The organism is Modestobacter sp. VKM Ac-2986 (assembly GCF_026967795.1).
In the GTDB taxonomy this organism is placed as follows: Bacteria; Actinomycetota; Actinomycetes; order Mycobacteriales; family Geodermatophilaceae; genus Modestobacter.
Genome location: NZ_JAPVBH010000008.1, coordinates 115344 through 215632 on the forward strand (window position 1 = coordinate 115344; position 100289 = coordinate 215632).

The window sequence follows — 100289 nt, forward strand, 5'->3', positions numbered from 1 at the left end:
CAGACGGCGGCGTCGTGCTCCCCGTCGGCCACCCGGCGGGCGGCGTCGGCGGTCGAGGCGGTCGGGACGACCTCGGCGGCGGGCAGCAGCCCGGCCAGCCGGCCGCGGGTCTGCGCCAGCGCGTGCGGGTGGCTGGCCACGGTGCGCACGTCGGCCAGGGCCACCCCGGGCCGGACGGCGAGCACGAAGGCCACCTCGAGGAAGACCTCCCGGGTGACCACCAGCGGCGCCCCGTCGACCAGGCCGTCCATGGTCGCCGGCACCGAGCCCTCGACGGAGTTCTCCAGGGGCACCAGGGCGGCCGCGCACTCCCCCGCCCGGACGGCGTCCAGCGCCGCGGCGATGCTGGCGGCGGGGCGGTCCTGGCCCTCGTGCCGGCCGGCCGTCGTCCCCAGGGAGGTCACGAGGATGCGGAGCGCGGCCTCGGCGAAGGTACCCTCGGGCCCCAGATAGGCGAACCTCGTCGGTGCTGTGCTGTGAACTGCACTCGGCATCCGGTGAGGGTAGTGCGGCCGTACCGGGTCCCGGCTCCAGCCGGGGTCCTGTTGCGGGGGGAGCTGCCTCGTCACCGGCAGGGCACGCGTGCGTCGCGGCCCGTGGACGCTGAGTGGAGGGACACGTGACCCCGGGAGCCCGGACCGTCGACGAGGACCTCGCCACCGCGCGCTGGCGGCTGCTCGCCGCCAGCGGTACCGAGCACCCGCACGTCTTCGCCGCCGAACTGGCCGCCGCGGACGTCCTGACCGGCGCCGAGGAGCCCTGCTGGCGGGCCTGGACGGCGGCCTTCACCGCGCGCGCCGCACTGCTGTCCGGCGACCGCGACGGCGCGGCCGCCGGGGTCGCCACCGCCCGGGCCGAGCTCGAGCGCTGCCTGCCCACCGCCGAGCACGCGCTGGGGCTGGCCTACCTGGCGCACCTGGAGGCGGTCGCGGACCGCTTCGACGCCGCCCTGCACCTGGCCGTCGACGCCAGCCTGCTCGCCGACCAGGTCGCCCCCGAGGCGCCCAGCCGCGAGCTGCACCAGGCGCACCTGTGGCTGTCGCTGGCGCTGACCCGGCTGGACCTGGAGGAGCTCGCGGTCGACCAGGCGCTGGCCGGCGCCCGGGTCGCGGCCGCGCTCCCCGACCCCGGCGACCGGTGGCAGCTGCTGCGGCTGGCCGCCCAGCAGCACGCCGAGCTGGCCCAGACGGTGCACCGCCGCGGCGACCTGCCCCGCTCCCGGGAGCTCGCGGCGGTGTCGCTGCGCTGTGCGACCGCGGCCCGCGAGCTGCCGTTCGAGCCCGGCGACGACGACCTGGACCTGCTCGACGTCGTCCAGGCCTGGGCGCTGACCCTGGCCGGCCGGCTCGACGACGCCCTGCCCCCGCTGCGCCGGGTCCAGCGGCACCTGGCCACCGGCGAGCTGCGCACCTGGCTGACCGGCTACGCCGACCTGGTGCTGGCCCGGCTGCTGGCGCAGCGCTGCGCGGCCGGGGTCGACGCCGCCCACCCGCAGGGCGACGAGGCGGTCGAGCGGCTGATGGCGGCCTCGGGCGCCTTCGCCGCGGTCGGCGACCGGCGGCGGTACCGGCAGTGCCTGCTCGAGCTCGGCCGGGCCACCGCGGCGCTGGGCTCCACCACCGAGGCGCTGCACTGGCTGGAGGCCTACCGCACCGAGACCAGCCACACCCACCTGTACGGGCGGGAGCTGTGGGCGGAGATGTTCGTGCGGCGCAGCCGCCTGCGGGAGGCCGAGCGGCAGACCGCTGTGCTCCGCCGGCACGCCCTCGAGGACACCCTGACCGGGCTGGGCAACCGGCGCAGCGCCGAGCACCGGATGGACGACCTGTGGATCGGCCGCGAGCCGGTGTCGCTGGCCGTGGTCGACGTCGACGGGTTCAAGTCGGTCAACGACCAGAACTCCCACCTGCACGGTGACGAGGTGCTGCGCCGGGTCGCCGAGCTGCTGTGCCGGCACAGCCGCACCGGGGACGAGGTGTTCCGCTGGGCCGGCGACGAGTTCGTGGTCGTGCTGCCCGACACCACCCAGGCCCAGGCCGTGGTGGCCATGGAACGGCTGCGCACCGCCATCGCCGACGCCGACTGGGGCGACATGGACGTCCCCGTGCGGGTGACGGTGAGCATCGGCGTGGCCAGTGCCAGCCCCGGCGGCACGGCCGGCCCGCGGTCGTGGCGGGAGCTGTTCGAGAGCGCCGACCTGCACCTGTTCGGCGCCAAGAGCAGCGGCCGCAACCGGGTGCGGGCCGCGCTCGGCGGCGCGACCCCGCCGGCCCCGGTGGCGCGGCCGGCCTGCTCGATCGACGAGCTGGTGGCCGAGGTGCTGAGCACCTCGGAGCGCCGGCCCGGCTGGGCCTTCGACGACGGCGAGGTCGCCTCGTGACCCGGCCGGCCGCCGGCCGGTGCGCACCGGCCGGCGAGGCGGCCCCGTGAGCCTGCTGCGTCCTCGTGGGGCGGGTGAGGCGGGTGTGCGACGGAAGCGTGGTCGACCGACCCCGCAGCGTGACAGTTCCGCGGACAGCAGGCAGAGTGCCCTCGTGCCGCCCGGAGTCCTGCACCAGCAGGTGAGCTCAGCACTCGCCAGTTGGCAGCTCGACTCCGCCGAGGCCCTGCTGCGCGAGGTCGACGGCGAGGCGACCGCCGCCGACCGGGCCGCCGCCCCGCTGACCTCGCTCGCCCGCGCCTGGGCCGACACGCTCCGCGCCGAGCTGCTGGTGCGCCGGCTGCGGCTGGCCGGCTACTCACTGCTCGGTGACCCCCTCGTCGACGGCGGCCCCGAGCAGGACGGCCCGCTCGACCTGCACGGCGACGCCGGCCCGCTCTCCGACGTGCCCGTCGACCGCGACACCCGGTCCGAGTCGGCCACCCACGCCGCACTGGCCATCTCGCTGGTGCGTTCGGCGCGCGCGGCCTTCGACGCCCAGGACGACGACCTGCAGCGTGCCGCCGGCCTGGCCCGGCACGCCCGCATCGAACTGCTGTCCCGCCGCGTCGACGCCGCCATGGACGAGGCGGTGGAGGCCGCGAGCCTGCTGGACCCGGGCCTGGCGCCCAGTCCGCTGCTGGTGCACACGCTGGGCTCGCTGGCCGCCGTCCTGGCCGACCTGGAGCTCATGCCGCTGGCCCTGGACTACCAGCGCCGCGCCGCCGACGTCGCCGCGGGCCTGGCCGGCCGCACCACCGGGGACGACGACCCCGCCGACCCCGAGCTGCTCGCCGGGCTGGCCGGGGAGACCGCGACCCGGCTGGCCGCGCTGTGCGCCGAGGTCGGCGAGGCGCTGCTGGAGGACGGCAGCCCCGACGCCGCCGCCCCGCACTTCACCGAGGCCCGCGACCTCGCCGTCCGGGCGCTGGCGCAGCTGCCGCCCACCGACGCCGGCGTGCTCGACGCCCGGGTCGTGCACGGCTGGGCGCTGGTCGGGCTGGGCGAACACGCCACCGCCGTCTCCGTGCTGCGCCCCGTCGTCGGGCGGACCGGCGCGGACCGCGCCCTGCTGGCCTCGGCGGAGCTGGGGCTGGGCCGGGCGCTGCGCCGGTCCGGCGAGCCGCGGGCCGCCGACGACCACCTGGCCACCGCCCTGGCCCTGGCCACCGAGCACGGCCTGCCCCGGCTGCGCCGGGCCGCGCTGCGGGAGCTGTGCACCCTGCACGCCGAGCTCGACGACGCCGCCCGGGCGCTGCCCTACCTGCAGGCCTACCTCGCCGACGAGCTGGACCGGGTCGACGAGCGGCGCACCCGCTGGGTCGAGCTGTTCGGCCGGCGCAAGAGCCTGCTGGAGACCGAGCGGGCCGCCGGGCAGCTGCGCCGGCAGGCCTACGAGGACCCGCTGACCCACCTGCCCAACCGCCGCTACGCCGAGGCCCGCCTGGACGGGCTGCTGTCGGCCGGCTCCTCCCCGGCGCTCGCCGTGGTCGACATCGACCGGTTCAAGGCGATCAACGACGCCGCCGGCCACCCCGGCGGGGACGCCGTGCTGCGCGCGGTCGGCCAGCTGCTGGTCGAGGGCTGCCGCGGCAACGACGAGGTGTGCCGCTGGGCCGGCGACGAGTTCGTCATCGTGCTGCCCGACACCACCGCCGAGCAGGCCGAGCGGGCCATGGAGCGCATCCGCCGCTCGATCGCCGCGCACGACTGGTCGGCCCTCGGCGTGAGCGTGCCGGTGCGGATCAGCGTCGGCATCGCCCAGGCCGCCCGCGGCGACGACCGGCGCACCCTGTTCGCCGCCGCCGACGGCGTGCTCTACGACGCCAAGCGGGGCGGCCGCGACCGCGTCGTCCGGCTGTCCGGGGTCACCCAGACGCGGGCCGGCGAGGACGCCGCGGAGACGATCGAGGGCACTGCGGGCACCGCCGTCGACACGCCGATCACGGCGTCGGCCGAGGTCGTCGCGACGCCTATCGTCGGCGACGTGACGGTCTCCCCGCAGTTCGACGGCCCCGACGAGCACGACGACCCGGCCGACGCGGCCGGCGGCTTCGCCGCGCTGCTGGTCGAGCCCGACGACCAGCCCGGGGAGGCACCCGCGCCGGCGCAGGCCGTCCCGGTGGAGCCCGCGCCGGTGCACACCGTCCCGGTGGAGCCGGCCGACGACGAGCGCGCCCACGCCCGCAACCCCCTCGACGAGCTCTTCGGCGGCCCGGTGCGCCGGCCGGCCGGCCGCCGGATCGGCCCGGCCGAGCCCACCCCCGCGATGGAGCCGGCCGCGGTCAGCAGCACCCCGGTCCCCCCGCCGCCGGCCCCCGTGAGCCGCGAGCTCGGCCTGCCCGCCGGCCCCGACGTCATCTGGGGCACCGGCCGCAGCACCGAGCAGGTCCTGGCCCTGGTGCGCGAGGCCCGCCGCGACCACCCCGACCACCCGGCGGTCGTCGTCCGGGCCAGTGCCGACACCCTCGTCGCGCTGGCCAGCGAGCACGACGCGTACACGACCATGGACGCCGCGGCGATGTCGGCCGCGGTCGGTCCGGTGCCCGAGCCGCGCGGCCGGGTCGGCGTGCTGTGCGCCAGCAGCGGCGACACCCCCATCGCCGCCGAGGCCGCCTTCGTCGCCCGGATCAGCGGCACCGAGGTCGTCCGGGTCGACGACGTCGGTGGCAACCGGATCCGCCCGCTGCTGGCCGACCGCTCGCTGCTCACCGACGTCGACTGCCTGGTCGTCGTCGCGGGCCTCGACGCCGCGCTGGCCAGCGTGGTGAGCGGGCTGACCGAGGTGCCGGTGGTCGCCGTCCCGACCTCGGCCGGTGCCGGGGCCTCCTTCGGCGGGTTCGGCGCGCTGCTCACCATGCTCAACTCCGCCGCCCCCGGCGTGGTGGTCAGCAACATCGACAACGGCTGGTCGGCCGGCGTGTTCGCCGCCCGCATCGCCCGCCGCACCGCCCGCTGAGTCCACGGTCACGCCCGACCGGCCCCCTGCGTCGGCTAGGCTCCTGACCCGAGAAGGGGAGTAGCCCCCCGACCGCTGGTCGACATGCTGGCGCGCTCGCGCGCCCGGTCAGCGGGCCCGCACCCCGGTGCGGGTGGGCGAGACCTTCGACCCTGCAGTCACCCCCGTCGGTGCTGCCGGTCGGAGGCGCCTGCGCACCCGGGCCGGGAGTGCGTGCACAGAGAAGAGCTCCCGTGGTCCTGTCGGTCGTGCTGGCCGCCTTCGTGTTGATCCTGCCCGTCGAGCTGCCGGACAAGACGCTCTTCGCCACCCTGGTGCTGGCCACCCGGTTCCCGCCGCTGCCGGTCTTCGTCGGCGTGGGCGCGGCCTTCGGCCTGCAGACCGCGATCGCGGTCACCGCCGGCAGCCTGCTGTCGCTGCTGCCCGGGGCGCTGGTCAGCGGGGTGGTCGCGGTGCTGTTCCTCGTCGGCGCGGTGCTGCTGTGGCGCGAGTCGAGGTCCGGCGAGGAGGAGGAGGCCGAGGCCGACCAGGCGCGGGAGCGCACCTCGTTCGTCCGCGCGGCCGCCATCTCCTTCGGCGTCCTGTTCGCCGCCGAGTGGGGCGACCTGTCCCAACTGGCCACCGCCGGGCTGGCGGCCCGCTACGCCGAGCCGGTGTCGGTCTTCGTCGGGGCCTGGGCGGCGCTGCTGGTCATCTCCGGCCTGGCCGCCTTCCTGGGCCGCAAGCTCGCCGACCGGCTGCCCCTCGCCCTGCTGCACCGGGTCGCCGCCGGGCTGTTCGTGGTGTTCGCTGCGATCGCGGTGGTGGAGACGGTGCGCGCAGTGGTGGGCTGACCCCCACCCGACGCAGAAGGAGCCCGATGGACAGCGAGGACGCCCTGCGGATGCTGTCCGCCGCCCACGCCCGGCAGGACCGGCGGCGCTACGCGAACGTGCACGCCCGGCTGCACCCCGGCGAGCCGCTCCCGGACGAGCCGCGGCGCAGCCGGGAGGTGGAGGTCTTCGGCCGGGTCTTCCGCCAGTGGATGCGGCTGCGCACCTCCGCCGAGCGGGCCGTCACCGCGGCGACCGTGGTGGCGGCGGAGGACGCCGCGCTGGCCCAGGCCCGGGCCCTGCCCGACTGAGCCCGGCTCAGACTCCCCCGCCGCCGAGCATCCAGCTGTTCCGGTTGACCGCGCCGCGGGCGTCCGCCGGGTGGACGGCCCCGGGTCGGGCCGGGTCGTTGCCCTCCAGACCCACGTGGTCGTCCGGTGCACGACGGTCCGACGCGCGCACGGCACACCCCACGAGGACGCCGAGTGCGAGCAGCACCACCACCGCGACCATGGCCGCAGCGTAGGGGCGCGACCGTCGGCACGGCGGGGAGCCCGCCGCCGCCTGCCCTCCTTTCGGGGCACCGGGCACACCGGCTCTCAAGCCCGGCCGCCGTGCTGCCGACCTGGGAGAGACGGCCGGGACCCGGCCAGAGGGACAGGAGGGGCCATGGACACCATTCGGCTCGAGGAACAGCAGGACGTGCTGGTCCAGACGGCGGCCGTGATCGCCGCCCAGCGCCAGTTCGCGCAGCGACTGCGGCAGCGGACCGTGCCCGACCCGCTCACCGGCCTGCCGGTGCGCAGCCTGCTCATCGACCGGCTCGAGCTCGCGCTCGCCGCCGCCGGCTCCGATCCGGGCCTGCTGGGCGTGCTGTCCTGCAACCTCGACGGCATCACCGCCCTGGAGGACCTCCGGGGCCGCGCCGTCGCCGACGCCGCACGCGCCGAGGCCGCCGGCCGGCTGGTCACCGCCGTGCGCCAGGGCGACGTCGTCGCCCGGATCAGCGCGCAGACCTTCGTCCTGATCTGCCCGGGCATCACCGACGCCGCCGACGCACAGGGCATCGCCCGCCGGATCGCCGCCGCCTTCGACGAGCCGCTGCGCCCGCTGCCCGGCGTCAGCCACCGGGTCCGGCTCAGCGCCGGGATTGCCCTGTCCGGGCGTGCGTCGACCGCCGAGTCGCTCATCGCCGCGGCGAACGAGGCGATGACCCAGGTCCGCCACGAGCGGCAGGGCAGCGGCCGACACGGCTGAGAGAGGACCCCCGTGCCCCCCACCGCTCGCGCGCTCGCGGCGGGACCCTGCACGGGGGCCACGGCCTCAGCTCAGGCCAGGGTCGTGATCCAGCCGGCCAGGGCGCGGCCCAGCTCCTCGGGGGCGTCCTCGGCGACCAGCCGGCCCGCGGGCAGCGTGACCTCGGTCAGCGCCGGCCAGCGGCGCACCACCCGGCGCATCCGGTAGCTGCGCGGGACGGCGGGCTCGGTGTCGACGAACAGCTTGGGCACCTCGCTGTGCGCCATCCACTGCCCGGCCCGGTCCAGGACGTCGTGCACCGCCGGCGGCGCGTGGTCGATCGGCAGCTGCCGCGCCCACTCCAGCGTCGGCCAGCGGTCGGCGGGGTCGAGGTAGGGCCGCCGGTACCGGTCGAGGGCCTCGGCCGGGAGCCCGCGCAGCACCGACGCCGGCAGCAGCTCCTCCACCACCCCGTTCTCCTGCAGGCCGACCCGCTCGCCGTCCGGCCCGCGCAGCTGCTGGTACAGCCGCTTGGTGTCGTCCGGGACGTCGGCCCAGATCACCGGCTGGACGACGGGCTCCATGAACGCGATCCCCCGGACGGCGTGGGGGTGGCGGCTCGCCCAGTCGATGGCCAGCGCCGACCCCCACTCGGAGCCGACGAGGACGACCCGCTCGGTCGCCTCGATCTTCTCCAGGAAGGCGTCGAGCACCGCCGCGTGCCGGCCGAAGGAGTAGCTGCCCGGCCCGGGGTGCGGCAACGTGCTGGACTCCCCCATGCCGAGCAGGTCGACCGCGACGCACCGGCCCAGCTGCTGCACGTGCGGGAGGACGTTGCGCCAGAGGTAGGAGGAGGTGGGGTTGCCGTGCAGGAAGACGATCGGGTCGCCGTACCCGACGTCGACGTGGGCCAGCTCCAGCTCGTGGTCGCCCTCGCGTCCCAGGCGGACCCGCTGCCGGGGGAAGAGGTCGTCGGTGGGGACGGGATCAGCCATGCCCGGGAGGTGCCCCGTCCTCCCGCCGTCCGAAACCGGGCTTGACCCTGACGCGGCGTCAGGCTGTTGCCTGGTCGGTGTCAGAGAGGAGGGGCGATGAGCTGGACGGTGGGTGAGCTGGCCCGGCTGACCGGCGTGACGGTGCGGACGCTGCACCACTACGACCGGATCGGGCTGCTGCGGCCCAGCGAGCGGACGGCGGCGGGTTACCGCAGCTACGACGTCCGCGACCTGGACCGGCTGCACCAGGTGCTGGTCTACCGCGGGCTCGGGTTCCCCCTCGAGGAGGTCGCGACCCTGCTGGACGACCCCGACGCCGACCCCGCGGAGCACCTGCGCCGGCAGCACCGGCTGCTCCGGGACCGGCTCGAGGCCACCTCGGCGATGGTCGCGGCCGTCGAGAAGGAGATGGAGGCACGGCAGATGGGGATCTCCCTGACCCCGGAGGAGCGGTTCGAGGTGTTCGGCGACTGGCTGCCCGAGGAGTACGCGGCCGAGGCCGAGGAGCGGTGGGGCGACACCGAGGCCTGGGCGCAGTCCCAGCGGCGGACGGCGGCGATGTCGAAGGAGGACTGGCTGCGGGTCAAGGCCGAGACCGACGACGTCGAGGGGCGGTTCGCCGCTGCCCTCGGTGCGGGGGTGGCGGCCGACTCGGCGGCGGCGATGGACCTGGCCGAGGAGCACCGGCAGCACATCAGCCGGTGGTTCTACGACTGCTCGCCCGAGGTGCACGCCGGCCTCGGCGAGATGTACGTCGCGGACGAGCGGTTCGCCGCGCACTACGAACGGATCGCCCCCGGCCTGGCGCAGTACGTGAGCACGGCCGTCCGGGCCAACGCCGCCCGCCAGCGCGGCTGACGGGTCGGCCCGGGCACCCTCCCGGGCGCTCGAGCCCTGCCCCCACCCGGGGGCAGGGCTCGACTCCCCACGACACGCCGCCGGGACCGACGTCACGACCACCCCTGCGGCGGACGGGCCGGCCGGGGCCGCATGCTGGCGGGGTGGGTCGGGTGATCGCGGTGCTGCAGCAGCCGTGGGTGCAGCGCGGGGTCCGGGCGGCGCTGGCCGCGGCCCTGGCCTGGCAGGCCGCACTGCTGCTGCCCCCGGCGCTGTCGGCCTACGCCTACTACGCCCCGCTGGGCGCGATCATCGCCGTCTCCCCCACCGTCGCGGACTCCGCCTCCGCGGCCTGGCGCAGCGTGCTGGCCATCCTGGTCGGCTTCGCCCTGGCCGTGGCGGTCTACGAGGTGACCCGCGGCATCCCGGACGCGCTGACCATCGCGCTCATCGTGGCGCTGGCGATCGGGGTGGAGCAGTGGCGGCTGTTCCGGGAGCAGGCCAGCTGGGTCAGCTTCGCCGCCGTCCTGATGATCACCGTGGGCACCTCCGACCCGGCCGAGTACGCCGTCCGGTACGCCGGGCTCACCCTGCTGGGCGCCGCGGTGGGCGTGCTGGTGACGACCGTGCTGTTCCCGCCGCTGCAGCTGACCACCGCCGTCCAGCGGATCGCGGTGGCCCGGGAGCTGCTCGCCGGGCACCTGGAGGAGATCGCCGCCGGGTTGCGGACCGGCGAGATCCCCGAGCCCGGCGCCTGGGCCGCGCGCACCCAGGCGCTCGGCGCGGCGCTGGACCTCATGCGCGGCGCGGAGGCCCGGGTCGAGCGGGCCCGGCGGGCGAACCCGCGGGCCCGGAACTGGCAGGGCACCGCGGGCGGCATCCGGGAGCAGTCCCGTGCCCTGGACCGGGTGGCGGTGCTGGTGGACGACCTCACGACGCTGGTGGTGGAGTTCCAGCCGCACCGGCGGGGACTGGACCGGGTGGACGGCGCGACCGGCTGGGTGCTCGCCGACGCCCTCACCGGCCTGGCCCGCGTCGTCCGCATCCCGTACCACGCCACCGACACCGAGCCCGACGAGCGGGACGCCGCCATCCTCGCCGCCGTCACCGCGCTGGACCGGCTCACCGGGCTGCTGCGCACCTCGCAGATCGCCGACGACGCGGGGTTCTTCGCCCTGGGCGCGGTCACCGTCGGGATGCACCGGTCGCTGCGGACCCTCGAGGCGCACGTCCGCTTCCCGGCCCGACCCGGCGCGCGTCCGCCCTCAGGGGAATCGGACGACCCGGTGCTCGAACGCGGCTAGGGTCTCCTGCTCGTGAGCCGCATCGCTGAGGTCGTCGTCCCGGCTCGCCTGGGCAGGAGCTTCCGCTGGCTGCTCGCCTCGTCCTGGACGTCGAACCTGGGCGACGGGATCGCGCTGGCCGCAGGCCCCTTGCTGGTCGCGTCGCTGACCCGGGACGCGTTCCTGGTCGCCCTCGCCGCGACCGTGCAGTGGCTGCCGCCGCTGCTGTTCGGCCTGGTCGCCGGCGCGCTCACCGACCGGTTGGACCGCAAGCTCATCGTGGTCACCGTCGACGCCGCGCGGGCCGTCGTCCTGGCCGTGCTCACCCTGGCGGTGGCCACCGACCGGGTGTCGATCGTGGCGGTGCTGGCCGCGCTGTTCGTGCTGGCCACCGCCGAGGTGTTCGCCGACAACAGCTCGCAGACCCTGCTGCCGGTGCTGGTGGCCCGCGAGGACCTGGCGATCGCCAACTCCCGGATGCAGAGCGGCTTCATCACCGTCAACCAGCTCGCCGGGCCGCCGCTGGGCGCCGCCCTGTTCACCGCCGGGGCGGCCTGGGCGCTGGGCGCGCAGGCGGTGGTCATCGCGCTGGGGGCGGTGCTGATCACCCGGGTCGTGCTGCCCGCCCGCGAGCCCGACACCGCGGCGCGGCGCCCGATGCGGCACGACATCGCCGAGGGGCTGCGCTGGACGGTGGCGCACCCCGCCGTCCGCACCCTGGTGCTGACCATCACGATCTTCAACGTCACCTTCGGCGCGGCCTGGTCGGTGCTGGTCCTCTACGCCACCCAGCGGCTCGGCCTGGGCGAGATCGGCTTCGGGCTGGTCACCACGGTCGGTGCGGTCGGCGGCCTGGCCGGCGTGCTGGTCTACGGCTGGATCACCCGCCGGGTCAGCCTCAGCGGCATCATGCGGATCGGCCTGGTCATCGAGACGCTCACCCACCTCGCGCTGGCACTGACCACCAGCCCGTGGATCGCGCTGCCGGTGTTCTTCGTGTTCGGGGCGCACGCCTTCGTCTGGGGGACGACGTCGGTCGCCGTCCGGCAGCGGGCCGTCCCGCTGGAGCTGCAGGGGCGGGTGGGCAGCGTCAACCTGGTCGGCGTCTTCGGCGGGCTGGTGGTCGGCTCGGCGATCGGCGGCGTGCTCGCCCAGCACATCGGGGTGACCGCGCCGTTCTGGTTCGCCTTCGTCGGGTCGGCGGTGTTCGTGGTGCTCATCTGGCGCTCGCTGCGGCACATCGCGCACGCCGACGACGCGCCGGTGCCCGCCGCCGCCTGACGGGGCAGGCGCCGGGTCCTTGCCCGGGACGGCGGGAGAGCGGGACGCTGGGCCATGGCCTACGACCAGGAGCTCGCCGACCGGCTGCGCGCGGAGCTGTCGGGCGACCCGCGGGTGACCGAGCGGGCGATGTTCGGCGGGCTGGCGTTCCTCGTCGACGGCGCGATGGTGGTGGCCGTGGCCGGCGGGGACGGGCTGATGGTGCGCTGCGACCCCGCCCGGACGGCGGACCTGGTGGCGGGCGAGGGCGTGGAGCGGATGGTCATGCGCGGCCGCGAGCTCGACGGCTGGCTGCTGGTCGCCCCCGGCGTCCTGGACGACGACGCGGCGCTGCGCCACTGGGTCGGCATCGGCCAGCACGCCACCCGCAGCCTCCAGGACCGCTGAGGGAGGACCCCCTCGCCCCCACCCTTCGCGAGCTCAGGGCGGGCCCCTGCGAGGGGGCCGACCGACTGTGCGCCCAGCGGGCTGCCGGAGCCCCGCCGACCCCGCCCAGCGCACGGTCGGCGGGTTCAGACGCGGATGAGCAGCTCGCCGTGCAGCATGCCGAGCCAGCCGTCGTCGGACGCCGCCCACTCCAGCCAGGCCGCGGCGATCTCCTCCAGCTCGGCAGGCGAGGACAGCCCGTACGCGACCGCCTGCTCCGCGAACGCCGAGGCCGTGGCCCGGCCGGCCCACGACGTCCCCCACCACTCGCGCTCGGCGGGGGTGGCGTAGCACCAGGCGCCGGTGGTCGCCTCGACGTCGCGCAGCCCGGCGGCGTGCGCCCAGGACAGCAGCCGCCGCCCGGCGTCGGGCTCGGCGTCGTTGCGCCGGGCCACCTGCCGGTAGAGCTCCAGCCAGCGGTCCAGCCCCGCGGACGCCGGGAACCAGGTGGTGGCGGCGTAGTCGACGTCGCGCACGGCCACCAGGCCCCCGGGCCGGCACACCCGGGCCATCTCCCGCAGCGCCGCGACCGGGTCGGTGAGGTGCTGCAGCACCTGGTGGGCGTGCACGACGTCGAACGAGGCGTCGGGGGCCGTGAGCCGGTAGACGTCACCGACGGCGAACTCGACGGCCACGCCCGCCCGCCCGGCCTGCGCGCGGGCCTCCGCCAGCGGCGCGGGTGAGACGTCCAGCCCGACGACCCGGCCCGGCGCGACCCGGGCGGCGAGGTCGACGGTGATCGTGCCGGGCCCGCAGCCGACGTCGAGGACGTCGAGCCCCGGCCGCAGGTGCGGCGCGAGGTGTGCCGCCGAGTTCTCCACCGTGCGCCAGCGGTGGGACTGCAGCACCGCGTCGGCGTGCCCGTGCGTGTAGGTGTCCACGCCACCACCCTGCCCGACCGTCCCGTTCAGTGGTATCACCTTCCCATTGGGTGGGACGCACCACCGTATCGCGACCCGCCCGGGCCGGGCGTGGCGCTGGCCACTGGGCGTTTGGGCAGCGCACGAGGGGTACCGCAACACCATGTCCCTCAGCGTCCACCCTGCTGACGGGCCCGCTGCCGGTGAGGTCCGCTGGGTCGAGGACGCCACCGGTCCCCTCCTGGTCCTCACCGGGCGGATCGACCGCGAGACCGTGCGCCGCTTCCGGCTGCTGGTGCCGCCGGCGTCCTGGCCGGCCCGGGCCGACCTGTCCGCGGTGACCACCCTGGACGTCGCCGGGCTGGAGCTGCTGGTGCACCTGGCCCGCAAGCCCGCCCGCACCGGCTCCCGCCTCGAGCTGCTCGACGTGCCCGAGCGGCTGCGCCCGGCCATCGAGCGGGCCGGGCTGTCCCAGCTCCTCCCCCGGCCCGCCGGGTCCTGAGCCCGGTCAGGCCCTGGGGGGCCGCCGCACGTCGGGCAGCCGGGGTGCCAGCCGGCGGGTGACCCAGCCGCCGACGACCGCGGCGACGACGACCACCGCAACGAAGCCCAGCGAGCTGATCGCCTGGACACCGGCGGCCTGCAGCACGAGCAGGGCCACCACGGCCACCAGCAGGGACAGGCCGGCGGCCAGCATGACCAGCAGCCAGCGCGGCGGGCCGGCCGGGGAGTCGGGACGGCGGGACGGCGTCGGGCTCACCGAGGTAGTGGACCACGCGCCGGCCGCCCCGCCGCCGGCACGACGACCGCCGCCGTCCCGTCCCACCCCACCGGGTGGACCTGCGCGCGCCTCACGGCCGAACGCGGCCACCTGCGGCCTCCTGCGTGCTAGAACCGCGGTACCGGCATCGAGACCGCAGGTCACGACCTCGGGTGGACCGCCAGCTGACCGCAGCTGGGGCCGATGCCCCGACCACCTGGAGACCCGACGTGACCCAGCCGCCCGCGGCCGGACCCACCCCTCCCCCCGGCCCCGGCTGGTCCGGCGCCGACGAGATCCACGACGGGCTCCCGCCCGCACCCGCCGAGTCCGAGGCCGGTGGGCGCCGCGTCCGCCGGGGCCTGCTCGTGGCCGGGGCCACCGCGGGCGTCCTCGCGCTCGGCGGCACCGGCTTCGCCGTCGCCTCCTACGTCTCCGGCGGTGGCGCCCAGCCCGAGGAGGTGCTGCCGGCCGACACCCTCGCCGTCGTCAAGCTCGACCTCGACCCGGCCGCCGGCCAGAAGATGGCGGTGTCCTCGCTGCTGGACCGCTTCCCGTCCCTGACCTCCGGCGAGGACGACGGCGACCTGCGGGAACGGCTGGTCGCCCCGCTGCTGGCCGACAACGAGTGGGGCCTGACCTACGACCAGGACGTCGAGCCGTGGCTGGGCAACCGGATGGCCGTGGCCGCGGTGCCCGACCCGGGCTCGGAGGCCGGCGTCGCCCCCGTCGTCGTCCTGGCCGTGACCGACGAGGACGCGATGACCGAGCGCCTCGGGGCGGTGGCCGAGCCCGGCTTCGCCTTCGCCGTGCGCGACGACTTCGTGCTGCTCGGCCAGACCCAGGAACTGGTCGACCGCCTGGCGGCGTCGGGCAGCACGCTGAGCGAGGACGCCGACCACGTCGAGGACGTCGACGCCCTCGACGGTGACCAGCTCGCCGTCGCGTGGGCCGACCTCGCCGCCCTGCAGGACCTCGTCCCGGTGGCGCCGGCCGGCGTCGGCCTCGGTGACCAGCAGCTGTCCGGGCGGGTGGTGCTCGGGGTCCACGCCGAGGACGACGCGCTCGAGGTGGAGGGCCTGGCCCGCGGGACGGCGCCCGCGCCGACCACGGCGGGCAGCGAGCCCACCGGCCTGGTCGGCGACCTGCCCGCGGACACGGTGGCCGCGCTGTCGGTCAGCGGCCTCGGGGAGGCCCTCACCACGGCCTGGGCGAGCCTGGAGGAGACGGGCCTGCCGCCGGAGTTCCAGGAGCAGGTCGACGCCCTCGGGCTCGACCTGCCCGCGGACCTCGGCGCCGTCCTGGGCACCGACCTGGCGCTGGCCGTCACCGGCGACCTCGCGGCTCCGGCCTTCGGCGCCCGCGTCCTCACCGACGACCCGCAGCGGGCCACCGAGGTCCTCGACGGCGTGCTCGGCGACCCGGAGCTCGGCCTGCCGCTCACCACCGTCGCCCTGGACGACGGTTACGTCCTGGCCTCCGACGAGCAGCTGGCCGACGCGCTCACCACGGACGGCGGGCTCGGGGACACCGAGGCGTTCCGCGCCGCGGTCGGGAACGCCGAGGACGCCGGGGCCGTCGGCTTCGTCGACCTCGGCCGGCTGATCGACCAGGTGGTCGCCGAGGGCGGCGAGGACGCCGCCCAGGTGCAGGAGTTCAGCGCCCTGCGCGCCCTCGGGTTCAGCGCCACGACCACGGACGACGGCGGCCGGTTCCTCCTGCGGGTCACCACCCGCTGACCGCCCGGCCGGGCGGGCCCGCACGGGCCCGCCCGGCCGCACGGACGGCCTGCGCGGGTGACCCGGGCTGGCCGCCGTGATCGGCATCGGCCAGGCTCGACGCCATGACCGCTGCGACCCCGACCCCCGCCGGCCTCGGCGTGAGCAGCGAGGTGGGCCGGCTGCGCACCGTGCTGCTGCACCGCCCCGGGGACGAGCTGCGCCGGCTGACCCCGCGCAACAACGACCAGCTGCTCTTCGACGGGGTGCCGTGGGTCGACCGCGCGCAGGAGGAGCACGACGCCTTCGCCGCGGCGCTCACCGACCGCGGCGTCGAGGTGCTGCACCTGGACCGGCTGCTCGCCGAGGTGATGGACGTGCCTGCGGCCCGCGCCGAGGTGATCGCCGCCGCCGTCGACGACCCGCGGCTGGGGGCGACACTGCGGCACGCCACCACCGCCCACCTCGACGGCCTGGCACCCGAGGACCTCGCCCGGGCACTCGTCGTGGGGGTCGCGCACGACGAGCTGCGCGGCGGCCGCGGGCTGGCCTACGAGCTGATGGGCCGGGGCGAGTTCGTCGTCCCGCCGCTGCCCAACCTGATGTTCACCCGCGACTCCTCGGTCTGGGTGGGCGACCAGGTCGCCGTCACCTCGCTGGCGATGCCCGCGCGGGACCGGGAGAGCGCCCTGACCGCCGCCCTCTACACGCACCACCCGCGCTTCACCGGGGCCGACCAGCTCTACGGCCCGCAGCTGGAGCACCTGGAGGGCGGCGACGTCCTGCTGCTGGCGCCGGGCGTGCTGGCCGTGGGCGTGGGCGAGCGGACGACGGCCGGAGGTGCGGAGCGGCTGGCCCGGCGGGTGTTCGCCCGCGGGCTGGCGCACACGGTGCTCGTCGTCCCGATCGCCCAGGAGCGCGCCACCATGCACCTGGACACCATCGCCACCATGGTCGACGTCGACGCCCTGGTCATGTACCCAGCGGTCGCCGACCACCTGCAGGCCTGGACGGTCACCGCCGGCGCCGAGCTGCCCGACGACGCCGACACCACCGAGCTGTCGGTCACCGGCCCGCAGCCGTTCCTGCTCGCGGCCGCCGCGGCCATGGGCATCGACCGGCTGCGGGTGATCGACACCGGCCTGGACCCGGTGACCGCCGAGCGCGAGCAGTGGGACGACGGCAACAACACCCTCGCCCTGGCCCCCCGGCTGGCGGTGGCCTACGAGCGCAACACGGTCACCAACGCCGCGCTGGAGGCGGCCGGGATCGAGGTCCTGGCCATCGCGGGCTCCGAGCTGGGCAGCGGCCGGGGCGGGCCGCGCTGCATGTCCTGCCCGGTGCTCCGCGACCCCCTGCCCAGGTAGACCTGCCGGACCAGTGGTCCTCGTGGTGTCGCCGGGACCCGTGTGACTCGTGTGGCGGACGGGTTCGATCGCCGTCCCGGGCCGCCTGGCACAGCGTGCGGCACCCGGCGGGTGACCCGGCGCGGCGCCGTCACCAGCACGGACGGCGGCGGCGCCGGAGGCACACCACGGGGGCGTGGTCAAGCGGGACGCTCCCAGGCTCAGAGCAGCGCGTGGTCAGTAGCTGACAGACAGCTACCGTTCGTGCCGATGAAGCGCTGCGCACGTCTCCCCGGCCGCCCGCTGCTGCGCGGGGTCCTCGCCTCCGGCGCCCTCGTCCTCGCCCTGACCGGCGGGACCGTCGGCGCCCAGGTCGTCGGAGGGGGACCGACCGCCGCCGCCCCCGCCCCGGCGGTCCCGGCCGGCACCCCGTCGCACGCCGCCGCGCTCCCGGCCGGGACGGGCGGAGCACCCGTCCCGGCGCCGGCCGCCCCGGCGAGCAGCACGGCTGCCCGTCCCACCCCGGCCGCCGGCACCACGCCGGTCCGGGCCGCCGGCACGGGCACAGCGCCCAGGAGCACGGCCCCGGCCGGCACCGCCCGGACCAGCACGGCGCCCGCCGGCACGGCACCCGCCACGGCGCCGAGGAGCACCGCCACGGCGAGCGAGGTCCCGACGACGAACGCCCCGACGAGCACGGCCCCCGCGAGCACGGCCCCGGCCGCCGCTGGGCCGGTCACCCGGTCGGCGGCCAGCCCGCTGGCGGGGGCCACCTTCTACGGCCCGAACACCGGTGCCGCGCAGGCGGCACAGGCCGGCGGCCGCAGCGCCGCGGACGCCGCGCTGCTGCGCGAGCTCGCCCAGGTGCCCACCACGCTGTGGCTGGGTGGGTGGAGCGGGGACGTCGCCGAGACGGTCCGGACGACGGTGCGCGCGGCGCAGGCCGCCGGCAGCATGCCGGTCTTCGTCGCCTACGACATCCCCGGCCGGGACTGCGGCCAGTACTCCGCCGGCGGGGCCGGGTCGGTGGAGGCGTACGACCGGTGGATCGCCCAGGTCGCCGCCGGCATCGGGACCGCAGAGGCGGTCGTCGTCGTCGAGCCCGACGCCCTCGCCCAGCTGTGCGGCGACACCGCCCAGCGGTACGCGATGCTCGACCGAGCGGTCAGCGTGCTGGAGGCCAACCCGGGCACCCACACCTACCTCGACGCCGGCAACCCCACCTGGATCCCGGCCGGGGTGATGGCCGACCGGCTGCGCACCGCGGGCGTCGCGAAGGCCGACGGCTTCGCCCTCAACGTCTCCAACTTCGAGACCACCGCGAGCAACCTGGCCTACGGGAGGACGGTGGCCGCAGCACTGGGCGGCGCGCACTTCGTCGTCGACACCAGCCGCAACGGCCGCGGCCCCGGCACCCACTGGTGCAACCCGACCGGCCGCGCGATCGGCGAGCGCCCCACCGGCGTGACCGGTCAGGCCGGCGTGGACGCCTACCTGTGGATCAAGCGGCCCGGGGAGTCCGACGGCACCTGCAACGGCGGCCCTGAGGCGGGCACCTTCTGGACCGACCACGCGATCGGCCTCATGCGCAACCGGTGACCGCGGCGGTCAGGCCGCCTGCTGGTGACCGTCGGAGGCGACCGCGTCGCCCGGCCACGGCCCCGTCCGGCTGACCGTCGCCGGGGCGGTGCTGCCGGCCGCGACGCGCCACCGGGCCCACCGGACCGTGTCGGCCGGCCGCGGGCCGGTGCGGGTGGCGCGGCCGCGGAAGGCCAGCACGCTCACCAGGACGGCGCCGGCCAGCAGCAGCAGGTGGCCGGTGGCCCGGCCGCCGTGCACGTGCCCGGCGCCCAGGTCGCGGACGGTCACGAAGCTGAGCAGCGCCGTGAACGACAGCAGGAACGGCAGCGAACCCGGGGCCAGCCGGGGCAGCGCGGCGACGCCGAGGAAGCACACGGCCAGCCCGAGGTTCCACGCGCCGGTCTCGTGCGAGAGGTGCACCGAGCCCGCCATGTCCATCGCGCCGGTCAGCGCCGGCCACGCGACGGCGAGCTGGCCGATCCCGACGACCAGCAGGGCCCCGCGGAGCGCGGCGTCGGTCACCCGGCGCCGCCGTCCCACCGCCCGGCCCCCCTCGGGCAGCCGGGCGAGCACCGCGGCCGTGACGTCGGGCACGGCGGCCGCCGGGGCCAGCCGGGCCCGGCGGGTCACCTCGGCGGCGGTGTCGGCCCAGCTCCGGCAGGCCGGGCAGCCGGCGAGGTGGGCGTCCAGCCGCTCCTGGGACATCTCCAGCGGCTCGCCGTCCAGCCCGGCCGAGACGGCCTCGCGAAACGGTTCACAGTGCACGCTGGCATAGTCGCCCACGACAGGTGATGAGTTCCCGGGAGGCCGTAGGTGGGGCAGCTGGAGGACCTGGCGGCCCGTGCCGCCCAGGGCGACCCGGCAGCGCAGGCGGCGCTGATCCGGGAGACGCAGGCCGACGTGTGGCGGCTGTGCGTCCACCTGGCCGACCGTCAGGTGGCCGAGGACCTCACCCAGGAGACCTACCTGCGGGCGCTGCCCGCCCTCGCCGGCTTCGAGGGCCGGTCGTCGCTGCGCACCTGGCTGCTGTCGATCGCCCGCCGGGTCTGCGCCGACCACCTGCGCAGCCGGAAGCGGCGCGGCCTGGTGCTGGTCGCCGACGACACCGACCTGGCCGCGCTCGAGCGGGACGCCCCCGCCGACGAGGTCGGCGGCACGGTCGCGGCGCAGGACGTGCTCGACCGGCTGGACCCGGAACGACGCGAGGCGTTCGTGCTCACCCAGCTGATCGGGCTCCCCTACGCCGAGGCCGCGGAGGTGGTGGGCTGCCCGATCGGCACCATCCGCTCCCGCGTGGCCCGCGCCCGCGCCGACCTGGTCGAGGCCCTGCAGGCCGCCGACCACCCGCGCAGCCGCCGTCCGTCCTGAGCGGAGTGGATCCGTCGCGGTGACCGCGACGGATCCACTCCGCCTCAGCCGTTCTGGGCGGCCATCCGGCGCAGGCGCTCGTTGTAGGCGACCAGGGCCGGGTCGTCGCCGCTCTCGCCGCGGGCGATGGCGCGGTCGCGGACCCGGTCGGCCGCCTTGTTCGACCGCTCCTCGGACTTGGCCCACTGGAAGAACACCACGGCCAGCACCAGCACGGTCGGGAACTCACCGAAGGACCACGCGATGCCGCCGGCCGAGCCCTGGTCGAACAGCGGGTCGATGCCCCAGGACGCCGGCGGGGTGGCGAAGCTGGTGAGCAGCTCGGTGTTGCTCATCATCACGATGACGCCGAAGAAGGCGTGGAACGGCGCGGGCAGCAGCAGCTCGAGCATCCGGCCGCCGTGACCGGAGCGGCGCGGCCACGGGTCGATCGCCAGGATCGGGCCGAAGAAGAGCATCCCGGTGGCCAGGAAGTGCAGCAGCATGAACGTGTGCCCGGGCGTCGTCGCCATCAGGTCGTCGAAGACCGGGGTGAAGTAGACGCCGTAGAGGCTGGCGATGAACAGCGGCACGGTGAACAGCGGTGAGGAGACCGCCTGCCCGAGCCGGCTGTGCAGCCCGGTGAGCAGCAGCCGCCGGGGCATGCCCGCCAGGCCCTGGTCGGCCGGCAGCGCCCGCAGCGCCAGCGTGACCGGGGCGCCCATGAGCAGCATCAGCGGCGTGATCATGGTCAGCACCATGTGCTGGATCATGTGCAGGCTGAACAGCGCCATGCCGTAGGACTGCAGGCCGCTGGCGGTGACCCAGAACAGGCTCGCGCAGCCGGCCATCCAGGCCAGCGTGCGCAGCGGCGACCAGCGCACGCCGCGCTGCCGCAGCCGCAGCAGCCCGACCGCGTAGCCCACGGCCAGCAGGACGGCCAGCCAGGCGACCGGCGAGGCGGCGCCCATGTCCAGCGCGAGCACCCGGCCCAGCGTCGGCGGCAGCTCCGGGACGTGCATGTGCATGCCGCCCATGTCGCCGCCCATGCCGCCCATGTTGTGCTCGCCCACCGTCGTCCTCCTCAGTCCTGCGTGCGGTCCCCACGGTAGGCCGGTGGCCGGGCCGCCGCCGCACCCCCGGACAGTCGCCCGCCGGCGGTCCCCGGTTCCCGCACGTCCGACCAGGTGACCTGATCGACGTCCGTCCTCCCGCAGCTGCGGAGGTGCAGGAGGACGAGTCTCTGATCAGGTCACCTGATCAGAAATTGGCCTACCTCAGCAACGCTGGTGAGGTGGGCCAGACGGTGATCAGGTGACCTGATCACCGTCCGGGCGTCAGCGCAGGGTGACCTGGCGGGAGAGCAGGCCGGCGCGGGCGCGGCGCTCGTCGCTGGTCAGCGGGTCGGTCACGGCCAGCGCCTCGGTCAGCCGGGCGTCCAGCTCGGCCGCGGGGCCGGACCAGTCGGCACCCGGGGTCTCGGCCGGGACGTCCCACACCGGGACGACGAGGCCCAGCGCACGGAAGGCGCCGGCGTAGCGGGTGCCCTCCCCCAGGGTCAGCTGCTCGGCCGCCGACAGCCGGGCCAGCGCGTCGAGCAGCGCCTCCTCCGGCTCGGGGCGGGCCCACCGCACGTGCGCGCGGTCGGTGCTGGGGCGGCACCAGTAGGCGGCCTCGAGCCCGGCCAGCCGCACGGTGGGCATGACCATCTCGTTGGCCTGCTCGAGCCCGGCCCGGGTGGCGGCGTCGAGCTCGGCGCCCTCCAGCCAGAAGCCGAAGTCGTCGTGCACGGTGACCTCGAAGGGCGCGGAGAGGTCGAGCAGCTCCTGCAGCCGCGGGCCGGCCGAGCCCGCGCCCCCGATCGGGCCCGGGTCGACCGGGGCGCCGGCGGGGGCCTGCAGGGCGGCGGCCAGCGCCGTCCCGAGGTCACGGCTGACGTCGTCGGAGGAGGTGGGCAGCTGGACGCCGAGCAGGATCTCGCCGTTGGCGCGCACCAGGGCCGGGACGGCGCCGGGCAGCACGCTGGCCAGGGTGACCGCGCGGCCCTCGGTGGTGGTCAGGGTCGCCGTGGCGGCGGGGACCAGCTCACGCATCGCCACCCAGTCGGGCTCGCCGGGCAGGCCCTCGAACGGGCGCAGCACGGGCTGGGCGTAGCCCGAGCCGTGGCAGTGCTTGTAGCGGCGGCCGGAGCCACAGGGGCAGGGGGCCTTCGGGTTGATCTCGCCCTCGGCCACGGGGGCGGCAGCGGGACGACGGGTCGCGGTACGGGCCATGCGCTCCAGGCTATGCGGCCCGGTCCGGGATCTCGTGCCGAGCCGGGCCGCCGGGACCGGTCCGTAGGCTCCGGCCGTGACGCTCGCGCCCCCGCCGCTGGACCTCACCGACCCCGCGGTCGTCGCCGACCCCTACCCCGCGTTCGCCGCGGCCCGCGCGCAGGCGCCGGTGCAGTGGCACGAGGGCATGGGCATCTGGCTGGCGTTCACGCACGCGGAGTCCAACGCCGTCCTGCGGGACCGGCGGCTGGGGCGGATCTGGTCGGACAAGGAGCCGGCGCAGCGGTTCGAGAGCTTCAACCTGATCCACCGCAACGCCATCCTGGAGATGGAGCCGCCCACCCACACCCGGCTGCGGCGGCTGATCAGCGCCGCGTTCGCCCGCGGGCACGTCGAGCGGCTGCGGCCCTGGGTGCAGGAGCTGGCCGACTCCCTCGTCGACGGGCTGGTGGAGCGGTCGGCGGGGCGGACACCGGTCGACGTCCTGTCCGGGATGGCCGAGGAGCTGCCCGTCGCGGTGATCGCCGAGCTGCTCGGCGTCCCGGCCGCCGACCGGCCGCTGCTGCGGCCGTGGTCCAACGCGATCGTGAAGATGTACGAGTACGGCCGGACGACGGCCACCGAGGACGACGCCGAGCGCGCCGCCGCCGAGTTCGTGGCCTACCTGCGCGAGCTGGCCGCACAGCGCCGGCTGGCCCCCGGGGACGACCTGCTCAGCCACCTGGTCACCGTGCGCGACTCCGACGGCGACAAGCTGACCGAGGACGAGCTGGTCACCACCTGCATCCTGCTGCTCAACGCCGGCCACGAGGCGACGGTCAACGTCAGCGGCAACGGCCTGCTGGCGCTGCTCCAGAACCCCGACCAGCTGCAGCGGCTCCGCGACGAACCGGCCCTGCTGCCCACGGCGATCGAGGAGCTGATGCGCTTCGACTCCCCGCTGCAGCTGTTCGAGCGCACCGCGACCGAGGACGTCGCGATCGGCGGCATCACCGTCGAGCGCGGGCAGAAGATCGCCGCCCTGCTCGGCGCGGGCAACCGCGACCCGCAGGTGTTCACCGACCCGGACACCCTCGACGTCGGCCGCACCGACAACCCGCACATCACCTTCGGCGCGGGCGTGCACTTCTGCATCGGTGCGCCGCTGGCCCGGGTCGAGCTGCAGGCCTCCTTCGGGGCGCTGCTGCGCCGGACGTCGTCCCTCGAGCTCGGCGCCCCGGCCGTGCGCCGTCCCGAGTTCGTCATCCGCGGCCTGGCCGACCTGCCCGTGGTGCTCACCGCCCGCTGACCGCCGGCCCGGCTCCCCCTCTGCCGACCAGGGACCGCGACACGTGCCCGGCTGACCGCACCGTCGCGGGGGTCCGGTGCCGCGTCCCGGCCACCCGGACCAGCGCGGCTCCGCGTCCAGCCGGCGTCCCGCTGCTGCCGCGGCGGTCAGCGACCGGTGCCGCGGAGCGGGTCTGTCCGCCGCTGCAGGCGGGCCGGGCCGGGCCGATCAGGACCAGATCAGCGCCCCCATCAGGACTGCCAGCTGCCGCCACGAGGCCCGCACCGACCACGCGTCCACCCGGCACATGGTGCAGCACCGGCGTGCGGGTCCGGACCACCTGGAGCCGTGGCCCTCCCCGCCGTCACGAGACCAGACGGTGACGAATGAGGGGTGTGCACACGTCCCCACCGGGCATCAGCTGGCCATGACGCCGACCGAGACGACCGGCGCCGCCGTCCCGGTGGCACCGCCGACCGACGAGGGCCCCGACCGGACCGCCGACGCAGGTCCCGCACCGACCGCCGACCCCATGGGCGCAGGTCGGCCTGACCTGGTGACCGGCATCGCGATCGGCATCCTCGTCGAGCGGTACCGCATCTCCCCCGCGCGTGCCGCCGTCGAGCTGGACACGCTCATCCACCGCCACGGCCTCCCGGCCGAGCAGGTGATCGACATGCTCACCGGGTCCCGGGGCGGGTCCCGCGCCGAGGCCGGGCCGTCGTCCCGCGCGCTGCGCGAGGCCACGCCGGGGTACATCAGCGCCGACCGTGACGCCCGCGGGCCGGTGCTGGTCTTCACCGGCGAGGTCACCAAGGACACCGTGAGCCGCTACCGGCTCCTGGAGCGTCCCGCCTCCTGGCCGCGGCACGTGGACCTGCGTGCCGCGACGCTGCTCAGCGCGGCGGCGCTGAACCTGCTGCGGCACATGGCGGAGCGGCAGCGACGCCTGGGCAACCGGCTGCACGTCACCGTCACCGACTCGGTGGTGCGCCACCAGCTGCTGGCCACCGGCCTCAACACGCTCGCCACGATCTCGACCGAGTGACCGGTCCCCCGCCACCGCACGGCCGACCACGTGACGACGCCCCGGCCAGCAGGTGCTGGTCGGGGCGTCGAGGTGGGGTCCGGTCACCCGCGGCCGCTCGGGGGGTGCCACCGCGGGTGACCGGAGTTCAGAGGCGCTGCGCCAGCCGGTGGTAGGCCGCGCTCCAGCGCAGCTCCTTGGCGAGCGAGCGCCGGGTGGTGTCGGCGTCGATGACGACCAGCTCGGTCTGGAAGACCTCGGCCAGGTCGGTGAGCTCGTCGGCACCCAGCTGGGTGGACAGCACCGTGTGGTGCGGCCCGCCGGCGGTCAGCCAGCCCTCGGTGGCGGTCTCGAAGTCCGGCCGGGGCTCCCAGACGGCGCGGGCGACCGGCAGGTTCGGCAGCGGCTCGGAGGGCTCGACGACGTCGATCTCGTTGGCCACCCAGCGGAACCGGTCACCCAGGTCCGACCAGCCGATCGTGATGCCGGCGGCGGGCGCGGCGGTGAAGACCAGGCGGGCCGGGTCCTCGCGGCCGCCGATGCCCAGCGGGTGCACCTCCAGGCTCGGCTTCCCACCGGCGATCGAGGGGCACACCTCGAGCATGTGCGCGCCGAGGATCTTCGGGACGTCGGAGGCCAGGTCGTAGGTGTAGTCCTCCATGAAGGACGTGCCACCGGGCAGGCCCTGGGCGGCGACCTTGAGCACGCGCAGCAGCGCCGAGGTCTTCCAGTCGCCCTCGCCACCGAAGCCGTACCCGTCGGCCATCAGCCGCTGGACGGCGAGGCCGGGCAGCTGGCGGAGCCCGCCGAGGTCCTCGAAGTTGGTGGTGAACGCGCCGAAGCCGCCGTCCTCGAGGAACGACCGCAGGGCGACCTCGATCCGCGCCTGGTAACGGACGCTGTCGTGCCGCTCGCCACCGGGACGCAGGTCGTCGGCCATGTCGTACAGGTCGCCGTACTCGGCGATCACGGCGTCGACGGCGGAGTCGCCCACGCGCTCGACGACCTCGACCAGGTCGTTGACGCCCCAGGTGTTGACCGACATGCCGAAGCGGATCTCGGCCTCGACCTTGTCGCCCTCGGTCACCGCGACGTTGCGCATGTTGTCGCCGAACCGGGCCAGCTTGAGGCCACGGGCGGCGGCGGCACCGGCGGCGGCGCGGGCCCACGAGCCGACGCGGGCCTGCACCCGGGGGCTGCCCGCGTGGCCGGCCACGGTCGTGCGCGGGGTGCGCAGCCGGGTGAGCATGAACCCGTACTCCCGGTCGCCGTGGGCGGCCTGGTTGAGGTTCATGAAGTCCATGTCGATGGTCGACCACGGCAGCGCCGCGTCGGCCTGGGTGTGCAGGTGCAGCAGCGGCTTGCGCAGCGCGTCGAGCCCGCTGATCCACATCTTCGCCGGGGAGAAGGTGTGCATCCAGGTGATGACGCCGAGGCAGTTCGGGTCCTCGTTCGCCGCACCCATCATCGACCGGATCGCGCCGGAGTCGGTGAGGACCGGCTTCCAGACGACCCGCACCGGGACGTCGGGAGCGCCGTCCAGGGTCTCGGCGACCCGCTGGGACTGCTCCGCCACCTGCTGGAGGGTCTCCTCCCCGTACAGCCCCTGGCTGCCGGTGAGGAACCAGATCTCCTGGCCTTCGAATGCCACGTGGTGCTCCTTCGAGGTCATCGCTGTCCGTAGACGTTCTGATAGCGCGCGTACAGCGAGTCGATGTCCGCCTGCGCGATGGGCTCGGGCTCCCCCAGCTGGCGGGAGAGGTGCACGGTGCGGGCGACGTCCTCGGTCATGACGGCGGCCTTGACCGCTGCCTTGGCCGAGGGCCCGATGGTGAAGACGCCGTGGTTCTTCATGAGCACCGCGGGTGAGCGGTGCCCCTGGAGGGTCTCGACGATGCCCTGGCCGATGGAGTCGTCGCCGATGAGCGCGAACGGCCCGACCGGGATCGGCCCGCCGAACTCGTCGGCCATGGCCGTGAGCACGCAGGGGATCTCCTCGTGCCGGGCCGCCCAGGCCGCGGCGTAGGTGCTGTGCGTGTGCACCTGGCCGTTGACCTCGGGCATGTTGCGGTACACGTAGGCGTGCGCATCGGTGTCCGAGGAGGGCGCCTTGACGCCGTCGACGGCGTTGCCGTCGAGGTCGCAGACGGTGACGCCCTCCCAGGTCAGGTCGTCGTACTCGACGCCGCTGCCCTTGATGACGAACAGGTCCTCGCCGGGCACCCGCTCGGACACGTTGCCCGAGGTCCAGGTGACCAGCTCGTAGCGGGTGAGGTACGAGTGCAGGTGGGCGACGTGCTCGCGCTGCGCCTGGTGGGTCCCGTGCTCGGTGGGGGCGGTCATGCCGGCTGCTCCTGTGTCTCGGGGGTGGTGGTCGGGGTCCCGACGGCCACGTGCTCGACCGCGGCCTGCTCGACCGGGAGGCCGGCCAGGTACCGCTGCATGAAGGCGTCGAAGCCCGCGACGTCGGCGGGGTCGGGCTCCACGGTCTGCAGGCTCGTGCCGGCGAAGACCGCGGTGTCCAGGTGGTCGGCGAGGCTCTGCTCCGGCGCGGGCCCGGCGGCGGAGAAGGCGGCCAGGACGGCGATGCCCCAGGCACCGCCCTCGGCCGCGACGTCCCCGACCGAGACCGGGGTGTCGATCGCGGCGGCCAGGAACCGCTGGGCCACGCCCTCGGTCTTGAACAGACCGCCGTGGGCGAACATCCGGTCCAGCCGCACGCCCTCGGCCTTCTGCAGCACGTCCATGCCGATGCGCAGCGTGGCCAGCGACGAGTACAGGTGGGTGCGCATGAAGGAACCGAGGTCCAGCGGGCTGTCCGGAGACCGCAGGAAGAGCGGGCGGCCCTCCTCCAGCTCGGTGATCGGCTCGCCGGAGAGGTAGTTGTAGGCCAGCATCCCGCCACCGTCGCCGGCGCCGTCGAGCGCTGCGGTGAACAGCGTGCGGAACACCGTCGCGGAGTCGGCCTCGGCACCCAGCGCCCGGGCGAACTGGCCGAAGAGGCCGGCCCAGGCGTCGAGCTCGCTGGCGCCGTTGTTGCAGTGCACCATCGCGACCGGGTCGCCGGCCGGCGTGGTGACCAGGTCGAGCTCGCGGTGCACGCCGCCCAGGCCGCCCTCGAGCACGACCATCGCGAAGATCGACGTCCCGGCCGAGACGTTGCCGGTGCGCGGCGCCACGGAGTTGGTGGCGACCATGCCGGTGCCGGCGTCGCCCTCGGGCGGGCACATCGGGACGCCGGGGCGCAGCCACCCGGTCGGGTCCAGCAGCCGGGCACCGGACTCGGTCAGCGTGCCGGCGGGCCGGCCGGCGACCGCGACGGCCGGCAGCAGCCCGGCCAGGTCCAGCGGGGCGCCGGCCTCGGTCGCCAGCTGGTCGAAGCGGGCGAGCATGGTGGCGTCGTACCCGCCGGTGGCGGCGTCGATGGGGAACATGCCGCTGGCGTCCCCGACCCCGAGCACCTTCTCCCCGGTCAGCTGCCAGTGCACGTAGCCGGCGAGGGTGGTCAGGTGGTCGATCCGGGCGACGTGCTCCTCCCGGTCGAGCACGGCCTGGAACAGGTGGGCCACGCTCCACCGGTGCGGGATGTTGACGCCGAACTCCGCCGACAGCCGCTCGGTCGCCCGGCCGGTGTGGGTGTTGCGCCAGGTGCGGAAGGGCGTGAGCAGCTCGCCATCGGCGTCGAAGGCCAGGTAGCCGTGCATCATCGCCGAGACCCCGAGCGCGCCGACGCCGGCCAGCTCGACCCCGTGGCGGCGCCGCACGTCCTCGGCCAGGGCCGCGACGCTCTCCCGCAGACCGGCCCAGACGGCGTCCAGCGAGTAGGTCCAGACCCGGTCGACCAGCTGGTTCTCCCAGTCGGAGCTGCCGACGGCCAGCGGTGCGTGGTCGGGACCGATCAGCACCGCCTTGATGCGGGTCGAGCCGAGCTCGATCCCCAGGGCCGTGCGGCCGGAGGTGATCGCCGCGCCAGCGTCCATCGCCATGTGAGGCGTCCTTCCCCGCCCACCGGTGATGGGCTGGTCTCAGCGATCAGGAGGGCCGCGGGGCCGCGGCACGGGTGTCGATTGTTAGCGCTAACAACAGGTTGGTCAAACGCCCGGGTCACCCTCGCGGGCGAGCAGGACCGGTCGTGCTGCGGACCACCAGCCGGGGCAGCACCGGCTCGGCCTCGGCGGCCTGACCGCGCAGCCGGGCCAGCACCAGCTGGACGCCGCGCCGCCCCAGTTCGGCGAAGTCCTGCCGCACCGTGGTGAGTGCCGGGGTGAAGTAGCCGGCCTCCGGGACGTCGTCGAAGCCGACCACGCTGACGTCGTCGGGCACCGACAGCCCGGCGACGTGCAGGGCGTTGAGCAGCCCCAGCGCCATCTGGTCGTTGGCCACGAAGACGGCGGTGACCTCGGGCCCGGTGCCGCTGAGCAGCCGGGCGGCCAGCTCACGGCCGGCGTCGAACCCCGACTGCGGCCACCAGTCGCCGCACACGACCTCCGGCACGGGCGCGCCAGCGGCCAGCAGCTCCGCACGCCACCCGAGCAGGCGGCCGCGGGCCTCCATGGAGTCCGGGGGCCCGGTGACGTGGTGCACCGTGCGGTGCCCGAGCTCGAGCAGGTGCCGGGTGGCCAGTGCTCCCCCGACCTCCTGGTCGACCCAGACGGTGGGCCGGGAGTCGTCCCGCCCCACCTGGACGGCGATCAACGGCACCGGCGACTCGAAGCGCCGCAGCGCCTCGACCGCCTGGCCGTAGGTGGACAGCGCGATGACCGCGTCGACCGACTGGGCGACGAAGCGGTCGACCGCCTCGCGCATCGCCACCTCGCTGTCCTCGTCCAGGACGGCGACGCTGAGCGAGTACCCGGCCGCCCGGGCGGCCTTCTCCAGTCCGAGCAGGGTCTGCGCCGGCCCGTACTGGTTGATGTGCGAGGTCACCAGCCCCAGCGTGCGGGTGGACCCGGTGACCAGGGCGCGGGCGGCCGCGTTGGGCCGGTAGCCCAGCTCGGCGATGGCCTGCTGGACGCGCTCCCGGGTCGACGGCGCCACGTTGGGGTGGCCGTTGACCACCCGCGAGACCGTCTGGTGCGAGACGCCGGCGCGTGCGGCGACGTCGGACAGGCCCAGAGCGCGGGGCACTCCCTCGGGCAGCACGGATCTCCCCTCCGAGGAGGCGGCACCGTTGCCGCCCCCGGTGTGGGGGGCGGCAACGGTGCCGCCCCCCGCCGGTGGAACTGCTCGCTACCTCAGCGGGAGGAGCCGGCGCGCCGCTTGTTGTAGACGTCGAAGGCGACGGCCAGGAGCAGCACGAGCCCCTTCACGACCGACTGGATCTGCTGCTCGACGCCCATGAGCTGCATGCCGTTGCTCATGACGCCGACGAGCAGACCACCGACCATCGCGCCGACCACGGTGCCGACACCACCGGTGACGGCAGCGCCACCGATGAAGGCCGCCGCGATGGCGTCGAGCTCGAAGCTGTTGCCCGCGCCGGGCTGGGCACCGTTGGAACGCGAGGAGAAGATGATCCCCGCGACTGCGGCCAGGAAGCCCATGTTGACGAAGATCCAGAAGTTGACGACCTTCACCTTGACGCCGGACAGCGTCGCCGCGGCCAGGTTGCCGCCGATGGCGTAGACCTGACGCCCGAAGACCGAGCGCTTGGTGATCGTCGAGTAGGCCAGGATCAGCACGCCGAGGATGATCAGCACGATCGGCAGGCCACGGGCGTGGGCCAGCTGCCAGGCGAAGGCCATGACGACGACGGCGACGAGCACGACCCGGGCGATGAAGAGCGGGAAGCTCTCGACCGGCTGCTTGTAGCGGATCCGGGCGACGCGGGTGCGGAAGCCGCTGACCGCGTAGCCGGCGACCGCGAGGGCACCGATCAGCAGCGTGAACGCGTCGTAGCCGTTGCCGCCGAGGAGGCCGTTGAGGAAGCCGCTGGCCACCTTCTGGTACTCCGCCGGGAAGGGCGAGAGCGAGGTGTTGGCCAGCACCTGCTGGGTGGCACCACGGAAGATCAGCATGCCGGCGAGGGTCACGATGAACGCGGGGATGCCGACGTAGGCGACCCAGAAGCCCTGCCACATGCCCACGGCGATGCCGACGGCGAGCGCGGCCAGGATGCCGACCCACCAGGGGGCACCGTTCTTGATCACCAGGACGGCGGAGACCGCACCCGAGAGCGCGACGACCGAGCCGACCGAGAGGTCGATGTGGCCGGCGATGATCACGATGACCATGCCGATGGCCAGCACCAGCACGTAGGAGTACTGCAGGATGATGTTGGTGATGTTGCCCGGGCTCAGCGACGTCCCGCCGGTGAGCACCGCGAACAGCACGACGACCGCGAAGAACGCGATGTAGATGCCGCTCTGCCGCAGGTTGCGGCTGAGCAGGTCGCGCAGGTCGCTCGTCCCCGTCTTCGTCGCCTTGGCCGCGGCGTCGGGGACCTCCGGCGGGGTGTTGTTGGTCTGGGCGGAACCCACGGACGTGCTCATGCTGCGAGCTCCCTCTCCTTGGTCATCAGCTTCATGAGGCTCTCCTGCGTGGCCTCGTGCACCGACTGCTCGCCGGTGATGCGGCCGGCCGACAGCGTGTAGATGCGGTCACAGGTGCCGAGCAGCTCAGGGAGCTCGGACGAGATGATGATGACGGCCTTCCCGGCCGCCACCAGCTTGTTGATGATCGTGTAGATCTCGTACTTGGCGCCGACGTCGATGCCGCGGGTGGGCTCGTCGAGGATCAGCACGTCAGGGTCGGTGAACAGCCACTTGGACAGCACGACCTTCTGCTGGTTGCCACCGGACAGCTTGCCGACGATCGAGGACACGCTGGGTGCCTTGATGTTCATGTCGCGCCGGCTGTCCTCGGCGACCTTGGTCTCCTCGTTGCCGTTGACCCAGCCGCCCTTGGCGAGCTTGGCCAGCCCGGCGGCCGAGACGTTGCGCCGGATGTCCTCGATCAGGTTGAGGCCGTACTTCTTGCGGTCCTCGGTGGCGTAGGCGATGCCGGCGTCGATGGCCTCGGAGACGCTGCGCGCCTTGACCTCACGGCCGTGCACGAAGATCTTGCCGGACTCGTACCGGCCGTAGGAGCGGCCGAAGACGCTCATCGCCAGCTCGGTGCGGCCGGCGCCCATGAGGCCGGCGATGCCGATGACCTCACCGGCGCGGACGTTGAGGTCGGCGTGGTCGACGACGAGGCGGTCCTGGCTGGGGTGCCGGACCGTCCAGCCCTCCAGACGGAGCACCTCCTCGCCCGGGTGCGACACGCGGTCGGGGTAGTAGGACTCCAGGTCACGGCCGACCATGCCGCGGATGATCCGGTCGGTGTCCACGTCGGGGGCGCTCATGTCGAGCGTCTCCACGGTGCGGCCGTCCCGGATGATCGTGGTGCTCTGCGCGATCGCCACGATCTCGTTGAGCTTGTGCGAGATGATGATCGAGGTGATGCCGCGGTCACGCAGCCGGCGCAGCAGGTCCAGCAGGTGCGCGGAGTCGTCGTCGTTCAGCGCGGCGGTGGGCTCGTCGAGGATGAGCAGCTTCACGTCCTTCGACAGCGCCTTGGCGATCTCGACCAGCTGCTGCTTGCCCACGCCCAGGGAACCGACCGGGGTCACGGCGTTCTCCGCCAGGCCGACCTCCTCGAGCAGCGCGGCGGCGTCGGCGTTGGCCTTGTTCCAGTCGATCAGGCCGCCGCGGCCCTTGCGCTCGTTGCCCAGGAACATGTTCTCGGCGATGGACAGGTAGGGGACCAGCGCGAGCTCCTGGTGGATGATCACGATCCCCTTGTCCTCGCTGTCGCGGATGCCGGAGAACCGCTGCACCTCGCCGTCGAAGACGATCTCGCCCTCGTAGGTCCCCGCGCCGTAGACGCCGGAGAGCACCTTCATCAGCGTCGACTTGCCGGCGCCGTTCTCGCCACAGATCGCGTGGACCTCACCGCGCCGCACCTGCAGCGAGACCTCGCTCAGCGCCTTGACGCCGGGGAAGGTCTTGGTGATGGAGCGCATCTCCAGGATGTTGTCGCTCATGGACTCCGTAGTCCTCAACCTCTCCGATGGGCGGGCCGGGGACGTGCCACCCGGCCCTGGAAGCACGATTGCCCGGCAGCCCGGGTGGCCCCGGCCGGAGGCCGGGGGAGGTGGTGCGACCGGGCCCGGCAGACGTGCTGCCGGGCCCGGTCGAGTGGCGCGCCTACGTCAGTCCGACTGGCCCTTGGCGACCTCGTCGGCCGTCCAGTAGCCGGTGTCGATCAGCTTGGACTGGATGTCGGCCTTGTAGACCGTCTCCACCGGGAGCAGGTAGGAGGGGACGACCTTGACGCCGTTGTTGTACGTCTCGGTGTCGTTGGCCTCCGGCTCCGTGCCCTCGAGGAAGGCCTGCGCAGCGGTGACGGCCTGCGCGGCGAGCTCGCGGGTGTCCTTGAAGATCGTCGAGCTCTGGACACCGTCGTTGATCAGCTTGACCGAGGCGATCTCGGCGTCCTGACCGGTGACGACCGGCAGCGGCGAGGTGTAGCCGTTGCCCTGCAGGGCGGTGATGATGCCGCGCGAGATGCCGTCGTAGGGCGACAGGACGCCCTGGACCTTCGAGCCGTCGGCGTAGCTGCCGGTGAGGAGGTCCTCCATGCGCTTCTGGGCGGTCTCCTGGGCCCAGCGCAGGGTGGCGGCCTGCTCGATGCTCGTCTGGCCCGACTTCACCACGAGGGTGCCGTCGTCGATCTTGGGCTGGATGACCGACATCGCGCCGTCGAAGAAGAACCCGGCGTTGTTGTCGTCCAGCGAGCCGGCGAACAGCTCGACGTTGAACGGCCCGGTCGCGGTGCCGGCGGAGCCGTCGGCGTTCAGGACGCCGAGGCCGGTGAGGAGCGCGGTGCCCTGCGCGACGCCGACCTTGAAGTTGTCGAAGCTCACGTAGAAGTCGACGTTCTCGGTCTCGCGGATCAGCCGGTCGTAGCTGATGACCTTGACGTTGGCGTCGGCCGCGGCCTGCAGCTGGCTGCTCAGCGCGGTGCCGTCGATCGCGGCCACGATGAGCAGGTCGGCGCCCTGGGTCAGCATCTGGTCGATCTGCTGGCCCTGGGTGGGGATGTCGTCGTTGGCGTACTGGAGCTCGACCTTGTAGCCGGCCTCCTCGAGCTGGGACTTGACGGCGTTGCCGTCGGCGATCCAGCGCTCGGAGGTCTGCGTCGGCATCGAGACGCCGATGGTCAGCTCCTCGGGGGCCGCAGTCGCAGCGGGCGCCTCGCCACTGGCAGCGCCGGCACCCTCGCCACCGCAGGCCGTGAGACCGATCGCCATCGCTGCGCCCAGGGCGGTCAGCCCGAGCTTCTTGTTCACTGCCACATCTCTCCTTCGAGACATCTGCGACCCGAAGGCGCGCAGGCCCGCCGCTGTGCGAGCCGACACAGTGTGAGCGCTAACAACCCCGGTCCGTCAAGTGCCGGGAGCGAAGTCCAGCGTCACGTTCGCGTAACGGCCCGTTCATCCCGCGTCCTGCCTGGGCGCAGGCCCGGCGGCCGTCATCCGGACGGGTGACGGCCGCCGCCGCGGCCCGGTTACTGACGAGTACGGACCGGTCACTCTCGCGTTCCGACCGCCCCTGCCCGCGCGCCGTGCAGCACGACCCGCGTGGGCACCCCGGTGCAGACCAGCGCGAGGACGACGACCCCGCCGAGCACGCCGGCGGCCAGCGCCGGCGGCACGTACGGCCCCGCGCCGGTCGCCCCGTGCACCGAGGGCAGCAGGGTTCCCCAGGCGATCAGCGAGCCCAGCCCGATCGCGGCGCCGGCCACCACCAGGGCCTCCAGCCGTGCGGTGCGCAGGACCTGGCGGCGGGTGGCCCCGACCATCCCGAGCAGGCCGACCTCGCGGCGCCGGGCCAGGGTGATCATGACCAGGGTGTTGGCCGCCGCGATCGCGGCGAACCCGGCCAGCCCGGCGGCGAACACGACGTCCAGCCAGCTGTCCGAGGTGAGCGCCGAGGCGGGCGCCCCGTCGGGGCCGGGGCCGGCGACCTGCGCGGCCGGGCCGGTCACCGTACCCAGGGCGGCCAGGTCGGCCGGCTGCACCGGCCCGTCGTGCCGCACCAGCAGCTCGCTGAGCACCGGCGTGGTCAGGTGCGGGCGCAGCGTCTCGGCCGGCAGCAGCGCCGCGGCCACGCCGAGCCCCCGGTCGTAGCGCGCCACCACCGTCGGGCGGATCGTGGCACCGTCGGGGGTGATCAGCTCGACCGGCTCCCCCACACGGGCGTCCAGCGCGTCGGCCAGCAGGACGTCGAGGGCCACCGTGCCGTCGCCGCCGGGTCGCAGCGCGGCCAGGTCGCCGTCCCGGACGCCGACGTCGAGGGCCCGGGACAGCAGCGCCGGGTCGCCGGTGAGCCCGGACGCGGTGTGCGGCATCAGCTCCCCCAGCGCCGGGGTCGCCACCGACGCGGGCAGCACCCCGACCGCCGCACCGACGCCGGGCAGCGCCGCGACCTGGGCCGGGAGGTCGACCGGCAGCCCCGCTGGCCCGGCCGAGACCACCGTGTCGGCGACCACCGCGGCCTCGCGCTGGTCCGCCGTCGCCCGGTCGACGCTGCCCTGGAGCAGGAACATGGTGCCGGCGAAGGCGACGGCCATGACCAGCGGCGTGATCGCCGAGCCGAGCCGGCGGGCGTTGGTGCGGCCGTTGGCGGCGGCGAGCCGGCCGGGGGCACCGAACCGGTCCAGCACCGGGCGCGCCAGCCGGGACACCGCACCGGCCACGACCGGGCCGAGCAGGCCGATGGCCAGCAGCAGGGTGAGCACCACCGTGGCGGCCAGGCCCATGCCCAGCTCGCCGGGGACGGTGGCCGACACGATCGCCAGCGGCACGCTGCCGGCCAGCGCGGTCAGCCCCAGCACCCAGCGCGCCGGGCCCAGCCGGCTCCCGGCCAGGCTGGCCTCGCGCAGGGCCTCGGCGGGCCGGATCCGCGCCGGACGGCGGGCGGCCAGCAGCCCGGCGGCCACCGCGGCACCGGCCACGACGAGCACGGTGACCAGCAGTGCGACCGGCCCGGTGGACAGCTCCAGCCCGGGCAGCAGGTACCCGCGGGCGGTCATCTCCCCGAGCAGCCAGCGGGCCAGGAAGAGCCCGGGCACCAGCCCGAGCGGGGCGGCCAGGAACGCGACCAGGGCCGCCTCGGTGGCCACGGTGCGCCGCAGCTGCCGGGGCGTCGCGCCGATCGCGCGCAGCAGGGCCAGCTCACGGGAGCGCTGCTCGACGGCGAGGGACGTGGTCGACACGACCACGAACAGCGCCACCGTGAGCAGGACGCCGCCCAGCGAGCCGCCGATCGCGGTCAGCGTCTCCTTCGAGGCGCCGAACCCGGCGGTCTCGACCTCGCCGCGCTCGTCGCCGGTCACGACGACGAGGCCGGTCGGCGGGCCGGGGACGCCGGCCAGCGCCTGCCGGACGGCGCCGCGCAGCTGGGCGGCCGAGGTGCCCTCGGTGGCGCGCAGCGCGAAGGCGTCGACGCGGCCGGGGTGGCCGGCCACCGCGGCGGCGTCGGCGTCGGCGACCCAGACGTCGGGTCCGCCCGCGGCGTCGCGCAGCGCGGCCACGGTCACCGACCGGGTGCCGCCGGGGGTGCGCAGCTCGAGCCGGTCGCCGACCCCGACCACGGCAGCCGCCGCGGCCGCCGGGGCCAGCACGACCTGACCGGTCCGTGGGCCTGCGTCCGCGACCGTGGTGGCGCCGGGCTCCAGGGCGGTGCGCGACCAGCCCGCGGCCGACCAGGTCGCCGTCCCGGCGGTGACGGTGGCCGACACGTCCGGCACGACCGCCGCGACGCCGGGGACGTCGGCGAGCCGGTCGGCCAGGGCCGCGTCGACGAGCGGGCGCTGCGCCAGCGGCAGCGTGGTCTCCCAGTCGCCCTCGCCGCGGCGCACCTGGTCGTCGGCGGCCACCACGACCGCCGCATCGGCGTAGCGCACCGGCTGCGCGGACAGGGTCACCCCGCTCTGCAGGAACAGCGCGCTGGCCGCGACGACGACCGAGGCGAACAGCAGCGCCACGAAGGCACCGGCGAACGCGGTGGGCCGGAACCGGATCGAGGCCCGGGCCAGGCCGTTGCTCATCGCTGCACCCCCGCCACGGCCAGTGCGCCGGTCCCACCGGTCAGCGCGACCATCCGGTCGGCGATCTCGTGCACCGAGGGGTGGGCCAGGTCGGCGACCAGCGCGCCGTCGGCGAGGAAGACCACCCGGTCGGCCACCGAGGCCGCCAGCGGGTCGTGGGTCACCATCACCACCGTCGCGCCCTCGGCGTCGACGATGCCGCGCAGCAGGCCGAGCACGTCGGCCGCCGTCCCGCTGTCCAGCGCGCCCGTGGGCTCGTCGCCGAAGACGACGTCGGGCCGGCTGACCAGCGCGCGGGCGATCGCCACCCGCTGCTGCTGGCCGCCGGACAGCTCCGCCGGGCGGCGGTGCCCGTGGGCGCCCAGGCCCACCCGGTCGAGCGCCGCCTGGGCGTCCCGGCGGCCGGCGGGACGGCCGGCCAGCCGCAGCGGGAGGAGCACGTTCTCCGCCGCGGTCAGCGAGGGCAGCAGGTTGAACGACTGGAAGACGAAGCCGATGCGCTCGCGGCGCAGCCGGGTCAGCTCGTCCTCCGACAGCCCGGTGAGCTCGGTGCCGCCGATCCGCACCGAGCCCGACGTGGGCCGGTCCAGCCCGGCGGCCGCCTGCAGGAACGTGCTCTTGCCCGAGCCGGAGGGGCCCATCACCGCGGTGAACGACCCGCGGGGCATCCCGACCGTGACCTCGCGCAGCGCGTGCACCGTCGAGTCCCCGGAGCCGTACGTGCGGCTCACCCCGGTCAGCGAGACGACGTCGGACGTCGCGCTCCCGCCGTCCCCCGTCGTCGCGTCGCCGCGTGTCCGTCGCCAGGTCCTCATGAACGCTCCCCGCACCGGGCTCCGCACCCGGCCCCCTGTGGGCCGGCCGGAGCCAGGACGCCGCAGTCCGGCGCCTATACCGAGCCTCCGCCGGTGGAGGGGCGGGGACGATGCCGCCAGCAGGTGTCCCGGGGTCGGGCTGGCCCGACCCCGGGACGTGCGGCCTGCCGGAGCAGGCGCCCCGGTCAGGACGCCCTGCGGGTCAGGAGCGCGAGGACGCCTGCAGCAGCCGGGCCAGCGGCTCGCGCTGGACGCAGCGGTCGAACGCGAAGTCGCCGGCGAGTTCGGCGGCCTCGTCGGGGGTCACGCCCTGGAACACCGCCCCGAAGTCGCCGACCATCGCCTCGGCGAGCAGCACGTGCCGCACGATGCCGTGCAGCCAGCGGTGCTGGCCCCACGGGTAGGGCTGGAAGTCGGGGAACTCGCGGGCGACCAGCTCCTCGATCGGGCCGAGGACGTCGCGGACGCCGGCGTCGGTCGCCCCCCACGAGTCGACGCCCAGCCGCGCCTTCTTCTCCAGCACCGGCGCGATCCGCTGCAGGTAGGGCGCGGACGGCGGCACCGTGACCAGGCCCTGCAGACCGATGTCCTTGTAGGTCCACAGCGCCCAGCTGGCCCCGTGCTCGGCGTAGATGTCGAGCTGGTCGGTGAGCAGCTGGTACCGCATGGCGTCGCGCTCAGGGTCGCCGGTGTAGACCGGCCCGAACTCCCCCACCCAGATCGGCGTCCCGGTCTGGCGCATGTAGGCCGTCCGCTCCAGGAACGTCTGCTCGACGACGTCGCGGTCGACGAACTTCCCGCGGCTGACGCCGGGGTAGGGGCCGCCGTCGACGAAGCCGGGCAGCGCGTAGTCGTGCGCGGTGTAGACGGTGTTGGGCAGCGGGTCACCGAGCTGGTCGAACTGGGTGGAGTACCGGTTGCCGTCCAGGAACAGCACGTGCCGGGGGTCGACCGCGCGGATCGCCTTCTCCAGCCGCCGGTAGAACGGGCCGATCGCCTCGCCGACGGCGTCGCCGGGCTCGTTGACCGGGTTGTAGCCGGCCACCCACGGGTTGTCCTGGTAGTGGTCGGCGAGGGCCTCCCACAGTCCGACGACGCGGTCCTGGAAGTGGCGGTGGGTCCAGAAGTGCGCCCAGTGCGTGGGGTTGTCGCTGTGCCAGTGCTGGTTCTGGGCACCGGGGACGGCGTGCAGGTCCAGGATCGAGTAGATGCCCGCGCGAGCGCAGGCCTCCACCGCCTGGTCGAGGCGACGGAAGCCCTCCTCCTTCAGCTCACCGGGCCGGTCGTCGTCCTCGAAGTGCCGGTAGCTGAACGGGATGCGCACGCAGTTCAGGCCCAGCGAGGCCAGGTGCTCGGCGTCGGCGTCGGTGAAGAAGTCGGTGAGGAAGCGGTCGAAGAACCGCTGGTAGCCCTCCTCGCCGAGCGCGGCGCGCAGCACCGTGCGCTGCTGGGACTCCGTCCCCGGGTAGCCGGTGATGAAGTTCTCCATGTTCATCCAGCCGCCCAGGCCCACTCCGCGCAGCACGACGGGGCTGCCGTCGGGCAGCACCAGCCGGTCGCCGTCGACCTGGAGGATCCCGTCGTCCACTCTGGGTGCGTTGCTCACGGCCACCAGTAGATCGTGAGCCGCGTCACTGGCAGCATGCGCCCCATGCTCGGGCTGATGCAGGACGTCCCCCTGACCCTCGACACGATCTTCCGGCACGTCGAGCAGCACCACGGCGACGTGCCGATCGTGACCAACGGGCCCGGCGGCCCGGTGCGCAGCACCTACGCCGCGTGGGCCGACCGCACCCGGCGCCTCGGCGGCGTGCTGGACACCCTGGGCGTCAGCGCCGACGGCCGGGTCGGCACGTTCGCCTGGAACAGCCAGCGGCACCTGGAGCTGTACTACGGCGTCCCGTGCACCGGCCGGGTGCTGCACACGCTGAACATCCGGCTGTTCCCCGAGCAGCTGACCTACGTCGTCAACCACGGCGAGGACGAGGTCGTCTTCGTCGACCGTACGGTGCTGCCGCTGCTGTGGCCGCTGATCGACACGATGACGACGGTCCGGCACGTGGTCGTCATGGACGACGGCGGCACCAACGAGGTGCCCGACGACCCCCGGGTGCGCGACTACGAGACCCTGCTGGCCGCCGCCGAGCCGGTCGCGTTCGGGGTCGTCCGGGACGAGAACACCGCGGCCTCGATGTGCTACACGTCCGGCACCACGGGCAACCCCAAGGGCGTCCTGTACTCGCACCGCTCGACGGTGCTGCACGCCATGGCGGTGGTCTCCCCCAACGGCTTCGGCATCGGCGTCCACGACGTCGCGATGCCGGTCGTGCCGATGTTCCACGCCAACGCCTGGGGCCTGGCCCAGGCCGCCCCGATGGCCGGCGCGGCGATGGTGTTCCCCGGCGCGATGATGCAGCCGCAGGCGCTGGCGGACCTGATCGTCGCCGAGGGCGTCACGTTCACCGCCGGCGTGCCGACCATCTGGCAGGGCATGCTGCCGCACCTGGCCGGCCGCGAGCACCAGCTGCGCAAGATCGGCTGCGGCGGCTCGGCGGTGCCGGCCGCGCTGTCGGAGGCCTACCGCGAGCAGGTCGGGCTGCCCATCTACCAGGCCTGGGGCATGACCGAGACCCACCCCGTCGCCTCCGGCGGCACGCTGGCCCGCCGCTACGACGACGCCGACGAGGCGACGAAAGCGGCGCTGCGGGCCCGGCAGGGCGTGCCGCTGTTCGGCGTCCAGGCGCGGATCGTCACCGCCGGCACCACCGACGAGCTGCCCTGGGACGACGTCGCCACCGGCGAGCTGCAGGTGCGCGGGCCGTGGTGCGCCGCGTCGTACTACGAGGAGCCCGGGACGGAGCTGACCACCGAGGACGGCTGGATGAAGACCGGCGACATCGCCGCCCTCGACGAGTTCGGCAGCATCCGGATCGCCGACCGCACCAAGGACCTCATCAAGTCCGGCGGCGAGTGGATCTCCTCGGTGGACCTGGAGAACGCGATCATGGCCCACCCGGCGGTGGCCGAGGCGGCCGTCGTCGCCGTCCCGAACCCGACGTGGGGCGAGCGGCCGCTGGCCTGTGTCGTGGTGAAGCCGGGCGAGACCCTGACCGAGGCGCAGGTGCTGGACCACCTGCGGCCGCTGGTCGCGTCCTGGTGGCTGCCCGACGCCGTGGAGTTCATCGACGAGGTGCCCAAGACCAGCGTCGGCAAGTTCTCCAAGAAGGACCTGCGCTCCCGCTTCGCCGAGTACCCGGCCAAGAGCTGACACACCGGGGCGAGCCTCCGGCCCCGTCCAGAGGCTCGCCCCGAGCTCGCGAGGGGTGAGGGGGACGGGGTCCTTCGTCAGACGACGTAGGGCGGGCGGCCGGTCTCGCTGACCATGGGGCGGCCGGCGGCGTCCCACTCGCCCATGCCGCCGCCGACGTTCACCGCGTCGTAGCCGTTCTGGTTCAGCCAGGCCGCGACCCGGGCGGAGCGTCCGCCGCCGCGGCAGGTGACGTAGAGCGGGTCGCCCTCGGGCAGCTCGTCGAGCCGGGCCGGGACCTCGCCCATCGGGATGTGCGTGGCGCCCTCGACGTGGCCGGCGGCCCACTCGTCGTCCTCGCGCACGTCCAGGACGACGGCGTCGGCGGGGACCTCGGCGGCGGGGACGGTCGGCACCTGCTGGGGCATCATCACGCGGTCCATCGTGGCACGCAGCGCAGCCGCGCCGCCGCGTTGCGGCCGGGCTCACACCCGCCCCTGCCAGGATGGCGACGATGTCCACTGCCCTCCCGGCCCCCGTCCGGGAACCCGCCTGGTCGCTGTCCCGCTCGGCGATCAGCCTCTGGGTCGCCCAGGGGGTGGTCGCCACGGTCGTCGAGGCGCTGGTGGTCGCCGCGCTCATCGTGTTCGTCCCGTCCGACGCCGGCCTGTGGACGGTCCTGGTGCGCTGGGTCGCCCCGGTGGTCGTGCTGGTCACCGCCGTGGTCGACATCGGTGTGCAGCCGCGGCTGCGCTACCGGGTGCACCGCTGGGAGGTCACCGCCGACGCCGTCTACACCCTCACCGGCTGGCTGAACCGGACCTGGACGCTGGTGCCGATCAGCCGCATCCAGACCGTCGACGTCAACCGCGGCCTGGTCCAGCAGCTGTTCGGACTGGCCACCGTGGCGGTGCTGACCGCCTCGTCGCAGGGCACCGTGCGCATCCCGCACCTGGAGGTGGAGGTGGCCCGCCGCGTCGCGGAGGACCTCGCCCGGCGGGCGGAGCAGGTGCGGGACGAGGCCACGTGACCGACCCGGCCGCCCTGACCGGGCAGCGCACCTCCCGCTGGGTGCTGCTGCTGCACACGATCACGTTCCGGCAGGCCCGGGCGCTGGTGCCGGCGGTCCTGGCGCTGGGCGCCACCCGCGGTTTCGACGGCGGCACGGTCACCGTCGTCGCGCTGGTCGTCGGGGTGACCCTGCTGTCGCTGCTGTGGGCGGCGCTGTCGTGGTGGCGGTTCAGCTACGCGGTCGGGGAGACCTCGGTGGTGGTGACCCGCGGGCTGCTGTCCCGGTCGGTGCGCACCGTGCCGCTGGACCGCGTCCGCGGTGTGGAGATCGAGGCCCCGGCGCTGCACCGGCTGTTCGGGCTGGTTCGGGTGGAGGTGGACGCGGCGGCGGGGTCGGCGGGCGCCACGGGCGAGGAGCTCGTGGTCGACGGGGTGTCCCGCGCCGAGGGCGACCGGCTGCGGGCCCGGTTGCTGGCCCGCCGGGCCGTGCTGGTCGACGCCGCCGGCGCCGGGGACGTGGCCGCGCCGGTCGAGGAGCCCGAGGAGGTCGTCACCCGCTTCGATCCGCGCTGGCTGCTCTACTCGCCGCTGGTCGGCGGCTACCTCGCCGTGCCGCTGGCCGCGTTCGGCGCGCTGTTCCGGCTGCTCGAGGAGGTGCCCGACCGGTTCGTGCCCGACCTCGACCGGCCCGGGCTCCCCGACGGGACGCTCGCGGCGCTGGTGCTGGCCGGCGGGCTGGTGCTGCTGGTCGTCGGCTCGATCGCCGGCAGCGCGGTGGTGAACTGGCGCTTCCGGCTGGTGCGCCGCGGCGGGTCGCTCATCGCCACCCGCGGGCTGGTCACCCGGCGGCACACCGAGCTGGAGATCGACCGGATCCGCGGCTGCACGGTCAGCCAGGGCGTGGGCATGCGCCTGGTGGGGGCCGCCCGGGCCAGCGCACTGGTCACCGGCCTCGGGGACGCCGCCCGCCGGGGCCAGCTGCTGCCCCTGGGGCCGCAGGACCAGGCATGGGCGCTGGCCGACCGGCTGGTCGAGCGCACCGGGCCGCTGCGGCGTCACCCGGCCGCGGCGCGGCGGCGGTCGGTCGTGCGCGGCGTCGTCCCCGGCGTCCTGGTGCTCGTCGCGGGCGTCGTGCTGACCGTCCTCGCCGGCTGGTGGCCGCTGCTGGTGACCGGTGCGGTGCTCACCGGGCTCGGCGTCCCGCTCGGGCTGGCCCGCCACGCCGCCACCGGGCACGCCACCGGGCCACGGTCGTTCGCGGTGCGCTCGGGCTGGCTGGTGCGCGAGCACGTGGTCCTGCAGCGCCGGGCCGTGGTGGGCTGGCAGGTGCGCCAGTCGTTCACCCAGCGCCGGGGCGGCCTGGCCACCGTGCTGGCCTGCGTGGGGGCCGGCAGCGGTGGCTACGCCGCCCGGGACATGGCCGCCGACGAGGCCGCGGACTTCGCCCGCGCGGCCTCCGGCGCCTGGGCCGACACCCTCGACCCGGCCAGGTAGCCGCCCGCGGCACACGACTGGGCACAACAGAACCGTCCGGTCCGGGAGTGTGCGGCGTACCGGCGGGTAACCGGGCAGCGATGCCCTCCGCTCAGCGCCCTCCGTCCGCCACGTCCGCGACCAGGCCCACGCGCCCGGCCAGCGCCGCGGCCTCCACCCGCGTGGACACCCGGAGCTGGCGCAGCAGGTTGGCCACCAGCCGCTTCACCGTGCGGTCGGAGACGTGCAGCGTCGTGGCGATGTCGACGGTGCTGGTGCCGGCCGCGACGAGCTTCCACAACCGCCGGTCGTCGGCGGACAGGTTCGCGGCGATGCCCTGGTCGTCGGTGGGGGCCGCGTCGTCGAGCAGCTGGCGCAGCAGCGACTCCGGGATCACCGACCAGCCGTCGAGCACCGCGAGCAGCGGGCGCACCAGCGCCTCGGGGCTGGTGGTCTTGGGCAGGAACGCACTCGCCCCGGCCCGCAGCGCCTCCAGCGCCGCGTCGGCCTCGGCCAACCCGGACAGCGCGACGATCCGCACCATCGGCTGCGTCCGGCGGATCGCCGCGATCGCCCTGGTCCCCCCGGGCGGGGGCATGTGCAGGTCGACGATCGCGACGTCGGCGTTGTGCCGGCGCACCAGCGCCGCGGCCGCCGAGGCGTCGTCCGTCGTTCCCACGACACGCACCCGCCCGTCACTCTCGGGGGGCAGGAGCAGTTCCAGTCCCCGGCTGAACAAGGGGTGGTCGTCCACGACCACCACGTCCACGGGGGGCCGGTGCCCAGCCTCGGCGTCAGCGCCCTCCACGTCACTCCCCTGGTCCGTTGCGCCCGGCGTGGCTGACCGACCGCTCCACTGGAGGTGCCCGTGACCCTCGCTGCCGACACACGACCCGCTGCCCTGCCCGGACTGTTCACCGACCTGCTGCGCGTCGTGCGCAGCAGGCTCCCGCACGCCGCCCCGCAGGCGGTGAGCACCGGCGACGCGCTGGTGCGCGCCATGTGCCACGACATGCGCAGCCCGCTGGCCGCGCTGGAGTCGGTGCTGGACCGGCTCGACCCCGACGACCCCCGTGGCCCGGAGATGCTGGAGCTCGCCCGCGCGCAGGCCCACCACCTCGCCTCCATGCTGCGCACCGCCGACGCCACCGGCGGGGCCACCGAGCGCCGGGGCGTGCGCACCCTGGGCGACGTGGTGCGCGCCTCCGTGGCCGCCTCCGGCCTGCCGCCCCATCAGCTCGACCTGCGGCTGGACGACGCCGCGGTCGACGTCACGGTCGGCGACGCGCGGGTGCAGCGCATCCTGACCAACCTGCTGGAGAACGCCCACCGGCACGGCCGGGGACGACGGGTGACGCTGCGGGCGGACTGCCGGGGCGACTGGGTCGACCTCTCCCTCACCCAGCCCGGGGTGCCCGCCGACCGCGTGCTCGGTCACCTGAGCCGCACCACCCCGCCGGTCGACCTGACCGGGCTGGGGCTGTGGTCGGTGCAGCGGCAGACCCGTGAGCTGGGCGGCCGGCTGGCCTGGAGCCAGGGCGAGGACGGCGACTTCACGCTCGTGGTCCGCCTGCCCGACCGCTGACGAAGTCGAAGGACCCCCTTGCCCCCCACCGCTCGCGAGCTCGCGGCGGGACCCTGCAAGGGGGCCGGGGGCCGAACCGTCAGGCGCGGAGTGCGTGCAGGTGGGCGGTGAGGACGTCGGTGGCCCAGTCGGTCGGGGCGCCGGCGTCCTGGCGGACGAGGTGCAGGGCGAGCCCGTCGACGAGCGCGTGCAGGCGGCGGGCCTCGACGGGCAGGTCCAGGGACGAGGGCGCCCAGCCCGCCTCCACGAGCGACCCGATCAGCCGCAGGCTGGCCTCGGCCAGCTCCCGGTGCGCGGTGTCGTACACCTCCCGCAGCGCGCCGCCCCCGACGGCCAGCGAGCCCAGGTGGAGGAAGACCTCCATCTCCAGCCGCCGCTCGGCGTCCAGCGGGAGCAGCTCGAGCAGGACGGCGGTCTGCGGGCCCGGCGCCGGGGCGGTGAGGTCGAGTGCACCGATCCGCTCCCGCACCCGGCGGGCCACCAGCTCCAGCGAGAAGACCAGCAGCGCGTCCTGGGTGGGGAACGCCCGGCGCAGCGAGCCGGTGGCCAGGCCCGCCTCGGCCGCCACCGTGCGCACCGAGAGCGCGCCGACCCCGCGGCCGGACAGCACCCGCCAGGCGGCCTCGGCGACCTCCACCTCACGCGCGGCGTGGTCGATGAGCCTGGGCACCCCCGGAATGTACACAGTCGTGCTAACTTGCTGCGTGTGAACACACTCGTGCCAACAAGCGGGCCGTCGTGATCCTGGCCGTGATCGTCGCGTGCGAGATCGGCTTCTGGGTCGCGGTCCTGGGCGGGCTGGCGGCCCGGTACCTGCTGCGCGCCCGCCGGCTCAGCGTCGTCCTGCTGGTGGCAGCACCACTGCTGGACGTCGTCCTGCTGGTGGCCACCGCGGTGCACCTGCGGTCCGGGGCGACGGCGTCGCTCGAGCACGGGCTCGCCGCGCTCTACATCGGCTTCTCGGTCGCCTACGGCCACCGGCTGGTGCAGTGGGCCGACGTCCGGTTCGCGCACCGCTTCGCCGGCGGTCCGGCCCCGGTCAGGCTCACCGGCGCCGCGTACACCCGCGCCTGCTGGGGCGACGTCGGCCGGACGGCGCTCGCGGTGGGCATCGCCGGCGCCGTCCTGCTCGGCCTGATCGCCCTCGTGGACGCCCCCGAGCGCACCGAGGCGCTCCGGGCGGAGTTCCCGCTGCTGGCGCTGATCATGGGTCTCGAGCTGCTGTGGGCGGTCAGCTACACGGTCTGGCCGCGGCGTCCTGCGGGGGTCCCGGCCGGCCGCTGAGCAGGTCGGCCCCTGCGGGCCACCGGACGGCACCGGGGTGACAGCGGGCGTGGGCATCTGTCCGTTGTCGACGCGAGAGCGGCGGCACCGACGACGCAGAGGGAGAACGCCCGTGTTCACGCACACTCACGCACTCCAGTTCGAGGCCAAGCCCGACGGTCCCGACGCCGACTTCGCCCGCAAGATGCAGGAGGTGCTGGGCGGCCAGTGGGGCGAGATGACCGTCGCCACCCAGTACCTGCTCCAGGGCTGGAACTGCCGCCTGCCCGGCAAGTACAAGGACATGCTCCTGGCCATCGGCACCGAGGAGCTGGCCCACGTCGAGATGATCGTGACGATGATCGACCGGCTGCTGGACCACATGCCGCTCAAGCCCGACGCCTCCGACCGCAGCAAGGAGGCGGCCGCGGCCTACGGCCAGCACAACCCGCAGCACCCCATCGTCAACGGTGGCGGCGCCTCCTACATGGACTCCATGGGCAACCCCTGGACCGGCGCCTACGTGACCGCCAGCGGCAACCTGTTCGCCGACTTCTCCTACAACGCCACCGCCGAGATGCAGGGTCGCCTGCAGGTCGCCCGCCTGTGGAACATGACCGACGACCCGGGCGTCAAGGACCTGCTGCGCTTCCTGCTCACCCGCGACCACATGCACCAGCAGCAGTGGCTCGCCGCGATGGAGGAGCTCAAGGCCGACGGTCTCGACGGCATCCCGGTGCCCGAGGCCTTCCCGCTGAGCGAGGAGCTCCCCGAGTTCGCCTACACCTTCATCGACGCCTCCGACGGCCCCGACGCCGCCAACGGCCGCTGGGCCAACGGCCCCGCGATGGACGGGACGGACAACGTGTTCCGCGCCGCCCCCATCGCCGCCACCGCCGACGCCCCGATCCTGCCCCCGGGTGACCCGCGTCTGTACGGCACGCCGCCGGCCCCGATGACCGGCCTGCTCCAGAAGGCCAAGGACGCCCTCAAGTGAGGTCCCGCCTCCCCTGACCGGGAGGCACCCGAAGCGCCGTCGCCGTGCCGGCGTCCCCGTCCGCTCCCCGCGGACCCGGGCGCCGGCCCGGCGGGCGTCCGCCCAGCCGATGGAGGTCCGCACCGTGCACCTGTCCGTCCCCACCACGTCCGCGCCGGGCCTGCCCGCGCTGCACGCCCCCGCCCTGCACCTGCCCCGCGGCCTGACTCCCTCGGCCGCACTGCTGTCCCTGCTCTACGTCGCCGCGATCGTCGTGGCCCTGACCGCCCCCGGGCAGCACGCCGTCGCCGGCAGCGTGGTGCTCCTGGGTCTGGTCGCCCGCTCGGTCGCCCGCCGCCGCCGTCCGGTCACCGCCGTGGCCCCGTTCCGCGAGCCCGCCCCGGCCACCGCCACCGCCGCCTGACCCGGCGCCGCCACCTCTTGAGGAGGCCGTGACACGACGCGAGGCGCGTCCCCCACCCGGGGGACGCGCCTCGCGCGACGTTCACGGTCCTACGTGTGCGGCCCCTGGTACGGGGCAGCGGTCAGGCCCCGCTGCAGGGTCCCGCCCTGAGCTCGCGAAGGGTGGGGGGGCAGCGGGGTCCTTCGTCAGTGCTGGACGGCCTTCTCCGCACCGATGCCGGTCAGCGACCGGACCTCGAGCTCGGCGTACTTGTCGACGTCGGGCTTGTCCTTGCTGAGCTTCGTGCCCAGCCAGCCGAGGAAGAACGACAGCGGGATGGAGACCAGGGCCGGGTTGTTGAGCGGGAACCAGGAGAAGTCCACGCCCTGGATCAGCGAGGTGCTCTTGCCGGTGGTCGGGTTGACCGTCGCGCCGGACACGACCGGCGAGAAGATGATCAGCGTGACGCAGGCGATGAGCCCGCCGTAGATCGACCACAGCGCGCCCTGGGTGGTGAACTTCTTCCAGAACAGCGTGTAGAGGATGGTCGGCAGGTTCGCCGACGCGGCCACGGCAAAGGCCAATGCCACCAGGAAGGCGATGTTCAGGCCGGCCTGCAGCGCCAGGATGCCGAGGCCGATGGCCACCGCACCGATGACGATCGCGGCGATCCGGGCGACCTTGACCTCGGCCTCCGGGGAGCTCTGGCCCTTCTTCATCACCGAGGCGTAGACGTCGTGGGCGAACGACGCCGACGCGGTGATCGTGAGCCCCGCGACGACGGCCAGGATGGTCGCGAACGCGACGCCGGCGATGACGCCGAGCAGCGCCGTGCCACCGAGCTCGAAGGCCAGCAGCGGAGCCGCGGCGTTGACCCCACCGGGAGCGGCCAGGATGCGGTCGGCACCGACCAGGGCGCCGGCGCCGTAGCCGATGACCAGGCTGAACAGGTAGAAGATGCCGATCAGCCAGATCGCCACGACGACCGACTTCCGGGCGTCCTTGGCCGTGGGCACGGTGTAGAAGCGCATCAGCACGTGCGGCAGGCCGGCGGTGCCGAGCACCAGGGCCAGGCCCAGGGAGATGAAGTCGAGCTTCGTCGTCCCGGTGGCGCCGTACTGGGCACCGGGGCTGAGCACCTCGCGCGGGGTGGCCGAGGCGTTCGAGCTGTCCTGGGCGGCACCGAGCAGCGAGGACAGGTTGAACCCGTACTTGCCGAGCACCCAGACGGTCATGACGAAGGCGCCGGCGATGAGCAGCGTGGCCTTGATGACCTGGACGTAGGTGGTGCCGCGCATGCCGCCGACGAGCACGTAGAAGATCATCAGCGCGCCGACGACGACGACGGTGGCGGCCTGGGCGGCCTCACCGGTGACGCCGAGGAGCAGCGTGACCAGGCCACCGGCGCCGGCCATCTGGGCCAGCAGGTAGAAGAGGCTGACCACCAGCGTGGACAGCGCCGCCGCGGTGCGCACCGGGCCCTGCCGCATCCGGAAGGCCAGGACGTCGGCCATGGTGAAGCGGGCGGTGTTGCGCAGCAGCTCGGCGACCAGCAGCAGCGCCACCAGCCAGGCGACGAGGAAGCCGATCGAGTAGAGGAAGCCGTCGTAGCCGTAGACGGCGATGGCCCCGGCGATGCCCAGGAACGAGGCGGCCGACAGGTAGTCCCCGGCGATGGCCAGCCCGTTCTGGGTGCCGCTGATGTTGCGGCCGGCGGCGTAGAAGTCGGCGGCGCTCTTGTTGTTGCGACTGGCCTTGAACGTGATGATCAGGGTGACCAGGACGAACGCCCCGAAGATCGAGATGTTGACGGCCGGCTCGCCGATCGTGGCGGCGTCGGCGGCGATCAGGTCATGCACGGGGGGCTCCCTTGCCGCGCGGTGCGGAGAACTCGTGGGCCTCGAGGCGCTCGCGCATCTCGTCGGCGATCGGGTCGGTGGTGCGGCCGGAGTACCGGACGTAGAGCTGCGTGATGAGGAAGGTGCTCACGAACTGCCCCAGCCCCAGCAGGATGCCGAGGTTGACGTTGCCGAAGACCTCGGTGGACATGAGGTCCGGCGCGTAGGTGGAGAGCAGGACGTACAGCAGGTACCAGGTCAGGAAGGCCACCGTCATCGGGACGGCGAAGCGACGGAACCGGCGGCGCAGCTCCGCGAACTCCGGGGAGTCCTGGGCCTGCCGGTACTCCTGGGCGGTCAAGAGCCTGCGTTCGTTCGGTGGGGTCACGGTGGCACCTCACTGTGCTTTTCCTGGACGGTGATCGCGGTCACCTTAGGGTGTGGACGGTCACAACGGCAGTGCCGGTGCCCGATGGTCACGGAACCGTGACCGGAAGGTCCCGAGAGTGCATCCGGACGCAATCACCGGGAAACGGCGGGCTGGTGCCATGGGGGCATGGCCTCCTCCTGGACCGTCAGCTCCCGGACCGGCACGTCCGCACGGCCGGCCACCGGCTGGTACCCGGTGGCCCGCTCCGCCCAGGTGGGGACGACGCCCCTGCCCGTGGGCGCCGGCGGGCAGGCCTACGTCGTCCTCCGGCTGCGGCCCGGCGCGGAGGTGACCGCCCTGCCGGCGCGGTGCCCGCACCGGCTGGTGCCGCTGGCGCACGCGACCGTGGTCGACGGCCGGGTGCAGTGCCCGTACCACGGCTGGCAGTACGGCTCCGAGGGCCGCTGCGTGGAGATCCCGTCGCTGGGGCCGGCGGGCACCCCGCCGCCGCGCGCGGACCTGACCGCCCCCTGGGCGGTGGAGGAGCGCGACGGCTGGGTCTGGCTGGCCCCCGAGCGCACGGCCACGCTGCGGCCGCCGAGGTCGGGGCACCCCGTCCCGGAGCCGGTGCCCCCGCTGCCGACCCCGGCGGGGCCGGTCCTGGGCAACCTGGACCCCTCGCTCGAGCACGCCTGGCACCCGGTCGCACTCTCCGGCGAGCTGCACGAGGGCGGCTACGTCCAGATCCGGCTGCTCGGCCGCACCTGGACGGTCCACCGCCACGGCAGCACGCTGGACGCCGACCCGCCGGCCTGGGGCGTCGTCGAGCGGCACGGCCTGGTCTGGATCGCCCCGGCCGAGCCGCGGGACACCCCGCTGCCCGTCCCCGAGACCACCGACCCCCGGGCGGTGCGCGCCTGGCTGCCACCGGCCCGCAGCTCGGCCCCGGCCGGGCCGCTGACCGACCTGTTCCTCGACGCGGCGCACGTCCCCGTCCTCCACCCCACCGCCGACGCCCCGTACGCACCGGTGGCGGAGGTGACGCCACAGGCCGGCGGGTCGACCAGCGTGTGGGAGGAGCCGTCCGCGGGGACGCGGCGCCGCACCACCGCCGTCCACCGGGCGCCGTTCCAGCTGCGGCGGCGCACCGACGAGCTCGAGACCGGCGCCGCCCGCACCACGCTGTTCCTGCTGCAGCCCGAGGACGAGGACTCGACGCGGGTCTACACCTGCCTGTTCCTCACCCCACCGGCCGGGACGACGCTGGACGCCGAGGAGGTGGCGGCCGCGGTGGCCGGGGCGGGCGCCGCGCTCACCGGGGACCTGGAGCTGGCGGCGGGGCTGGCGAGCAGCGGGCTGCCCCTGCTGCCCCGCGACGAGCTGCACGTCCCGGCGGACGCCCCCGGCGTGGCGCTGCGCCGCACGCTGGCCGACTTCGCGGCCGACCCCCTGCGCCGGTCCGCCTGACCGCACCAGGAGCCCGGACGAGCCCCGCCGGTCGCGACGGGGGACGATCCAGCGCGTGAGCACGCCTCGTCCCGACGGGGACGCACGACCGGGACCCGGCCGCTTCGAGCGGGGCACGGACGGACCCCGGGTGATCCTGGCCGGCGTCGACGGGTCGTCCACCTCGCTGCACGCCGTGGCCTACGCGGCGGGGCTCGCGCGCCGGCAGCGCTCCCGGCTGGTCGTGGTCTTCGTGGCCGAGGCGGGTCCGGCGATGGCCGGGCTGGTGCCCGGCGCCGGGGCCGTCGTCCGGGAGGCCAACACCGAGATCGGCACCCGACTGCGCGCGGAACTGCTGCCCGTGGCCGAGGAGCTCGGCGTCGAGGTCGACTTCCGCATCGCCTCCGGGGACCCGGTCGCGGAGATCTCCCGGATCGCCGACGAGGTGCTCGCCGACGCCGTCCTCGTGGGCGCCTCGGAGCAGGCCGGGCACCGGGTGGTCGGGTCGGTCGCGGTGCGGCTGGTGCGGGTCGGGCGCTGGCCGGTGACCGTCGTCCCGTAGGTCTCAGGCCGTGGCGGGCTGCGGGCCGGCGGCGAAGGCGGTGTCGACCAGGTCGCGGTGGACGGCGAGCAGCCACCACAGCACCAGGGAGAGCACGAGCAGGCCCGCGCCGGACACGGCGAAGACCGTCGGCACGCTGGTGGCGTCGGCGAGCAGGCCCCCGGCGAGCGCGCCGAGCGGGATGCCGCCCCAGACCAGCGTGCGGTAGCCGCCCTGCACGCGGCCGAAGAGCACCTCCGGGATGAGCGCCTGGCGCAGCGACATGGTCAGCACGTTCCAGAACATGACGCCGGCCGCGCCGGCCCCGAACAGCAGGCCGGCGACGACGGCGTTCCCGGTCGCGGCCATCCCGAGGGTGGCCAGGGCGGCGATCACCGAGCCGGCCACCAGGGTCGCGGTGCGGCCGATCCGGCCCGCCAGCGGCGCCGCGGTGAGCCCGCCGAGGACCGAACCGACACCGGCGGTGGTGAGGAGCAGGCCGTAGCCGGCCTCCTCGACGCCCAGGTCGTCGAGGGCGTAGAGCACGAGGACGCCGGTGGTCATCGACTGGACCAGGGCGGTGGCGGCCGAGACGAGGGTGAGGCCGCGCAGGAACCGGTGCCGCCACAGCCACCCGACGCCCTCGGCGACGTCCCGGCGGATCGTGGTGGGCGGCCCGTCGGCGCGCGCCGGCCGGTGCCGCCCGGCGATGCCGAGCACCAGGACGGCGGCGAGCAGGAAGCCACCGGCGGTGCCGAGCAGCGGTGCGGCGACGGCGAGGGCGAACAGCACCGACCCCAGCGGGGCACCGAGGAAGCCCTGACTGGCCTCCTCGGCCGTGGTCAGCAGCCCGTTGCCCCGGTCGAGCTGCTCACGGGTCACGACCTGCGGCAGCATCGCGCGGGCGGCGCTGTCGTAGAACGTCTCGGCCACCCCGATGGCGAACGCGACGGCGTAGAGGGCGGGCAGCGACGTCGTCCCGGTGAGCGCGGTGACCGCCAGCGCACCCAGGGCCAGCGCCCGGACGACGTTGGCCGCGGCCATCGCCCGCTTGCGGTCGACCCGGTCGACGACGGCACCGGCCGGCAGCGCGAACAGCAGCCAGGGCAGGAAGGCCAGCGAGGACAGTGCGGCGACCTGCACCGGGTCGCGGGTGAGGGTGGCGGCCAGCAGCGGCAGCGCCACCCGGATCACGCCGTCGGCGAGGTTGGAGACCGCGCTGGCGGCGTAGAGCCGCCAGAACGCCGGGCCGAGGGGCGTGGACACGCCCCGACCCTGCCAGGCGGGGACGACAGGACCGTCGACCGCCGTCCGGCCCGTCGCGGGAGCCGGCTACGGCGGGTCGAGGACCCCCGCGTGCATCCCAGCGACGACCAGCCGGGCGCGGTCGGGGACCTGCATCTCCCGCATGGCCCGGTTGACGTGCGTCTTGACCGTGAGCGTAGAGAAGAGGAAGTGCTCGGCGATCTCGTCGTCGGACAGCCCGCGCACCACCAGGGCGAGGACCTCCCGCTCCCGTGCGGTCAGCTCCGCACCCGCGATGGAGAAGGCGGAGTCGGAGGACTTCGCGCCAGTGACGGTCAGGACGGCGAAGACCGCGGTGACCAGGACCCACGCGACCGCCACCACCCCGCGGTGACCGGCGCTGTAGGCGCCGACCCGGGACGAGGACCTCGACATCGGGATCTCCTCCGGTCTCGGTCCGCGGTGCGGACCTGCTGAGGGAGACCCTGGTCGCCGGCGGGGTGCCCGTCGTCGTGCTCGCGCGGTGACCGCCGTACTGCGGGCGCGGTACCCGGCGGCGTCAGCTGCGCGGGACGGCGCCCAGGAGCATGGTGCGGATCCCCAGCTGGAGGGACTCCTGCAGCTCGAGGTGGAGGACGGCCAGCGCCGGCTCGGCCTCGTAGGCAGCGCGCACGCCCGGCGGCGGGGAGCTGTAGGGCGCCAGGGCACCGGCCAGGACCATCGACTGGAAGCAGAACGTCTCGGCTGCCGCGCCGAGCTCGGGGAGATGGCGGCGCAGGAGGTCGGCGGCGGCGGTGAGCTGGGTCAGGGCCGCGCGCTTGTGGCGCGCGACCACCTCGGCGGTGACGTTCCGCTCCAGGACGCCGCCCTGCGCCCCGAGCAGGTCGCACAGCACGCGGTGGGCGGCCAGCGAGCGGGCGAGGACCGCGGACAGCTGCTCGCCGCGGTCCACCAGCGGCAGCCCGGCGTCGACCCCGGTCGCGAGGTCGTCGACCAGCCCGTCGATCCAGTCCTGCAGCACCGACTGCATCAGCTCGAGCAGCACGCCCTCGCGGGAGTCGAAGTAGCGCAGCACGTTGGACTTGGCCAGGCCGACGCGGCGGCTGAGCTCGTTGAGGCTGACGTCGGCCACCGGCATCTCCTCGAGCATGGCCGCCGCCGCGCCCAGGATCGCCCGCCGCCGGACCTCGCGCTGCTCCTCGCTCCGGGCTCGCTGGAAGGTCACGCAACGACCCTAGCATTTCAGACCGGCGGTCTCTTGACAGCGGACCGATGGTCTCTTAGCGTCCTCCGCACAACAGACCGACGGTCTCTTCACGCAGGAGGAACGCCATGAACACCCACTGGACAGCCAACGACGTGCCCGACCAGCAGGGCCGGGTCGCGGTCGTGACCGGCGCCAACACCGGTCTGGGCTTCGAGACCGCGAAGGTCCTCGCCGGACGCGGCGCCACGGTGGTGCTGGCCGTGCGTGACGTCGACAAGGGCGCGCAGGCAGCGGCCCGCATGGCCGGCGACGTCACCGTGCAGCGGCTGGACCTCACCTCCCTGGACTCCGTCCGCTCGGCTGCGGACCAGCTGCACCGGACGCACCCGCGGATCGACCTGCTCATCAACAACGCCGGGGTGATGTACACGCCGAAGCAGACGACGCAGGACGGCTTCGAGCGCCAGTTCGGCACCAACCACCTGGGCCACTTCGCCCTCACGGGGCTGCTGCTGGACCTGCTGCTGCCCGTCCCCGGCTCCCGCGTGGTGACCGTCAGCAGCACCGGGCACCGCATCCGCGCGGCGGTCCACTTCGAGGACCTGCAGTGGGAGCGCTCCTACTCCCGGACCGGCGCCTACGGGCAGTCCAAGCTCGCCAACCTCATGTTCACCTACGAGCTGCAGCGCCGGCTGGCAGCCCACGGCACGACCACCCTCGCGGCGGCCGCCCACCCGGGGGTGTCCAACACCGAGCTCGTGCGCAACTCCCCCACCCTGCTGCGGGCACCGCTGGAGCGACTGGCGCCGCTGCTCACCCAGCCCGCCGCGATGGGGGCACTGCCGACGCTGCGGGCCGCGACCGACCCGGCCGTCCTGGGCGGGCAGTACTACGGCCCCAGCGGCCTGGGCGAGGTCCGCGGGCACCCCCGGCTCGTGACCTCCAGCCCGGCGTCCTACGACCTGGCAGTGCAGCGGCGGCTCTGGGACGTGTCCGAGGGCCTCACCGGCGTCACCTTCCCGGTCTGACCCTCGAGCCCGGACGTGTCGATCCTCCTCGAGTTCCTCCGTGCGCCCCTGACCACCGGGGCCGTCGCAGCCAGCGGACGACGCCTCACCCGCGCGGCCATCGCACCGGTGTCGTCGCGTGCCGCCGTCGTCGTCGAACTCGGGCCCGGCACCGGCGCGATGACCGGGCCCGTCACCGAGCGGCTCGCCGGCGGCGGCCGGCAGCTCGCGATCGAGGTGAACACCCGACTGGCCTCGCGGCTGGCCACCCGGCACCCGGCGGTCGAGGTGGTCGAGGCAGACGCCGCCGACCTCCGGGCGGTGCTCACCGAGCGCGGCGTCACCCACGCCGACGTCGTCGTCAGCGGGCTGCCGTGGGCCGCCTTCCCGGCGCGGCAGCAGGAGCACCTGCTCGACGCCGTGGTCGACAGCCTGTCCCCCGACGGCGCGTTCACCACCTTCGCCTACGTCCACAGCCGGTGGACACCGGCCGCCCGACGGTTCCAGCGACAGCTGGAGGCGCGGTTCGAGGAGGTGCTCGTCAGCCGGACCGTGTGGCGGAACGTCCCACCGGCGCTCGTGTACTGCGCGCGCCGGCCCGTGCCGGCGGGTGGAGCGTCGACTCAGCCGGCGAGGCCGGTCGCCCACGCGCGCACGGCGCCGGCCACGACCGTGTCCTCCCCGGCGGGACCGACCACGTGCGCGAGACGGTCCTCCACCAGGAGCGCGGCGACCCCGTGGGCGATCGACCAGAGCTCCGCTGCCCGGCGGACCACCCCGGCAGGGTCGTCGCCGACGAGCTCGCGCAGCGCGTCCTGGAGTCCGGACTGCACCCGGCCTGCGCACTCGAGGAGCTCCGGGTGCCGGTCCTTGTCGATGCTCGCGGCGAACATCACCTCGAAGCGCGCGGTGTCCGCGAGTGCGAAGCCGACGTAGGCCTCGGCGATCGCGACTGCCCGCACGACCTGGTCTCCCGGGTCGGCGACCCCGTCGAGCGTCTCCTGCAGCTCGGTGAAGCCCCTCGTCGCGACGGCGGCCAGCATCGCCTCGCGGTCGTCGAAGTGCCGGTAGGGGGCGGCGATGGAGACGCCCACCCGGCGGGCCGCCTCCGAGACGCTGAATCCACGCGCCCCCTTCTCCCGCACCAGCTGTGCCGTCACCTCGAGCAGCGCACTGCGCAGGTCGCCGTGGTGGTAGGCGCTCTTCGGCACGCGCGTCACTCCGTCGGGTCGGGTGTTGAAGTCTCTTACATCGTCGCATAGCCTCCTCGATGAAAGAGCCTCTTACATCGCAGACGTCGATGTGCGTACGGTCCCCCGGCGTACGGCGACGAGACGTGAGGCCCCCCTTCCGCCCACCTCAGGGAGTCACCTCGTGCAGTACGCCCACACCACGGCAGTCGTCACCGGCGCGAGTTCGGGCATCGGCGCCGAGTTCGCCCGCACCCTGGCCCACCGGGGCGCCGACCTCGTGCTCGTCGCCCGCCGGGGCGACCTCCTGGAGACGCTGGCGGCCGAGATCCGCAGCACCAGCGGGCGAGCGGTGCACCCGATCCCGATGGACCTGACGGCCGACGGCGCGGGCCACGACCTCGCCCGCCGGGTGTCCTCGATGGGCCTGACCGTCGACACCGTGGTCAACGCGGCCGGCGCCGGCCGCACCGAGCCCTTCTCCACCTCCGACGCCGCCGCGGTCGACCAGCAGCTGGCGCTCAACGTCCGCGCCGTCGTGGACGTGTCACACGCCTTCCTGCCCCAGCTGGTGAGCTCGGGGCGGGGCGCCCTCGTCAACGTCGCCAGCCTGACCGGCTACATGCCCGTCCCGGGCATGGCCGTCTACGCCGCGTCGAAGGCCTTCGTCATCCGCTTCACCGAGGCCCTCGCCCACGAGACCCGGACGTCGGGGACCACGGTGCTCGCCGTCTCACCCGGCCCGACCCGGACCGGTTTCTACGCGGACTCCGGGACCGCCACGACCGGCGTCCGGTTCGAGACACCCGCCCAGGTCGTCGCGACCACCCTCGCCGCACTCGAGCGGCGCCGCCCGCCGGTGAGCGTCGTCTCCGGCGCCGGCAACCGACTCACCCGCCGGGTGGTCGGCCTGCTCCCCACCCGGGTCGTGCTCCAGCTGGCGGAATCGAAGCCGGCCCAGTGAGGGCCGCACACACGCCGCGCGCCTCCCGACGGGACCGGCCCAGCCGCCGTCACACCGGAGCGCGTGCGATGCTCCGACCCGACCACGCGATCACCGCGGCTTCCGACCGGGGCCTTCCGCGTGAGCTGATCAGGACCTTCTGATGACCTCCGCTCGTGTCCACCTGCGTCCGCTCGTCGGCGACCACGTCATCGCCCGACTGCCCGCCGACGCCCCGGTGCCCACCACCCTGCTGTCTGCGCCCCCGGGGAACGGCTTCGTCTCCGTCACCCGCACCCCGCAGGAGCTGTCGATCGTCTGCCCGGCCGCCGCCGCGCCGCCCGGCGCGACGATCGACGGCCCGTGGACGGCCCTCTACGTCGAGGGGCCGGTCCCGTTCGGACTCACCGGTGTCGTCACGTCGCTCGTCGCGCCGCTGTCCGCCGCCGGGTGCCCGGTCTTCGTCGTCTCGACCTTCGACGGGGACGTCGTCATGGTCCCGTCGTCACGAGGCGACCAGGCCCGTGAGCTGCTGACTGCCGCGGGCCACACGGTGACCGAGCAGTCGGCGGACACGTCCCTGAGCTGACCGATGGCCGCCCGTCTCCGCCCCCTGAGCACGCTCGGTCGCGTCGGTGTCGTGTGAGACCACGGAACAGGACATGGACGGCAGGGTCCCAGTCCGCGAAGGGGACGCGTGACCGGCTCGTTGCCTGCTGCTGCCGCGCTACCTGCAGCTTCGGACCCGGCGTTCGAGCGGTTCGCCCGCCTGGTCCGCCAGCAGCTCGGTGTACCAGTCTCGTTGGTGACGTTGGTGTCGGCCGACGAGCAGGTGCTGGCCCGCATGCTGCTCACGACACCGGACGACGACGTCGCCCTGATCGCCGTCCGGCTGCACCGCCAGGACCGGCCACGGCCGGCCGAGACCAGGCCGAACCGGATCCCGCCCAATGTCCCCCCCCGAGTGAGCGCCGCGCCAGGAGCGGCGAGCCTCACGCCGGCTCGCGTACTGGTCGTGGACCTACCGGTCGATGACGGCCATGTCGCCCTCGGCGTGGCGATCACCAGATGCGGGCGACAGGTCGTCCAGGCGGGCGACCTGTTCGGCGGTGAGCTGGAGACCGTCGGCGGCGCTGTTCTCCTCGACCCGCTCGATCCGCGTGGTGCCGGGGATGGGGGCGATGCCCTCACCCTGGGCGAGCAGCCAGGCGAGTGCGACCTGGGCCGGGGTGGCCCCGACGTCGCCGGCGATCTCCCTGACCTCGTCGACGATGCGCAGGTTCCGGGTGAGGTTGTCGCCGGTGAAGCGCGGATTGTTGCGTCGCCAGTCGTCGGCGTCCAGGCCGTCGAGGGACGTGATCTCCCCGGTCAGGAACCCGTGTCCGAGCGGGGAGTAGGGCACCAAGCCGATCCCCAGTTCGCGGAGCGTGGGCAGGACGTCGGTCTCCGGGTCCCGTGACCACAGCGAGTACTCGGTCTGGACCGCGGCGACCGGGTGGACCGCATGCGCGCGGCGGATCGTGGCCGCGGAGGCCTCCGACAGCCCGATGTGGCCGACCTTGCCCTCCGCCACCAGCTCGCCCAGTGCGCCGACCGTGTCCTCGATGGGCGTGCCGCGGTCGACGCGGTGCTGGTAGTAGAGGTCGATGTGGTCGGTGCCCAGGCGGCGCAGCGACCCCTCGACGGCCAGCCGGACGTTGACCGGGGTGCTGTCCATCCCGGGTCGCCCGGTGTGGGAGACCAGGCCGAACTTCGTGGCCAGCACGACCTCGTCCCGCCGGCCCTCGATGGCCCGGCCCACCAGCTCCTCGTTGACGTAGGGCCCGTACACCTCGGCGGTGTCCAGGAGCGTGACGCCCAGGTCGAGAGCGCGGTGGATGGTGCCGATGGACTCGGCGTCGCTGCGTCGGGCGCCGGTGTAGTACGCCGACATCCCCATGACCCCGAGGCCGATGCGTGAGACCTCCAGTCCGCCCAGCGATGTGGTCTGCATCGGACAGTCCCTCCTCGATCGGTCGCCGACCCCCGCCTGGTGCGTGGGCCGGTCGCGTGCTGCAGAGACCGACCCTGCCGAGGACCGGTGCGCCCGACCGTCGACTTGATGCGTCAAGTTCACTGCTGGTGACTGTCTACGCCTGCGAACTTGATGCGTCAACACAGATGTTGCCTAGACTCGTCGCATGCCCAGGACTCCGGTGGACGCCGACGGTCATCGCGGTCAGCGTCCCCAGGACGGGACCGCGGCAGGCCTGTCGCCGTCCGACGCGGGGGCGCCCGCCGGCACCGCGGCGCAGTCGCCGCACGAGGTGGCTGCACCACGCTGGCTCGACGCTGACGAGCTGGCGGCCTGGCTCGCCAACTCCGCGATCATGATCAGCCTGCCGGCCGCCCTGGACGCGCGGATGCAGCGCGAGAGCCAGCTGACCTTCTTCGAGTACATGGTGCTCTCGGTCCTGTCCGAGGAACCCGAGCGCACGATGCAGATGAGCGGACTGGCCGCCCGTACGTCGTCCTCGCTGTCGCGGCTGTCCCACGTCGTCGCACGACTGGAGAACCGGGGACTGCTCACCCGGTCCCGGATCCCGGGCGCCGGCCGGCGGACCAACACGACCCTGACCGAGTCCGGCTACGACGTCGTGGCGGCGGCGGCACCCGGCCACGTGGCCGCGGTCCGGGAGTACCTGATCGACCAGGTCCTCCCCGACGACCTGAGTGCACTGCGCCGGATCGGCACGGCCGTCGAGGCCGCGATCAAGCGTGGAGAGGCGTCCACAGCATCGGTCGTGCACGCCCGGTAGTGGTGCGGAGGTTGGTGCGGCGAACCGCTGACGCCCATCAGCAGACCGACCGCCAACCGTATGTACTCGGGCCCGCACCCACCGGGTGACGGGTGCGAGGATCCCGCTCCCGGCCAGCCACCTGGACTCGGGGGCAGTCAGGCGGTGGACCCTGGACCGAGTCCTGGATGTCCGTGTGGTGTCGGTCTAGGGTCCCCGGATGTCCGAACTCGACGAGCGCATCTGGCGGGCCTGGACGGCGACCGCGTGGCTCCACGAGCCTCGGCCTCCCGCGTCACCCGCCGAACTGGACTCCGTCGAGCAGTCGATCGGACGCCCCCTGCCGGACACGTTCCGAGAGCTGTACCAGCGGCACGACGGTGGTTCCTGGCTCGGGGGCAACTGCGTCCTGTACCCGTTGCAGGCCGACGGTGAGCTCAGCATCGCGCAGGCGTCTGCAACACATCGCGGGTGGGGTTGGCCGGTCCCGGACGAGCTCGTGCTGTTCGGGAACGACGGCAACGGTGACCCGGTGGGACTGTGGTCACCGGCCACCGCGACACGGCCGATCATCGTGAAGATCGGTGCGATCTTCGAGCCCGGCTGCATGGGCGTCATCGGGGAAGACCTCAACGCGTTCCTTCGGGCATGGACCGCCTACCACCTGCTCCTGCCCGACCGGGAGACGACAACCGCCGGCCTCGATGCCCTCCAACTCCCCGACCACCTGCGGTTTGACGACCCCGACGACGAGACCTTCGCTGACATCGTCGAATGGGCGAGCCCGAGGACCACGGGCTCGCCGAGTGACCCGTACGAGGCACGGCTGACCGCGGACGACGTGCGTCGCATCGCACTTGCCGGCTGACCCATCTGCCCCTTCGTGGGCCGCTGTGGGACATGCCCCAGAGGACGTCGGCGCATCGCGCAGTGACCGAGAACGTCCGTTGACGGGCCGCCCAGTACCCAACCGTTCTCGGGCCGAGTGGCGCCCACGACAACATCACGCCTCATCCGTCAGCGGAAACGGCTGACCCCTGGTCGTTTGCCTCGCTACGACGTACAAGGCGCTGATTCCAGGCGTAGACGCCAAGACTGAGCAACCCGAATCCAAGCAACACCAACCAGGCGGGTCGCGACCATGAGCGATCCAAGTAGCTCACTGTGGCCATGGCGATGACGCAGACACTCATGAGGATGCGGCCAGCGAGGGCGAGCCTCCGCGCTCGATGTAGCGGCGCCGGAAGCTCGGTCATGAGGGTGATCATGACGCCCGCAGACTCGTGCAAGTAGTCAGCGCAGCGTCGCCTGGCCCAAATGGGGCGCTTAGCACCAGCGGCTCGTTCATCGCACTGACCAGAACCGCCCATTCAAGGGCCGCTCCCGGCACCACTTGACCCGTCGCGCGTTCGTGCACGTCAGCCAATCAGTGGACCGGCCCAGAACGCATGCCTGGGATCAATGGCCCGAATCCGCCAGCGCCTGACCTCCGCGGGCCGCTCGCTTCCCAGGCCTCCGGGCAGGAGCACCTGCCCCCCGAGGTCGTCGCGATGTCCGCCGCTGGGCGAGCAGCTCGTGGCTCCGGCGCGGCAGGCTCTTCTGACTCTGCAACGACGCTCGCTCGAACCGACGACCACGGATCTTGCGGATGACGGTGAGGCGTACAGGAGGAGCGCCGTCCACCGGCTCGTTCATCACCTCGAGCGACGGGCCGTCGTCACCCGTCACGCTGGGCCGCCGGGCGGGGATGCGACCTCCGCCCCGGAACAATCAGACGCATGACCTTTGAATGAAGGACGACACCCAACGACCGCCCAGAGGACCCGCCTGCTCATTTCTGAGCGGAGCCTCGATCACCGTGATGAACTCGCGCCCAGACCAAGAGGCCAACACCGCACAGGCCTACCGTCAGCAGTCCCGCGGGCACGAAGCTCCACCCCTGGATGGATGCAATGACGCCCAGGATCACCCCCGCGAAAATGGCGACGTCGGCAACCAGGGCGAGAATGCGCGATCTGTCCATTCCTCGACCCTAGTGCCGACGGCTCGTTGGCCGCCGCCAACATCACCGAGTGCTGACTGCCTACGGACAGCTTCAGCGGCGCGCTGACGGACTTCGGCCGCCAAGGAGCCGTTGCTCTCGCCCCGCGACCGTCGATACAACATGAAGGACGTCATGCTGTGTTCAAGTGGAGCAGTTGGTCCCGGTTCTGCCATCTCGCGCCATGTGCACGGCACGCAGGCATGAATGGACCGTGACCAACAGACAAGGCATGCCTCGACGGCCGAACACCTCGGGACAACGCCATGCCGAGTCCCGATGAGCGTCCCCTCAGCCCAGACTCGTCCCACGGATGCGATCCGATCACCTGGCCGGCGACCGCCACCCCCCGATGGCCGGGTCAGCGCAGCGGCTTGGCCAGGTGGACGACGGTCAGGACGTCGTCCACCCGCTCCCGGCGCTGCTCGACGTAGCCCGCCCGGGCGTACAGCCGCAGGTTCGCCGCACTCCGGTGTCCGGTGGACAACGCCGCCGTGGCGACGTCCGGACCGGCGGCCCGCTCGACCGCGGCCAGCAGCACCCGGCCGATGCCGCGCCCCTGCTGGTCGGGGGCGACCACCAGCCGGCCGACGTGCAGGACGCCGTCGGCGACCCGGGCGCGCACCGCGCCCACCAGCCGCCCGTCGTCGCGTGCGGTCAGCGCCGGTTCGCGCTGCACGGCGGCCAGCAACTCGGGCAGCGTCTCGACCAGCGCGGGCAGCCGCGGGTCGTCGTAGAGCTGGGCCTCGGTCACGAACGCAGCGCGCTGCAGGGTGAGCAGCTCACCGACGTCGTCCGGGTGCACCGGACCGATCCCCACCGCCATGCCCGGACGCTACGGCGGGGCATGGCGTCATCCTGCGGGCGGACACGCGGTTCACCCCGCAGGACGACGACGCCGCCCCAGCCCGCTCCTACGCTCGCTGCGTGGACCTCCGGCTGCTCGAGCCCGCGACGTCGCGGCGGGGGCAGCACCCCTTCCGCGCCGACGTCGCGCTCGCCGTCGTGCTCGCGGTGGTCACCACCGGCCTGCAGGCCGCCGTCGGGCTGTACCACTCCCGCGCCGAGGTCGGTCTCCTGCTGAGCGTGGTCCTCTGTGGCGCCCTGGCCTGGCGGCGCACCCGCCCGCTGCTCACCGCGGCGATCGTCGTCCCCGCGTGCCTGCTCGAGCTCGTCCTGACCCCCTACGACTTCCTGCTGGCCAACGTCGCCGCACCGATGACGGTCTACGCGCTCGCGGCGTACGGGCCCCGGTGGTCGGTCCGCGCCGGGCTGGGGACCGGCCTCGTCGGCGCCGCGCTGGCCGCCGCCGTCTACCGAGGCAACGGTCAGGTCGACGTCTTCGCGACCGTGTTCATCGCGCTCAGCGCCGTGGTGGTCGCCGTGTGGGCACTCGGCGTCCAGCGCCGCAACCGGTCCCGGACCCCACGCGGGTGGGCCGACGACCTCCCGCAGAAGCCGGTGCTCGAGCGGATGGAGGGGTGGCTGCGGCGGCACCCCTTCGGCGTCGACTCGACCCTCGCCGGCCTCGCGGTGTTCGTGCTGGTGGTCGTGTCCTCCAACGGCTACCCCGAGGCCGAGGTCGCCGCCGTCCTGGGCCTGGTGCTGCTGGTGCCGCTGGCCTGGCGCCGGCGCCGTCCGGTCCGCGCGGCCGCCGTGGTCATAGTCGGCTGCCTGCTCGAGCTGGTGCTGCTGCCGGGCCAGTTCCTGCCGGCGAACGTCGCCGCGCCCGCGATGGTCTACGCGCTGGCCGCCTACGCACCCCGGAAGGCCGGCCGCGCCGGGCTGGTGATCGGCCTGGTGGGCGCCGTGCTGGCCTCCCTCACCTACTTCGGCGGCGCCGGGCTGTTCTCCTACGTCGCCACCGCCGGCGCCATCGGCGTCCTGGTGATCGCCGCCTGGGCGCTGGGCGACCTGCGCCGGGCCCGGTTGCAGCAGGTCGCCGGCCTGGAGGAACGCGCCCGCCTCCTGGAACTGGAACGGGAGCAGGAGATGCAGCTGGCCGCCTCGACCGAGCGCGCCCGGATCGCCCGGGAGATGCACGACGTCGTCGCCCACTCCCTGTCGGTCGTCATCGCCCAGGCCGACGGCGGCCGCTACGCCGGGCAGGTCGACCCGGCGGCGGCCACCTCGGCGCTGGAGCAGATCTCCTCGACCGGCCGGCAGGCCCTCGCCGAGATGCGCAAGCTGCTCGGCGTGCTGCGGGAGGGCGACGGGCAGGAGTTCGCCCCGCAGCCCGACGTCGCCGCGATCGACCAGCTGGTCGCCGACGTCCGGGCCAGCGGCCTGGACGTCGAGCTCGTCGTGGCCGGCACGCCGCAGCCGATGCCCGCCGGCCCGCAGCTGGCCGCCTACCGGATCGTGCAGGAGTCGCTGACCAACGTGCTCAAGCACGCCGGCCCGGCGGGCCGTGCCTGGGTGCGCCTGCACTGGCGCACCGACGCCCTCGAGCTGCACGTGGAGGACGACGGCCGGGGCGCCGCCGCCGCGATCATGGAAGGCGACGGCCAGGGGCAGGGTCTGCTCGGCATGCGCGAGCGGGCGCAGCTGCACGGTGGCCGGCTGACCGCCGCGCCGCGGGCCGGCGGCGGGTTCGGCGTGCACGCCGTCCTGCCCTACCGTTCGTCCCGATGACAGACAGCCCGATCCGCGTCGTCCTCGTCGACGACCAGCAGCTGGTCCGCGCCGGCTTCCGCATGGTGATCGACTCCCAGCCCGACCTCACCGTCGTCGGCGAGGCAGGGGACGGCGCCGCGGCGGTCGACCTGCTGCGCCGGACGGCGGCCGACGTCGTGCTGATGGACGTGCGGATGCCCGGGATGGACGGCATCGCCGCGACCGAGCAGGTCACCGCGCTGCCCGAGCCGCCGCGGGTCGTGGTGCTGACCACCTTCGACCTCGACGAGTACGTGGTGGCCGCGATCGGCGCCGGGGCCAGCGGCTTCCTGCTCAAGGACGCCCCGCCGGAGGAGATGCTCGCCGCGGTGCGCACGGTGCACTCCGGTGACTCGGTGATCGCGGCCAGCTCCACCCGGCGGCTGCTCCAGCACGTCGCGCCGATCCTGCGCGAGGCGAACGGGACGTCGGCGTCGGCGCCGGCCGACCCCTCGGCGCTGGTCGAGCTGACGCCGCGGGAGAAGGAGGTGCTGGTGCAGATGGCCTACGGCTCCTCCAACACCGAGATCGCCTCGCAGCTGTTCGTCAGCGAGGCCACGGTGAAGACCCACGTCGGCCGGGTCCTGGCCAAGACCGGCTCGCGGGACCGGGTGCAGGCCGTCGTCCTGGCCTACCGCACCGGCCTGGTCGCCCCCGCCGACCTGCTCCGCAACGCCTGAGGGTCGACCCGGTCCGGGCAGGGCGGAGCCGCGTGCGCACGCGGATCCACCCTGCCGCCCGCGGGTCGACCCGGGCGGGGTCAGCCCCAGGGATGACGTGAGGTCATCCCCCGGCCCCAGGTGGGAGGAGGCCAAGACCCACCTGTGCGGCGACGCGGGAGGAGGCCCCCGGGCGAGAACGTGGTCACGACCTGATCACCGCCTCTGGAGGCCGAAGTGTCCGTCCCCGTCATGACCGTCCCGGGTGAGTCCCCGGCGTCGCTGTCCACCGCCGTCCGCGCCACCGACCTGCGCAAGACCTACGGCTCGGGTGAGACCGCCGTGCACGCCCTGGCCGGTGTCGACGTGGCGTTCGAGCGCGGCGCCTTCACCGCCATCATGGGCCCCTCGGGCTCGGGCAAGTCCACCCTGATGCACTGCCTGGCCGGCCTGGACGCCGCCACCTCCGGGCAGGTGTGGCTGGGCGACACCGAGCTGACCAGCCTGCGCGACGAGCAGCTGACCAAGCTGCGCCGCGAGCGGATCGGCTTCGTCTTCCAGTCCTTCAACCTGCTGCCCGTGCTCAACGCGCAGGAGAACATGCTGCTGCCGATGCAGCTGGCCGGGCAGCGCCCCGACCGCGCCTGGATGGACTCCGTCATCGCCCGCCTCGGCCTGCGCGAGCGCCTGCAGCACCGCCCCTACGAGCTCTCCGGCGGGCAGCAGCAGCGCGTCGCCGTCGCCCGGGCGCTGCTCCCCCGCCCCGACGTCGTGTTCGCCGACGAGCCCACCGGCAACCTCGACTCCTCCGCGGGTGCCGAGGTGCTGGGGCTGCTGCGCTCCAGCGTCCGGGAGACCGGCCAGACCGTCGTCATGGTCACCCACGACCCGGTCGCCGCCGCCTACGCCGACCGCGTCGTCCTGCTGGCCGACGGCCACCTCGCCGGCGAGGTCCACCAGCCCACCACCGACTCGATCATCAACGCGCTCCGCGGCCTGGGGGCCTGACCCTGATGCGCGCCGTCACCCTCGCCAGCATCCGGGCGCACCTGCCCCGGCTGGTCGCCTCCACCCTGGCCATCGTCATCGCCGTCGGCTTCGTCGTCGCCACCCTCGTGCTCAACGAGACGATGAAGCACACCGTCGCCGAGGCCGCCGGCGCCCGCTACGTCGGCGCCGACGCCGTCGTCACCGCCGAGGACGGCTCCGACCTGACCGACCAGGTCGCCCCCCTCTCCGCGGTGCCGGGCGTCCGGTCCGTCGACCCGGGCTACGAGACCTCGGTCTCCGGCCTCGTCCCCGGGCGCACCGGGACCCAGTACCTGGCCGTGGAGTCCGTCGCCGCCGACCCGCAGCTGCGCTGGCAGCACCTCACCGCCGGCGCACTGCCCACCGGGCCGGGTGAGGTCGCGGTCAGCGAGCGCGCCGGTGCCGCCCTCGGCGACGTCCTGACGCTCACCTACTACGGCCCCGAGGAGGAGGGGACCTCGTCCGCCGAGGTCACCGTGGTCGGCATCGTCGACCTGCGCGGCGACCCCACCGCCGACCTCTACGGCCGGCTCTACGCCACCGGCGACCAGGTCCTGGCCTGGGGCGCGGCGCAGCCGGTGGAGCTGCGGATCTCCGGCACCGACGGCGCCGACCCGGCCACCGTGGCCGGCGCGGTGTCCACCGCCCTGGCCGGGACGGCGTTCGTCGTGCGCACCGGCGCCGAGCAGGCCGCGGAGTCGGTCGCGTCCCTGACCGGCGACGCCGACTTCCTGACCACCGGGCTGCTGCTGTTCGCCGGCATCGCCGTGCTCGTCGCCGGGCTGGTCATCGCCAACACCTTCGCCGTCCTGCTGGCCCAGCGCACCCGCGACCTGGCCCTGCTGCGCTGCGTCGGGGCGACCGCCCAGCAGGTGCGCCGCAGCGTGCTCGGCGAGGCCCTGCTCACCGGCCTGGCCGCCTCGGTGATCGGCGTCCTGGCCGGCATCGGGCTCGCCGCCGCCGTCTCGGCCGTCGTCGGCACCAACTCGCCGATCCCGCTGTCCGGGGTGTCCGTGCCGCTCTACGTCGTCCTGGTCGGCCTCGTCGTCGGCACGCTGACCACGCTGGTCGCCGCGCTGGCCCCGGCCCGCGCCGCCACCCGGGTCGCGCCGCTGGCCGCCCTGCGGCCGACCGACCCGGTCGCCCTCCGCTCCCGTGGTGGCGTCGTGCGGCTGGTCCTCGGCCTGCTGCTCGCCCTCCCCGGCATCGGCCTGATGGCCCTCGGCGTGGTCACCCAGGAGGTCTTCGTCGCCTTCGCCGGCGTCGTCCTCAGCTCCCTCGGCGGTCTGCTCCTCGCCCAGCGGGCGGTCCCGCCGGTCGTCGCCGCTGCCGGCCGGCTCCTCGGCCGGGTCGGCGGGCTCCCGGCCCGCCTGGCCGCCGGCAACGCCACCCGCAACCCCCGCCGGACGGCGGCCACCGCGACCGCGCTGCTCATCGGCGTCACCCTGACCACCGCCATGGTCGTGGGCGCCAGCTCCACCCGGGCCACCGCCCAGGCCGGCCTGGTCGCCGCCTACCCGACCGACGTCATCGTCGAGGGCAACGGCGAGACGATCCCGGCCGCGGTGCTCGACCAGCTGACCGCCGTGGACGGCGTCGTCGCCGGGACCGCGCTCACCAGCGGCCAGCTCGTCGGCCCGGACCAGGTCGAGGTCACCGTCAAGGGCGTGGACGTCGCGCAGGCGCTGCCGGTGCTGCGCTCGACGACCCAGCTGAAGCTGCCCGAGCCGGGCACCGTCGTCCTGCCCGGTTGGGCGGAGGAGACGTGGGGCGTGTCGGCCGGCCAGGAGGTCACCTTCACCGGGGCCGGCGGTCCGCGCACGTTCACCGCGGTCGCCGGCGACACCAGCGACCCGCTGGTGCCCGCCGCCGACCTCGCCGCGCTCGCCCCCGACGCCACCCCCGGGACGCTGTGGCTCCGCCTGGGTGACGACGTCGAGCAGAACGACGTCGTCGACGAGGTCACCGACATCGCCGGCACCGCGGTCCCGAACTCCTGGGTCAGCGGCATGGCCACCGAGCGGGCCGCGATCGACCAGGTCGTCGACGTGCTCCTGCTCATCGTGACCGGGCTGCTCGGGGTGGCCGTGCTCATCGCGCTGATCGGCGTCGGCAACACCCTCGCCCTCTCGGTCGTCGAGCGGCGCCAGGAGAGCGGGCTGCTGCGGGCGCTGGGGCTGACCCGCGGCCAGCTGCGCGGGCTGCTGGCCTGGGAGGCCGTCCTGGTCGCCGGGGTCGCCGCGGTGCTCGGGGTGCTGGTCGGCGGCACGTACGGCCTGGTCGGGGTCGCCTCGGCGCTGGGCGAGGTCGGCGAGCTGACGATCAGCGTCCCGTGGCTGCAGGTGGCAGCGATCGTCGTGGTCGCCACGGTGGCCGGGCTGCTCGCCTCGGTGCTGCCGGCCCGCCGCGCGGCGATGACCCCGCCGGTGGCCGCCATCGCCGGCTGAAGAGGGACCCCTCTGCCCCACCCTGCAGAGGGGCCGAGCCGGACGTCCGTGCCCTGCCGCCGCACCGGTGGCAGGGCACGGGCGCGTCTGGCCCCTGCCGGTGCCGGGGCACTCGCCCTGGCACAGCCGTTCGGGGGATGCTGGTGCCGTGCCGTTCCCCCGTCGCACCGTCACCGTCACCGCCGCCGCCGCCCTGCTCGGTGGGGCCAGCTGGGTCGCCCGCGCCGCCTGGGGCATCCCCGCAGCGCTGGGCGCCAGCCAGCGCCAGCTGCGCCCGACCGTCGCCGGCTCCCCGCAGTTCCGCGAGGGCAAGTTCCACAACTCACTGCCCACCGCCACGATGTCCCCCGCCAACGCCCGCGACGGGCTGCTGCGGCAGTGGCACGAGGAGCGGCACAAGGGCCTGCCCGGCGGCCCCATCCCGCTGGTCACCGCCGACCTCCCGGCCGAGGCCGGCGAGCTGGCCGTCACCTGGTTCGGCCACTCCAGCGCCCTGCTGGAGGTCGACGGCCGCCGGGTGCTCCTGGACCCGGTGTGGGGCGAGCGCGTCTCCCCCTCCCCGACCATCGGACCGACCCGGCTGCACGAGCCGCCGGTGCCGCTGGAGAGCCTGCCCCCGGTCGACGCCGTGCTGATCAGCCACGACCACTACGACCACCTCGACCTGCCCACCGTGCGCGGCCTGATCCGCACCCAGACGGCGCCGTTCGTCGTCCCGCTGGGCATCGGTGCGCACCTGCGCGGCTGGGGCGTGCCCGAGGACCGGATCGTCGAGCTCGACTGGGACGGCGCCACGACCGTCGCCGGGCTGACCCTGACCTGCACCGAGGCCCGGCACTTCTCCGGCCGGTTCCTCGCCCGCGACACGACGCTGTGGTCGTCCTGGGTCGTCGCCGGCCCGCGGCACCGGGTGTTCTTCGGCGGCGACACCGGCTACACCCCGGCCTTCGCCGGCATCGGCGCGCGGCTGGGCCCCTTCGACCTGGCCCTGCAGCCGATCGGGGCCTACAACCACAACTGGCACGCCATCCACATGGACCCCGAGGAGGCGGTGCGCGCGCACGGCGACCTCGGCGGCAAGGTGCTCATGCCGATCCACTGGGCGACGTTCAACCTCGCGTTCCACCGCTGGGCGGAGCCGGTGCAGCGGCTGCTGGTGGCCGCCGCGGCCCACGACGTGCAGGTCGTCGTCCCCCGGCCCGGCGAGCGCGTCGACCTGCTCGACCCGCCCGCCCTGCAGGACTGGTGGACCGAGGTCGGCTCGGCCGAGGACGCCGCGGGCGGTGACCTCACGCCCGAGGCCGGCCTGGTCACGGCCGTGGCCAGCCGGGCCCGCCGCGGGATCACGTCCCGGCGCCGCTGACCTCCCGCAGCAGGGCCGGGAGCGCGCCGAGGTCGTCGACCTCGTGCTCCGGGCGTGGTCCGTCCGGGTCGAGCGCGTGGCCCGGACGGACCACCCGGACGACGGCGAGCCCGGCCTCCAGCGCGCCGCGGGTGTCCCGCGCGGAGGCCGGCACGTGCAGCCCGACCCCGGCGGCGACCGCGCGGCGGTAGAGCTCGGGGTGCGGCTTGTAGGCGTGCAGGCGCTCGCTGGTGAGCACCGCTCCCGGCTCGACCAGCGGCGCCACCCGGGTGCGGGCGAACAGGTCGTCGTCCACGTTGGACAGCACGCCCACCCGGTGGGTGCGGGCGACCTCGACCAGCGCCGCCTGGACGTCGGGCCACAGCGGCCAGTCCGGCAGCGTCGCCAGCAGGGCGGCGGTGTCGGCGACCGGGTCGGCGTCCAGCCCGCGGGCGGCGCAGGTGGCGGCCAGGGCGCGCCGGCAGTGCTCGGCGAAGGGCACCCAGGCCGGCTCGTCCCGCTGGGACGCCTTGTTGCGGGCGTCCCAGTCGTCGTACAGCTCGGTGCCCGAGACGGGCCAGCCGCGCCCGGCGGCGAGCTCGGCCAGCGCGGCCGAGCCGCCGGCCCGCGCGTCGACCAGGGCGCTGAACAGGTCGAACGTCACCAGAGCCACAGCCCCATCGTCACCCACGCGGTGATCATCAGCACCCCGCGGCGGTTGGCCGGTCGCACAGCGGGCACCCATGTCGCCGACGATCCAGCACGGGTCACCAGGAGGCACGCCATGGCAGCGCAGAGCGACCGCTCGTCCGACCCCACCCCCACGGAGTCCCACGGCAGCACGGCGGCCGGAGCGCACACCGTCCCCGCCGGCGGCTCGGCGGGCGCCTCCGACATGACCAACCGGATCGTGGCCCCCGACCGGGACGCCACCAACGCGATCCCGCTCGACCGCGACACGACCCACGCGAGCTCGACCGACCGCGACCCGACCAACGCCATCCCGCTCGACCGGGACTCGACCGCCGCGATCCCGCTCGACCGGGACGGGACCCACGCGAGCTCGCCCGACCGGGACTCGACCGCCGCGATCCCGGTCGACCGGGACGCGACCAACGCGATCCAGCCCCAGCGGGACTCGACGGCCGCCCTGCCCGTCGACCGCAGCGGGCACGCCGGCGCCGGGAGCCCGGCCGAGCGCACGAACGCGATCCCGGCCGCCGACCGCGGCGCCGAGGCCACCCGGGCGATGCCGGACCGGCCGGCCGCCGGGCTTTCCGCCGACCCGACCGTGCCGCACGGCACGACCGACCCGACGCCCACGGCCGGGCACTCCACGCTCCCCGCGATGGCCGTGCCGGCGGCCGCCGTGCCCGCGGCGGCAGCAGTCGGCACCCCCGGCGGCACGGACACCGCCCGGCATCCCCACCCCGAGCCGGACGACGTCCCCGTCGCACCGACCCCTCCGCCCTCCCGCCAGCAGGTGGTGGCCGCGCAGAAGGAGCGCTTCGGCGGCCTCTCCTGGGGCGCGGCGTTCTTCGGCTGGCTGTCGGCCAACGGCATGGCCGTGCTGCTCATCGCGCTGCTGTCGGCCGCCGGGCTGGCCTTCGGCCTGTCCGACACCGTCGCCTCGCTCGACCAGGCCGCCGACTCCGCCACCTCGGGCATCGGCCTGGGCGCGGGCATCGCGCTGCTGGTGGCGCTGTTCCTCGCCTACCTCGCCGGCGGCTACGTGGCCGGGCGGATGGCCCGCTTCAACGGGGCCCGGCAGGGCGTGGCCGTGTGGGTGATCGGCCTGGTGGTCGTCGTCCTGCTGGCGCTGGCCGGCCTGCTCTTCGGCGCGCAGTACAACGTGCTCGCCCAGCTGGACCTGCCGCGCATCCCGATCGACGAGGGCACCGCCACCACCGCCGGGGCCATCGCCCTGGTCGCCGTCCTGGTGGCGACGCTGCTCGGCGCCGTCCTCGGTGGCCTGCTCGGCACCCGGTACCACCGCAAGGTCGACCGCGTCGGCTACGACTCCTGAGCGGAGTGGATCCGTGCCGGTGACCGGCACGGATCCACTCCACTAGCGCAGGAGCTTGGACATCCGGCGGTCGGCGAGCGGCTTGCCGCCGGTCTGGCAGGTCGGGCAGTACTGCAGCGACGTGTCGGCGAAGGACACCTCCCGCACGGTGTCCCCGCACACCGGGCAGGGCAGGCCGGTGCGGGCGTGCACCTGCAGCCCGGCCCGCTTCTCGCCCTTGAGCGTGGCCGCCCGCTGACCGAGCTGGCGCTCCAGCGCGCCGGTCAGCGTCTCGCGCACCGCGGCGTGCAGCCGGAGCAGCTCGTCGTCGGTGAGCTTGTCGGCGGACTTGAACGGCGACAGCCGGGCGGCGTGCAGGATCTCGTCGGAGTAGGCGTTGCCGATGCCGGCGAGCACGGTCTGGTCGGTGAGCGTGCCCTTGAGCTGGGTGTGCCGGCCGGTCAGCAGCGCGCCGAAGGCCTCGGCGTCCAGCTCGAGGGCGTCCGGGCCGAGCCGGGCGATGCCGGGCACCTCCGACGGTGACCGGACGACGTACACCGCCAGCCCCTTGCGGGTGCCCTGCTCGGTCAGGTCGAAGCCGGAGGGCAGCTCGCCCTCGGCCGGCTCGAGGTGGACCCGCAGCGCGAGTGGTCCCTTGCCCGGCTTGGGCGGGGTGGTGGGCAGGTTCTCCCGCCAGTGCAGCCAGCCCGCGCGGGCCAGGTGCACGACCAGGTGGACGCCGGAGACGTCGAGGTCGAGGAACTTGCCGTGCCGCGAGGCACCGGTCAGCTCCAGGCCGGCCAGCGCCGTCAGCGGCGGGTCGAAGGTCTTGATCGCCTGGACGGCGGCCAGGTCCACGCGTGTGACGATCCGGCCGACGGCGTGCTCCCGCAGGAACTCCGCCAGCGCCTCCACCTCGGGCAACTCGGGCATCCGCCCATGATCCACGCGGGACCGCCCGGTCGGCCCGTCCACGTCCCCCGTCCGGGGGAGCTTGCGGCCCGGTGCCGGCCGGGTGAGACTCGCACCGACGACCGGGAGGAGGAGCTGACCAGGTGCCGCACGCCCTCGCGCTCCTCCTCGGCCTGAGCACCCTGCTCCTGCTCGTCTCCGACGCCGGCGCCCTCCCCGCCGCGGCAGCCGTCACCAGCACCCTCGCCCTGGGCCTGCTCGCGACGGTGCTGGCCCGCGCCATCCCGGTCGTCCCGCGGGTGCTCGCGGACGGCCCCTCGACCAGCCCGCTGGCCCGCGAGGAACGCTGCCGCCGGGGCGTGTTCCGCCGCCAGGTGAGCCCGAACGCGCCCGGCCGCATCCGGCCGCGCGCGCCCCAGGCCGGCTGACCCGCCTCCTGCACGTCCCGCCCCGGCCGTCGCCGTGGGCCGTCCCGCCCGCTCCGCTGCCGCGGCGCGGCGGTCGCCCGTCCGCCTGCGCTGCTGCGCGCGGACCCCCTGCTGCTCCTGCTGACCTGTGAGGTCGTCGTGCTCGATCCGCTCTACACCGCTGTCGCCTGGGTGCTCGCCCGGTGGCACGACCTGCTCGCCACCGTCCTCGACCCCGCCGGTGGCCTGACCTGGGCGATGGCGATCGTCCTGCTGGTGCTCACCGTCCGGGGGCTGCTGCTCCCGGTGTTCCTGCGCCAGCAGTCGTCCCAGCGCGCTGCGCACGCCCTGCAGCCCGAGGTCGAGGAGCTGCGCCGCCGGCACGGCAGCGACCGCGCCGGCTTCGCCCTGGCCGTCCGCGAGCTCCAGCGCGAGCGCGGCGTCAGCCCGCTGGCCGGCTGCCTGCCCGGGCTCCTGCAGCTCCCGGTGTTCCTCGCGCTCTTCCACGTGCTCCGCCGGATCGCACCCGGACGGCCGGGCCGCTACGGCTGGAGCGACGCGCTCACCGACCAGGCCGCGCGGGCCGAGCTCCTCGGGGCACCGATCTCGGCCTCCTGGACCGGACACGGACCGGCCGGGGAGGCCGCCCGCCAGCTCGCCGCCCTGGGCGACGTCCGGCTGGTGAGCACCGTGCTGGTCCTGGCCCTGTGCGGGGTCACGTACCTGGCCCAGCGCGCGACCGTGCGGCGGAGCGGCCCGGCGACGGGGCAGGCCGCCACGGTGCAGAGGGTGCTGCTGTACGGGGCGCCCGCCGCGTTCCTCGTCACCGGGTTCGTGCTGCCGATCGGCGTCCTCCTCTACTGGACGACCAACGGCCTCGTCACCTGGGCGCAGCACCGGTTCGGGCCACCCGCGCCGGGCGCCGGCTGACCCGCCGGGTCAGCCGGCCCGCAGCTGCGGCGGGGTGAGGTCCATCGGGGTGTCACCGACGGCGGCCGCGCCCAGCCGGGCGGCCCAGCGCACCAGCCCGGTGTCGTCGACGCCGTGCCGGGCCGCGGCCCCGCCCGCGGTGCCCAGCGACCGGGCACCGCGGGCGAGCAGCGTGCCGGCACCGGCCCGGTTGCCGCGGGCGGCGTGGGTCAGGCCGACGGCGAGCTGGGCCAGGCCGCGCCACAGGTCGCGCTCGTCGTCCGGCCCGGTCTTCCAGGCGTCCTCGAGGACCTCGTGGGCGTGGAAGGGGCGGCCGGCGTCGAGCAGCTCCTGCGCTTCGCGGAGGCTGTCCGCCGGCGCGCGGACGACGCCCTCCGGGGCCCGCGGCTCCCCCGGCTCGCCGTAGGGCAGCGGCCGGCCGAGGGCGTCGCGGGGCCGGGCGCTGCGGGCGCGGCCGGTCTCGTCCCGGTCCCGCGTCGGGTCGGTCACGTCAGGGGAGGTCGGTGGTGAGCCGGACCCGCACGCCGTCCTCGGCCGTCGTGATGTCCACGTGGTCGCAGAGCTGGCGGGCCAGCCACAGGCCCATGCCGCCCAGGGACAGGTCGGCGCCGTGCGCCGGGCCGTAGCCGATGAACGGGTCCTGCAGGCCGGCGCCGTGGTCGGTGATGGTGCAGACCAGCCGCTTCTCCCCGGCCCACAGCCGCAGGTCGACCGGTGGCCGGCCGTGGCGCAGCGCGTTGGTGGTCATCTCGTCGACGGCCAGCAGGAAGTCCTCCAGTGCGGGACCGGAACCGTCCGGCAGCGTGGCGTCGGCCGCCCGCTGCGTCAGGTCGCGGCGCAGGCCGCGCAGGTCACGGACCCCGTCGGCGCGCACCAGCGGCTCGGTGGACTCCAGCGGCTCGGCCGGCACCGGCAGCGCGAGCAGGTACTCCTCGGCGTCGACGTGGTCGGGGTTGGGCCGCTGCTCGCCGTCCTCCTGGAGGAACGGGTGGGTGGCGCGCGCGGCGGCCACGAGCGGCTCGGGGACCCGGCGGGTGTCGCACAGGCAGAGCACCTGCAGCGGGTCGTCGCCGAGCAGCTCGGCCTCGTGCAGCTGGTGGTCCAGGACGGCGTCGTACCGCTGCCACTCCCGCCAGGTGTCGGGGTCCGGGCCGGCGAAGGGCTCCAGCACCAGGCGCACCGCGGCGACCCCGTCGGCCCGGTGGCGCTCGCCCAGCCGGCGGACGGCGGTGATCGCGGCGGCCGGGCCGTTGCCGTACACGTCGGCCCACTCGACCCAGACGACCTCGGGCCGGTCGGCCAGCGCCTTCTGCAGCAGCTCGGCGGTCACCTCGGTGCAGGCCACGACGACGGGCTCCCCGCAGTCGAGGCCGGCGCGCACGAACGCGACCGCGCCGTCGGTCAGGGCAGCGTCGGAGGAGCCGATGAGTGCCCGGTGTGTGCCGGACACGGCTGCCCCGTCCATCTGCGCTGGTTCCCCGTCCTGATGCTGCGGAGCCGCCGTTCTGGCAGCCGTGGCCGAGGACTCCCTACCCGGTCTGCGCCCACCTAGGCGTGCGGCTCCGGTCACCTGCCCTAGCGTGCTGCCGGTGAGCCCTCTCCCCCACGACGACCTGGGCGCCCGCTGGCGCGCCGCCCGCCCCGCCGCGGCCGGCGTCCACCTGGACAGCGCCTCGTGCAGCCGGCAGAGCGACGCGGTCCTCGACGCCGTCGCCCGGCACGCCCGGCACGAGGCGGAGATCGGCGGCCACGTCGCCCAGGAGGCGGCCGACGGGCTCCTGCAGCAGGGCCGGTCGGTGCTCGCCGGCCTGCTCGGCATGGCCGCCGCCGACGTCGCGTTCACCGAGAGCGCCACCGCCTCGGTGCGCACGCTCCTGGCCGCCTGGCGGCTGTCGGCGGGCAGCCGGGTCGCCGTCCTGCCCGGGGAGTACTGGCACAACGTGGCGGCGATCGAGGCCGTCGGGTGCACACCCGTGCTCCTGCCCGCCGACGACCTGGGCCGGGCGGACGTCGAGGGGGTGGAGCGGCTGCTGCGCACCGACCCGCCGGCGCTGGTGCACCTGACGCTGGTCGCCAGCCACCGCGGCGTCGTCCAGCCCGGCCGGGAGGTCGCGGCGCTGTGCCGGGCCGCCGGCGTCCCGCTGGTGCTCGACGTCGCCCAGGCCCTGGGGCACGTCGACTGCGACCTGGGCGCGGACGCCGCCTACGGCACCTCGCGCAAGTGGCTGGCCGGGCCGCGCGGCGTGGGGTTCCTGGTGATGCGGCCCGCGGTGACCGCCCGGCTGACCCCGGTGACCGCCCCCGACCGGTACGACGACGGCGGCGCGTCGGTCGACCACGCCCGCTGGTACGAGTCGCACGAGGCGCACGTCGCCGGCCGGGTGGGGCTGACCCTGGCGATCGGCGAGCACCTGGCCGCCGGCCCCGACCGGGTGCGCGAGCGGCTGGCGGCGCTGGGCCGGGCGACCCGGGAGCGGCTGGAGGGCCGCGGTGGCTGGCGGGTGGTCGAGCCGCTCGACGAGCCGACGGCGCTCACCACCCTGGTCGCACCGGACGGCGTCGACGTCCGGGAGGTGGCCGCCCGGCTGCGCACCCGGCACAGCGTGCTCACCGCGACCCCGGGTCGGGAGCGGGCGCCGCGTGAGCTGGCCGGCCCGGTGCTGCGCGTCTCCCCACACCTGGACGCCACGCTCGACCAGCTCGACCTCCTCGCCACCGCGGTGGCGCCCTGACGGCGGCTGCATCCAGGTCCGGCACCCCGGCGGAAGAGGGGGTGGAAGGCCGCCCACCCGGGGGGCCACCGCCTCGGAAGGACACCTCCGTGAACCGCACCCGCCCGCTCGCGCTCGTCGCCGGCACCACCGGCGCGCTCGCACTCGTCCTCGCCTCCGCCACCTCCGCCTCCGCGGCGGAGACGGCCACCGTCTCGATCCTGCACGCCGTGCCGGACACCCCGGTCGACGTCTACGCCAACGGCGAGGAGCTGCTGTCGGACTTCCAGCCCGGCACGCTCACCGACCCGCTGACCCTGCCCGCCGGTGAGTACGACCTGGCCGTGTTCCCGGCCGGCGCCGACCCGGCGACCGCGGCGCCGGCGGTCAAGGCCGACGACGTCGCCGTCCCGGCCGGCGCCAACGCCACGGTGGTCGCCCACCTGTCCGCCGACGGCACGCCGACCCTGACGCCCTACGTCAACGACCTGTCCGCGGTCGGTGCCGGCGACGCGCGGCTCACCGTCCGGCACACCGCCGCCGCCCCCGCGGTGGACGTGCGCGCCGGTGGCGCGGTCGTCGTCCCGGGCCTGACGAACCCGGAGGAGGCGTCGCTGACCGTCCCGGCCGGGACCGTCTCCGCCGACGTCACCCTCGCGGGCACGTCCACCGTGGCGATCGGCCCGGCCGACCTGACCCTGTCCGAGGGCACCGCGACCGTCGTCTACGCCTGGGGCTCGGGTGACGCCGGCTACGAGCTGGCCGTGCAGACCTTCAGCGGCCTGCACTCCTCCCCCTCCGGTGTCCCCGGTGGTTCGGCCGGCCTGGCCACCGACGAGTCCGGGCTGCCCCTGCCGGTCGTCGCGCTGACCGCGCTGGGCCTGGGCGCTGCCGCGTTCGGTGCCCGTCGCGTGGTCTCCAGCCGGGTCTGACCGACCCGGACCGCGAGGACGACCGTGCGCACCCCCGTCGCCGTGCTGGCGCTGGGTCTTACCCTGGCGATCGGCACCCCGACCGCCTGGGCACTGACCCGGCCCGAGCCGGCGGCGGGGGTGCCGGTCGTCGCGGCGCTCGCCGCGCCCACCACCGCACCCGCCCCGACGGTCACCCCGCTGCCCGTGGACCGGCTGCCCGAGGTCACGGCCCGGCCGGCCGTGCCCCTGGCGGCGCCGGTCGTCGTCCCGCCCGTCCGGCTCTCCCTGCCCGCCCGCGGGATCGAGGCGCCGGTCGACCCGGTCGGCGTCGAGCCCGAGGGCGAGATGACGCTGCCCGCGGACGTCGACCGGGTCGGCTGGTACTCCTACGGCCCGGTCCCCGGCGCCGCCGAGGGCGCGGCCGTCCTCGCCGGGCACGTGGACGACGTCGAGCAGGGCCTGGGCGCCCTGGCGCCGCTGCGGGAGGCCCAGCCCGGCGACGAGGTGGTCGTCGAGGCCGCCGACGGGACCACCACCCGCTGGACGGTCACCGGCCGCGAGACGCTCGACAAGCCCGGCGTGCCGCTGGGCGAGCTGTTCGCCCGCACCGGCGCGCCGCGCCTGGTGCTGATCACCTGCGGCGGCCCTTTCGACGCCGACCTGCGCACTTACCGCGACAACGTGGTCGTCGTCGCGGAGCCGACACCGTGACCGCGCTGGAGGACCGCATCGACCTCTACGGTCAGGACGTGGAGACCGGCCGGACGTCGCTGCGGCGGGTGGTCGAGCCGGACGACGACGAGATCGCCCGGCGCTTCCGCGACGGCGACGAGCAGGCGCTGGCGCTGGCCTACGAGCGCTGGGGCGGGCAGCTGCACGGCATGGCGGTACGCGCCTTCGGCCCCGGCCCGGACGCCGAGGACGTCACCCAGCAGACCTTCATCTCCGCCTGGACCGGACGCAACGGCTACAGCGCCGGCTCCGGTCCGCTGCCCGCCTGGCTGGTGGGCATCTGCCGGCACAAGATCGCCGACGTGTGGGCCAAGCGGGACCGGCAGCGGCGGCAGTCCGAGGCGGTCGCCGCCGACGTGGCCTCCCGCCCCGGTTCCTCCGACGACGTCGACACCCGGGTGGCCGACCGTGTCCTGCTCCTCGGCGAGCTGGACCGCATCGGGCAACCACAACGGGGGATCATCGAGCTCGCGTTCTTCGAGGACCTCACGCACGCCCAGATCGCAGCGCGCACCGGCATCCCGCTGGGCACGGTCAAGAGCCACATCCGGCGCACCCTCGAGCGCCTGCGGACCCGGTTGGAGGTGGACGGTGCAGCACTGCAGCCCTGAGCAGCTCGCGCTCGCCGCGCTCCGCGAGCCGCTGCCCGCCGCCGACGCCGCGCACCTGGCCGACTGTGCCGCCTGCCGCGGCGAGGTGGCCGCCCTGCAGCGTGCGGTCGACGCCCTCGCCGTGCCGGCGCTGGCGGCACCGGCCCCCAGCGTGACCCCGCCGCCGCGGGTGTGGGACGCGATCGCCGCGGCGACCGGCGTCTCCGCCACGCCCGCGCCTGCACCCACGTCCGAGCCGGAGCCCGCGCCGGCCCCGGTCGTCGAGCTGCGCCCCCGGCGCACGCGCTGGCTGGCCGCGGCCGCCGCCGCAGCGGTCGTCGGCGGACTGGCCGGTGCCGCCGTGCTCACCCGGGACGACGCCGGCGCGGTGGTCGCCGCGACCACGCTCGACCCGCTGGACGCCGACGAGTCCTCCGGCACCGCCGAGGTGCGCGAGCGCGACGGCGTCCGCTCGCTGCAGGTCGACCTCGACGCCCCGTCGCTGGGCGAGGGGTACTACGAGGTGTGGCTGCTGCGGCCCGACGTCAGCGGGCTCGTGCCGCTGGGCGTCGTCCACCAGGGCGCCAACTCGGTGCCGCTGCCCGACGGCCTCGACCTGGGCGACTACCCGGTCGTCGACGTCTCGGTGGAGCCACTGGACGGCGACCCCGCCCACTCCGGCGTCTCGGTGGCCCGCGGCTCGCTCTCCTGACCGGATGACGTCGCTGAACTCCCGGGCGCTGGCCGGTGCCGGCGTGACGACCGGCCGGGACGGGTGGGACCTCACAGCACCGAGGACATGCCGCCGTCCACGTAGAGGACCTGGCCGTGGACGAACGCCGAGGCCGGGCTGACCAGGAACACCAGCGCGCCGACGAGGTCCTCGACCCGGCCCCAGCGCCCGGCCGGGGTGTGGGCGCGCACCCAGGCGCTGAACTGCTCGTCGGCCACCAGCGGCGCGGTCAGCTCGGTCTCGAAGTAGCCCGGGCCGATGGCGTTGACGCCGATCCCACTGCCGGCGAGGTCGGCGCACATGCCCTTGGTGAGCATCTTGATCGCGCCCTTGGTGGCGGCGTACGGGGTGATCCCGGGGCGGGTGACCTCGCTCTGCAATGAGGCGATGTTGACGATCCGGCCCCGCCCGCGCGGCACCATCCGGCGGGCGACCTCGCGGCCGACGAGGAACGCGCTGGTCAGGTTGGTGTCGAGGAGGCGGTACCAGTCCTCGTCGGTCACCTCGGTGAACGTCGCCCGTGACTGCACCCCGGTGTTGTTGACCAGCACGTCGAGCGGCCCGACCTCGTCCTCGACCCGGGCCACCCCCGCGCGCACGGCGGCGGGGTCGGTCACGTCGAACGGGACGGCGACCACCCGGCCCGGCCCCACCCCGGCCAGTTCGGCGCGGGTGCGCTCCAGCCGGTCGGCGTCCCGGCCGTTGAGGACGACGGTGCAGCCGGCCTCCAGCAGCCCGGTGGCCAGCGCGCGGCCGATCCCCCGGCTGGAGCCGGTCACCAGCGCGATCGAACCGCTGACGTCGAACATCCCCGCGGCCACCGCTGGACCCTACGATGACCCGGGTCGTCGGCCAGCGTGGGCCGGCGCTACCGAGCAGGAAGAGGTCGCCTTCGTGAGCGTGGTCGTGGGGTACGTGCCGGATGCGACGGGCCTGCTGGCCGTCACCGAGGCCGCCCGCCAGGCGCGGTGGCGCGGGACGGACGTCGTGGTGGTCAACGCCATCGACGACAGCGGCTACGTGCGGCCCACCGCCGCCGACGAGCGCGACCTCGACGCCCTCGACGCGAGGCTCGTGGCCGAGGGCGTGCCGCACCAGATCCGGCACCTGGACGTCGGCACCGCGCGGGCCGCGGAGGTCATCCTCGCGGTGGCCGCGGAGGTCTCCGCCGAGCTGATCGTCGTGGGCATCCACCGCCGCTCACCGGTCGGGAAGATGCTGCTGGGCAGCACCGCGCAGCGCGTCCTGCTCGAGTCCTCCTGCCCGGTCCTCGCCGTGCGGGCGCCCGGGACCGCCTGACCTTCAGCCGGCCGCGCGACGCGCCCGGTAGGCGGCGGCGTGCTCCCGGTTGGCGCAGGTGTTGTCGCAGAACCGGCGGCTGGCGTTCTTGGTGAGGTCGACCAGGACGTCGTTGCACCCGCTGGCCGCGCAGCGGTGCAGCCGGTCCAGGGCACCGGCGCGGACGACGTCGGCCAGGGCCATCGCGGCCTCCACGCCCATCCGGTCGGCCACCGAGGCGGTCGGCTCGGTGGCGTGCACGTGGTAGCCCCACCCGTCGTGCCGGACCAGCTGCGGGAGCGCGTGCCCGTCGCGGAGCAGGCGGTTGACCACCCCGACCACGCCGTCCTCGTCGGCGTCCCAGATGCCGGCGAGCACCGCCCGCAGCTGCTGCACCTCGGCCAGCTCGGTCGCGTCCCCGGTGCGGCTGCCGGTGAACTCCCAGGTGTCGAGGAAGGTCACGAGCGCAGCCGGGTCGGGCAAGCGCTCCTCGCCGTCCGCGGCGGTGTTCACCAGTGCGGTCGCAGCCGCCAGCGCCACCTCGGTGTCATGGGCAAAGAGCATGTGACTCCTGACTCTGTTAACGTGCCGCCATCAGGAGCGTACGTCCGCTGACTCCTGACGAGGAGGTGGCTGCCGTGCTCGACCGACGCGCTGGACTGGGTGGACTGCTGATCGCGGTGATCTCGGCCGCCGCCTTCGGCACCTCCGGGGTCTTCGCCACCGGCCTGCTCGACGCCGGCTGGAGCGCCGGGGCGGCGGTCGTCGCCCGCATGGGCATCGCGGCGCTCGCCCTCACCGTCCCCGCCGTCCTGGCACTGCGCGGGCGGTGGGGCCTGCTGCGGTCCAACGCCGGTGCCGTCCTGGCCTTCGGCGCGCTCGCCGTCGCGCTGCCCCAGCTCGCCTACTTCTCCGCCGTCGCCCGGCTCTCGGTCGGCGTGGCGCTGCTGCTGGAGTACTCCGCCGTCCTGCTCGTCGTGCTGTGGACGTGGGGCCGGCTGGGCCAGCGGCCCAGCCCGGTCACCGGCATCGGCGTGGTCGTCGCGCTCGGCGGGCTGGTGCTGGTGCTCGACGTGCTCAGCGGTGCCCGGCTCGACCCGGTCGGGATCATGTGGGGCCTGGTGGCCGCGCTCGGGCTGGCGGCCTACTTCATCCTCTCCGCCCGCACCGAGGACGCCCTGCCGCCGCTGGTCAGCGCCTGGGCGGGGCTGGCCGTCGGCGCCCTGGTGCTGGGTGCGGCCGCGCTCGCCGGGGTCGTCCCGTGGCGGACGGCGACCACCGACGTCGAGTTCGCCGGCCGGACGACCAGCTGGCTCGTGCCGGTCCTGGGGTTGTCCCTGCTCGCGGCGGCCTTCGCCTACGCCACCGGCATCGCCTCGGTCCGGCTGCTGGGCTCGCGACTGAGCTCCTTCGTGGGGCTGAGCGAGGTGCTGTTCGCCGTCGCCTTCGCCTGGCTGGCGCTGGGTCAGCGGCCGGGGCCGGTGCAGCTCGTCGGCGGCGTCGTCGTCCTGGCCGGGATCGTGCTGGTCCGGCTGGGCGAGCGCCCGGCCGACGAGCCGGCCGCCACCGTCGACCCCGTCCCGGCCGGCTCAGACCGCTAGTCCGAGCCGGGCCTGGCGGTGGGCGGTCTCCACCCGCTGGCCGTACCAGGTGGCGGCGAGGACCAGGACGGCGCCGACGGCCGCGACCGCGGTCAGCCGCTCGCCGCCGATGCCGACGCCGACCGCGACGGCCCACAGTGGCTCGGTGCCCATGAGCAGGCTGGCGCGGCTGGGCGAGGTCCGGCGGATGGCCCAGGTCTGGGCGAGGAAGGCGAAGACGGTGCAGGCCAGCGCGAGGTACGCCAGCTGGGCCCACGCGGCCGGGGGCAGCCGGGCCACGGCCCCCAGCTGCGGTGCGGCCGCGGCGGACAGCAGGACGGCGCCGACCGTCGACTGGACCGTGGTGAGCACCAGCGAGCTGTACGGGCGGTCGGCGGTGAGCCGGCCGATCAGGCTGACGTGCACCGCACGCACCGCCGCGGCGGCCAGCATCAGCGCATCACCCCACCCGGGCGCCCGGACGCCGTCGCCGGAGACCAGCAGCCCGACGCCCACCACCGCGACGGCGGTGGCGACGAAGAACGGCGCCGGCAGCGGGGCACGCCCCCACGCGCCGTCCAGCAGCGGGGTGAGGACCACCGTCAGGCTGATGATCAGCCCCGCGTTCGTGGCCGACGTGCCGGTGACGCCGAAGGTCTCCAGCGTGAGGACGGCGGCCTGGGTGCAGCCCAGCAGGACGCCGACCGCCAGCTCCCTCCCGCGCGGCGTGCGCTCGCGGGCCCGCCGGCAGACGACCCCGAGCGCGGCCGCCGACAGGACGTAGCGCAGCGCGAGGACGACCAGCACGGGCGCGACGACGGTGAGGTCCTTGGCGACCAGGTAGCTGCTGCCCCAGACCAGGGCCACGCCCATGAGCACGGCATCCGTCGTCCTGTCCCGCCCTGTCGCTCGCACGCCTCGACCCTGCGGCCAGGGTCGTTGAAGAACAACGACCAGCTCCTCAACCGCCGATGTAGCGTCGCTTCATGGACGTCCGCCAGCTGTCGATCCTGCGCGAGCTCGGCGACCGCGGCAGCGTCACCGCAGTGGCCCAGGCGCTGTTCATCACCCCGTCGGCGGTCTCCCAGCAGCTCGCCGTCCTGCAGCGGGGCGTGCCCGTCCCGCTCACCCAGCGGCGGGGCCGCAGCCTGGTGCTGACCGATGCGGGGCGCGCGCTGGCCGACGCCGCCACCGACGTGGCCACCGCCCTGGCCCGCGCCGAGGTCGCCGTCGACGCGTTCCTGGACGACCCGCGCGGCACCGTGCGCGTGGCCGCCTTCTCCAGCGCGGCCACGGCCTTCTTCCCCGCCCTGCTGCAGGCCGGCGGACCGGCGGTCGAGTGCGCCGAGCACGACGTGTCCCAGTCCAGCTTCCCGGCGTTGTGCGCCGACCACGACGTGGTCCTGGCGCACCGGCTCGACTCCAGCCCGCCGTGGCCGACGACCATCGCGGTCACGCCGCTGCTGCACGAGCCGCTCGACGTCGCCGTCCCGGTGGGGCACGCGCTGGCCCGGCAGGAGTCCGTGACCGCCGAGCAGGTCGTCGGGGAGCCGTGGATCGCCGTGCACGAGGGCTTTCCGCTGCTCGCCCCGCTCGAGGCGATCGCCGCCGCGGCCGGCCGGCCGCTGACCATCACCCACCGGATCAACGACCTGACGGTCGCAGCGGGTCTGGTGTGTGCGGGCGCCGGCCTGGCCCTGATGCCCCGGCACACCGCGCCGGCCTCCCCCGGCCTCGTGCTGCGCCCGGTGCGCGGGATGGGCCTCGCCCGCCACATCGACGTCCTGGTCCGGCCGGAGCGTGCCCTGCGCAGCTCGGTGCAGACGGTCCTCGCCACCCTCACGTCAGCCGCGGACCGCCTCGCCACCGGCCACTGACGCGCTGCGTCAGTCCAGCGCGGCCTGCATGCGCCGGGACACCCGCCGGTGGACGGCGAGCTGCTCGTCCAGCCCCGGGTGCGTCACGGCCCCGCCCTCGACGACCACCCGTCCTCCGACGACGGTCTCCCGCGCCGACACCGGCCCACACCGCAGCCACGCCTCCACCGGGTCCGACAGCGCCCCGGCGAACCGCACACCCTCCAGCGACCACACCGCCAGGTCCCCGCACGCCCCGACCGACAACTGCCCGATCTCGCCGGTGCGCCCCAGACACGCCGCACCGCCGCGAGTGGCGATCTCCAGGGCGTCCCGGGCCGACATCGCGGCCGCGCCGTGCCGCAGCTTGCCCTGCAGCATCGCCGTCCGGGCCTCCAGCCACAGCGAGGCGGAGTCCGCCGACGCCGAACCGTCCACCCCCAGGCCGACCGGGGCGCCCGCGGCGCGCAGCTCGGCGACCGGGGCCAGCCCGCTGCCCAGGATCATGTTCGACGACGGGCAGTGCGCCGCCCCGACGCCCGCCGCGCCCAGCCGCACGACCTCGTCCGCGTCGGGCCAGACCACGTGGGCCAGCCAGGTCCGTGAGGTCATCCAGCCGACGTCGGCCAGGTAGTCGACCGGCCGGCGGCCGAAGGTGGCCAGGCAGAACGCGTCCTCGTCCTGGGTCTCGGCCAGGTGGGTGTGCAGCCGCACGTCGAGGTGCTCGGCGAGCTCGGCGGTGCGGGTCATCAGCGACGTCGACACGCTGAACGGCGAGCACGGGGCCAGCGCGATCCGGGTCATCGCCGTTCCCGACCGGTCGTGGTGCAGCTCGACCAGCCGCTGCGAGTCGGCCAGGATCTCGTCGTCGTCCTGGACGACGGAGTCCGGCGGCAAGCCACCGTCCTTGACCGACAGCGACATCGAGCCGCGGGTGGGGTGGAACCGGACGCCGAGCTCACGGGCGGCGGCCACCTCGGCGCTGATCAGGTCACCGGCCCCGCGCGGGTGCACGTAGGAGTGGTCGGTCGAGGTGGTGCAGCCCGACAGCGCCAGCTCGGCCAGCCCCACGTAGGCGCTGACGTACGCGGCCTCCTCGTCCAGTCGCGCCCACAGCGGGTACAGCGTCACCAGCCACTCGAACAGCCCACCGGTCAGCGCGGGCGCGTAGGCGCGGGTCAGGTTCTGGTACAGGTGGTGGTGGGTGTTGACCAGCCCGGGCGTGACCAGGCAACCGCGGGCGTCGATCCGCCGGACGGCGTCGGGATGCGGGTCGCCCGGTCCACCCAGGGCGCTCACCACGCCGTCGGTGACCGCGACCCACCCCCCGGTGATCTCCCGGCGGGCGTCGTCCACGGTGGCGATCAGCTCGGCGTCGTGCACGAGGAGGTCAGCGGTCACGCGCGCATCCTGCCGACCGTTTGTGTCCGGCAGCGCACCGGCAGGTCCCGATTCGTAACACTCCGCGGTTAGCGTGGCCGTCCCCGTCGGAAGTCGAGGTCGTACGTGCTGCTGGAAGCCCCCCGTTTCGCCCTGCCCGAGACCCTCGGCGAGGCGCTGGCCGCGCGCGCCGAGCGCCCGGAGGCGGTCGTCGTCGCCGGCGGCACCGAGGTGATGCCCGACCTGCTGTGGCGGAACCGGACGGCGGCGGGCTTCCTGTCCCTGCGCCGGGTCGCCGCCCTGCGCGGGACGGCGACCGACGGCGGCGAGCTGGTCATCGGCGCGGGCACCCCGGTCGCCGCGCTCACCACCGCGCCGGACGGCGGGCTGCGCGCGGCCGCGTCGTCGCTGGGCACGCCGCTGGTGCGCACCGAGGCCACGATCGGCGGCAACGTGGTCAGCGCGCTCCCCTACCGCAACCTGCTGCCCACCCTGCTGGCCAGCGGCGCGACGCTCGAGCTCACCTCGGCCACCGGCACCCGCGTCGTCCCGTTCGACGGGTTCGTCACCGCGCCGGGGGTCACCGGGCTGCGGGAGGGCGAGCTGCTCACCGCCGTCCGGCTGCCGGTGCACGTCGGGTTCGCCGACTACGCCAAGGTCGGCCGGCGCAACGCCCAGTTCGTGGCCACCGTCAGCGCCGCGGTCGTCAGCCGGGACGGCGTCGCGCGGCTGGCGTTCGGCAACGCCGGCCCCACCCCGCTGCGCTCGGACGCCGTCGACACCGCCGCGACCGCCCTGCTCGACGGCCGGGCGACGCCTGCGGACCTGCGGGCCACCGTCGCCGCCGCGGTCGACCCACCCGAGGACACCGTCGCCTCGGCCGAGTACCGCCGGCACGCGCTCGGGGTGCTCGCCGTCCGGCTGGTCACCCGTGCGGCCGTCGACGCGGGGCTGGGCTCGTGAGCGCCGTCGAGAACCCCCGGACGGACGTCGCCGGCGGCACCGACGGTGCGGACGGGTCCGTCACGTTCGGCCTCACCGTGGACGGGACGGCGCACGAGGTGACCGCCCGGTGGGACGAGTCGCTGCTGACCGTGCTGCGCGACCGGCTCGGCGTCCGCGGCCCGAAGACCGGGTGCGCGCACGGCCGGTGCGGCGCCTGCGCGGTGCGGGCCGACCTCGGTGACGGCGGCCACGTGCTCTGCGCCTGCCTGGTGCCCGCAGCGACCGCCGCCGGCGGCACCGTGGAGACCATCGCCTCGATCGGCGGCCCGGACGGCGCGCTCTCCGACGTCCAGGAGGCCTTCCTCGCCGAGGGCGCCGTGCAGTGCGGCATCTGCACCGCCGGGTTCGTCACCGCCGCGACCGAGCTGCTGGAGACCAACCCCGACCCGACGCGGCCGGAGATCGAGGCCGCCCTCTACGGCAACCTCTGCCGCTGCACCGGCTACGGCCGGATCATCGCCGCCGTCGAGACCGCCGCCCGCACCCGCCGCGGAGCCACCTCATGAGGGGGGCGAAAGTGGCCACTTCCGCCCCCGGGGGCATCGGCGCGTCGGTGCGGCGGCCGGACGGGCCGGCGAAGGTGCGCGGCGAGTTCTCCTACGCCGGCGACCTCACCGCCGAGGGGATGCTGATCGGGGTCACCCTGCGATCGCCGCACCCGCACGCCCGCATCCTGTCCGTCGACACCACCGCCGCCCGCGCGATGGACGGCGTGCACGCGGTCCTGACCGTGGACGACGTCCCCGGCGACCGGCACTTCGGGCTGGTGCTGCGCGACGAGCCGGTGCTGGCCGACGGCGTCGTCCGGTACGCCGGGGAGCCGGTGGCGGTCGTGGCCGCGGTCGACGCCGCCACCGCCCGCCGGGCCGCCCGCGCGGTCGAGGTCGTCTACGAGGTGCTGCCGGCGCTCACCGACCCGCAGCTGGCGCTGACCGCGGCGTCGGTCCACCCCGACGGCAACGTCTACCGGCACGTCTCCTACAGCTGCGGCGACCCCGACGCCCGCGGTGTGGTCACCGTGGAGAACACCTACCGGATCGGCATGCAGGACCCGGCCTTCCTCGCGCCGGAGGCCGGGCTGGCCCGGCCCACGCCGGACGGTGGGGTGGCGATCGAGGTGGCCACCCAGTGGCTGCACTCGGACCAGAAGCAGATCGGCTGGGCGACCGGGCTGCCGCCGGAGAAGGTGCACGTCTCCCTCGCCGGGGTCGGCGGGGCGTTCGGCGGCCGCGAGGACGTCACCCTGCAGACCCACGCCTGCCTGCTCGCGCTGGCCACCGGCCGCCCGGTGAAGATCGAGTACACCCGGGAGGAGTCCTTCCTCGCCCACCGGCAGCGCCACCCGGGCACCATCTGGCTGCGGCACTCCGCCGACGCCGACGGGCGGATCGTCAGCGTCGAGGGCCGGGTGCTGCTCGACGGCGGCGCGTACGCCAGCACCTCGCCGGTGGTCATCACCAACACCGTCACGCTCCTGCAGGGCCCGTACCGCGTCGACAACGGCCGGTTCGAGGGCTGGTCGGTGCGCACCAACAACCCCAGCTGCGGCGCGATGCGCGGGTTCGGCGTCCCGCAGGCGGCCTTCGCCCACGAGGCCCAGCTCGACGCGCTCGCCGCCGCCCTGGACCTCGACCCCGTCGAGATCCGGCTGACCAACGCCCTGCAGCGCGGCGACGTCGCCACCTTCGGCCAGCGCTTCGACGCCCCCACCCCGGTCCGCGAGGTCATCGAGGGGCTGCGCGCCGTCCCGCTGCCCACCGGACCGGCCAAGGCCCCCGGCGGCGTCGGGCGGTCGGCCGAGGGCGGCACCGTGCGCCGCGGCGTCGGCTGGGCGGTGTCGATCAAGAACCTGGCCTTCAGCGAGGGCCACGTCGACGAGTCCACCGCCGAGGTGAGCCTGCGCGACGGGCACGCCACGGTGCACACCGCCTGCGCCGAGGTCGGCCAGGGCTTCGTCACCGTCGCCGAGCAGGTCGCCCGAACGGTGCTCGGCGCCACGACCGTCGACGTCGTCCAGCCCGACACCCTGGTCGCCTCCGCCGGGTCGACCAGCGCGTCCCGGCAGACCATGGCGTCCGGGACGGCGGTGCACCGCGCCTGCCTCGCCGTCCGCGACCGGATGCTCGGCCGGGTCGCCCGCGCGCACGGCCTGGACGCCGCCACGCTGACCGTCGCCGACGGCGTGGTCTGCGCCGCGGGCCGGCCGCTGGGCCCCGTGGCCACCGCCGCACCCGGGCAGACGTTCCGGGCCACCGAGCACTTCCAGCACCCGGCCACCCACCCGCTCGGCTCGCCCGAGGGCGGCATGTACGTGGCGTTCGGGTTCTCCGCGCAGCGGGCGGTGGTCGACGTCGACGTCGAGCTCGGGCTGGTCAGCGTCGTCCAGATCGCCTCCTGCCAGGACGTCGGCACGGTCGTGAACCCCACGCAGCTGCTCGGCCAGATCGAGGGCGGCATCGTGCAGGGCATGGGCCTGGCGCTCATGGAGGAGGTGGTGGTCGCCGACGGGCTGATCACCAACCCCGACCTCCAGGACTACCTGATCCCCACGATCGTCGACGCCCCGGAGATCGTCTCCACCTACGTCACCGACCCCGAGCCGGGGATGCCGCACGGCTGGAAGGGCGTCGGGGAGCCGCCGCTGGTCACCGCCGTCCCGGTGGTCGCCGCCGCCGTCCGGGCCGCGACCGGGCTGCCGCTGCCGGCGGTGCCGATCAAGCCCGAGCACATCGCGCTGGGCATCGGCGCGGCCCCCACGGTCACCTGGACGACGCCGCGCCCCGCCGACCCCGACCGCCCGCGCGGCCCGGTGGTCGACGAGGAGCCGCACGACGCCCCCGGCACCATGGCCGAGGAGGGCGCCCCACCCGGTCCATGAGGGATGCCCGCCACGGGCCTTGACCCGCTGAGGAGGCTCGGACCATGACCGGGATCTCGCCGTACGGGATGACCTTCGAGCTGCAGGTCGAGGACCTCGCCGCCGCCCGCGCCTTCTACACCGCGGTGTTCGGCCGGCCGCCGGAGCTGGAGCCGGACGAGGGCCTGCTCGAGTGGGCCGTCGTCCCCGGCCAGGAGACCTGGCTGCAGGTGGCCACCGTGCCCCCGCCGGCGCAGCCGCTGCCCAACCGGCTGCGCCTGGCGGTCCCGGACCTGCCCGCGGCTCGGGAGGCGCTGCTCGCCGCCGGCGTCGAGGTGTCCCCGGCCGAGTCGGTGCCCGGCGTGGTGAGCTGGTGCGACTTCGACGACCCGTGGGCCAACCGCCTGGGCCTCTACGAGGTCCTCACCGCCGGCTGACCCAAGGAGGGCCGTGTTCGCGAACACGGCCCTCCTCCGAGGGGCGAGAGTGGCCACTTTCGCCCTCGGGGCGGGTCAGCCGCCGAGGAGGGGGCGGAGGGCGTCGGGGACGTCGGTGCCCAGCGGGCGGGCGCCGACGAGGCGACCGGCCTCGGACGGGTCGACGCCGAGGGTGCCGAGCACCTCCAGGGCCTGGACGTCGGGCAGCGCGTCGAACCAGCGCCGTCCCAGCGCGGCGCGGCCGGCAGCCGTGGGCCGGCCCCACAGGCGCAGCCGGGCCATCCCGCCGTCGGGGAAGACGTCGAGCCGCACCGAGGTCACGCCGGTCGCGCCGTCGAGGACGAACCGGTGCCGGGTGTCCGGCTGCAGCCGCGTGCGGGGCAGCAGCTCGACCTCGGTGCCGTCGGCGGTACGGCCGGTGAGGGAGGCGGTGCCGGGGGCGTTGCCGAGGAAGTACGAGGTGTCCAGCTCGGCCAGCGTGACCACGCCCTCGCAGGCCAGCGCGACGTCGACCCAGTCGTTGCCCGGGCCGCGACGGCGGGCGTTCTCCCAGCCCTCGCCCATCGAGCGGGCCAGGCCGCGGCCGATCAGCTGCAGCGGGCTGCCGTAGTGGGCGTTGCTGACGCCGGTGACCTGCCCGCCGTTCTCCAGGGCCGCGAGGTCCAGCGGGCCGGCGTCGAGCAGCCGCGGGTCGGGGACGACGGTGCCGTGCACCCGCAGCCGGGCCACGCCGCCGTCGGGGTGGATGGCCAGCCGCACGTGCGTCACCCGCCGGTCGGAGTCGACCGGGAAGTGGTTCGTGGTGTCGCCCGCGAGGTCCGACAGCGGCACCAGCGGCTGCCAGTCGGCGCGGGTGAGCTCCTCGACCGAGGGGTGGCCCTCCACCGCGGCGCCCTCCACGGAGGCCTGGGCGGGGAAGTTGCCGGTGAAGAAGGCGGTGTCGACGACGACGCCGGCGACGATCCCGGGGGCGCCGAGCCGGACGATCGCCCAGTCGTGGCCCGCGGTGCGCCGACGGCGGGTCTCCCAGCCGTCGTACTCCTTGCCCTTGTGCCCGAACTCGGTGCGCGCGACGGCCGGGTGCGGCAGCACCAGGTTCTCCCGCGCGGCGAAGAACTCGTCGTTGGCCGCGACCACAGCACCGCCGAGGTCGCGGCGGGCCAGGTCGGGCAGGTGCACGAACGCGGGGCTGACCTCAGCGTGTCTCATCGCTCTCCAGGATCGGGTGTCACGTTCGGGGGTTCACCGGCGTGGCGAGGGTAGGGGACGGCCACGACGCACCATCGAGTTGGAGGAGGCACCGCATGACCAGCCCCGATGACGACCTGAAGGCCCGGGCCAAGCAGCACGTCGAGCAGCTCCCCGCCGAGACCGCCCTCGGCAACGCCGACCCCGCCGGCGGCGTGGACGACGACCCGAAGGTCCTCGACGAAGCTGCCCGCGAGGAGCGCCAGAGCTGACGATCGGGCCCGTGCCGAGCACGGGCCCGATCAGGTGCCTCCTCTGCTGAGCAGACGGCCGAGGGGCGCACCACCGTCCGCGAGCCGCTGCCCGCGCAGCCAGGTCGCCCGCACCACCCCGGTCAGCTCCCGGCCGGCGTAGGGCGTGACCGGGTTGCGGTGGTGCAGCGCCCCGACCCGCCACTGCTCGTCGGGGGCGAAGGCGACCAGGTCGGCGTCCCGGCCGACGGCGATCCCGCCCTTGCCGGTCAGCCCGGTGAGCCGGGCAGGCGCCTCCGCCATCCACCGGACGACGTCGCCCAGCCCCAGCCCGCGCGCCCGGGCCCCGGTCCACACCGCGGGCAGCGCCACCTGCAGGCCGGCGATGCCACCCCAGGCCAGCCCGAAGTCCCCCACGTCGAGCCGCTTGAGCTCCGCGGTGCACGGCGAGTGGTCACTGACGACCAGGTCGATGTCACCGGCCTCGAGAGCGGCCCACAGCGCCTCACGGTGGGTGGCCTCGCGGATCGGCGGGCAGCACTTGAACGCCGTGTCGCCGTCGGGCACGTCCTCGGCGGCGAAGGTCAGGTAGTGCGGGCAGGTCTCCACGGTGATCCGCACGCCCTCGGCCCGCGCCGCGCGCAGCATCGGCAGCGCCCCGGCGTCGGCGAGGTGGACCACGTGCACGCGGGCACCGGTGTCCCGGGCGGCGGCGATGAGCCGGCCGATCGCGGTCTCCTCCGCCGCGACCGGGCGGGAGGCCAGGAACGCCGGGTAGCTGGTGCCCGCCGGGTCGGGGGCGGCGGCGATCTCGTCGTCGTCCTCGCAGTGGGCGATGAGCAGCCCGTCGACGGCGGCCAGCGCGGTGAGCGCGGTGCGCAGGCCGGCGTCGTCCAGCGGCGGGAACTCCGGCACCCCGGAGTCGAGCAGGAAGCACTTCACCCCGACCGCGCCGTCGGCGAGCAGCCGGGTCAGCTGGCTGGCGTTGCCGGGCACGGCCCCGCCCCAGAAGGCGACGTCGACGCTCACCTGGCCCTCGGCCACCTGCCGCTTCACCTGCAGCGCCTTGACGTTGACCGTCGGCGGGATCGAGTTGAGCGGCATGTCCACGATCGTGGTGACCCCACCGGCGGCCGCGGCCCGGGTGGCGGAGGCGAAGCCCTCCCACTCGGTGCGGCCGGGCTCGTTGACGTGCACGTGGCTGTCGACCAGGCCGGGCAGCAGCACCTCGTCCTCGGCCAGCGTCACCGGGTCGTCACCGGCGTCGTCGAAGCCGGTGACCGCGGTGACCACACCGTCGGTGACGTGCACCGCCGCCGCACGCTCCCCGTCGGGCAGCACCACCCGGCGGGCGCGGACCACCAGTGACCCGGTCACCGGGCCACCTCCGCCAGCGCGGCGTCCTCGGTGACCGACGCCAGCGCGGCGACGGCGTCGTGCAGCTCCCCGGCCCACGCGGTGCCGACCCAGCCACCGGCCAGCGGCAACCGGACGGCGTCGAGGCCCGTGCGCACCTCCGGGCGGGGCTCACCGATGCGGACGGTGGAGACGTAGGCCCGCGGGGCGACCGGGGGCAGCCAGGCGGGGGCACCCGGCCCGAGGCTGACGGTGGTGTGCAGCAGCGGGCGGCCGGAGCGCTCGACCCGGGTGGTGCCGGTCCAGCGGCCGGGGTCCTCGCCACGCCGGCCGAGCAGCACCTGTTCGGTGACGGTCAGCTCCGCGGCCTCGGTGAGCTGGACGCGCACCTCGGCCCGGTGGTCGGCTCGCGCGGTGACCACCGTGGGCTCCGGGGCCAGGTCCAGCGCCCCGGCCACCTCGGCCCGCACCACCTGCCGGGACGACGGCGACTCCCCGCGCGCGGGGAGCACGACGGCGGCGGCCACCGAGCGGACCGCGAGCCGGGCGCCCTCCTCCACGACCAGCCGGATCTCCGCGTCGTCCCCGCCGAGCGGGCCGAACGCGGTCGCGACCAGGTGCACGGTGGTGGGGCCGGTGCGCCGGACCGCCAGCTGACCGCTGGCCCGCACGACCGGCAGCACGGTGCGACCACGCGCGTCGCACCGTGCCACCACCTCGACCAGGGTCCTCACCGGGCCGCTCGCACGCCGGCACCCTCGGACGACACGCTCACGCCTCCTGCAGCGCCCTCGCGCGCACCTGCTGGCGCACCCACTCGGCGACCTCGGTCGCGGCCGGGTCCTCCCGCAGCGAGATCAGCAGGGTGGGCTTGTCGCCGCGCACCGCGTCGGAGTCCCGGCGCATCACGCCGAGGTCGGCGCCCACCATCGGCGCGAGGTCGGTCTTGTTGACCACCAGCAGGTCCGAGGCGGTGACGCCCGGCCCGCCCTTGCGCGGGACCTTGTCCCCACCGGCGACGTCGATGACGAAGATCTGCACGTCGACCAGGCCGTAGCTGAACGACGCGGTCAGGTTGTCGCCACCGGACTCGACGAGCACCAGCTCCAGGCCGGGGTGCCGGGACTCCAGCAGCTCGACGGCGTCGAGGTTGGCGGTGATGTCGTCGCGGATCGCGGTGTGCGGGCAGCAGCCGGTCTGCACCGCCTCGATCCGGTCGTCGGGCAGCACGGCGTTGCGGCGCAGGAAGTCGGCGTCCTCGGTCGTGTAGATGTCGTTGGTGACGACGGCGAGGTCGTACTCGGTGCCCAGCGTGCGGCACAGCGCGGCGGCCAGCGCGGTCTTGCCGGAGCCGACCGGGCCGCCGAGCCCCACCCGCAGCGGACCGCCGTGGCGGTGGCCGGGGCTGTAGGGGTCGACGTAGTCGTCCAGGTTGTGGTCAGGCGGCATGGGAGCACTCCTTCGATCTCATGAGGCGAAGAACCGGTCGTTGCGGGCGGCGTGGACCTCGGTGAGCAGGTCCAGCAGCGGGTCGGTGTCGGCCGGCAGGTCGCCGGCCGCTGCGTCGTCGGCCACCCGGTCGATCTCCGGCGACAGTCGGGCGGTGACCGCGGCGACGGTGATCGGGTCCATGGCCAGCAGCCGCTGGGCGGCGGTGGCCGGTCCGCTCACCGCCAGGTAGGCGGCGGCGTGGGCCGCGTCCCGGGGGGTCAGCCCGGCGGTCGCCGCGGCCACCCCGAGGGCGAGCGGGTGGTGCGGCTGCGCGGGCAGCGAGGCCCAGGCCGGGTCCGGCCAGGCGCGACTCGCGACCCGCACCAGACCGCGGCCCTGCTGCCGGGAGGCGGCCCGCTGCGCGGGGGACGGCGTCCGCGCGTCGGCCTCGGCGTCCAGGACAGCGAGCGCCGCCGCGTCGTCGGCGGACCGGCAGGCGGCCGCGGCGAGCCCGGCCGCCACCGCGCCGGCGGTGGTCAGCCGCCGGCGGAGGAAGGCGGCGAGCGACCCCGGGTCGGTGAGGACCCCGGCCGTGATCGCCTGCTCCACCCCGCCGGAGTGCGCGTGCCCGCCGGCGGGCAGCCGGGAGTCGGCCAGGGCGAGGAGGGCTGCCGTCATCAGAACAGGAAGTAGCGCTGGGCCATCGGCAGCTCGCGCACCGGCTCGGGCTCCCAGACGTCGCCGTCCACGGAGACGGTGAAGGTGTCCGGGTCGACCCGGATGTCCGGCAGCGCGGTGTTCTCCGGCATGTCGGCCTTGCCCAGCCGGGTGGTGTCGGAGACCGCGACCAGCCGCCGGTCGATGGCCAGCCGGTCGCCCAGGCCCGCCTCGAGCGCGGCAGGCGCGACGAAGTGCACCGACGTCTGGGCCGGCACCGTCCCGTAGGCGCCGAACATCGGCCGCGGCAGCACCGGCTGCGGCGTCGGGATGGAGGCGTTCGCGTCGCCCATCTGCGCCCAGGCGATCATCCCGCCCTTGAGGACGGCGTGCGGCCGCACCCCGAACGTCTTGGGGTCCCAGAGCACGAGGTCGGCGAGCTTGCCCGGCTCGACCGAGCCCACCTCGCCGTCGATGCCGTGGGCCACCGCCGGGCAGATCGTGTACTTGGCGACGTACCGGCGGGCGCGGAGGTTGTCCGCAGGCCCGTCGCCGACCAGCGACCCGCGGCGGCGCTTCATCACGTGCGCGGTCTGCCAGGTGCGCATGACGACCTCGCCGACCCGGCCCATCGCCTGGGCGTCGGACCCGATCATCGAGATGGCGCCGAGGTCGTGCAGCAGGTCCTCGGCGGCAATCGTCGTGGGCCGGATCCGGCTCTCGGCGAAGGCGAGGTCCTCGGGCACGGAGCTGTCCAGGTGGTGGCAGACCATGAGCATGTCGAGGTGCTCGTCGAGGGTGTTCACCGTGTGCGGCCGGGTCGGGTTCGTGCTGCTGGGCAGCACGTTCGGGTGGCCGGCGACGGTGATGATGTCGGGTGCGTGCCCGCCTCCGGCGCCCTCGGTGTGGTACGCGTGGATGCTCCGGCCGGCGATCGCGGCCAGGGTGTCCTCGACGAACCCGGCCTCGTTGAGGGTGTCGGAGTGCAGCGCGACCGGGACGCCGTTGCGTCCGGCCACCGTGAGCGCTGCGTCGATCGCCGCGGGCGTGGAGCCCCAGTCCTCGTGCAGCTTGAACCCGCTGGCGCCGGCCCGCAGCTGCTCCTCCAGCGACTCGGTGGAGACGGTGTTGCCCTTGCCCAGCAGCGCGACGTTGACCGGCATGCCGTCCATCGCCTCGAGCATGCGGGCCAGGTACCAGTCGCCCGGGGTGATGGTGGTGGCCTTGGACCCCTCGGCCGGGCCGGTGCCGCCGCCGATGAGCGTGGTCATGCCCGAGCCCAGGGCGGTGGGCACGATCTGCGGGCAGATGAAGTGCACGTGGCAGTCGATGCCGCCAGCGGTGAGGATCTTGCCGTTGCCGGCCATCACCTCGGTGCCGGGCCCGATGACCAGGTCGGGGTGGACGCCGTCCATGGTGTCGGGGTTGCCGGCCTTGCCCAGGGCGACGATGCGGCCGTCGCGGATGCCGACGTCGGCCTTGACGATGCCCCAGTGGTCCAGGACGACGGCGCCGGTGATGACCAGGTCGGGGGCTCCCTGGGCTCGGGTGGCCCGCCCTTGGCCCATCGACTCGCGGATCACCTTGCCGCCGCCGAAGACCGCCTCCTCACCGGCCAGGCCGGGGCCGCCACAGCGGTCCTCGGTCACCTCGATGAGCAGGTCGGTGTCGGCGAGCCGGATGCGGTCGCCGACCGTGGGGCCGTACAGCTGTGCGTAGCGCTCGCGGGACAGCCGCACCATCAGCCCAGCCCACCTTCCGCGGTCAGGCCCGGGACGACGCGGGCGCCGGCCAGGGGGACGAGTGACACCGTGCGCTGCAGGCCGGGCTCGAAGCGCACGGCGGTGCCGGCGGCGATGTCGAGCCGGTGCCCGTGCGCGGCGGCCCGGTCGAACTCCAGCGCGACGTTGGCCTGGGCGAAGTGGAAGTGCGACCCGACCTGCACCGGCCGGTCGCCGGTGTTGTGCACCGCCAGCTCGATCCGCGGGACGCCGGGCAGCGTCTCGATGGAGCCCTCGGCCGGGATGACCTCGCCCGGGACCACACCCGGGGTGACGCCGTCCCTGATCACGAGATCGGGTGGTGGACGGTCACCAGCTTCGTCCCGTCCGGGAAGGTCGCCTCCACCTGCACCTCCTCCAGCAGCTCGGGCACGCCGTCCATGACGTCGTCCCGGGTGAGGACGGTGCGGCCGGACTGCATGAGGTCGGTGACCAGCTCGCCGTCGCGGGCGCCCTCGAGGACGTGGTCGGACACGATCGCCGTCGCCTCCGGGAGGTTCAGCTTCAGGCCACGGGCCTGACGGCGGCGGGCGAGCTCGGCGGCGTAGCTGAGCATCAGCCGCTCCTGCTCGTGCGGGGACAGCAGCACGGTCGACGTCCTCCTGACAGGCCGGTCAGCGGCAGAGCCAGGACCGTAACGGCTGCATGTGACGGTCGCGTTGCACGACCCCTTGCGGATGCCGACCGTCCGCCTCTATGGTTCATTACATGAGTAACGAACCCATGAGCCTCATGGCTCGCTCCTGGGGTCGTGGGCCGACGTGAACGAGGACGCCGGCCCGATCTTCAGGCAGATCGCGACCCAGCTCGAGGACGCGGTCGTCGACGGCTCCCTCGCCGAGGAGAGCCAGGCCCCCTCGTCCAACGAGCTGGCCGCCTTCCACCGGATCAACCCCGCCACCGCGGCCAAGGGCCTGAACCAGCTGGTGAGCGACGGGGTCCTCTACAAGAGACGAGGAGTCGGGATGTTCGTGGCCACCGGCGCTCGCGAGCAGCTGCTCAAGCGGCGCCGCAGCGAGTTCGCCGACCAGTACCTCACCCCCCTGCTGGCCGAGGCCGCGAAGGTCGGCATCTCGGTCAGTGAGATCGCCGCGATGCTCCGCGAGCGCGGAGGCCGGTCGTGACCGCCGCCGCCACCGTGGACGGCGTCACGATGCGCTTCCGTGGGCACACCGCGTTGACCGACGTGTCGACGCAGATCGAGGCCGACACGATCACCGGTCTGCTCGGCCGCAACGGCGCCGGCAAGACGACCCTCCTGCAGCTGCTCACCGGCCACCGGGTGCCCACGACGGGCCGGGTCCGCGTGCTGGGCCAGGCCCCGTTCGAGAACGACGCCGTCCTGAGCCGGATGTGCTTCATCAAGGAGGGCCAGCGGTACCCCGACCACTTCCGGGTCCGCGACGCGCTCACGGCTGCGGCGATGCTGTACCCGGCGTGGGACGCCGACCTGGCCGACCAGCTGGTCGACGACTTCGAGCTGCCACGGAAGCGGCCGATCAAGAAGCTGTCCCGCGGGATGAACTCGGCCGTGGGCATAGTGCTCGGGCTCGCCTCGCGCGCGCCGGTGACGCTCTTCGACGAGCCCTACCTGGGACTGGACGCCGTCGCTCGACAGCTGTTCTACGACCGACTGCTGGCCGACTACGCCGAGCACCCGCGCACGATCGTCCTGTCGACGCACCTGATCGAGGAGATCAGCGACCTCCTCGAGCACGTGCTGCTCATCGACCACGGCCGCGTGCTCGTGGACAGCGACGCGGAGACACTGCGTGCTTCCGCCCTGACCGTGGTCGGCCCGGCGCGCCAGGTCGCCACGTTCGCATCCGTGCACGAACTGTTGACGAGCGAGTCGATGGCGGGACAGTCCCGTGCCGTCGTCCGGACCCGGACGCCGAACGCCCGGCGGGACGCCACCGACCTCGGGCTCACTGTCGAACACACCTCACTGCAGCAGCTCGTGGTCGGGATGAGCCGCGGCGCCACCGAGCACCCGGCTCCCAGCGCCGACCACCAGACCCCCCAGGGAGCATCCCGATGAACCGCGTCCTCAGCGCCGCCCGGCTCCACCTGGCACACCCCCTGGTGGTCCTGGGCGTGCCGTGGATGATCGCGTCCATCGCCTTCGCCACCAACCTGGCGATCTGGGGGCTGGCCGACCTCGACGCCCAAGCGGGTGAGGACAACACCGGCGGACTCGCCTCGCTGTACATCACCATGATCGTCGTCTTCGTCCAGACGGTGACCCAGGTGTTCCCCTTCGCCATGGGGCTGAGCCTCAGCCGCCGCACCTACTACGCAGGGACGGCGCTGGCCGCGCTGGCACAGTCGCTGCTGTTCGGCATCGCACTCACCGCCCTCACCGCGATCGAGAACGCGACCGGCGGATGGGGCGTCGGGCTCGACTTCTGGGCACCCGGGCCGATCGACGTCGGCAACCCGGCACTGCAGCTGCTCGTCTTCACGGTCCCGCTGGTGGCCGCCTGCTTCCTGGGCATCGGCATCGGCGTGGTCTTCAAGCGCTGGGGAGCCAACGGCATCTATGCGCTGAGCGCCGTCGGTCTGCTGGCCGTCGGGCTGACCGTCGTCCTCGTGACGTGGCGGGAGGCGTGGGCAGACGTCTGGACCTGGCTGTCGGACCGATCGGTCGAGTCGATGACGCTCGGCCTCCCGGCGCTGCTGACCCTGGCACTCGCCGTCGCCACCTACATCGGTCTCCGCCGGACCGTCCCCTGACCGTCCCGCCGTACCGGACGGCCGGCCGCTCGTGGGCGCCGGCCGTCCGTCACGTCCATCGGAGCCCGCGTCCAGCAGGACGTCGAGGAGCTCCCTCGCCACGGCAGGCGCGCCGGCACAGGAGATCGGCCAGCCCTGAGGCCCCGCGCGTCACGCCACGTCCCACGGACGACGTCAGTCGGTCGCACCGGGGCCCTGCCGACAGCAGAGCGTCCGCCGGGCGGCACCGTCCCTCGAGGACCCTGGCGGAGTCCACGACCCGAGGATAGCCTCATCGTTTCGTCACGGTCGCAAGCAGCAGGACCACTCGTACGAGGTGCCCACTCACCGGACCGGGACGCCGGCTCGTGATCGACCATCGTTCGTGGGAGCACGTGCGCGCGAGCGACGAGCCGACCTGGTCCAGACATGCAGAAACGGGGCCACAGCTGATGCTGTGACCCCGTTCCTGGGAGTTGTGTCCGGCGGCGTCCTACTCTCCCACCCCGTCCCCGGGGCAGTACCATCGGCGCTGAAAGGCTTAGCTTCC

The 100289-nt window shown here is 74.9% G+C and carries 99 protein-coding genes and 1 rRNA gene (1 of these 100 only partly in view); 54 read left to right on the plus strand and 46 right to left on the minus strand.

What is annotated here, in order from left to right; genetic code table 11:
- A protein-coding gene (pheA, locus tag O2W14_RS19055) for a prephenate dehydratase (RefSeq protein WP_269177706.1) crosses the window boundary here: on the minus strand, nt 1-494 show its 5' portion. Its footprint begins 478 nt before the window's first position; only the first 494 of its 972 coding nucleotides appear in the window; the start codon lies at nt 492-494; the stop codon falls past the left edge of the window.
- A 125-nt stretch (nt 495-619) separates the two neighbouring features.
- Between pheA and O2W14_RS19060 the strand changes: the two genes are divergently transcribed.
- The 4 genes from O2W14_RS19060 (at nt 620) to O2W14_RS19075 (ending at nt 6501) form a co-directional block, all read left to right on the plus strand.
- On the plus strand, nt 620-2380 hold the full coding sequence (locus tag O2W14_RS19060; protein ID WP_269177707.1) for a GGDEF domain-containing protein: 1761 nt from the start codon (nt 620-622) through the stop codon (nt 2378-2380).
- A 154-nt stretch (nt 2381-2534) separates the two neighbouring features.
- The gene (locus tag O2W14_RS19065; protein ID WP_269177708.1) at nt 2535-5378 is read left to right on the plus strand and encodes a diguanylate cyclase domain-containing protein; all 2844 of its coding nucleotides are present in this window, start codon (nt 2535-2537) and stop codon (nt 5376-5378) included.
- Between the two features lie 233 nt (nt 5379-5611).
- Nucleotides 5612-6211, plus strand: coding sequence for a TMEM165/GDT1 family protein (locus tag O2W14_RS19070; RefSeq protein WP_269177709.1), 600 nt, complete (start codon nt 5612-5614; stop codon nt 6209-6211).
- A 26-nt stretch (nt 6212-6237) separates the two neighbouring features.
- Entirely contained in the window at nt 6238-6501 is a 264-nt protein-coding gene (locus O2W14_RS19075) for a hypothetical protein (protein WP_269177710.1), read from the plus strand.
- Nucleotides 6502-6508: 7 nt separating this feature from the next.
- Here the strand turns inward: O2W14_RS19075 and O2W14_RS19080 are convergent, their stop codons facing one another.
- Nucleotides 6509-6703: a hypothetical protein gene (locus tag O2W14_RS19080; protein WP_269177711.1), complete on the minus strand. Its 195-nt coding sequence runs from the start codon at nt 6701-6703 to the stop codon at nt 6509-6511.
- Nucleotides 6704-6859: 156 nt separating this feature from the next.
- On the opposite strand from O2W14_RS19080, the gene O2W14_RS19085 reads away from it, so the two are divergent.
- Nucleotides 6860-7447, plus strand: a complete 588-nt coding sequence (locus O2W14_RS19085) for a GGDEF domain-containing protein (protein WP_269177712.1) — start codon at nt 6860-6862, stop codon at nt 7445-7447.
- 71 nt (nt 7448-7518) lie between these two features.
- Here the strand turns inward: O2W14_RS19085 and O2W14_RS19090 are convergent, their stop codons facing one another.
- On the minus strand, nt 7519-8421 hold the full coding sequence (locus O2W14_RS19090; RefSeq protein ID WP_269177713.1) for a haloalkane dehalogenase: 903 nt from the start codon (nt 8419-8421) through the stop codon (nt 7519-7521).
- Nucleotides 8422-8517: 96 nt separating this feature from the next.
- On the opposite strand from O2W14_RS19090, the gene O2W14_RS19095 reads away from it, so the two are divergent.
- From O2W14_RS19095 to O2W14_RS19110, 4 genes are all read left to right on the plus strand, one after another.
- Nucleotides 8518-9279, plus strand: coding sequence for a MerR family transcriptional regulator (locus O2W14_RS19095; protein WP_269177714.1), 762 nt, complete (start codon nt 8518-8520; stop codon nt 9277-9279).
- A 143-nt stretch (nt 9280-9422) separates the two neighbouring features.
- Nucleotides 9423-10562, plus strand: a complete 1140-nt coding sequence (locus O2W14_RS19100) for an FUSC family protein (RefSeq protein ID WP_269177715.1) — start codon at nt 9423-9425, stop codon at nt 10560-10562.
- A 12-nt stretch (nt 10563-10574) separates the two neighbouring features.
- Nucleotides 10575-11822: an MFS transporter gene (locus O2W14_RS19105; protein ID WP_269177716.1), complete on the plus strand. Its 1248-nt coding sequence runs from the start codon at nt 10575-10577 to the stop codon at nt 11820-11822.
- A gap of 54 nt (nt 11823-11876) precedes the next feature.
- Nucleotides 11877-12209, plus strand: a complete 333-nt coding sequence (locus tag O2W14_RS19110) for a TfoX/Sxy family protein (RefSeq protein WP_269177717.1) — start codon at nt 11877-11879, stop codon at nt 12207-12209.
- Between the two features lie 125 nt (nt 12210-12334).
- On the opposite strand, the gene O2W14_RS19115 is transcribed toward O2W14_RS19110, so the two are convergent.
- Nucleotides 12335-13129: a methyltransferase domain-containing protein gene (locus tag O2W14_RS19115; protein WP_269177718.1), complete on the minus strand. Its 795-nt coding sequence runs from the start codon at nt 13127-13129 to the stop codon at nt 12335-12337.
- Between the two features lie 142 nt (nt 13130-13271).
- Here O2W14_RS19115 and O2W14_RS19120 point away from each other — a divergent pair, with 142 nt between their 5' ends.
- Nucleotides 13272-13610, plus strand: a complete 339-nt coding sequence (locus tag O2W14_RS19120) for an STAS domain-containing protein (RefSeq protein ID WP_269177719.1) — start codon at nt 13272-13274, stop codon at nt 13608-13610.
- A gap of 6 nt (nt 13611-13616) precedes the next feature.
- Here the strand turns inward: O2W14_RS19120 and O2W14_RS19125 are convergent, their stop codons facing one another.
- On the minus strand, nt 13617-13868 hold the full coding sequence (locus O2W14_RS19125; RefSeq protein ID WP_269177720.1) for a hypothetical protein: 252 nt from the start codon (nt 13866-13868) through the stop codon (nt 13617-13619).
- 230 nt (nt 13869-14098) lie between these two features.
- On the opposite strand from O2W14_RS19125, the gene O2W14_RS19130 reads away from it, so the two are divergent.
- The 3 genes from O2W14_RS19130 to O2W14_RS19140 all read left to right on the plus strand — a co-directional run bounded on the left by O2W14_RS19130 (nt 14099) and on the right by O2W14_RS19140 (nt 18531).
- Nucleotides 14099-15607, plus strand: coding sequence for a hypothetical protein (locus tag O2W14_RS19130; protein WP_269177721.1), 1509 nt, complete (start codon nt 14099-14101; stop codon nt 15605-15607).
- A gap of 104 nt (nt 15608-15711) precedes the next feature.
- On the plus strand, nt 15712-16953 hold the full coding sequence (locus tag O2W14_RS19135; RefSeq protein ID WP_269177722.1) for an arginine deiminase: 1242 nt from the start codon (nt 15712-15714) through the stop codon (nt 16951-16953).
- Between the two features lie 249 nt (nt 16954-17202).
- A complete protein-coding gene (locus O2W14_RS19140; protein WP_269177723.1) occupies nt 17203-18531 on the plus strand; it encodes a glycoside hydrolase family 6 protein in 1329 nt (442 codons plus the stop codon).
- Nucleotides 18532-18540: 9 nt separating this feature from the next.
- On the opposite strand, the gene O2W14_RS19145 is transcribed toward O2W14_RS19140, so the two are convergent.
- Complete coding sequence (locus tag O2W14_RS19145) at nt 18541-19278, minus strand: zf-HC2 domain-containing protein (RefSeq protein WP_269177724.1); 738 nt, start codon at nt 19276-19278, stop codon at nt 18541-18543.
- Between the two features lie 48 nt (nt 19279-19326).
- Between O2W14_RS19145 and O2W14_RS19150 the strand changes: the two genes are divergently transcribed.
- On the plus strand, nt 19327-19881 hold the full coding sequence (locus O2W14_RS19150) for a sigma-70 family RNA polymerase sigma factor (RefSeq protein WP_269177725.1): 555 nt from the start codon (nt 19327-19329) through the stop codon (nt 19879-19881).
- A 44-nt stretch (nt 19882-19925) separates the two neighbouring features.
- On the opposite strand, the gene O2W14_RS19155 is transcribed toward O2W14_RS19150, so the two are convergent.
- Entirely contained in the window at nt 19926-20933 is a 1008-nt protein-coding gene (locus O2W14_RS19155) for a cytochrome c oxidase assembly protein (protein ID WP_269177726.1), read from the minus strand.
- 264 nt (nt 20934-21197) lie between these two features.
- Nucleotides 21198-22133, minus strand: coding sequence for a DUF5926 family protein (locus O2W14_RS19160; protein WP_269177727.1), 936 nt, complete (start codon nt 22131-22133; stop codon nt 21198-21200).
- Nucleotides 22134-22209: 76 nt separating this feature from the next.
- Here O2W14_RS19160 and O2W14_RS19165 point away from each other — a divergent pair, with 76 nt between their 5' ends.
- Both O2W14_RS19165 and O2W14_RS19170 read left to right on the plus strand, forming a co-directional pair.
- Nucleotides 22210-23421, plus strand: coding sequence for a cytochrome P450 (locus tag O2W14_RS19165; protein WP_269177728.1), 1212 nt, complete (start codon nt 22210-22212; stop codon nt 23419-23421).
- Nucleotides 23422-23827: 406 nt separating this feature from the next.
- Nucleotides 23828-24448 (plus strand): hypothetical protein, encoded by a 621-nt coding sequence (locus O2W14_RS19170; RefSeq protein ID WP_269177729.1) that lies wholly within the window; start codon nt 23828-23830, stop codon nt 24446-24448.
- Between the two features lie 127 nt (nt 24449-24575).
- On the opposite strand, the gene araA is transcribed toward O2W14_RS19170, so the two are convergent.
- From araA to O2W14_RS19220, 10 genes are all read right to left on the minus strand, one after another.
- The gene (gene araA, locus O2W14_RS19175) at nt 24576-26078 is read right to left on the minus strand and encodes an L-arabinose isomerase (protein WP_269177730.1); all 1503 of its coding nucleotides are present in this window, start codon (nt 26076-26078) and stop codon (nt 24576-24578) included.
- A 17-nt stretch (nt 26079-26095) separates the two neighbouring features.
- A complete protein-coding gene (locus tag O2W14_RS19180) occupies nt 26096-26770 on the minus strand; it encodes an L-ribulose-5-phosphate 4-epimerase (protein ID WP_269177731.1) in 675 nt (224 codons plus the stop codon).
- Nucleotides 26767-28413, minus strand: a complete 1647-nt coding sequence (locus tag O2W14_RS19185) for a xylulokinase (protein WP_269177732.1) — start codon at nt 28411-28413, stop codon at nt 26767-26769. The genes O2W14_RS19180 and O2W14_RS19185 overlap by 4 nt, the downstream gene beginning before the upstream one ends.
- A 118-nt stretch (nt 28414-28531) precedes the next feature.
- Complete coding sequence (locus O2W14_RS19190) at nt 28532-29569, minus strand: LacI family DNA-binding transcriptional regulator (protein WP_269177733.1); 1038 nt, start codon at nt 29567-29569, stop codon at nt 28532-28534.
- A gap of 92 nt (nt 29570-29661) precedes the next feature.
- Nucleotides 29662-30918, minus strand: a complete 1257-nt coding sequence (mmsB, locus tag O2W14_RS19195; protein WP_269177734.1) for a multiple monosaccharide ABC transporter permease — start codon at nt 30916-30918, stop codon at nt 29662-29664.
- Nucleotides 30915-32453: a multiple monosaccharide ABC transporter ATP-binding protein gene (gene mmsA, locus O2W14_RS19200; protein ID WP_269177735.1), complete on the minus strand. Its 1539-nt coding sequence runs from the start codon at nt 32451-32453 to the stop codon at nt 30915-30917. Before mmsA ends, mmsB begins: the two co-directional genes overlap by 4 nt.
- A 168-nt stretch (nt 32454-32621) precedes the next feature.
- Nucleotides 32622-33767 (minus strand): multiple monosaccharide ABC transporter substrate-binding protein, encoded by a 1146-nt coding sequence (gene chvE, locus O2W14_RS19205; protein WP_269177736.1) that lies wholly within the window; start codon nt 33765-33767, stop codon nt 32622-32624.
- 233 nt (nt 33768-34000) lie between these two features.
- On the minus strand, nt 34001-36523 hold the full coding sequence (locus O2W14_RS19210) for an ABC transporter permease (protein ID WP_269177737.1): 2523 nt from the start codon (nt 36521-36523) through the stop codon (nt 34001-34003).
- A complete protein-coding gene (locus tag O2W14_RS19215; RefSeq protein WP_269177738.1) occupies nt 36520-37338 on the minus strand; it encodes an ABC transporter ATP-binding protein in 819 nt (272 codons plus the stop codon). Before O2W14_RS19215 ends, O2W14_RS19210 begins: the two co-directional genes overlap by 4 nt.
- Nucleotides 37339-37540: 202 nt before the next feature.
- The gene (locus tag O2W14_RS19220; RefSeq protein ID WP_269177739.1) at nt 37541-38950 is read right to left on the minus strand and encodes a glycoside hydrolase family 5 protein; all 1410 of its coding nucleotides are present in this window, start codon (nt 38948-38950) and stop codon (nt 37541-37543) included.
- Between the two features lie 9 nt (nt 38951-38959).
- Between O2W14_RS19220 and O2W14_RS19225 the strand changes: the two genes are divergently transcribed.
- Nucleotides 38960-40606: a long-chain fatty acid--CoA ligase gene (locus O2W14_RS19225; protein WP_269177740.1), complete on the plus strand. Its 1647-nt coding sequence runs from the start codon at nt 38960-38962 to the stop codon at nt 40604-40606.
- Between the two features lie 77 nt (nt 40607-40683).
- On the opposite strand, the gene O2W14_RS19230 is transcribed toward O2W14_RS19225, so the two are convergent.
- Entirely contained in the window at nt 40684-41028 is a 345-nt protein-coding gene (locus O2W14_RS19230; RefSeq protein ID WP_269177741.1) for a rhodanese-like domain-containing protein, read from the minus strand.
- Between the two features lie 71 nt (nt 41029-41099).
- Between O2W14_RS19230 and O2W14_RS19235 the strand changes: the two genes are divergently transcribed.
- On the plus strand, nt 41100-41615 hold the full coding sequence (locus O2W14_RS19235) for a PH domain-containing protein (protein WP_269177742.1): 516 nt from the start codon (nt 41100-41102) through the stop codon (nt 41613-41615).
- A complete protein-coding gene (locus O2W14_RS19240; protein WP_269177743.1) occupies nt 41612-43090 on the plus strand; it encodes a PH domain-containing protein in 1479 nt (492 codons plus the stop codon). The genes O2W14_RS19235 and O2W14_RS19240 overlap by 4 nt, the downstream gene beginning before the upstream one ends.
- Before the next feature lie 91 nt (nt 43091-43181).
- Here O2W14_RS19240 and O2W14_RS19245 read toward each other — a convergent pair whose 3' ends face one another.
- Complete coding sequence (locus O2W14_RS19245; RefSeq protein WP_269177744.1) at nt 43182-43877, minus strand: response regulator; 696 nt, start codon at nt 43875-43877, stop codon at nt 43182-43184.
- Between the two features lie 60 nt (nt 43878-43937).
- Between O2W14_RS19245 and O2W14_RS19250 the strand changes: the two genes are divergently transcribed.
- Nucleotides 43938-44654, plus strand: a complete 717-nt coding sequence (locus tag O2W14_RS19250) for a sensor histidine kinase (protein WP_269177745.1) — start codon at nt 43938-43940, stop codon at nt 44652-44654.
- Between the two features lie 79 nt (nt 44655-44733).
- Here the strand turns inward: O2W14_RS19250 and O2W14_RS19255 are convergent, their stop codons facing one another.
- On the minus strand, nt 44734-45324 hold the full coding sequence (locus O2W14_RS19255) for a TetR/AcrR family transcriptional regulator (RefSeq protein WP_269177746.1): 591 nt from the start codon (nt 45322-45324) through the stop codon (nt 44734-44736).
- 68 nt (nt 45325-45392) lie between these two features.
- Here O2W14_RS19255 and O2W14_RS19260 point away from each other — a divergent pair, with 68 nt between their 5' ends.
- The 3 genes from O2W14_RS19260 to O2W14_RS19270 all read left to right on the plus strand — a co-directional run bounded on the left by O2W14_RS19260 (nt 45393) and on the right by O2W14_RS19270 (nt 47317).
- Complete coding sequence (locus tag O2W14_RS19260) at nt 45393-45938, plus strand: hypothetical protein (RefSeq protein WP_269177747.1); 546 nt, start codon at nt 45393-45395, stop codon at nt 45936-45938.
- A 112-nt stretch (nt 45939-46050) separates the two neighbouring features.
- Nucleotides 46051-46914, plus strand: a complete 864-nt coding sequence (locus tag O2W14_RS19265; RefSeq protein WP_269177748.1) for a manganese catalase family protein — start codon at nt 46051-46053, stop codon at nt 46912-46914.
- Between the two features lie 124 nt (nt 46915-47038).
- Entirely contained in the window at nt 47039-47317 is a 279-nt protein-coding gene (locus O2W14_RS19270; protein ID WP_269177749.1) for a hypothetical protein, read from the plus strand.
- 185 nt (nt 47318-47502) lie between these two features.
- On the opposite strand, the gene O2W14_RS19275 is transcribed toward O2W14_RS19270, so the two are convergent.
- Both O2W14_RS19275 and O2W14_RS19280 read right to left on the minus strand, forming a co-directional pair.
- On the minus strand, nt 47503-49155 hold the full coding sequence (locus tag O2W14_RS19275; protein ID WP_269177750.1) for a solute symporter family protein: 1653 nt from the start codon (nt 49153-49155) through the stop codon (nt 47503-47505).
- The gene (locus O2W14_RS19280; protein ID WP_269177751.1) at nt 49148-49522 is read right to left on the minus strand and encodes a DUF485 domain-containing protein; all 375 of its coding nucleotides are present in this window, start codon (nt 49520-49522) and stop codon (nt 49148-49150) included. Before O2W14_RS19280 ends, O2W14_RS19275 begins: the two co-directional genes overlap by 8 nt.
- A gap of 168 nt (nt 49523-49690) precedes the next feature.
- On the opposite strand from O2W14_RS19280, the gene O2W14_RS19285 reads away from it, so the two are divergent.
- On the plus strand, nt 49691-50971 hold the full coding sequence (locus O2W14_RS19285) for a Rieske 2Fe-2S domain-containing protein (protein WP_269177752.1): 1281 nt from the start codon (nt 49691-49693) through the stop codon (nt 50969-50971).
- Nucleotides 50972-51101: 130 nt separating this feature from the next.
- A complete protein-coding gene (locus O2W14_RS19290; RefSeq protein WP_269177753.1) occupies nt 51102-51512 on the plus strand; it encodes a universal stress protein in 411 nt (136 codons plus the stop codon).
- A 3-nt stretch (nt 51513-51515) separates the two neighbouring features.
- On the opposite strand, the gene O2W14_RS19295 is transcribed toward O2W14_RS19290, so the two are convergent.
- The 3 genes from O2W14_RS19295 to O2W14_RS19305 form a co-directional block, all read right to left on the minus strand.
- Nucleotides 51516-52757 (minus strand): MFS transporter, encoded by a 1242-nt coding sequence (locus O2W14_RS19295; RefSeq protein WP_269177754.1) that lies wholly within the window; start codon nt 52755-52757, stop codon nt 51516-51518.
- 66 nt (nt 52758-52823) lie between these two features.
- The gene (locus O2W14_RS19300) at nt 52824-53171 is read right to left on the minus strand and encodes a response regulator transcription factor (protein WP_269177755.1); all 348 of its coding nucleotides are present in this window, start codon (nt 53169-53171) and stop codon (nt 52824-52826) included.
- Nucleotides 53172-53295: 124 nt separating this feature from the next.
- Nucleotides 53296-53961, minus strand: coding sequence for a TetR/AcrR family transcriptional regulator (locus tag O2W14_RS19305; RefSeq protein WP_269177756.1), 666 nt, complete (start codon nt 53959-53961; stop codon nt 53296-53298).
- A 107-nt stretch (nt 53962-54068) separates the two neighbouring features.
- Between O2W14_RS19305 and O2W14_RS19310 the strand changes: the two genes are divergently transcribed.
- Nucleotides 54069-54971 (plus strand): SDR family NAD(P)-dependent oxidoreductase, encoded by a 903-nt coding sequence (locus O2W14_RS19310; protein ID WP_269177757.1) that lies wholly within the window; start codon nt 54069-54071, stop codon nt 54969-54971.
- Between the two features lie 602 nt (nt 54972-55573).
- On the opposite strand, the gene O2W14_RS19315 is transcribed toward O2W14_RS19310, so the two are convergent.
- Nucleotides 55574-56161: a TetR/AcrR family transcriptional regulator gene (locus tag O2W14_RS19315; RefSeq protein WP_269177758.1), complete on the minus strand. Its 588-nt coding sequence runs from the start codon at nt 56159-56161 to the stop codon at nt 55574-55576.
- Nucleotides 56162-56324: 163 nt separating this feature from the next.
- On the opposite strand from O2W14_RS19315, the gene O2W14_RS19320 reads away from it, so the two are divergent.
- The gene (locus O2W14_RS19320; RefSeq protein ID WP_269177759.1) at nt 56325-57104 is read left to right on the plus strand and encodes an SDR family NAD(P)-dependent oxidoreductase; all 780 of its coding nucleotides are present in this window, start codon (nt 56325-56327) and stop codon (nt 57102-57104) included.
- 142 nt (nt 57105-57246) lie between these two features.
- Complete coding sequence (locus O2W14_RS19325; protein ID WP_269177760.1) at nt 57247-57672, plus strand: ACT domain-containing protein; 426 nt, start codon at nt 57247-57249, stop codon at nt 57670-57672.
- 432 nt (nt 57673-58104) lie between these two features.
- Here O2W14_RS19325 and O2W14_RS19330 read toward each other — a convergent pair whose 3' ends face one another.
- Nucleotides 58105-59076 (minus strand): aldo/keto reductase, encoded by a 972-nt coding sequence (locus O2W14_RS19330; RefSeq protein WP_269177761.1) that lies wholly within the window; start codon nt 59074-59076, stop codon nt 58105-58107.
- Nucleotides 59077-59263: 187 nt separating this feature from the next.
- Here O2W14_RS19330 and O2W14_RS19335 point away from each other — a divergent pair, with 187 nt between their 5' ends.
- Nucleotides 59264-59881: a MarR family transcriptional regulator gene (locus O2W14_RS19335; RefSeq protein WP_269177762.1), complete on the plus strand. Its 618-nt coding sequence runs from the start codon at nt 59264-59266 to the stop codon at nt 59879-59881.
- Nucleotides 59882-60080: 199 nt separating this feature from the next.
- Nucleotides 60081-60728: an SMI1/KNR4 family protein gene (locus O2W14_RS19340; RefSeq protein WP_269177763.1), complete on the plus strand. Its 648-nt coding sequence runs from the start codon at nt 60081-60083 to the stop codon at nt 60726-60728.
- Between the two features lie 1534 nt (nt 60729-62262).
- Here the strand turns inward: O2W14_RS19340 and O2W14_RS19345 are convergent.
- A complete protein-coding gene (locus tag O2W14_RS19345; protein WP_269177764.1) occupies nt 62263-62727 on the minus strand; it encodes a GNAT family N-acetyltransferase in 465 nt (154 codons plus the stop codon).
- A 101-nt stretch (nt 62728-62828) separates the two neighbouring features.
- Between O2W14_RS19345 and O2W14_RS19350 the strand changes: the two genes are divergently transcribed.
- The 5 genes from O2W14_RS19350 to O2W14_RS19370 all read left to right on the plus strand — a co-directional run bounded on the left by O2W14_RS19350 (nt 62829) and on the right by O2W14_RS19370 (nt 70054).
- Nucleotides 62829-64535 carry a sensor histidine kinase gene (locus tag O2W14_RS19350; protein WP_269177765.1) on the plus strand — a complete coding sequence of 569 codons (1707 nt, stop codon included), beginning with the start codon at nt 62829-62831 and terminating at the stop codon, nt 64533-64535.
- Nucleotides 64532-65236, plus strand: coding sequence for a response regulator (locus O2W14_RS19355; RefSeq protein WP_269177766.1), 705 nt, complete (start codon nt 64532-64534; stop codon nt 65234-65236). The genes O2W14_RS19350 and O2W14_RS19355 overlap by 4 nt, the downstream gene beginning before the upstream one ends.
- Nucleotides 65237-65452: 216 nt before the next feature.
- Nucleotides 65453-66223 (plus strand): ABC transporter ATP-binding protein, encoded by a 771-nt coding sequence (locus O2W14_RS19360; RefSeq protein ID WP_269177767.1) that lies wholly within the window; start codon nt 65453-65455, stop codon nt 66221-66223.
- Between the two features lie 5 nt (nt 66224-66228).
- Nucleotides 66229-68691, plus strand: a complete 2463-nt coding sequence (locus tag O2W14_RS19365; protein WP_269177768.1) for an ABC transporter permease — start codon at nt 66229-66231, stop codon at nt 68689-68691.
- A gap of 148 nt (nt 68692-68839) precedes the next feature.
- Nucleotides 68840-70054 carry an MBL fold metallo-hydrolase gene (locus O2W14_RS19370; RefSeq protein ID WP_269177769.1) on the plus strand — a complete coding sequence of 405 codons (1215 nt, stop codon included), beginning with the start codon at nt 68840-68842 and terminating at the stop codon, nt 70052-70054.
- Here O2W14_RS19370 and O2W14_RS19375 read toward each other — a convergent pair.
- Nucleotides 70035-70706, minus strand: a complete 672-nt coding sequence (locus O2W14_RS19375) for a haloacid dehalogenase (RefSeq protein WP_269177770.1) — start codon at nt 70704-70706, stop codon at nt 70035-70037. The genes O2W14_RS19370 and O2W14_RS19375 overlap by 20 nt on opposite strands.
- A 111-nt stretch (nt 70707-70817) precedes the next feature.
- Here O2W14_RS19375 and O2W14_RS19380 point away from each other — a divergent pair, with 111 nt between their 5' ends.
- Nucleotides 70818-72059: a hypothetical protein gene (locus O2W14_RS19380; protein WP_269177771.1), complete on the plus strand. Its 1242-nt coding sequence runs from the start codon at nt 70818-70820 to the stop codon at nt 72057-72059.
- 42 nt (nt 72060-72101) lie between these two features.
- Here the strand turns inward: O2W14_RS19380 and O2W14_RS19385 are convergent, their stop codons facing one another.
- Nucleotides 72102-72971, minus strand: a complete 870-nt coding sequence (locus tag O2W14_RS19385) for an Fpg/Nei family DNA glycosylase (RefSeq protein WP_269177772.1) — start codon at nt 72969-72971, stop codon at nt 72102-72104.
- Between the two features lie 122 nt (nt 72972-73093).
- Here O2W14_RS19385 and O2W14_RS19390 point away from each other — a divergent pair, with 122 nt between their 5' ends.
- Both O2W14_RS19390 and yidC read left to right on the plus strand, forming a co-directional pair.
- Nucleotides 73094-73378: a DUF6412 domain-containing protein gene (locus tag O2W14_RS19390; protein ID WP_269177773.1), complete on the plus strand. Its 285-nt coding sequence runs from the start codon at nt 73094-73096 to the stop codon at nt 73376-73378.
- A gap of 138 nt (nt 73379-73516) precedes the next feature.
- Nucleotides 73517-74287 carry a membrane protein insertase YidC gene (gene yidC, locus O2W14_RS19395; protein WP_269177774.1) on the plus strand — a complete coding sequence of 257 codons (771 nt, stop codon included), beginning with the start codon at nt 73517-73519 and terminating at the stop codon, nt 74285-74287.
- 9 nt (nt 74288-74296) lie between these two features.
- On the opposite strand, the gene O2W14_RS19400 is transcribed toward yidC, so the two are convergent.
- Nucleotides 74297-74776: a DUF309 domain-containing protein gene (locus O2W14_RS19400; protein WP_269177775.1), complete on the minus strand. Its 480-nt coding sequence runs from the start codon at nt 74774-74776 to the stop codon at nt 74297-74299.
- Between the two features lies 1 nt (nt 74777).
- Nucleotides 74778-75737, minus strand: coding sequence for an anti-sigma factor RsbA family regulatory protein (locus O2W14_RS19405; RefSeq protein ID WP_269177776.1), 960 nt, complete (start codon nt 75735-75737; stop codon nt 74778-74780).
- 139 nt (nt 75738-75876) lie between these two features.
- On the opposite strand from O2W14_RS19405, the gene egtE reads away from it, so the two are divergent.
- From egtE to O2W14_RS19430, 5 genes are all read left to right on the plus strand, one after another.
- Nucleotides 75877-77019, plus strand: coding sequence for an ergothioneine biosynthesis PLP-dependent enzyme EgtE (gene egtE, locus O2W14_RS19410; RefSeq protein ID WP_269177777.1), 1143 nt, complete (start codon nt 75877-75879; stop codon nt 77017-77019).
- Nucleotides 77020-77108: 89 nt separating this feature from the next.
- Nucleotides 77109-77930, plus strand: a complete 822-nt coding sequence (locus O2W14_RS19415; protein ID WP_269177778.1) for a DUF4397 domain-containing protein — start codon at nt 77109-77111, stop codon at nt 77928-77930.
- A gap of 24 nt (nt 77931-77954) precedes the next feature.
- The gene (locus tag O2W14_RS19420) at nt 77955-78623 is read left to right on the plus strand and encodes a class F sortase (RefSeq protein ID WP_269177779.1); all 669 of its coding nucleotides are present in this window, start codon (nt 77955-77957) and stop codon (nt 78621-78623) included.
- Nucleotides 78620-79255, plus strand: a complete 636-nt coding sequence (locus O2W14_RS19425; RefSeq protein WP_269177780.1) for an RNA polymerase sigma factor — start codon at nt 78620-78622, stop codon at nt 79253-79255. Before O2W14_RS19420 ends, O2W14_RS19425 begins: the two co-directional genes overlap by 4 nt.
- Nucleotides 79236-79946: an anti-sigma factor gene (locus O2W14_RS19430; protein ID WP_269177781.1), complete on the plus strand. Its 711-nt coding sequence runs from the start codon at nt 79236-79238 to the stop codon at nt 79944-79946. The genes O2W14_RS19425 and O2W14_RS19430 overlap by 20 nt, the downstream gene beginning before the upstream one ends.
- A 71-nt stretch (nt 79947-80017) precedes the next feature.
- Here O2W14_RS19430 and O2W14_RS19435 read toward each other — a convergent pair whose 3' ends face one another.
- Complete coding sequence (locus O2W14_RS19435) at nt 80018-80788, minus strand: SDR family oxidoreductase (protein ID WP_269177782.1); 771 nt, start codon at nt 80786-80788, stop codon at nt 80018-80020.
- Between the two features lie 73 nt (nt 80789-80861).
- Between O2W14_RS19435 and O2W14_RS19440 the strand changes: the two genes are divergently transcribed.
- Entirely contained in the window at nt 80862-81266 is a 405-nt protein-coding gene (locus tag O2W14_RS19440; protein WP_269177783.1) for a universal stress protein, read from the plus strand.
- Between the two features lie 3 nt (nt 81267-81269).
- On the opposite strand, the gene O2W14_RS19445 is transcribed toward O2W14_RS19440, so the two are convergent.
- Nucleotides 81270-81809: a CGNR zinc finger domain-containing protein gene (locus O2W14_RS19445; protein WP_269177784.1), complete on the minus strand. Its 540-nt coding sequence runs from the start codon at nt 81807-81809 to the stop codon at nt 81270-81272.
- 74 nt (nt 81810-81883) lie between these two features.
- Between O2W14_RS19445 and O2W14_RS19450 the strand changes: the two genes are divergently transcribed.
- Entirely contained in the window at nt 81884-82846 is a 963-nt protein-coding gene (locus tag O2W14_RS19450) for an EamA family transporter (RefSeq protein WP_269177785.1), read from the plus strand.
- Here the strand turns inward: O2W14_RS19450 and O2W14_RS19455 are convergent.
- Nucleotides 82835-83740 (minus strand): DMT family transporter, encoded by a 906-nt coding sequence (locus tag O2W14_RS19455; protein ID WP_269177786.1) that lies wholly within the window; start codon nt 83738-83740, stop codon nt 82835-82837. The two genes, O2W14_RS19450 and O2W14_RS19455, sit on opposite strands and share 12 nt — an antisense overlap.
- 71 nt (nt 83741-83811) lie before the next feature.
- Here O2W14_RS19455 and O2W14_RS19460 point away from each other — a divergent pair, with 71 nt between their 5' ends.
- Nucleotides 83812-84702: a LysR family transcriptional regulator gene (locus O2W14_RS19460; RefSeq protein WP_269177787.1), complete on the plus strand. Its 891-nt coding sequence runs from the start codon at nt 83812-83814 to the stop codon at nt 84700-84702.
- A gap of 9 nt (nt 84703-84711) precedes the next feature.
- Here the strand turns inward: O2W14_RS19460 and O2W14_RS19465 are convergent, their stop codons facing one another.
- Nucleotides 84712-86082 (minus strand): 8-oxoguanine deaminase, encoded by a 1371-nt coding sequence (locus O2W14_RS19465; protein ID WP_269177788.1) that lies wholly within the window; start codon nt 86080-86082, stop codon nt 84712-84714.
- A gap of 105 nt (nt 86083-86187) precedes the next feature.
- Here O2W14_RS19465 and O2W14_RS19470 point away from each other — a divergent pair, with 105 nt between their 5' ends.
- Genes O2W14_RS19470 through O2W14_RS19485 form a run of 4 tightly spaced genes read left to right on the plus strand, consistent with a single transcriptional unit; the run spans nt 86188 to nt 90360 of the window.
- Nucleotides 86188-87024: an FAD binding domain-containing protein gene (locus O2W14_RS19470; protein ID WP_269177789.1), complete on the plus strand. Its 837-nt coding sequence runs from the start codon at nt 86188-86190 to the stop codon at nt 87022-87024.
- On the plus strand, nt 87021-87572 hold the full coding sequence (locus tag O2W14_RS19475) for a (2Fe-2S)-binding protein (RefSeq protein ID WP_269177790.1): 552 nt from the start codon (nt 87021-87023) through the stop codon (nt 87570-87572). Before O2W14_RS19470 ends, O2W14_RS19475 begins: the two co-directional genes overlap by 4 nt.
- A gap of 11 nt (nt 87573-87583) precedes the next feature.
- A complete protein-coding gene (gene pucD / locus O2W14_RS19480) occupies nt 87584-89944 on the plus strand; it encodes a xanthine dehydrogenase subunit D (protein WP_269177791.1) in 2361 nt (786 codons plus the stop codon).
- 44 nt (nt 89945-89988) lie between these two features.
- Nucleotides 89989-90360 carry a VOC family protein gene (locus tag O2W14_RS19485; protein WP_269177792.1) on the plus strand — a complete coding sequence of 124 codons (372 nt, stop codon included), beginning with the start codon at nt 89989-89991 and terminating at the stop codon, nt 90358-90360.
- A gap of 75 nt (nt 90361-90435) precedes the next feature.
- Here the strand turns inward: O2W14_RS19485 and alc are convergent, their stop codons facing one another.
- Nucleotides 90436-91569, minus strand: a complete 1134-nt coding sequence (gene alc / locus O2W14_RS19490; protein WP_269177793.1) for an allantoicase — start codon at nt 91567-91569, stop codon at nt 90436-90438.
- Between the two features lie 95 nt (nt 91570-91664).
- Here alc and O2W14_RS19495 point away from each other — a divergent pair, with 95 nt between their 5' ends.
- Nucleotides 91665-91820 (plus strand): hypothetical protein, encoded by a 156-nt coding sequence (locus tag O2W14_RS19495; protein ID WP_269177794.1) that lies wholly within the window; start codon nt 91665-91667, stop codon nt 91818-91820.
- Between the two features lie 30 nt (nt 91821-91850).
- Here O2W14_RS19495 and allB read toward each other — a convergent pair whose 3' ends face one another.
- From allB to O2W14_RS19530, 7 genes are all read right to left on the minus strand, one after another.
- On the minus strand, nt 91851-93176 hold the full coding sequence (gene allB, locus O2W14_RS19500; RefSeq protein ID WP_269177795.1) for an allantoinase AllB: 1326 nt from the start codon (nt 93174-93176) through the stop codon (nt 91851-91853).
- Nucleotides 93173-93838 (minus strand): urease accessory protein UreD, encoded by a 666-nt coding sequence (locus O2W14_RS19505; RefSeq protein WP_269177796.1) that lies wholly within the window; start codon nt 93836-93838, stop codon nt 93173-93175. The genes allB and O2W14_RS19505 overlap by 4 nt, the downstream gene beginning before the upstream one ends.
- Before the next feature lie 88 nt (nt 93839-93926).
- Nucleotides 93927-94604 carry an urease accessory protein UreG gene (ureG, locus tag O2W14_RS19510; RefSeq protein WP_269177797.1) on the minus strand — a complete coding sequence of 226 codons (678 nt, stop codon included), beginning with the start codon at nt 94602-94604 and terminating at the stop codon, nt 93927-93929.
- Between the two features lie 18 nt (nt 94605-94622).
- A complete protein-coding gene (locus tag O2W14_RS19515; protein WP_269177798.1) occupies nt 94623-95264 on the minus strand; it encodes an urease accessory protein UreF in 642 nt (213 codons plus the stop codon).
- Nucleotides 95264-96985, minus strand: a complete 1722-nt coding sequence (locus O2W14_RS19520; RefSeq protein WP_269177799.1) for an urease subunit alpha — start codon at nt 96983-96985, stop codon at nt 95264-95266. Before O2W14_RS19520 ends, O2W14_RS19515 begins: the two co-directional genes overlap by 1 nt.
- On the minus strand, nt 96985-97314 hold the full coding sequence (locus O2W14_RS19525) for an urease subunit beta (protein WP_269177800.1): 330 nt from the start codon (nt 97312-97314) through the stop codon (nt 96985-96987). Before O2W14_RS19525 ends, O2W14_RS19520 begins: the two co-directional genes overlap by 1 nt.
- Nucleotides 97311-97613, minus strand: coding sequence for an urease subunit gamma (locus tag O2W14_RS19530; protein WP_163613053.1), 303 nt, complete (start codon nt 97611-97613; stop codon nt 97311-97313). Before O2W14_RS19530 ends, O2W14_RS19525 begins: the two co-directional genes overlap by 4 nt.
- 172 nt (nt 97614-97785) lie before the next feature.
- On the opposite strand from O2W14_RS19530, the gene O2W14_RS19535 reads away from it, so the two are divergent.
- The 3 genes from O2W14_RS19535 to O2W14_RS19545 are packed head-to-tail and all read left to right on the plus strand — an operon-like array spanning nt 97786 to nt 99760.
- A complete protein-coding gene (locus O2W14_RS19535) occupies nt 97786-98148 on the plus strand; it encodes a GntR family transcriptional regulator (RefSeq protein ID WP_269177801.1) in 363 nt (120 codons plus the stop codon).
- Nucleotides 98145-99065: an ABC transporter ATP-binding protein gene (locus tag O2W14_RS19540; protein ID WP_269177802.1), complete on the plus strand. Its 921-nt coding sequence runs from the start codon at nt 98145-98147 to the stop codon at nt 99063-99065. The genes O2W14_RS19535 and O2W14_RS19540 overlap by 4 nt, the downstream gene beginning before the upstream one ends.
- Nucleotides 99062-99760: a hypothetical protein gene (locus O2W14_RS19545; protein ID WP_269177803.1), complete on the plus strand. Its 699-nt coding sequence runs from the start codon at nt 99062-99064 to the stop codon at nt 99758-99760. Before O2W14_RS19540 ends, O2W14_RS19545 begins: the two co-directional genes overlap by 4 nt.
- 459 nt (nt 99761-100219) lie before the next feature.
- Here the strand turns inward: O2W14_RS19545 and rrf are convergent.
- A 5S ribosomal RNA gene (gene rrf / locus O2W14_RS20025) occupies nt 100220-100289 on the minus strand; the annotation flags it as partial.

Excerpts from the sequence above, each read along its gene's own strand:
- O2W14_RS19075 (WP_269177710.1), top strand. The coding sequence starts at position 6,238 with ATGGACAGCGAGGACGCCCTGCGGATGCTGTCCGCCGCCCACGCCCGG.
- O2W14_RS19515 (WP_269177798.1), bottom strand. The coding sequence starts at position 95,264 with ATGACGGCAGCCCTCCTCGCCCTGGCCGACTCCCGGCTGCCCGCCGGC.
- ureG (WP_269177797.1), bottom strand. The coding sequence starts at position 94,604 with ATGCCGCCTGACCACAACCTGGACGACTACGTCGACCCCTACAGCCCC.
- O2W14_RS19230 (WP_269177741.1), bottom strand. The coding sequence starts at position 41,028 with ATGGACCGCGTGATGATGCCCCAGCAGGTGCCGACCGTCCCCGCCGCC.
- O2W14_RS19445 (WP_269177784.1), bottom strand. The coding sequence starts at position 81,809 with ATGCTCTTTGCCCATGACACCGAGGTGGCGCTGGCGGCTGCGACCGCA.
- O2W14_RS19520 (WP_269177799.1), bottom strand. The coding sequence starts at position 96,985 with ATGGTGCGGCTGTCCCGCGAGCGCTACGCACAGCTGTACGGCCCCACG.
- O2W14_RS19325 (WP_269177760.1), top strand. The coding sequence starts at position 57,247 with ATGACCTCCGCTCGTGTCCACCTGCGTCCGCTCGTCGGCGACCACGTC.
- O2W14_RS19140 (WP_269177723.1), top strand. The coding sequence starts at position 17,203 with ATGAAGCGCTGCGCACGTCTCCCCGGCCGCCCGCTGCTGCGCGGGGTC.
- O2W14_RS19460 (WP_269177787.1), top strand. The coding sequence starts at position 83,812 with ATGGACGTCCGCCAGCTGTCGATCCTGCGCGAGCTCGGCGACCGCGGC.
- O2W14_RS19090 (WP_269177713.1), bottom strand. The coding sequence starts at position 8,421 with ATGGCTGATCCCGTCCCCACCGACGACCTCTTCCCCCGGCAGCGGGTC.
- O2W14_RS19185 (WP_269177732.1), bottom strand. The coding sequence starts at position 28,413 with ATGGCGATGGACGCTGGCGCGGCGATCACCTCCGGCCGCACGGCCCTG.
- O2W14_RS19180 (WP_269177731.1), bottom strand. The coding sequence starts at position 26,770 with ATGACCGCCCCCACCGAGCACGGGACCCACCAGGCGCAGCGCGAGCAC.
- O2W14_RS19170 (WP_269177729.1), top strand. The coding sequence starts at position 23,828 with ATGACGCCGACCGAGACGACCGGCGCCGCCGTCCCGGTGGCACCGCCG.
- alc (WP_269177793.1), bottom strand. The coding sequence starts at position 91,569 with ATGAGACACGCTGAGGTCAGCCCCGCGTTCGTGCACCTGCCCGACCTG.
- mmsA (WP_269177735.1), bottom strand. The coding sequence starts at position 32,453 with ATGAGCGACAACATCCTGGAGATGCGCTCCATCACCAAGACCTTCCCC.
- O2W14_RS19110 (WP_269177717.1), top strand. The coding sequence starts at position 11,877 with ATGGCCTACGACCAGGAGCTCGCCGACCGGCTGCGCGCGGAGCTGTCG.
- O2W14_RS19120 (WP_269177719.1), top strand. The coding sequence starts at position 13,272 with ATGTCCCTCAGCGTCCACCCTGCTGACGGGCCCGCTGCCGGTGAGGTC.
- O2W14_RS19210 (WP_269177737.1), bottom strand. The coding sequence starts at position 36,523 with ATGAGCAACGGCCTGGCCCGGGCCTCGATCCGGTTCCGGCCCACCGCG.
- O2W14_RS19300 (WP_269177755.1), bottom strand. The coding sequence starts at position 53,171 with ATGTCGAGGTCCTCGTCCCGGGTCGGCGCCTACAGCGCCGGTCACCGC.
- mmsB (WP_269177734.1), bottom strand. The coding sequence starts at position 30,918 with ATGAGCACGTCCGTGGGTTCCGCCCAGACCAACAACACCCCGCCGGAG.
- O2W14_RS19285 (WP_269177752.1), top strand. The coding sequence starts at position 49,691 with ATGGCCTCCTCCTGGACCGTCAGCTCCCGGACCGGCACGTCCGCACGG.
- O2W14_RS19095 (WP_269177714.1), top strand. The coding sequence starts at position 8,518 with ATGAGCTGGACGGTGGGTGAGCTGGCCCGGCTGACCGGCGTGACGGTG.
- O2W14_RS19340 (WP_269177763.1), top strand. The coding sequence starts at position 60,081 with ATGTCCGAACTCGACGAGCGCATCTGGCGGGCCTGGACGGCGACCGCG.
- O2W14_RS19495 (WP_269177794.1), top strand. The coding sequence starts at position 91,665 with ATGACCAGCCCCGATGACGACCTGAAGGCCCGGGCCAAGCAGCACGTC.
- O2W14_RS19385 (WP_269177772.1), bottom strand. The coding sequence starts at position 72,971 with ATGCCCGAGTTGCCCGAGGTGGAGGCGCTGGCGGAGTTCCTGCGGGAG.
- O2W14_RS19545 (WP_269177803.1), top strand. The coding sequence starts at position 99,062 with ATGAACCGCGTCCTCAGCGCCGCCCGGCTCCACCTGGCACACCCCCTG.
- O2W14_RS19355 (WP_269177766.1), top strand. The coding sequence starts at position 64,532 with ATGACAGACAGCCCGATCCGCGTCGTCCTCGTCGACGACCAGCAGCTG.
- O2W14_RS19080 (WP_269177711.1), bottom strand. The coding sequence starts at position 6,703 with ATGGTCGCGGTGGTGGTGCTGCTCGCACTCGGCGTCCTCGTGGGGTGT.
- O2W14_RS19235 (WP_269177742.1), top strand. The coding sequence starts at position 41,100 with ATGTCCACTGCCCTCCCGGCCCCCGTCCGGGAACCCGCCTGGTCGCTG.
- O2W14_RS19135 (WP_269177722.1), top strand. The coding sequence starts at position 15,712 with ATGACCGCTGCGACCCCGACCCCCGCCGGCCTCGGCGTGAGCAGCGAG.
- O2W14_RS19330 (WP_269177761.1), bottom strand. The coding sequence starts at position 59,076 with ATGCAGACCACATCGCTGGGCGGACTGGAGGTCTCACGCATCGGCCTC.
- O2W14_RS19160 (WP_269177727.1), bottom strand. The coding sequence starts at position 22,133 with ATGGCCCGTACCGCGACCCGTCGTCCCGCTGCCGCCCCCGTGGCCGAG.
- O2W14_RS19380 (WP_269177771.1), top strand. The coding sequence starts at position 70,818 with ATGGCAGCGCAGAGCGACCGCTCGTCCGACCCCACCCCCACGGAGTCC.
- O2W14_RS19335 (WP_269177762.1), top strand. The coding sequence starts at position 59,264 with ATGCCCAGGACTCCGGTGGACGCCGACGGTCATCGCGGTCAGCGTCCC.
- O2W14_RS19365 (WP_269177768.1), top strand. The coding sequence starts at position 66,229 with ATGCGCGCCGTCACCCTCGCCAGCATCCGGGCGCACCTGCCCCGGCTG.
- O2W14_RS19215 (WP_269177738.1), bottom strand. The coding sequence starts at position 37,338 with ATGAGGACCTGGCGACGGACACGCGGCGACGCGACGACGGGGGACGGC.
- O2W14_RS19310 (WP_269177757.1), top strand. The coding sequence starts at position 54,069 with ATGAACACCCACTGGACAGCCAACGACGTGCCCGACCAGCAGGGCCGG.
- O2W14_RS19485 (WP_269177792.1), top strand. The coding sequence starts at position 89,989 with ATGACCGGGATCTCGCCGTACGGGATGACCTTCGAGCTGCAGGTCGAG.
- O2W14_RS19085 (WP_269177712.1), top strand. The coding sequence starts at position 6,860 with ATGGACACCATTCGGCTCGAGGAACAGCAGGACGTGCTGGTCCAGACG.
- O2W14_RS19345 (WP_269177764.1), bottom strand. The coding sequence starts at position 62,727 with ATGGCGGTGGGGATCGGTCCGGTGCACCCGGACGACGTCGGTGAGCTG.